General features: G+C 41.2%; 100 protein-coding genes and 2 pseudogenes (1 of these 102 cut by a window edge). 67 read left to right on the forward strand and 35 right to left on the reverse strand.

Annotation, left to right across the window (positions count from 1 at the left end; translation table 11 throughout):
• Positions 1 to 268: 268 nt before the first annotated feature.
• From HMPREF9473_RS03190 to HMPREF9473_RS03275, 18 genes are all read left to right on the forward strand, one after another.
• Positions 269 to 472: a cold-shock protein gene (locus tag HMPREF9473_RS03190; RefSeq protein WP_006778619.1), complete on the forward strand. Its 204-nt coding sequence runs from the start codon at positions 269 to 271 to the stop codon at positions 470 to 472.
• Between the two features lie 222 nt (positions 473 to 694).
• The gene (locus tag HMPREF9473_RS03195; RefSeq protein WP_006778620.1) at positions 695 to 2,029 is read left to right on the forward strand and encodes a tagaturonate reductase; all 1,335 of its coding nucleotides are present in this window, start codon (positions 695 to 697) and stop codon (positions 2,027 to 2,029) included.
• Positions 2,030 to 2,134: 105 nt separating this feature from the next.
• Positions 2,135 to 2,806 carry a polysaccharide deacetylase family protein gene (locus HMPREF9473_RS03200; protein ID WP_006778621.1) on the forward strand — a complete coding sequence of 224 codons (672 nt, stop codon included), beginning with the start codon at positions 2,135 to 2,137 and terminating at the stop codon, positions 2,804 to 2,806.
• 95 nt (positions 2,807 to 2,901) lie between these two features.
• Entirely contained in the window at positions 2,902 to 4,218 is a 1,317-nt protein-coding gene (locus HMPREF9473_RS03205) for an AAA family ATPase (RefSeq protein ID WP_006778622.1), read from the forward strand.
• 177 nt (positions 4,219 to 4,395) lie between these two features.
• A complete protein-coding gene (gene rho, locus HMPREF9473_RS03210; protein ID WP_006778623.1) occupies positions 4,396 to 5,877 on the forward strand; it encodes a transcription termination factor Rho in 1,482 nt (493 codons plus the stop codon).
• Positions 5,878 to 6,003: 126 nt separating this feature from the next.
• Positions 6,004 to 6,213 (forward strand): 50S ribosomal protein L31, encoded by a 210-nt coding sequence (gene rpmE / locus HMPREF9473_RS26690; protein WP_006778624.1) that lies wholly within the window; start codon positions 6,004 to 6,006, stop codon positions 6,211 to 6,213.
• An 86-nt stretch (positions 6,214 to 6,299) separates the two neighbouring features.
• Positions 6,300 to 7,277, forward strand: coding sequence for a DUF1385 domain-containing protein (locus HMPREF9473_RS03215; protein WP_006778625.1), 978 nt, complete (start codon positions 6,300 to 6,302; stop codon positions 7,275 to 7,277).
• Positions 7,252 to 8,175, forward strand: a complete 924-nt coding sequence (gene prmC, locus HMPREF9473_RS03220) for a peptide chain release factor N(5)-glutamine methyltransferase (RefSeq protein ID WP_034858672.1) — start codon at positions 7,252 to 7,254, stop codon at positions 8,173 to 8,175. The genes HMPREF9473_RS03215 and prmC overlap by 26 nt, the downstream gene beginning before the upstream one ends.
• Complete coding sequence (prfA, locus tag HMPREF9473_RS03225) at positions 8,168 to 9,241, forward strand: peptide chain release factor 1 (RefSeq protein ID WP_006778627.1); 1,074 nt, start codon at positions 8,168 to 8,170, stop codon at positions 9,239 to 9,241. Before prmC ends, prfA begins: the two co-directional genes overlap by 8 nt.
• A 154-nt stretch (positions 9,242 to 9,395) precedes the next feature.
• Positions 9,396 to 9,710 carry a PTS sugar transporter subunit IIB gene (locus HMPREF9473_RS03230; protein WP_006778628.1) on the forward strand — a complete coding sequence of 105 codons (315 nt, stop codon included), beginning with the start codon at positions 9,396 to 9,398 and terminating at the stop codon, positions 9,708 to 9,710.
• On the forward strand, positions 9,707 to 9,967 hold the full coding sequence (locus HMPREF9473_RS03235; protein WP_006778629.1) for an HPr family phosphocarrier protein: 261 nt from the start codon (positions 9,707 to 9,709) through the stop codon (positions 9,965 to 9,967). The genes HMPREF9473_RS03230 and HMPREF9473_RS03235 overlap by 4 nt, the downstream gene beginning before the upstream one ends.
• Complete coding sequence (locus HMPREF9473_RS03240; RefSeq protein ID WP_006778630.1) at positions 9,964 to 11,886, forward strand: BglG family transcription antiterminator; 1,923 nt, start codon at positions 9,964 to 9,966, stop codon at positions 11,884 to 11,886. The genes HMPREF9473_RS03235 and HMPREF9473_RS03240 overlap by 4 nt, the downstream gene beginning before the upstream one ends.
• A gap of 95 nt (positions 11,887 to 11,981) precedes the next feature.
• On the forward strand, positions 11,982 to 13,649 hold the full coding sequence (locus HMPREF9473_RS03245; protein ID WP_006778631.1) for a PTS transporter subunit EIIC: 1,668 nt from the start codon (positions 11,982 to 11,984) through the stop codon (positions 13,647 to 13,649).
• Between the two features lie 38 nt (positions 13,650 to 13,687).
• Positions 13,688 to 14,026 (forward strand): PTS lactose/cellobiose transporter subunit IIA, encoded by a 339-nt coding sequence (locus HMPREF9473_RS03250; protein WP_006778632.1) that lies wholly within the window; start codon positions 13,688 to 13,690, stop codon positions 14,024 to 14,026.
• Between the two features lie 3 nt (positions 14,027 to 14,029).
• A complete protein-coding gene (locus HMPREF9473_RS03255) occupies positions 14,030 to 15,463 on the forward strand; it encodes a 6-phospho-beta-glucosidase (RefSeq protein WP_006778633.1) in 1,434 nt (477 codons plus the stop codon).
• Between the two features lies 1 nt (position 15,464).
• Positions 15,465 to 16,658, forward strand: coding sequence for a pyridoxal phosphate-dependent aminotransferase (locus HMPREF9473_RS03260; protein ID WP_006778634.1), 1,194 nt, complete (start codon positions 15,465 to 15,467; stop codon positions 16,656 to 16,658).
• Positions 16,659 to 16,739: 81 nt separating this feature from the next.
• Entirely contained in the window at positions 16,740 to 17,315 is a 576-nt protein-coding gene (locus HMPREF9473_RS26695; RefSeq protein ID WP_278245516.1) for a proline racemase family protein, read from the forward strand.
• A 203-nt stretch (positions 17,316 to 17,518) separates the two neighbouring features.
• The gene (locus HMPREF9473_RS03275; protein WP_006778637.1) at positions 17,519 to 18,238 is read left to right on the forward strand and encodes a toll/interleukin-1 receptor domain-containing protein; all 720 of its coding nucleotides are present in this window, start codon (positions 17,519 to 17,521) and stop codon (positions 18,236 to 18,238) included.
• Positions 18,239 to 18,263: 25 nt separating this feature from the next.
• Here HMPREF9473_RS03275 and HMPREF9473_RS03280 read toward each other — a convergent pair whose 3' ends face one another.
• The 3 genes from HMPREF9473_RS03280 to HMPREF9473_RS03290 form a co-directional block, all read right to left on the reverse strand.
• On the reverse strand, positions 18,264 to 19,727 hold the full coding sequence (locus tag HMPREF9473_RS03280; protein ID WP_006778638.1) for an SIR2 family protein: 1,464 nt from the start codon (positions 19,725 to 19,727) through the stop codon (positions 18,264 to 18,266).
• 50 nt (positions 19,728 to 19,777) lie between these two features.
• Positions 19,778 to 20,707, reverse strand: coding sequence for a tyrosine-type recombinase/integrase (locus tag HMPREF9473_RS03285; protein ID WP_006778639.1), 930 nt, complete (start codon positions 20,705 to 20,707; stop codon positions 19,778 to 19,780).
• 138 nt (positions 20,708 to 20,845) lie between these two features.
• Entirely contained in the window at positions 20,846 to 22,081 is a 1,236-nt protein-coding gene (locus HMPREF9473_RS03290) for a BTAD domain-containing putative transcriptional regulator (RefSeq protein ID WP_006778640.1), read from the reverse strand.
• Positions 22,082 to 22,284: 203 nt separating this feature from the next.
• Between HMPREF9473_RS03290 and HMPREF9473_RS28020 the strand changes: the two genes are divergently transcribed.
• The 8 genes from HMPREF9473_RS28020 (at position 22,285) to glmM (ending at position 31,771) form a co-directional block, all read left to right on the forward strand.
• Positions 22,285 to 22,995 (forward strand): hypothetical protein, encoded by a 711-nt coding sequence (locus HMPREF9473_RS28020; RefSeq protein WP_006778641.1) that lies wholly within the window; start codon positions 22,285 to 22,287, stop codon positions 22,993 to 22,995.
• A gap of 101 nt (positions 22,996 to 23,096) precedes the next feature.
• Complete coding sequence (locus HMPREF9473_RS03300) at positions 23,097 to 26,441, forward strand: hypothetical protein (RefSeq protein ID WP_034857890.1); 3,345 nt, start codon at positions 23,097 to 23,099, stop codon at positions 26,439 to 26,441.
• Positions 26,442 to 26,486: 45 nt separating this feature from the next.
• Complete coding sequence (locus HMPREF9473_RS03305) at positions 26,487 to 26,993, forward strand: signal peptidase I (RefSeq protein ID WP_006778644.1); 507 nt, start codon at positions 26,487 to 26,489, stop codon at positions 26,991 to 26,993.
• Between the two features lie 7 nt (positions 26,994 to 27,000).
• A complete protein-coding gene (locus HMPREF9473_RS03310) occupies positions 27,001 to 27,549 on the forward strand; it encodes a hypothetical protein (protein ID WP_006778645.1) in 549 nt (182 codons plus the stop codon).
• 108 nt (positions 27,550 to 27,657) lie between these two features.
• On the forward strand, positions 27,658 to 28,356 hold the full coding sequence (locus tag HMPREF9473_RS03315) for a TasA family protein (protein ID WP_006778646.1): 699 nt from the start codon (positions 27,658 to 27,660) through the stop codon (positions 28,354 to 28,356).
• Positions 28,357 to 28,488: 132 nt separating this feature from the next.
• The gene (locus HMPREF9473_RS03320; RefSeq protein WP_006778647.1) at positions 28,489 to 29,133 is read left to right on the forward strand and encodes a TasA family protein; all 645 of its coding nucleotides are present in this window, start codon (positions 28,489 to 28,491) and stop codon (positions 29,131 to 29,133) included.
• 100 nt (positions 29,134 to 29,233) lie between these two features.
• On the forward strand, positions 29,234 to 30,307 hold the full coding sequence (locus tag HMPREF9473_RS03325; RefSeq protein WP_006778648.1) for a hypothetical protein: 1,074 nt from the start codon (positions 29,234 to 29,236) through the stop codon (positions 30,305 to 30,307).
• Between the two features lie 111 nt (positions 30,308 to 30,418).
• A complete protein-coding gene (glmM, locus tag HMPREF9473_RS03330) occupies positions 30,419 to 31,771 on the forward strand; it encodes a phosphoglucosamine mutase (RefSeq protein ID WP_006778649.1) in 1,353 nt (450 codons plus the stop codon).
• Positions 31,772 to 31,780: 9 nt separating this feature from the next.
• Here glmM and HMPREF9473_RS03335 read toward each other — a convergent pair whose 3' ends face one another.
• Positions 31,781 to 32,926: an AraC family transcriptional regulator gene (locus HMPREF9473_RS03335; protein ID WP_006778650.1), complete on the reverse strand. Its 1,146-nt coding sequence runs from the start codon at positions 32,924 to 32,926 to the stop codon at positions 31,781 to 31,783.
• A 214-nt stretch (positions 32,927 to 33,140) separates the two neighbouring features.
• Between HMPREF9473_RS03335 and HMPREF9473_RS03340 the strand changes: the two genes are divergently transcribed.
• From HMPREF9473_RS03340 to HMPREF9473_RS03390, 11 genes are all read left to right on the forward strand, one after another.
• Positions 33,141 to 34,847: an ABC transporter substrate-binding protein gene (locus tag HMPREF9473_RS03340; protein ID WP_006778651.1), complete on the forward strand. Its 1,707-nt coding sequence runs from the start codon at positions 33,141 to 33,143 to the stop codon at positions 34,845 to 34,847.
• Between the two features lie 93 nt (positions 34,848 to 34,940).
• A complete protein-coding gene (locus HMPREF9473_RS03345) occupies positions 34,941 to 35,900 on the forward strand; it encodes an ABC transporter permease (protein ID WP_006778652.1) in 960 nt (319 codons plus the stop codon).
• 1 nt (position 35,901) lies between these two features.
• Complete coding sequence (locus tag HMPREF9473_RS03350; protein WP_006778653.1) at positions 35,902 to 36,756, forward strand: ABC transporter permease; 855 nt, start codon at positions 35,902 to 35,904, stop codon at positions 36,754 to 36,756.
• A 21-nt stretch (positions 36,757 to 36,777) separates the two neighbouring features.
• On the forward strand, positions 36,778 to 37,749 hold the full coding sequence (locus HMPREF9473_RS03355; RefSeq protein WP_006778654.1) for an ABC transporter ATP-binding protein: 972 nt from the start codon (positions 36,778 to 36,780) through the stop codon (positions 37,747 to 37,749).
• A 3-nt stretch (positions 37,750 to 37,752) separates the two neighbouring features.
• Entirely contained in the window at positions 37,753 to 38,703 is a 951-nt protein-coding gene (locus tag HMPREF9473_RS03360) for an ABC transporter ATP-binding protein (protein WP_006778655.1), read from the forward strand.
• A 17-nt stretch (positions 38,704 to 38,720) separates the two neighbouring features.
• Entirely contained in the window at positions 38,721 to 39,620 is a 900-nt protein-coding gene (locus tag HMPREF9473_RS25925; protein WP_006778656.1) for an MBL fold metallo-hydrolase, read from the forward strand.
• Positions 39,621 to 39,645: 25 nt separating this feature from the next.
• Complete coding sequence (locus HMPREF9473_RS03370) at positions 39,646 to 41,517, forward strand: SEL1-like repeat protein (RefSeq protein ID WP_006778657.1); 1,872 nt, start codon at positions 39,646 to 39,648, stop codon at positions 41,515 to 41,517.
• 39 nt (positions 41,518 to 41,556) lie between these two features.
• Positions 41,557 to 42,585 carry an amidohydrolase family protein gene (locus tag HMPREF9473_RS03375; RefSeq protein ID WP_242830770.1) on the forward strand — a complete coding sequence of 343 codons (1,029 nt, stop codon included), beginning with the start codon at positions 41,557 to 41,559 and terminating at the stop codon, positions 42,583 to 42,585.
• 47 nt (positions 42,586 to 42,632) lie between these two features.
• Positions 42,633 to 44,039 carry a subtype B tannase gene (locus HMPREF9473_RS03380; RefSeq protein ID WP_006778659.1) on the forward strand — a complete coding sequence of 469 codons (1,407 nt, stop codon included), beginning with the start codon at positions 42,633 to 42,635 and terminating at the stop codon, positions 44,037 to 44,039.
• Between the two features lie 309 nt (positions 44,040 to 44,348).
• Entirely contained in the window at positions 44,349 to 46,016 is a 1,668-nt protein-coding gene (gene leuA / locus HMPREF9473_RS03385; RefSeq protein WP_006778660.1) for a 2-isopropylmalate synthase, read from the forward strand.
• Positions 46,017 to 46,216: 200 nt separating this feature from the next.
• Positions 46,217 to 46,639, forward strand: coding sequence for a type II toxin-antitoxin system HicB family antitoxin (locus HMPREF9473_RS03390; protein ID WP_006778661.1), 423 nt, complete (start codon positions 46,217 to 46,219; stop codon positions 46,637 to 46,639).
• A gap of 68 nt (positions 46,640 to 46,707) precedes the next feature.
• On the opposite strand, the gene HMPREF9473_RS03395 is transcribed toward HMPREF9473_RS03390, so the two are convergent.
• The 4 genes from HMPREF9473_RS03395 to HMPREF9473_RS03410 all read right to left on the reverse strand — a co-directional run bounded on the left by HMPREF9473_RS03395 (position 46,708) and on the right by HMPREF9473_RS03410 (position 51,987).
• A complete protein-coding gene (locus HMPREF9473_RS03395) occupies positions 46,708 to 47,070 on the reverse strand; it encodes a helix-turn-helix domain-containing protein (protein WP_006778662.1) in 363 nt (120 codons plus the stop codon).
• Between the two features lie 58 nt (positions 47,071 to 47,128).
• Positions 47,129 to 48,883: a GH25 family lysozyme gene (locus HMPREF9473_RS03400; protein ID WP_006778663.1), complete on the reverse strand. Its 1,755-nt coding sequence runs from the start codon at positions 48,881 to 48,883 to the stop codon at positions 47,129 to 47,131.
• A gap of 107 nt (positions 48,884 to 48,990) precedes the next feature.
• Positions 48,991 to 50,055 (reverse strand): cell wall-binding protein, encoded by a 1,065-nt coding sequence (locus HMPREF9473_RS03405; RefSeq protein WP_006778664.1) that lies wholly within the window; start codon positions 50,053 to 50,055, stop codon positions 48,991 to 48,993.
• An 81-nt stretch (positions 50,056 to 50,136) separates the two neighbouring features.
• Positions 50,137 to 51,987: a sugar phosphate nucleotidyltransferase gene (locus tag HMPREF9473_RS03410; RefSeq protein ID WP_006778665.1), complete on the reverse strand. Its 1,851-nt coding sequence runs from the start codon at positions 51,985 to 51,987 to the stop codon at positions 50,137 to 50,139.
• Positions 51,988 to 52,410: 423 nt separating this feature from the next.
• On the opposite strand from HMPREF9473_RS03410, the gene HMPREF9473_RS03415 reads away from it, so the two are divergent.
• Positions 52,411 to 53,931: a hypothetical protein gene (locus tag HMPREF9473_RS03415; RefSeq protein WP_006778666.1), complete on the forward strand. Its 1,521-nt coding sequence runs from the start codon at positions 52,411 to 52,413 to the stop codon at positions 53,929 to 53,931.
• Between the two features lie 135 nt (positions 53,932 to 54,066).
• Positions 54,067 to 55,644, forward strand: a complete 1,578-nt coding sequence (locus HMPREF9473_RS03420; RefSeq protein WP_187388684.1) for an O-antigen ligase family protein — start codon at positions 54,067 to 54,069, stop codon at positions 55,642 to 55,644.
• Positions 55,645 to 56,260: 616 nt separating this feature from the next.
• Here the strand turns inward: HMPREF9473_RS03420 and HMPREF9473_RS03425 are convergent.
• Positions 56,261 to 57,784 (reverse strand): hypothetical protein, encoded by a 1,524-nt coding sequence (locus HMPREF9473_RS03425; RefSeq protein ID WP_006778668.1) that lies wholly within the window; start codon positions 57,782 to 57,784, stop codon positions 56,261 to 56,263.
• 240 nt (positions 57,785 to 58,024) lie between these two features.
• On the opposite strand from HMPREF9473_RS03425, the gene HMPREF9473_RS03430 reads away from it, so the two are divergent.
• The 26 genes and pseudogenes from HMPREF9473_RS03430 to tnpC (HMPREF9473_RS03555) all read left to right on the forward strand — a co-directional run bounded on the left by HMPREF9473_RS03430 (position 58,025) and on the right by tnpC (HMPREF9473_RS03555) (position 87,304).
• Entirely contained in the window at positions 58,025 to 58,828 is an 804-nt protein-coding gene (locus HMPREF9473_RS03430; protein ID WP_006778669.1) for a tyrosine-type recombinase/integrase, read from the forward strand.
• 152 nt (positions 58,829 to 58,980) lie between these two features.
• A complete protein-coding gene (locus tag HMPREF9473_RS03435; protein ID WP_006778670.1) occupies positions 58,981 to 60,363 on the forward strand; it encodes a sugar transferase in 1,383 nt (460 codons plus the stop codon).
• Positions 60,345 to 61,514: a glycosyltransferase gene (locus tag HMPREF9473_RS03440; RefSeq protein ID WP_006778671.1), complete on the forward strand. Its 1,170-nt coding sequence runs from the start codon at positions 60,345 to 60,347 to the stop codon at positions 61,512 to 61,514. The genes HMPREF9473_RS03435 and HMPREF9473_RS03440 overlap by 19 nt, the downstream gene beginning before the upstream one ends.
• A 1-nt stretch (position 61,515) precedes the next feature.
• On the forward strand, positions 61,516 to 62,637 hold the full coding sequence (locus tag HMPREF9473_RS03445) for a glycosyltransferase family 4 protein (protein WP_006778672.1): 1,122 nt from the start codon (positions 61,516 to 61,518) through the stop codon (positions 62,635 to 62,637).
• A gap of 4 nt (positions 62,638 to 62,641) precedes the next feature.
• The gene (locus tag HMPREF9473_RS03450) at positions 62,642 to 63,607 is read left to right on the forward strand and encodes a glycosyltransferase (protein ID WP_006778673.1); all 966 of its coding nucleotides are present in this window, start codon (positions 62,642 to 62,644) and stop codon (positions 63,605 to 63,607) included.
• 14 nt (positions 63,608 to 63,621) lie between these two features.
• Positions 63,622 to 64,620: a glycosyltransferase family 2 protein gene (locus tag HMPREF9473_RS25930; protein WP_006778674.1), complete on the forward strand. Its 999-nt coding sequence runs from the start codon at positions 63,622 to 63,624 to the stop codon at positions 64,618 to 64,620.
• Between the two features lie 63 nt (positions 64,621 to 64,683).
• Complete coding sequence (locus HMPREF9473_RS25935) at positions 64,684 to 67,368, forward strand: hypothetical protein (protein ID WP_006778675.1); 2,685 nt, start codon at positions 64,684 to 64,686, stop codon at positions 67,366 to 67,368.
• Positions 67,369 to 67,628: 260 nt separating this feature from the next.
• Entirely contained in the window at positions 67,629 to 68,390 is a 762-nt protein-coding gene (locus HMPREF9473_RS03465) for a transcription termination/antitermination NusG family protein (protein ID WP_006778676.1), read from the forward strand.
• Between the two features lie 46 nt (positions 68,391 to 68,436).
• Positions 68,437 to 70,302, forward strand: coding sequence for a polysaccharide biosynthesis protein (locus HMPREF9473_RS03470; protein WP_006778677.1), 1,866 nt, complete (start codon positions 68,437 to 68,439; stop codon positions 70,300 to 70,302).
• 44 nt (positions 70,303 to 70,346) lie between these two features.
• Positions 70,347 to 72,083, forward strand: a complete 1,737-nt coding sequence (locus tag HMPREF9473_RS28675) for a sugar transferase (protein WP_006778678.1) — start codon at positions 70,347 to 70,349, stop codon at positions 72,081 to 72,083.
• Between the two features lie 9 nt (positions 72,084 to 72,092).
• Complete coding sequence (locus HMPREF9473_RS03485; protein ID WP_006778679.1) at positions 72,093 to 72,674, forward strand: DapH/DapD/GlmU-related protein; 582 nt, start codon at positions 72,093 to 72,095, stop codon at positions 72,672 to 72,674.
• Positions 72,675 to 72,718: 44 nt separating this feature from the next.
• Complete coding sequence (locus HMPREF9473_RS03490) at positions 72,719 to 73,168, forward strand: hypothetical protein (protein WP_006778680.1); 450 nt, start codon at positions 72,719 to 72,721, stop codon at positions 73,166 to 73,168.
• Between the two features lie 152 nt (positions 73,169 to 73,320).
• Complete coding sequence (locus HMPREF9473_RS03495; RefSeq protein ID WP_157140196.1) at positions 73,321 to 73,929, forward strand: glycosyltransferase; 609 nt, start codon at positions 73,321 to 73,323, stop codon at positions 73,927 to 73,929.
• Positions 73,930 to 73,941: 12 nt separating this feature from the next.
• Entirely contained in the window at positions 73,942 to 74,742 is an 801-nt protein-coding gene (locus tag HMPREF9473_RS03500; RefSeq protein WP_006778681.1) for a hypothetical protein, read from the forward strand.
• Positions 74,743 to 74,747: 5 nt separating this feature from the next.
• Complete coding sequence (locus HMPREF9473_RS25940; RefSeq protein ID WP_242830823.1) at positions 74,748 to 75,107, forward strand: glycosyltransferase; 360 nt, start codon at positions 74,748 to 74,750, stop codon at positions 75,105 to 75,107.
• A gap of 8 nt (positions 75,108 to 75,115) precedes the next feature.
• The gene (locus HMPREF9473_RS03505) at positions 75,116 to 76,561 is read left to right on the forward strand and encodes a lipopolysaccharide biosynthesis protein (RefSeq protein WP_006778682.1); all 1,446 of its coding nucleotides are present in this window, start codon (positions 75,116 to 75,118) and stop codon (positions 76,559 to 76,561) included.
• 23 nt (positions 76,562 to 76,584) lie between these two features.
• Positions 76,585 to 77,718 (forward strand): EpsG family protein, encoded by a 1,134-nt coding sequence (locus HMPREF9473_RS03510; RefSeq protein WP_006778683.1) that lies wholly within the window; start codon positions 76,585 to 76,587, stop codon positions 77,716 to 77,718.
• A 69-nt stretch (positions 77,719 to 77,787) separates the two neighbouring features.
• Positions 77,788 to 78,861: a GDP-mannose 4,6-dehydratase gene (gene gmd, locus HMPREF9473_RS03515; protein ID WP_006778684.1), complete on the forward strand. Its 1,074-nt coding sequence runs from the start codon at positions 77,788 to 77,790 to the stop codon at positions 78,859 to 78,861.
• Positions 78,843 to 79,949 (forward strand): DegT/DnrJ/EryC1/StrS family aminotransferase, encoded by a 1,107-nt coding sequence (locus HMPREF9473_RS03520; protein WP_006778685.1) that lies wholly within the window; start codon positions 78,843 to 78,845, stop codon positions 79,947 to 79,949. Before gmd ends, HMPREF9473_RS03520 begins: the two co-directional genes overlap by 19 nt.
• A gap of 47 nt (positions 79,950 to 79,996) precedes the next feature.
• The gene (locus tag HMPREF9473_RS03525; RefSeq protein ID WP_006778686.1) at positions 79,997 to 81,307 is read left to right on the forward strand and encodes a sugar phosphate nucleotidyltransferase; all 1,311 of its coding nucleotides are present in this window, start codon (positions 79,997 to 79,999) and stop codon (positions 81,305 to 81,307) included.
• 25 nt (positions 81,308 to 81,332) lie between these two features.
• Positions 81,333 to 82,160 carry an NAD-dependent epimerase/dehydratase family protein gene (locus HMPREF9473_RS03530; RefSeq protein ID WP_006778687.1) on the forward strand — a complete coding sequence of 276 codons (828 nt, stop codon included), beginning with the start codon at positions 81,333 to 81,335 and terminating at the stop codon, positions 82,158 to 82,160.
• A gap of 16 nt (positions 82,161 to 82,176) precedes the next feature.
• Positions 82,177 to 83,493: a nucleotide sugar dehydrogenase gene (locus tag HMPREF9473_RS03535; protein ID WP_006778688.1), complete on the forward strand. Its 1,317-nt coding sequence runs from the start codon at positions 82,177 to 82,179 to the stop codon at positions 83,491 to 83,493.
• A gap of 20 nt (positions 83,494 to 83,513) precedes the next feature.
• Positions 83,514 to 84,488, forward strand: a complete 975-nt coding sequence (locus tag HMPREF9473_RS03540; protein ID WP_006778689.1) for an SDR family oxidoreductase — start codon at positions 83,514 to 83,516, stop codon at positions 84,486 to 84,488.
• Between the two features lie 296 nt (positions 84,489 to 84,784).
• Positions 84,785 to 84,985 carry an IS66 family insertion sequence element accessory protein TnpA gene (tnpA, locus tag HMPREF9473_RS28680; protein ID WP_434059287.1) on the forward strand — a complete coding sequence of 67 codons (201 nt, stop codon included), beginning with the start codon at positions 84,785 to 84,787 and terminating at the stop codon, positions 84,983 to 84,985.
• A 277-nt stretch (positions 84,986 to 85,262) separates the two neighbouring features.
• Positions 85,263 to 85,445, forward strand: coding sequence for an IS66 family insertion sequence element accessory protein TnpB (gene tnpB, locus HMPREF9473_RS28685; RefSeq protein WP_080568773.1), 183 nt, complete (start codon positions 85,263 to 85,265; stop codon positions 85,443 to 85,445).
• A gap of 166 nt (positions 85,446 to 85,611) precedes the next feature.
• A pseudogene (gene tnpC / locus HMPREF9473_RS03555) lies at positions 85,612 to 87,304 on the forward strand (IS66 family transposase).
• Between the two features lie 54 nt (positions 87,305 to 87,358).
• Here the strand turns inward: tnpC (HMPREF9473_RS03555) and HMPREF9473_RS03560 are convergent.
• From HMPREF9473_RS03560 to HMPREF9473_RS03655, 20 genes are all read right to left on the reverse strand, one after another.
• Complete coding sequence (locus HMPREF9473_RS03560; RefSeq protein WP_034857899.1) at positions 87,359 to 88,627, reverse strand: hypothetical protein; 1,269 nt, start codon at positions 88,625 to 88,627, stop codon at positions 87,359 to 87,361.
• A gap of 12 nt (positions 88,628 to 88,639) precedes the next feature.
• Entirely contained in the window at positions 88,640 to 89,335 is a 696-nt protein-coding gene (locus tag HMPREF9473_RS03565; RefSeq protein WP_006778693.1) for a cytidylyltransferase domain-containing protein, read from the reverse strand.
• Entirely contained in the window at positions 89,332 to 90,501 is a 1,170-nt protein-coding gene (gene neuC / locus HMPREF9473_RS03570) for a UDP-N-acetylglucosamine 2-epimerase (protein WP_006778694.1), read from the reverse strand. Before neuC ends, HMPREF9473_RS03565 begins: the two co-directional genes overlap by 4 nt.
• A gap of 6 nt (positions 90,502 to 90,507) precedes the next feature.
• Positions 90,508 to 91,563, reverse strand: a complete 1,056-nt coding sequence (locus HMPREF9473_RS03575; protein ID WP_006778695.1) for a DegT/DnrJ/EryC1/StrS family aminotransferase — start codon at positions 91,561 to 91,563, stop codon at positions 90,508 to 90,510.
• 17 nt (positions 91,564 to 91,580) lie between these two features.
• The gene (locus HMPREF9473_RS03580; protein ID WP_006778696.1) at positions 91,581 to 92,603 is read right to left on the reverse strand and encodes a lipid II:glycine glycyltransferase FemX; all 1,023 of its coding nucleotides are present in this window, start codon (positions 92,601 to 92,603) and stop codon (positions 91,581 to 91,583) included.
• A gap of 16 nt (positions 92,604 to 92,619) precedes the next feature.
• Positions 92,620 to 93,624: an N-acetylneuraminate synthase gene (neuB, locus tag HMPREF9473_RS03585; protein ID WP_006778697.1), complete on the reverse strand. Its 1,005-nt coding sequence runs from the start codon at positions 93,622 to 93,624 to the stop codon at positions 92,620 to 92,622.
• 28 nt (positions 93,625 to 93,652) lie between these two features.
• On the reverse strand, positions 93,653 to 94,693 hold the full coding sequence (locus tag HMPREF9473_RS03590) for a sugar phosphate nucleotidyltransferase (protein ID WP_006778698.1): 1,041 nt from the start codon (positions 94,691 to 94,693) through the stop codon (positions 93,653 to 93,655).
• Entirely contained in the window at positions 94,693 to 95,838 is a 1,146-nt protein-coding gene (locus tag HMPREF9473_RS03595; RefSeq protein ID WP_006778699.1) for a LegC family aminotransferase, read from the reverse strand. Before HMPREF9473_RS03595 ends, HMPREF9473_RS03590 begins: the two co-directional genes overlap by 1 nt.
• A gap of 35 nt (positions 95,839 to 95,873) precedes the next feature.
• A complete protein-coding gene (locus HMPREF9473_RS03600; RefSeq protein WP_006778700.1) occupies positions 95,874 to 96,860 on the reverse strand; it encodes an NAD-dependent 4,6-dehydratase LegB in 987 nt (328 codons plus the stop codon).
• Positions 96,861 to 96,885: 25 nt separating this feature from the next.
• Complete coding sequence (locus HMPREF9473_RS03605) at positions 96,886 to 97,719, reverse strand: NAD-dependent epimerase/dehydratase family protein (protein WP_006778701.1); 834 nt, start codon at positions 97,717 to 97,719, stop codon at positions 96,886 to 96,888.
• A 42-nt stretch (positions 97,720 to 97,761) separates the two neighbouring features.
• The gene (locus HMPREF9473_RS03610) at positions 97,762 to 98,904 is read right to left on the reverse strand and encodes an acyltransferase (RefSeq protein ID WP_006778702.1); all 1,143 of its coding nucleotides are present in this window, start codon (positions 98,902 to 98,904) and stop codon (positions 97,762 to 97,764) included.
• A gap of 47 nt (positions 98,905 to 98,951) precedes the next feature.
• Positions 98,952 to 100,373: a capsular polysaccharide export protein, LipB/KpsS family gene (locus HMPREF9473_RS03615; protein WP_006778703.1), complete on the reverse strand. Its 1,422-nt coding sequence runs from the start codon at positions 100,371 to 100,373 to the stop codon at positions 98,952 to 98,954.
• Complete coding sequence (locus tag HMPREF9473_RS03620) at positions 100,366 to 101,859, reverse strand: lipopolysaccharide biosynthesis protein (RefSeq protein ID WP_080568774.1); 1,494 nt, start codon at positions 101,857 to 101,859, stop codon at positions 100,366 to 100,368. Before HMPREF9473_RS03620 ends, HMPREF9473_RS03615 begins: the two co-directional genes overlap by 8 nt.
• Positions 101,835 to 102,848, reverse strand: a complete 1,014-nt coding sequence (locus HMPREF9473_RS03625) for a hypothetical protein (RefSeq protein ID WP_006778705.1) — start codon at positions 102,846 to 102,848, stop codon at positions 101,835 to 101,837. The genes HMPREF9473_RS03620 and HMPREF9473_RS03625 overlap by 25 nt, the downstream gene beginning before the upstream one ends.
• Entirely contained in the window at positions 102,838 to 103,422 is a 585-nt protein-coding gene (locus HMPREF9473_RS03630; protein ID WP_006778706.1) for an acyltransferase, read from the reverse strand. Before HMPREF9473_RS03630 ends, HMPREF9473_RS03625 begins: the two co-directional genes overlap by 11 nt.
• 10 nt (positions 103,423 to 103,432) lie before the next feature.
• Positions 103,433 to 104,671 carry an O-antigen ligase family protein gene (locus HMPREF9473_RS03635; RefSeq protein ID WP_006778707.1) on the reverse strand — a complete coding sequence of 413 codons (1,239 nt, stop codon included), beginning with the start codon at positions 104,669 to 104,671 and terminating at the stop codon, positions 103,433 to 103,435.
• Positions 104,672 to 104,750: 79 nt separating this feature from the next.
• Complete coding sequence (locus tag HMPREF9473_RS03640; protein WP_034857903.1) at positions 104,751 to 105,047, reverse strand: hypothetical protein; 297 nt, start codon at positions 105,045 to 105,047, stop codon at positions 104,751 to 104,753.
• Positions 105,048 to 105,126: 79 nt separating this feature from the next.
• Positions 105,127 to 105,747, reverse strand: coding sequence for a glycosyltransferase family 2 protein (locus HMPREF9473_RS03645; protein WP_006778708.1), 621 nt, complete (start codon positions 105,745 to 105,747; stop codon positions 105,127 to 105,129).
• A gap of 88 nt (positions 105,748 to 105,835) precedes the next feature.
• On the reverse strand, positions 105,836 to 106,597 hold the full coding sequence (locus HMPREF9473_RS03650; RefSeq protein ID WP_006778709.1) for a glycosyltransferase family 2 protein: 762 nt from the start codon (positions 106,595 to 106,597) through the stop codon (positions 105,836 to 105,838).
• A 55-nt stretch (positions 106,598 to 106,652) separates the two neighbouring features.
• Positions 106,653 to 108,029 (reverse strand): sugar transferase, encoded by a 1,377-nt coding sequence (locus tag HMPREF9473_RS03655; RefSeq protein ID WP_006778710.1) that lies wholly within the window; start codon positions 108,027 to 108,029, stop codon positions 106,653 to 106,655.
• Positions 108,030 to 108,319: 290 nt separating this feature from the next.
• On the opposite strand from HMPREF9473_RS03655, the gene HMPREF9473_RS03660 reads away from it, so the two are divergent.
• A complete protein-coding gene (locus HMPREF9473_RS03660; RefSeq protein WP_006778711.1) occupies positions 108,320 to 109,831 on the forward strand; it encodes an ATP-binding protein in 1,512 nt (503 codons plus the stop codon).
• A gap of 244 nt (positions 109,832 to 110,075) precedes the next feature.
• Here the strand turns inward: HMPREF9473_RS03660 and tnpC (HMPREF9473_RS28035) are convergent.
• From tnpC (HMPREF9473_RS28035) to tnpB (HMPREF9473_RS28690), 3 genes and pseudogenes are all read right to left on the reverse strand, one after another.
• Positions 110,076 to 110,960 (reverse strand): annotated as a pseudogene (gene tnpC / locus HMPREF9473_RS28035) (IS66 family transposase); the annotation flags it as partial.
• A gap of 158 nt (positions 110,961 to 111,118) precedes the next feature.
• On the reverse strand, positions 111,119 to 111,436 hold the full coding sequence (locus HMPREF9473_RS28040; RefSeq protein WP_347509096.1) for a transposase: 318 nt from the start codon (positions 111,434 to 111,436) through the stop codon (positions 111,119 to 111,121).
• Positions 111,437 to 111,753: 317 nt separating this feature from the next.
• Positions 111,754 to 112,143: an IS66 family insertion sequence element accessory protein TnpB gene (gene tnpB, locus HMPREF9473_RS28690; RefSeq protein ID WP_006778714.1), complete on the reverse strand. Its 390-nt coding sequence runs from the start codon at positions 112,141 to 112,143 to the stop codon at positions 111,754 to 111,756.
• Between the two features lie 54 nt (positions 112,144 to 112,197).
• Here tnpB (HMPREF9473_RS28690) and HMPREF9473_RS27900 point away from each other — a divergent pair, with 54 nt between their 5' ends.
• A complete protein-coding gene (locus HMPREF9473_RS27900) occupies positions 112,198 to 112,398 on the forward strand; it encodes a hypothetical protein (protein WP_207636779.1) in 201 nt (66 codons plus the stop codon).
• 138 nt (positions 112,399 to 112,536) lie between these two features.
• Here HMPREF9473_RS27900 and HMPREF9473_RS03675 read toward each other — a convergent pair whose 3' ends face one another.
• The 3 genes in view from HMPREF9473_RS03675 to HMPREF9473_RS03685 are tightly spaced (at most 26 nt apart) and all read right to left on the reverse strand, a layout consistent with a single transcriptional unit that may run on beyond the window.
• Positions 112,537 to 113,502, reverse strand: a complete 966-nt coding sequence (locus HMPREF9473_RS03675) for a GDP-mannose 4,6-dehydratase (protein WP_006778715.1) — start codon at positions 113,500 to 113,502, stop codon at positions 112,537 to 112,539.
• Positions 113,490 to 114,518 carry a kinase gene (locus HMPREF9473_RS03680; protein WP_006778716.1) on the reverse strand — a complete coding sequence of 343 codons (1,029 nt, stop codon included), beginning with the start codon at positions 114,516 to 114,518 and terminating at the stop codon, positions 113,490 to 113,492. Before HMPREF9473_RS03680 ends, HMPREF9473_RS03675 begins: the two co-directional genes overlap by 13 nt.
• Before the next feature lie 26 nt (positions 114,519 to 114,544).
• A protein-coding gene (locus HMPREF9473_RS03685; protein ID WP_006778717.1) for a glycosyltransferase family 4 protein crosses the window boundary here: on the reverse strand, positions 114,545 to 115,343 show its 3' portion. 359 nt of this gene lie beyond the right edge of the window; the window shows 799 of its 1,158 coding nt (coding positions 360-1,158); its start codon lies off the right edge, out of view — the gene reads right to left on this strand; its stop codon occupies positions 114,545 to 114,547.

Genomic DNA, 115,343 nt, shown 5'->3' on the forward strand with positions numbered 1-115,343 from the left:
GAAGCAACCGCGCTCCGGCGCGAGAGTCTGCCTCGGCAGACTTCTTTATTTTTTTGGTAATCATGCAAAAATCTTACAAATATTTTGCCTGATTTTGGCACGCAAAAACCTTGACATTCCCGCCGGAAAATGTTATAGTAACATCGTATTTTGAATGAGCTTTGGATTCACATATTTTTGTAAGTCGTGAGGCGTCTGATGATTTACAAAAATATGTGACTTTTTTGTTTCAAGAGAAATATAATATTTAAAATAGGAGGTACCAACAATGAATAACGGTACAGTAAAATGGTTCAACGGAACAAAGGGATATGGCTTCATCACTAACGACGAGACAGGAGAGGAAGTATTCGTACATTTCTCCGGTATCGTAGCTGATGGCTACAAGACTTTAGAGGATGGTCAGAAGGTAACTTATGACACCGCTGAAGGAAACCGTGGTCTTCAGGCAGTTAACGTTTGCCTGGCATAATCGTGGAATCATAGGAGCTGCTTTATGCAGCTCCTTTTTTAATGCCCGATTTTTATCATTTCTATGTAAGGGCTTACAAAAAATACCGAAAAACACTTGCATTACAAATCGAAATGTTGTATAGTAGCGATATAAAGAATAAGAGATGCATGGTTTTCCTTAAAATGTAAGCACTTACAAAAAAGAAAAACAAAAAACTAATTTATGGAGGTCGCGAAAACAATGAGCAATAGTAAAGAGACAGTAATGCAGTTTGGCGAGGGTGGATTTTTAAGAGGATTTGTGGACTATTTCTTCCACAAATTGCAGGAGAAAGGCTTATACGACGGCAAGATTGTAGTGGTACAGCCGATTGAGAAAGGAATGTGCCAGATGCTTGCGGACCAGAACTGCGAGTACAATTTATTCCTGCGCGGCATTGACAACGGACAGGTGGTCAACGAGCACACTCACGTGACATCCATTTCCCGAGCCCTGAATCCATACACCCAGTATGAGGAATATATGAAGCTGGCGGAGAACCCGGATTTGCGTGTGATTGTATCCAACACCACAGAGGCCGGTATCGAGTATCTGGGAACCGAGAAGCTGACCGACACACCGCCAAAGTCCTACCCGGCAAAACTGACCCAGTTTTTATATAAGAGATTTCAACTGGGATTAAAAGGATTTATCCTGCTTCCCTGCGAGCTGATTGACAACAACGCGGATAACCTGAAAAAATGCATCCTCCAGTACGCTGACTTGTGGGAGCTGGGCAGTGACTTCAAGAACTGGCTGGAGAGCGAGAACGACTTCTGCAACACGCTGGTAGACAGAATCGTGACTGGCTATCCGAGAGACGAGGTGGAGGAGCTGACCAAACAGATTGGCTATACCGACAACCTGATTGACACCGCGGAGATTTTCCACCTGTGGGTAATCGAGGGCCATCACGAAGACGAGCTTCCATTCAATAAGGCAGGCTACAACATCGTATGGACCGACGACGCCAAGCCATACAAGAAGCGCAAAGTCCGCATCTTAAACGGCGGCCACACCTCCATGGTACTGGGCGCCCGCCTTTACGGTCTGAGTACCGTGGGAGAATGCCTGAAGGACGAGACCGTCAGCGCGTTCTTAAAGAAATGTATCTTTGAGGAAATCGTTCCGACTCTTGGAAACACCGAGACGGACGTGAAGTTTGGCGAGGCGGTGCTGGAGAGATTCTCCAACCCATTTATCAAACACCAGCTGTTATCCATCGCCTTAAACTCCGTGAGCAAGTTCCAGGTGCGTGTCCTTCCTACCATTCTGGAGTACAAGGAGAAATTTGGCAAGTACCCGGCAGCCCTGACATTCTCCATGGCGGCTCTGATTGCATTTTACAGAACCGATGAGGCCAATGACGGAGCGGATATTATGGAATTCATGAAAACAGCCTCTGTGGAGGACATCATGAAGAGAGAAGACTACTGGCACAGTGATTTGACAGAAATGATTCCTCTGGTGACAGAGTACTACAACATGATTCAGGAAAAGGGCATGGCAGAGGCTTACAAGGCAGTTCTGGCTTAAGCAGCACCTTAAATAACAGGGACGGCAGATTTTGCCGTCCTTTTGCCGTATATTAGAAAAGCATTCTGACATATATTAAGTAATAATGCCAAACAGGCGGTAGATGTGAAAAAGACAATTCAGGTAATAGCGGCGGCAGTGGTTTTATTTTGGGCAGTCTCCTGTCTCGGACAGAGCAGGGAAGCTGTCATGGCATCGGGAGGGGAAGACGAGTTGTCTGAGCCGAAACAGGTGGCCCTGACCTTTGACGACGGCCCCCATGCGGTCTACACGCCTAAGCTCCTGGACGGGCTGAGACAGAGGGGCGTACACGCCACGTTTTTTCTGATTGGGGACAGTATCGACGGGAAAGAGGACATTATCCGCCAAATGAAGGCCGACGGCCATCTGATAGGCAACCACACCAGCAGCCATGTCCAGCTGACCAAAAAGAATGAAAAGGAAGCCTGTGACGAGATTAACCGGACCAATCAGAAAATCTATGACATTACCGGTGAATGGCCGGAATATATCCGCCCGCCCTTCGGTTCCTGGAGCGAGGAACTGGAGTGCATAGTTCCAATGACCGTAACTTTATGGAATATTGACCCCTTGGATTGGAAAACTCAAAATACGGCCAGAGTCGTCAACCATATTTTGAAACATGTGGATGACGGCGACATTATCCTGCTCCACGATGTCTATGACACCTCGGTGGATGCCGCCTTGCAGGTGGTGGATATTCTCACGAAACAGGGCTATACCTTTGTGACTGTGGAAGAATTATTGATCGATTAACCTTCTGCCGGATTGCCTGTGGGACGAAAACGTAGTATACTATCGACAGAACTGCATTTCGTATCCACAACATCATGTAAAAGAGGAAGATATCTATGGATTTGTTTGATTATATGAGAAATAACACTCTGGACACCGAGTCACCTCTGGCGTCCAGACTCCGCCCCACGACCCTGGATGAGGTGGTGGGCCAGAAGCATATCGTGGGCAAAGACAAACTGCTGTACCGCGCCATCCAGGCGGACCAGCTAGGCTCTATCATTTTTTACGGACCGCCCGGAACTGGGAAAACGACGCTGGCCAAGGTTATCGCCAACACCACCAAAGCCAATTTCCGCCAGATTAACGCCACTGTGGCCGGCAAAAAAGACATGGAAGAGGTGGTCAAAGAGGCCAAGGACGCCCTGGGAATGTATGGAAAGAAGACCATTCTGTTTGTAGACGAGATACACCGTTTCAACAAGAGCCAGCAGGATTATCTCCTCCCCTTTGTGGAGGACGGGACTCTGATACTCATCGGCGCCACCACGGAGAATCCGTATTTTGAGGTCAACGGAGCGTTGATATCCCGCTCCCGCATTTTCGAGCTGAAGGCCCTGGAGAAGGAGGATATCAAGGAACTGCTCCACCGGGCCGTCTACGACCGGGAGAAGGGCATGGGAAGCTACAACGCCGAGATAGAGGATGACGCCCTGGAATTCCTGGCCGATGTCTCCAACGGCGACGCCAGAGCCGCCTTAAACGCCATAGAACTGGGCATTCTGACCACGGAACGGGGGGAAGATGGGAAAATACATATCAACCTGGAAGTCGCCCAGGAGTGTATCCAGAAGCGGGTGGTGCGCTACGACAAAGATGGGGACAACCATTACGACACCATTTCCGCCTTTATCAAGAGCATGAGGGGCTCCGACCCGGACGCCGCCGTCTATTATCTGGCACGGATGCTCTACGCCGGCGAGGACATTAAATTCATAGCGAGAAGAATCATGATATGCGCTGCCGAGGATGTGGGTATCGCGGACCCCATGGCCCTGACGGTTGCCGTGAGCGCCTCCCAGGCGGTGGAGCGGATTGGAATGCCGGAAGCCCAGATTATCCTGTCACAGGCCGTTCTGTACGTGGCCACAGCGCCTAAGAGTAACTCTGCCGTGATGGCTGTCAGCGCCGCCATGGACGCGGTGAAGAGCGGAAGGACCATGCCGGTGCCGGTACATTTACAGGACAGGCATTACAAAGGGGCGGAGAAGCTGGGGCACGGGGCCGGTTACCTGTACGCCCACGATTATCCAAACCACTATGTAAAGCAGCAGTATCTGCCCGATGGCATGGAGGGAGTGACCTTCTATCACCCTTCCGACAATGGCTACGAGGCCCAGATTCAAGAATATTTCAGAAAAATACAAAATTAACTTTCCTTTTTCTGAATCATAGGTTATAATGATAAATAGATATACTTTTGACCGGTGGCAGGCACCGCCGGTCTTCTTTTCAGTCGTATAAGACGATTCGTAAATTCTGAGTTCATATATAATTCCAAGAGACGCGAACCAGGCAATATTCAATATAAAAAGGAGAGAGACTTCTATATGCGTGAAAAATTACAAACCCTGCCATTAACAGAATTAAAAGAGTTGGCCAAGGTACAGGGAATCAAAGGCATCAGCACTATGAAAAAGAGTGAAATTATCGATTTATTATGTGAGAAAGCGGACGAGGAAGCGACCCGCGAGGCCATTGCCGTGGCGGCTCAGATTACAAAACCGTCGACACCGCCCGCACAGCAGACTGCTCCACAGAGCCAGGGAAGCAGCGCGGCGTCAGGTTCACGGCCACAGACCCAGAGCCGTCCTTACCGCCCGCACCAGTCAGCGGAGGGAGACAACCGCACGGCCAAGGTTCAACCCCAGATGACGGAAGAGGAGATTAAGGAGCTGGACAGCGGCATCGAGGCCAACGGAATCCTGGAGGTTATGCCGGACGGATTTGGCTTTATCCGCTGCGAGAATTATCTTCCTGGTGAGAATGACGTCTATGTGGCGCCGTCCCAGATTCGCCGTTTTAACATGAAGACCGGCGATATCATTGTGGGAAGCAGAAGGGTGAAGACAGCTGCCGAGAAATTTGCGGCCCTCCTCTATGTCAAGACCATCAACGGTTATCCGCCGGCAGTGGCGGAGCGCAGACCGAACTTTGAAGATTTGACTCCCATTTTCCCAAATGAGAGACTTCATATGGAGACGCCTGGCGGCTCCAGCACGACTGCCATGCGTGTGCTTGATTTGTTGTCCCCGATCGGCAAGGGACAGCGTGGTATGATCGTATCCCCGCCAAAAGCAGGTAAAACCACTCTGCTCAAGCAGGTAGCCAAGGCTATCACCACCAATCATCCGGACATGCATCTGATTATCCTGCTGATTGACGAGCGTCCTGAGGAGGTTACGGATATCAGAGAGGCCATCATCGGCCCTAACGTTGAGGTCATTTATTCGACCTTTGACGAGCTGCCGGAGCGCCATAAACGGGTATCTGAGATGGTGATCGAGCGCGCCAAACGTCTGGTAGAGCACGGAAGAGAGGTTATTATTCTGTTAGACAGCATCACCCGTCTGGCGAGAGCATATAACTTAACAGTGGCGCCAAGCGGAAGAACGCTGTCCGGTGGTATTGACCCGGCGGCCCTTCATATGCCGAAGCGGTTCTTTGGCGCGGCCAGAAACATGAGAGAGGGCGGAAGCCTGACGGTGCTGGCTACCGCGCTTGTGGATACGGGAAGCCGTATGGACGACGTGGTATACGAGGAGTTCAAGGGGACCGGCAACATGGAGCTGGTGTTAGACCGGAAGCTGTCTGAGAAACGTATCTTCCCGGCCATCGACATCCTGAAGTCAGGTACCCGTAACGACCACCTTCTGTTGAATCCGCAGGAGAAGGAAGCCGTGGATATTATCCGCAAGGCGACCAACAGCTTGAAGCCGGAGGACGCGGTGGAGAAGATTCTGGATTTGTTTGCCAGAACAAAGACCAACTGGGAATTTGTCGAGATGGCAAAGAAAATGAGATTTTTCTAGAATTTACGGGAAAATTAGCTTGCATTCAAAAATATTCTATGATATACTATACAAGCTGTTTAAATGACAAAAGGCGGTGCCAGGCATCGCAATTGAATAGAAAATAAGATTTGTGAGGTGAAAATCATGAGAGAAGGTATCCATCCAGCATACTACCAGGCAAAAGTTACCTGCAACTGTGGCAATGAGTTCGTAACAGGTTCTACCAAGGAAGACATCCACGTAGAGGTTTGTTCCAAGTGTCATTCATTCTACACAGGCCAGCAGAAAGCTGCATCCGCTCGTGGACGTATCGATAAGTTTAACCGTAAGTACGGCGTTAAAGCTGCTGAATAAGAAAAGCATGAGCAAAGAAAAGGTTGAGACTGAGTGGGAACACTTTAGCTCAACCTCTTTTTGTATAGAAAGGCGGTTGGAAAAGTATGAAGTATTCCGGTATCGGCGGCCAGGCCGTCATTGAAGGAATTATGATGAAGAATAAAGACGACTACGCCACTGCGGTTCGAAAGCCGGACGGAGAGATTGAAGTCCAGAAGGACAGATACGTCAGCATGACGGAGAAAGTGAAGTTTTTCTCCCTTCCCTTTGTGAGAGGGATTTTCAGTTTTGCGGACTCCCTGATACTGGGGATGAAGACTCTGACATTTTCGGCCAGTTTCTTTGAGGATGACGAGGATGATCTGGAGCCCTCGAAGTTTGAACTGTTTTTGAACCGGGTGTTCGGGGAAAAGCTGGAGAAGGTCCTGATGGGCGTTGTGATGGTGTTTTCCGTGATTCTGGCGGTCGGGATTTTTATGGTGCTGCCCCTGTTTATCTCCAATATATTCCGGAGATTTATCACATCAGGTACGCTGATGGCGTTTCTGGAAGGGGTTATCCGCATTGCCATCTTTGTGGTGTATATTAAACTTATCTCCCGCATGGAGGATATCAGGCGGACCTTTATGTACCACGGTGCGGAGCATAAATGCATCAACTGTATCGAGCATGGTCTCGATTTGACCGTGGATAATGTGAGGGCCAGCTCCAAGCAGCACAAGCGCTGTGGAACCAGCTTTCTGATTATCGTGATGGTGATCAGCATTCTGTTTTTCATGGTGATCCGGGTGGACAATTTCTGGCTGAAAGCGCTCAGCAGGATTGTGCTGATTCCGGTTATCGCCGGCGTGTCCTATGAGTTTCTGCGTCTGGCGGGAAGAAGTGACACCTGGCTGGTGAATATGCTCAGCAAACCGGGCATGTGGATGCAGAATCTGACCACCAAGGAGCCGGATGACAGCATGATAGAAGTGGCAATTGAGGCGGTTAACGCCGTATTTGACTGGAAAGAATATCTGAAGGAGAACTTTCCGGAAAGAGAGAGTAGCAGTGACAGTGACGTTACAGCAGCTGCTGGTTGAAGGAGCTGAACAGTTAAAACAGGCGGAGGTACCGGAGGCCGAGCTGGATGCCAGATATCTTCTGATGGAGGCATTTGGGCTCAGCGCGTCGGACTTTCTGCTTAAGCGGATGGAGCCGATGGACTGTGAGTCCGGAGAGATAGACGGCAAGGCCGGGAAATCGGCCCAGGCCATAGCGGTCTACCGTGAGATGATAGAGAAGAGAAGCCGCAGAATACCGCTGCAGTATATCACTGGCGTCCAGTATTTTATGGGGCTGGAATTTTTCGTGGATGAGCGGGTGTTGATACCCCGGCAGGATACGGAAGATTTGGTGGAACTGGTGCTCAGGGAGAACCCGGGGAAAGAGACCCGTGTACTCGACATGTGTACCGGTTCCGGCTGCATCGCTGTCAGCCTGGCTGCACTTGGCGGCTATGAGCAGGTGACGGCTGTGGATATATCTGACGGAGCCATCTGCGTGGCACAGGAAAATGCGAAGCGCCTGAACGTATCGGACCAGGTGCGGGTAGTGAAGAGCAGTCTGTATGAAGCGCGGACAGAGATTCTTAGGAGCGGTGGAGCGCGCTATCAGGTGATTGTCTCTAACCCCCCCTACATTCCCACGGACGTTATCAAGGGGCTTCAGCCAGAAGTGCGGGATTATGAGCCGTCGCTGGCTCTGGATGGGACGGCGGACGGACTATATTTCTACCGGAAGCTGGCGCTTGACAGCAGAGAGTTTCTGACGCCCGGAGGCCGGATTTATCTGGAGATTGGATATGACCAGGGCGGGGCGGTCAGCAGTCTGCTTCGTGACGCCGGATATACAGATATACAGGTGATAAAAGACACGCCGGGATTAGACCGGATTGTAAAAGCAGGATATAAGCAGGATATAGGAGGTTCCCATGTTTGATAGACTTGACGACATATTGATACATTATGAAGAGCTGATGCAGGAGCTCAATAATCCGTCCGTAGCTGAGGACCAGAATCGTTTCCGCAAGCTGATGAAGGAGCAGGCAGACTTAACTCCCCTTGTGGAGACCTACACGGAATACAAAAAAGCAAAGCAGGTAGTGGAGGACAGTCTGGCTCTTCTGGAAGAGGAGTCCGACGAGGAGATGCGGGAAATGCTGAAGGAGGAGCTGTCCGATGCCAGAAAGCGCATCGAGGAGCTGGAGCAGGAACTGAAAATCCTTCTTCTTCCCAAGGACCCCAACGATGACAAGAACATCATCCTGGAAATCCGTGCCGGCGCCGGCGGCGACGAGGCGGCTCTGTTTGCGTCCGAGTTATACCGGATGTACTGCAACTATGCCGACAGCCACCGCTGGAAAGTGGAGCTGGTCAGCGTCAATGAAAATGGAATCGGCGGCTTCAAGGAAGTGGTAGCCATGATTACCGGCCAGGGAGCCTACTCCAAGCTGAAATACGAGAGCGGCGTCCACCGTGTCCAGCGTGTGCCTGAGACAGAGTCCGGCGGTCGTATCCACACTTCCACAGCCACCGTGGCAGTGATGCCAGAGGCCGAGGATGTGGACGTTGTCATTGAAGATAAGGACTGCCGTATTGACGTTATGCGTGCCTCCGGAAACGGCGGCCAGTGCGTCAACACCACCGACTCCGCTGTCCGTCTGACCCACATTCCCACCGGAATTGTGATTTACAGCCAGACCGAGAAGTCCCAGCTGCAGAACAAGGAGAAAGCCTTCCGTCTTCTGCGCTCCAAGCTCTACGACATGGAGCTGGAAAAACGCCAGAACTCCGAAGCCGAAGAGCGCCGCAGCCAGATCGGAACCGGCGACCGCTCCGAGAAAATCCGCACCTACAACTTCCCCCAGGGCCGCGTCACCGACCACAGAATCAACCTGACCTTGTACAAACTGGACAAAATCATGAACGGCGACATCCAGGAAATCATAGACGCCTGCATCGCCGCCGACCAGGCCGCGAAATTGGCGAAGATGAATGAGATGTAAATTTTTACCAGATAGTCGAAAAGCCACAGCATGGCAGTGTAGAAACCAACTGCCCATGCTGTGGCTTTATTTTTTGTCTTGTACTTTAAAAACTCTTCGAGTATAATGTACCCATATTTATTTACCGAAACAGTACAAAAGCAGGTGTAAAAAAATGAGACGAGTGATAGTGGCGTGTGGCTGCGGGATTTCCAGCAGGTTTATGGTGGAGCGGTTGAAGAGGTACCTGGGGGAGCAGGGGATTTTGCTGGAGGTGTCGGCGGCGAACGAGTATGAAGTGGCCCAGCGGGAAGCGGATGTGATACTGGTGGGAATTCCACTGAAGTATAAGTTTCAGGGCATCAAAGAAGAGGTGGCACAGCATTTTCCCGATACCAGGGTGGTGCTGATTGACAAGAAGACCTACGAGGAACAGGATATGGCAAACATAACGAGACTGGCATTGGAAGCGTTGGGGGAGACATTATGATGGAACGGGAAGTAATCTGCGGTCTGCCCGCCGGGATTCATGCGAGGACGGCGGTGGAGCTCTATTGTCTTGCAAAAAAATACAGCGGCACCATGACGCTGGAGCACGAAGGGGTATGCTCCAATCTGCTCTCCATGCTGGATATCATGAGATTAAATGTGGCCTGCGGAGATAAAGTCAGGCTGGCCATTCAGTCCCCGGAGGAAACGATGGCCATGGAAGCGATTGTGAATTATATACAGGGGGGACAGCTATGACGGAGAAACAGCGGAACGTGATAGATGTGCTGACGCGGGCTAAGGGCTGTGTCACAGCTTCGGCCATCTCCGGGGAACTGGGCTATTCCGTCCGTGCGGTGAAAAAATATATCTCGGAGATAAACGGAGATATCCCCAATCTGATAACGTCCACCTCAAAAGGCTACCAGATAGACCGGGAGCGAATCGGGGAAATCAGCCCGGAGGACAGTGCCTGTCCCCAGACCAGCGAGGAGCGGGCCCTGTATATCATCAAGTCCATTTTACAGAAAAACAGTGGGGAAGAGGAATTCAACATCTATGACTTTGCGGAGGAACTGTACGTCAGCTACGCCACCGTGAAACGGGTGCTGAATATGGTGGCCGGCATGTGTCAGCCCTATCATCTGAAACTCAATATCAGCGGAGATTTCTTCTCCCTTCAGGGGGCGGAGAGCGACAAGCGGCGCCTGATGAGCAGCTGCTATTATCAGGAATTTGAAAAACATGATTTGAGCCTGGCGTCTATCCAGAAGGTGTTTGACGGCTATGACATCGAGTGGATTAAAAACATGGTGATTAACTACTGCAACAAACACCACTACTACGTCAACGGCTATGCCCTGGTCAACCTGATCCTGGACATTACCATCAGCCTGGACCGGATTAAAAAGAATTTTTCCAGAAAGTTCGATGAGGAGTGCTGTGAAAATATCCGGGTCAATCAGGGGGAGAAGAGACTGGCGGAGGAGATTATCCGGGAATTCGAGCAGAAGTATGACGTCCAGTACAATGAACTGGAGCTTCAGTCCTTCACCCTTCTGTTGATGAGCCACCTGCTCCGGGTGGATTACAAGAAAATCGATTACAACGACCTGGACCAGATTATCGGCCGGGAATGCCGGACTCTGGTGGACGAGATTCTTCAGAGCACCCAGGAATATTACCTGCTGAATATGGAGGACAAGGAGCTTTATATCCGTTTCGCCATGCACATCCGCAGCCTCCTGGTCCGCGCGAAAACCGGATTCATCAACAAGAACCCACTGACCGAGACCATCAAGACCGGATGTCCTCTGTTGTTCGACTGCGCCGTCAGCATGAGCAATATCATCCGCCACCGCACCGGCTACGAGATTGTGGAGGACGAGATTGCCTACATCGCCCTCCACATCGGCACCCTGCTGGAGATGAATGAGAAGTCCACCAATAAACTGCAGTGCATTCTCATTTTCCCCCAGTACTATGATTTTTCCAGCCGGCTGGAGCGGAATCTGACAAACCGGTTTGGAAATGTACTTGAGATTGTGAACGTTTTAACGAATCCAGACGATTTGATGAATGAGAAAAATGTGGACCTGGTCATCTCCACGGTACCCCTGAAACCATTTCCAGACCGGGAAGTAGCTGTCATCAATTCCTGGATGACGGACAGAGACTACGATTCGCTCAATATGCACATCGAGAACATCCGCCGGACCCAGAAGAAACAGCTGCTTCTGGAGCAGTTGATAGCGGTCACCAACCCGGCCATGTTCCACCGGAATATCCTGTTTGACAGCAAGGAGGATATCATCTGCTTCATGATGGAGGATATGTGCAATCTGGGGTACGCGGATGAGACGTACCTGGATGGCATACTGGAGCGGGAGCGGATGTCCAGCACCGCCTTCGACTATGTGGCAGTGCCTCACTCTATGGCCATGAACGCCAAGAAGACGGGCATGTACATCATGCTCTACGACCACCCCGTGCTGTGGGGCGGGAAATTCGTCAACATTATCCTGCTGTTCACCATCAGCAAGGACGAGATTGGCCTGTTTCGAAATGTCTTCGACAACCTGGTGGTCCTGCTGATGGAGCGGATGACTTTAAACCGGGTTCTACAGAGCAAAACCTATAACGAATTTATAAAAAATGTGGTAGACAGCTACGAGTAAACAAGATGTGCACGACCGCCGTGCACATCTTGATTTGTTTTTGGTGACAAAATTCGACATAATAGAGATAAATCTTACTGAAAGGGGTATATCGTATGAAAATTTTACTTGTATGTGGTGCAGGCGCTTCCAGCGGGTTTATGGCCCAGAGCATGAGGAAAGCGGCTAAGAAGAGGGGAATCGAAGCGGAAATTATCGCGAGAAGTGATGCGGAAATGCTGAACAACATCCAGGGGGCGGATGTTCTGATGGTGGGACCGCATCTGGAGTACAATGCGGACAGTATCAGGGAGAAGGTTAGTCCGTACGGTGTTCCGGTTATCTTTATCAACAAGGAGGCCTACGGCTCTATTGACGGAGATGCCACACTGATGCAGGCCATAGAGTATGTGAAGCAGCAGGGCGGGACAGTGCCAAAGCTGAACACCATTCAGGAGCCGGAGAAGGCAGCAAAGACAGCAAAGACAGAGAAGCCCAGCCACACGGCGGAAGCAGAGTCCGGCAAGGGTGAAAATGCATTTTTCCGCTGGATGAATCAGTCATTTGCTCCAAAACTGAACAAAATCTGCGGCAACCAGTATGTGGCTTCCATCCAGGAATCCATCATGAGTATCCTGCCTATGATTATGATTGGTTCGGTGGCTTCCATCGTCGGAGTATTAAAACGGTTCCAAGCGTTAAGCTGGCTGCCGGATATCTCCCTGATGAACACCTTTTCCTTCGGACTGATTGCCATTTTTCTGGCTTACCTGCTTCCCACTAAGGTGATGGAGAAAAAGGGAAACCAGAAGTTGAAAATATCCGCGGCGCTGACCAGCGTGGCCCTGTTCTTTATCATCGTCATGCCGACGTTTGACGGGGATGCGGGAACCATCATTCTGGTTCAGGACAAGATTGGAACCGGCGGTATGCTGGTATCCGTAGTGGTTGGCATTTTCACAGCATGGGTGTTCAGCATTGCATCAAAATACTCCCTGTTCAAAAAGGACAGCGTGATGCCGGACATCGTTGTAAACTGGGTGGATGCCCTGATTCCGGTAACCGTGTGTCTGGCGGTGGGGCTTGGCATTTACGCCACGGGGTTTGACTTGTGTCTCTTTATCCGCGGACTGTTTGCACCGGTGGCAACCATTGGACAGACACTTCCGGGCATGATTTTAATCAGCTTTTTAACCTGTTTCCTCTATTCCTTTGGATTTACCTGGATTCTGTTCCCCATCGTGTGGGCTATCTGGATGGAAGGTATGGCGGCAAATATCGCGGCAGTGGCAGCAGGTCAGGTGGCAACCAACGTGACATTGATGGAGACCTTCCACGGTCTGATGTATATCGGCGGTCAGGGAGCCACACTGACACTGGTCATCCTGATGATGTTCTCCCGGAGCAAACGGTTAAAAGCAATCGGACGGGTCACCATTTTCCCATCCATCTTCAATATCAATGAGCCGGTTGTGTTCGGTGCCCCGGTTGTGTGGAACCCGATTCTGATGATTCCGCTGTGGCTGAACTCCATCATTCTGCCGATTATCACCTACGCGGCATTTAGGATTGGATTTGCACCGGTGCCGACACAGGCATTCCAGATGTGGTATCTGCCGGTATACATTCAGGCGTACTTTGGAACCGGAAGCATCATGGGCGTGGTGCTCTGTCTGATATTGACAGCGGTGAGCTTCCTGATCTGGCTCCCATTCTTCAAGGTGTATGAGAAGCAGGAATATGAAAAAGAGATGAAGGCCGGATACGTGACAGCCGGCAAGTAAACGAAGATACAAAATATATACGAAGAGAGGTTGTAACAATGGAAGAAGATTTTTTGGCAAAATGTGGAATACAGATGGTCATGCATGCGGGTGATGCCAGAGTCTCCATAAGGAGGAGCCTGGATATGGCGCAGCAGTATCATTTTGCGGAAGCCAGAGAGGCGATGAAGCTGGCCAACGAGGAACTGATAAAAGGTCATGAGGTACAGACAGAGATTCTGCAGAAGGAATGTGAGGGAGATGCCCAGGGTTACAACGTCCTCTTCGCCCACGGCATGGACACCCTGATGACTGTAAAATCAGAGTATGAGCTGGCTGAAAAAATAGTGGAAATGTATGAAGCCATTGATATGAGAATAAAAAAACTGGAGGGTTAAAAGATGGGAAGATTACCGGAGAATTTTTTGTGGGGCGGCGCGTTGTCTGCCCACCAGTGCGAGGGCGCTTACGATGTGGATGGAAAGGGCCTCAGCGTGTCGGATGTGCTGACCGGCGCCCGTCACAATGAGGACAGAATCATCCATGAAGAGGTGATGCCGGGGTATTATTATCCCAGCCACAAGGCCATCGATTTTTATCATACCTACAAAGAGGATATGAAATTGTTTGCGGAGATGGGGTTCAGATGTCTGCGCGTGTCCATCAGCTGGACCAGGATTTTCCCCAACGGGGATGAGATAGAGCCGAACCAGAAGGGGCTGGAATTTTACGACAGTCTGTTTGAGGAAATGTTGAAGTACGGCATCGAGCCGGTGGTCACCATTCTTCACAACGACATGCCCCTTCATCTGGTGAAGGAGTACGGCGGCTGGACCAACCGGAAATTGATTGAGCTGTTTGAGCGGTACTGCGTGGCTATTTTTACCAGATATAAGGACAAAGTGAAATACTGGATGACCTTCAATGAGATTAACAACATGCTGAAATATGAATTCCAGCTGCTCCCCTACCTGTCCGGCGGTGTTGTGCTGGACGAGCATCTGGAGGACGAGACGGTGATTTACCAGACTATGCACTATCAGCTGATAGCCAGCGCCCGGGCCGTGATTCTGGGACATGCCATCAACCCGGATTTCAAGATTGGATGTATGGCAGGATTTATTATGAACTACCCGGAGACCTGCAACCCTGAGGATTCCATCGAGTCCAACAAGACCTACAAGAAACTGTACTTCTGCACGGATGTCCAGTGCCGCGGAAATTATCCCGGATACGCGCTGGCGGAGATGAGAAAGCGCGGGATTGTCCTTGAGATGGAGGACGGAGATTTGGAAACGTTGAAGCAGGGGACCGTGGATTACGTGGGCTTCAGCTATTACATGAGCGAGACCGTCAGCTCCAATCCAAATGCTGAGGCCAATGAGGCGGCGAAGAAGATTATCAAAGGGGTGAAGAATCCCTATCTGAAGGCATCCGAGTGGGGCTGGACCATCGACCCGGTTGGCCTGCGGCTGGCGATGGATAAGTTGTACAGCAGATACCAGCTGCCGCTGTTCATCGTGGAGTGCGGTCTGGGCGCCGTGGACAAGGTGGAAGACGGAGCTATTCATGATGATTACCGGATTGATTATTTCCGCGCCCACATTGAGGAAATGGAGAAATCCGTGGATGAGGACGGCGTGGAACTGATGGGATTTACCCCATGGGGCCCTATTGATATTGTCAGCGCTTCCACAGGGGAGATGAAGAAGCGGTACGGGTTCATTTACGTAGATTTGGATGATGAGGGGAATGGAACAGGAAAACGGATGAAGAAGGATTCGTTTGACTGGTATAAAAAAGTAATTTCATCAAATGGAGAGGACTTGAGATAAGATGGAGCTGTTTGAGAGCGGAAATGTAAATGTGGATGCGTTAAAGAAAAAGGCGTTTAACTACCGGTGGGCAGAGGTGGAGGAGGGAGTCATCCCTCTGACCGCCGCCGACCCGGACTATCCCTGCGCTCCGGAAATTCGACAGAGCATGATAGATTATATCAATGACGGCTATTTCTCCTACGCGCCAAAGACCGGGTATGAATCCCTGAAAGAGGGGATAGCCCAGGCGCTCATGGCCCGCAAGCAGGAGGAGATACCTGCCGATCTGATTCTGCCGGTGGACAGTGCGGCGAGAGGGATGTATATTATCGCCAGAGCATTTTTGAAACCGGGGGATGAGATGATCGTGTTTGACCCCTGCGATTATCTGTTCCGGGAATCCGCACTGGCAGCAGGCGCCATACCGGTGATGTTTCCGGCGCGTCTTCGGGACGGGAAGATAGATTTATCTGAGCTGGAATCCTACATTACCCCGAAGACCAGAATGATTGGCCTGTGCAACCCACATAACCCTTATGGGAAGGTATATAATATAGAAGATTTGGACTTTATAATGAAGCTGTGCGAGAAGCATGACCTGATGATTATGAATGATGAAATCTGGTCCGACATTATCTATTCCGACGCCAAGTTTACCAGCATTTACGCCTTGGGAAATGAGCGGTGCCGCCGGGTATTCAGCGTGTTTGGATTTTCCAAAAGCTTTGGACTTGCGGGACTTCGGATTGGGTGTGTGTATGGGGTGGACAAAGAGAAATTTGAGAACATCATCGAGGCGTCGGATGTGATCAGCACCGCCGGCGGCGCGGCATCCATATCCCAGGTAGCTGCGGAGACCTGTGTGACGAAATGTTATTACTGGGTGGATGAGTTTCTGCGGCATCTGGAGAAAAACAGGGATTATGCGGTAGAACGAATCAACCGGATACCCGGATTAAAAGCATATAAACCGCAGGCAACTTATCTGCTGTATGTGGATGTCCGGGAGTTTGGGATGACATCGGAAGCATTTACGGAGTACTTGAAATCCACAGTCCGCCTTGCCCTGATTCCGGGAGGGGAGAAGTTCTTTGGAGCGGAATCGGAAGGATATATTCGTATCTGTATTGCTACCAGTTTTGAAATTTTAAAAGAAGGTCTGGACAGACTGGAGACAGGAGTGAAGCAGCTGAATGAAAATGCCGGTCATTGATGTAAATCGTTATTCACAGGTATTTACTACCATTGAGACTCATACGGCGGGGGAGCCGACCAGGATCATTGTATCCGAAATGTGCCGTCGTTTCTCTATCAGCAGAATATGAGTGTCAGGGTAGACGGCCGGGAAATTCATTTCGATGTTGCCTTCGGCGGGAGTTTCTTCGCCCTTGTGGACGCAGAGAAAAATAACCTCCAACTGGAAGCTGACCAAATCCCGAATCTGATTTCCCTGGCAGTCCGCTTCCTAGCCGAAGCCAATCGCCAGTATCAGGTAAGCCATCCCCAGCTGGCCATCACCGGCATTGCCAACGCGGAGTTTTATACCTCCCAATGTGGTCCGGGCGCCAGCCAGAAAAACATCGTAATCTCCGGCGAAGGCCAGGTCGACCGTTCCCCCTGTGGAACCGGCACCAGCGCCAAGCTGGCTGCCCTCCACGCCAAACACCAGCTCCCGGCAGGCCAGCCCTTCATAAACGAGAATTTCACCGGCGCCCGCTTCACCGGCATCATCCAAAGTGAAACCACCGTAGCCACCCACCCCGCCATCATCCCCCAAATCACCGGCCAGGCCTACATCTGTGGCACTTCCACCTTCGTCTTGGACCCGGCGGATTCGATGAGGTTTGGGTTTCGGGTGGTAGGAGTTTAGAATAATAGTTCCCCGTCAGGTAAATGACGGGGATTTTTAATATGCGGAAGTTAGCATGTCGAAATGTGTCGAAGAAAAGATGTCGCATTTTATCGGATTTGCGGTATAATAGTCTTATATGAAGGATAATTCTCAATTATCAAACAATAAGATTTTATGACACTGGTAAACAACATTAAATTGCAAATTTTATTGAGGAAAAAATGAACCTATTTCTTTCTTTTTCTGGTGAAGCAAGAGAAACTTTTGCAGTAAAGTTTTTAAACTTCTTTAACAATTATGGGATACACTGCTGGTATGACCAGCATGAACTTTTCCTGGGAGATAATTTAAAGAATTCCATTATCAAAGAAGGTGTAGAAACTGCAAATTATTGTATCATTATCATAAACAAATCCTTTCTTTCCCGGCCCTGGCCTTGTGAAGAAGCCAAAAGATTATATGAAAGCCTGGAAAGCAGAAAACATAACGCTATTTTCCCTATATTATTAGATATCGAAAAAGAGGAAGTTAGAAATTCTGAATTGGATTTTTTACTTAATATAAAATATCAATTTTTACATACCGGCGAGAGTATTGATAAGATAGGATTACAAATTTTAAATAGAATTTTTCACGACATAGCTATGCAGACTAAATTTGCCACACTCAATGACGCTCTAAATTATTTTAAACGATTGACATTAACAAATAGTATAGACATCTATAATGCATTAAATGTGGTGAATAATTTTGATCATACAAATTATAAAGAACGAACAATTATTTTAATATGTTTAACTAACTTATTTTTTAATAATCCTTATAAAAAGGCATTAAATAGAATATCTTATACCATTTATGACAATAAAGATGTCTCATTTGATATGTATAAAATCGTAGAATCCATTTTTTTAATTAATGCTTCTATTTTTTCCTGTTAATAATGATAATAGTGGAAGCAATTTTCTAAAGTGCTTCCACTATTTTTAAAGAGGATTCAATATCATCTAAAATGTTATCCATTTTTTCTCTGACTGTTAAAATAATTTTATCTACCAAAGCATCATAAAAATCTGTGTTGGTGGCTTTATAATCAAAATTTTGTAATAAATCACAATATTTTGCCGAAAATGAATCTTCTTCCTTCTTTTCTTCTTCAAATATCCGATAAGAAATGGAGTCAATTCCACACGGTAATGGAATTAATATATTTTCTTTATTTTTCTTTGCTAAAATATATTCTCTCCATATCCCGCTATTTTGAATACCATCAGATGCTTCATCTAAATCACCAAATACAAACAAAAATATTCCGGCTTTATTTATGATATTCTCCCGATGTTTATCATTATCATTTTTGCTGGTAAATGGGAAAGGCTCCATCTGTAAATATCGATTAAGATTAAGATTTTTTTCCTTGCAATTTTGTTTTATCGTGCCACATATAAAATGGCCAATGCTCATGCCCATGCCCGAAATAAATTTAAAAGGGAAATCTTTAAACTGCATAAAGGCATTAACGATATTCTGACATACTATTTTTCCATAGTTTTCTTCATCGGAATGCCTTTCATATTTTTTTGCACCGGAAACAAATACGGAACCATATTTAACTTTACAGGATATTCCATATGCAATTTTATATGCCTGATTTACATTTTGAACTGTCAGGCATTTAATACTGTAATGAATTGATAAATCCTTTGAAATATACTCTAACTTTTCAGCTTTTTCTTCCACTATAATTGCATAATGCTCTGACACATAATTTTCTTCGCTATTTTCAATACAGTTTAATATGTCTTTAATACATATTCGAAGTATATCATCTTCAAATGAACAACCTAAAAATAAGAAATTCTGGCACAATAATTCTCTTTTTAACAAAATTAAATATGCTTCATGAGATTTTCTATAATTAATAAAATCTTCTTTAGTAACAATAATAGTTTTGGGGTCATCACAGCTGCCGTTAATTTTAAATAAAAAACATCCGCCCGGATAAGATAAGTCTTGAAAATGGCTATATTTATATATAACTTTATAGGCTTTCGCTTTTTGTTCCAAAACTTTTTCTATAATAAGGTCATAATTAGTTGTCCATAAACTTTTATAGTCAAAATTTAAAAGATAGTTTAGATATGTATTTTTATTCTGTTTATCAAACTTTATAAGCGCTGTTTTCTTTGAAATTTCTGTTTTGATATCAACACCTTTCAGTTCAGCATATTGAGCCTTGTCAATATTACTTCCAGCGTTATAGTTGCCATCTATATTATCGATTAACTCATTCCAACTAGGAGCTTGATACTGCATTGAAGAGCCGGCCCCCAAAAACAGGCTCATATTTCCCTGTAAAATGGCTTCCGAAACAATATTTAGAAATTTTTCTAGTTCCTCCATTTTATTAGATAAATAAACTTCAGCCATTTTGTTTTCCTCTCGCACTTATAGATCTAATACAGTTGAATAATTGAGAATTATCCTTCATTAATCTCAATCTGATTCCGAGGATGCCTATTCACCAAGATATCCTTCTGCTTCGAAGAAGAAACATGCGTATAAATCTCCGTAGTCGTAATTGAACTATGCCCCAGCATCCGCTGTATATACCGGATATCCACATCCTGCTCCAGCAGCAGAGTGGCAAAGGAATGGCGGAACATATGTGGCGTGATATGCAGCGGGATGTCCGCCAGCGCCACATATTTATTAATCATAAACCGGACAGACTGGTCTGACAGCTGTCTGTGGAGGCGGTTGACGAAGAAATAGCCACTGGACATAATCTCGTCAAAAAAAGCCGCCCGGTATTGGGACAACGCATGCAGCACATCCCGGTGCCCCACCTGTATCATCCGCTCCTTAGCCCCTTTCCCATAAATGCGAATATTCCCATTATTCAAATCAATATCACCGGCCAAAAGAGAACATAGCTCCGAAATCCGCATCCCGGTAGCAAACAGAAGCTCGCAGACCGCAATATCCCGCAGAAGACATTTTTCCTGATACTCCGTTTTCATCTCCGCCTTCTGCCCATACAGAGCGCTCAGAAAAATCTGAATCGTATGCAGTGGAATCGTCTTCGGCAGCAGCTTCGGCTCCCGGAAGGAAATATCTATTTTATTAAACGGATTATCCCCAATCACCTCAATATACACCAGATAGTGAAAAAACGCCTTTAAACTCGCCGTCTTCCTCTTAATCGTCCGCGGCTTATAATGCTTATGAATTTCCGTAATATAAGTATCAATACTATGTCTCTGCAGCCCATCCCCCCCAATTGATTCAATAAATCCCGCATATTGCGTCAAATCAATCCGATACGCCTTCAACGTCTTCCCATTCAAATTCTTCCTTTGCCTGCAATATTCCAAATATTCACTCATCAACTTCTCCAACCGTTCCATACCCAACACACTCCTTCCACATTTTCCTTCTATTATGAACATAAATGTTGGAAATGTCGATATTTGTCGAAAACCTTGCCCGATTACAGACAAAAAAAGACCCCTCTGCCACACCATGGCAAAGGAGTCCGTCTCCATTTATATATTAATAATATTCCCCGTCTTCCCAGGCGCGGGAGTCACGGCCTGTAACGAATAATTCACAATCATATCCCGGCGGGTATAAGTCCTGTGGAAATTCTGGGTAATCCTCTTCAACACCATCTCCCCATTCTCATACGTAGCCGTAGGGAGTAGCAGCATAAACTGGCTGACACTGTAACGGCAGAACACATCTCCACGCCGGAGCGAAGAGCGGATAGAATCCCTCAGCAAATCCATCCCCTTATTGAGAAATGGCTGCGACAGCAGATTCCCCTTCAAATCGCTGAGCGTCAGCAGGCAGAGATAAATTGAATCCCCCGTACGCTCAATCGAGCGGCTCTCCAGCTGATAAATGTCTTTAAACACCGAATACTCACAGAAAAATGCTCCCGACTTCCGGGTCTCTTCCATCAGCGCCGCCTGAAGCACACTCAAGTCCGTCACAACCCCATGCTTCGTATCGCGGATAATCTTATACAGCGATTTCAAATGCTCCGAAGGCGTGATGGCAAATTCACTGTAAAGCATATCAATCGTATGGTTGTAATGCTCCAGCGCCGCCTGTTGCTGGCCGCCCTTGAACATGGCATAAATCAGGTGATAATGTAAATCTTCATCGTAAGGCTCAATATTGGTAGCCTTCTGACAGATATCAACAACCTTTATATAGTCCTCAGCCTCCATCAAAAACCGAATAGCCGTATGCGCCGTCTTCTGATAAAGCGAGTGATAGTAGGTACTGACCGGAATCACCCAGGATTCATAACTGGATTTTGGAAGAAAATCTCCCTTGTAAATGTCCAATGCCTGGAGACAGGCGTCGAGCCGCTCTTCCGGCGTCCCCTCATTGCCGATTCCCTTATTGACAAGAGCTTCAAATGTATCCGCATCCACAATGGTATTCAAATTCCTGTTCCAGGAATAGGAACCGCGCTGCTGTAAAATAAGCATCTGAGGTGGATAGTCAAGGTCCGTCAATAACTTACGTGCCCGGAACATCAGCGTCTTGAGCGCCCCGCTGGGATTGCTCAAATCTTCGTCCTTCCAGATAAGTTCTATCAACTCTTCCGGAGATATTTCACGATTTCGGAAAGTAAGCAGATATTCCAGTAAAATCCATGCTTTTTTTGATTGGTGATTGCGGTCATCAACAGTCTTGCCGTCAATCGTAATAGAAAATTCACCTAAGGTATTTACAAATACCGTTGGTGACGCTTCTTGTTGTTTCATATTATGTATTCTCCTCGCATTTATCATATCCGGACATAATGATAGACAATACTATAAGTATAAAGATTTTTCCCATAAAAGTCCAGTAGATTAGGGAAAATAATTATCTGGTAAAAATAGGAGAATTTGTAACCGAAATGTAACCATCATAAGCTATGCTATGAATATATACTGGTTGAATCATAACATAGGGAGGGAATTATATGTCTGGAGATGCCAATCAATTCCTGAAAGATTACAGAAATTTTATATTGACCGTTGAGAAACCGGAGAGGGAGGCGCTTAGAGGCTCCCTGTTTCATAAAACATGTGCCGGTGGGGCCCGGTTTGGGACCTTTATGGAAATGGCGCGCCTGGTGGAGGATATCTGTGACCAGGAGTCTGCGCCGAAGGCTGTTGTGGAAGACAGAAGCTTTGTGAAAACTGCCGTGCCGGGACCGGAAAGTCAAAATCGGATTCAGAAAGCCCGTCGATATCATACGGATGGAACATGCAATACGGTCCAGTTTCGCATCTGTTTAAGACACCGTTACAATGCCAGCTGGCAGGGCTGGATAGAGCGTAAGGGAACCAACAATCAAATCGTTTTTCATAGTTTCCTGGAATTAATCGAGCAGATCATGATGGCGTTTCCGGAGGAAGAAGTGGTTTCAGGGGCATTTGGCTATATGCTGGAGAAAGTTAACGGCTGCGGTGTATCAACTGTCGATGCGGCAGGCATGCAGTGGTACACGGTTCCCGGAGCAACTTATCACATTCAGGTACTTTATCAGGAGAACGATACCTGGCAGGGCATTGTGAAATGGCTGGAAGCGAAGGAAACTATGCGTTTCCGGAGTTTTCTTGAGCTTGCAAAGCTGACGGATATGTCATGTGCCGTGGAACTGGAATATGAAGAGTTACAATTAGGATAAAACATGTTATAATATGGAAAAAATGTAACCGATATGTAACGGGAACCTGCTATAATACAAATACTTAGGAACAATAGACGCGATGCTGGTAGGTGCATAATATGAGAAAGAGAAATATCAGAAAGAAAATCAAACAATTTTTCGCAGGGGGTCTGATGGTATGCCTGATGATGCCTTCTTTTGCCGGAGCCACATGGGCCGATGTAGAGACCTATGACTATGTAGGCGTCACAAAAGAGTGCATGATTGATATGGATATCGAGGCCCTTCAGGAAAATATTGAATATGCAATCAGCTATAATGTGCAGTTCAACAGTTCTGTCATGAAATTTGATAGCGAAGATGAGGAACTGGTGAAGCAGTATGAAGCTCTGTTTTCCAGCAAAAAGAACGAGGAACCTCTATATTATGTAGATTATGATTTCGGTGAGAATATTCTCCCCGCCGGAGCCAAAGTATCCGTATTTGCCAGAAAGCAGATGACGGATGCGGTGGAGGAAACGCAGCCGGCAGAGACAGAAGCATCAAAAGCCTCCGTAGCGTCCCCGGCAGAGGCAGCCACAACAGAGCAGAGCGCGCCGACTGAGTCTCAGGAAATTGTGGAATCAGAGACGGTGTCTGACGTATCTGAGCCGGAGAGTACCCAGACAGATTCGACGGCAGATTCGACGGAAGAGACCACACAGGGTGCTATTCAGATAGAGATACCGGACAATTCGGAAGCGATAGAGACTTCAGAAATAACAACTGTCCAGGCCGGAGAACAGGAATCTGTGACGGAACCAATAGATTCGACGGAGCCAACAGAATCAAAGGAGCCAACAGAATCAACAGAGCAAACAGAAACATCCGAAATATCCAGACCAACAGAAATATCTGAACCAACAAAAACATCAGAATTAGAAACATCAATAACAGAAGCATCAACAGAGATATCATCAACAGAAACATCACCGGTAGAAACATCATCAACCGCAACAGCATCACCGACAGTGACAGAAACATCTCCAACGAAAACGCCTGACGTCACAGAGACAGCTGCCGTAGCGGAAGAAAATGATTATGAAAATGCTACCGGCTCCAACGCTGACAAAGCCAAGGCAGAAGATTATAAAATAACCGGAAACGAAGAGATTATCCTTTTTTTCCAAAACAAATCCATTGACGATTACATTTTCCAGGTTCGCATAGGAAATCGCCAGACAGGTAAAATCTATGTTCCCAGTGCGTCCGTATTGCTGGAAGAGACCAATCTGGAGAAGAAACGCCTGGAAGCCTTAGAAGCTCTGGAAACCCTGGAATCCGTAGAAGGCGCCGGCAATCTCGGCGGCGGAGCCGGTGGGGCAGGCGGTGGTGGCGGAGCAGGCGGCTCAGGCAATGGCAGCGCCGACAGCACAGCCGAAAGTGACGACAAAACCGTAACAGACAAGACAGACACAGTCCAGACAGAGACCAATGATTCCGCAGTAACAGAAAGTGATAATCAAAATACAGAGAATGAAAATCCGGAATCCGGAGATATTTCCCAGGGAGAGACCGGTGATAATCAGTCCCCGGAAACAAATGCTCCAGAGGCAGATGACAACAGTCAGGCCCCCGAAGCGAACGCCCCGGAGGCAGACAACAACAATCAGGCCCCTGAGGCCAACGAACCGGAGGCAGCCAACGACAACCAGGCCCCCGAGGCCAACGAACCAGAGGCAGCCAACGACAACGCCCCGGCGGAAGGATTGGAAGTATCCATCTCCACCCACCAGGTACCCCGTGTCGCCGCTCCGGTAGCCGGTGAAGTAAATGACGAAGACTTCGAAAACCGTCCGGGAGCTGACAGCGAAGAGGAAGTTTCCTACGAAGAGGGCTATGTCGCAAGCACAGACCCCAACGAAGAACTGGGTATGGTGCTGGAAGCCTTAATCTACAAAGAAAAAAGCAAAATAAGATTTTACAGCAGTACCTCTTCGGCCCGCAATACCTCCGGTGCGTCGGTGTCCTTCCTGATGAGTGAAGTTAATCAGCGCGCATTGACAGGAGCGACGGGAACGTTGACGATTAAAAAGGAACTGGCTGACGGTGCGGAAACATTTGCTGAAGGGGAAGTATATACCTATGACGTGACACTTGCCAACTTACCGGCGACTGCCACAGTTACCTTGGAAGGGGAAATATTATCCATAGCTGGAAGTAAAATTGAAACTTCCTTATCGCTTGCCCCTGGTGAAAGCAAAACATTTGCCGGCCTGCCAGTCGACACCAGATATACTGTAACGCAGACAGGTGTCCCCGTTGGAGAACTGGAGACGCCGGATGAAATTATCGTTGAAGGTGGAGAAGGAACCGTTGACACTGTAGCCGGTATGGTATCAGGTACCATTCAAGCGGATGGAACGCTGGGAAAAGGCGAGATAGTCTGGGATAAGACGAAGAATGAGTGGTATGATGAGAACGGGCAGTTAGCTGATATCGATGCGATGCTTGGCAGTCAATTTCGTTGGTATATTGATTGGGAAGGCGGTCAAGGTACAACAACAAAAACAACGGCGGAACTACTGAATGGGGAAAAGGGAAGTGCGCAAAAAGTAGTTTTTAATTTGAATGGCGGCGGTATTGATATTTTTTATAACTTAAATCGAAAAACAAGGCAGGATGATAATGTATGGCCTTCGGTGAGAAAGGTTCAAGTAGGTCGAGTAAGCAGCGTGATAGAACAAAGTTATAATAATAAACAAGAGATAGAAGAAATGCTTGGCGACCATTTTATTGATTGGGAATATAACGAGAGAACTAAGGATTATACAACGTTGGTGCAATATGTCAAGTCTTGGCGGGTGAGACCAGCCAGTTCGCTGGCTGATACCGGTTTATCATCGCCCGGTGCCCAGTCAGTAGTTCTGACATACCGTGGGGCTTACAAAGAAAAATTGATCACTATGGTACTGCGCAAACAGTTAGTCTCTTCAGAAAGCGATTCTACCCCAATGGTAGATGATGAAAACCAGACATTTTTATATCGGATAGAGAACATAGAGGAGGGCAGACCGCACACCGGAGAAGCATTCTATGCAACAATTACGGTGGGAAAAGGATCTTCAGAGGCCTCCTGCACGCTCACGAATATACCGGCCAGTACACAATATCTGATTACAGAACTGGATAATCTCCGGTATCTCCCCGTGGGAGGCCCCAGCCAGACCGTCAACCCAATGGAGTCAGAAGACGATATCGTTTTCACCGGCTACAAGGCCTACACCGGATATTTTTCCGATACCAACGTCATTGTAAACCGCGTGACACCGGTTGAGCCTGACAAGTTCCAGCTGACCACCGAATACCCGGACGGCCAGCCGCTGAACCTGAATATCAAATTAACGCCGCCGCCGGCGCTGGTACCGGATAAAGACAAAACAGGTATGGGCGATGGCGGTGACGCGGAACTGCCGGCCGCTTAAACATAACGGCTCACAGATAATAAGAAGAAAGAGGAACAATTCATCATGGCAAAGATTATAACAAAAATATGTAACGCACTGACGATTTTAATACTCATCTGCGTCCTGGCAATCGTAGGCGTATTGTTGATTCCAAGACTGGCTGGCTATGAGACCTTTGCGGTACTGAGCGGCAGTATGGAGCCTTATTATCATGTGGGAAGCGTGGTATTCGTTGACAAATCGGTAACACCGGAGGAAGTGAAAGTCGGTGACCCGATTACCTTTACAAAGACCGACACTCTGGTGGCCACCCATAGAGTGATTGACATCGACAGCGATAAACGGGAATTCCGTACAAAGGGAGATGCCAACGCAACGGAAGACGCGTCGCCGGTATCCTTCGATATGCTGGTAGGGAAAGCTGGAATGTCCGTCCCACTGCTGGGTTACATATCCATCTATATGAAGACCCCAAAGGGGATGTTCGGGATAGCGGCCGTATTCATCGTCATTATCCTGCTTCAGTTGATACCGGAGCTTGTAAAGCCTGAGAAGAAGAAAGAGAGTTGAGGCATCTGTGAAAACAAGAAAAATCTTAATCATATGGTTGTCAAGCCTTGCACTTTGCGTCCTGCTGGTTCTGGGGCTCTACGGCAGACAGACCCTGGCCCTTTTAGGTGCCCAGACCCAGACGGTCAACTCCGGCACTGCCGGGCAGGTATCTGTGGAAGTATACAGCCAAACAGAAGGACTTAATCAGGCGGATATCGGTGTGACCAATATCGGTACATCGGACTGCTATGTCCGGATGATGGTGGTAATGCCAAATGAGTCCATCACAACTACCGGAACCAACAGCATTCTTGAGATATCCGGTGTGAACCTGATAGACTGGATCAAAGGTGACGATGGATATTATTATTACAAAGAGGTACTGCCCGTAGGCGGAACCACAAACTTTTTGTACCGGCTTATCACTTACAGCAACCTGACACCCGATATGAGTCTGGACCAGCTCCAGATAATCACCTATGCGGAAGCCGTCCAAAGCGCCTATCTGAATCTGGAAAACGTATCCGGCGACCTGTCAGACGCCCAAAAAGCCTTTTTACAGGTAAGACAATAAAATTTCATAAAATCTGGTAAATGTAACCGGGTTGTAACCCTCTCTTGTTATATTGTAGTAGTAAGATAAAGAAATCGCTATTACAAAGATAGCAGAGAGGGGTTTTTTGTGAGAAAGAGACTTTTAATCGCAGCAGTGGTTCTGGGACTCGGTGCAATGCTTACCGTTGGCGCATCTCTTGCATTCTTCACAGATAAAGAAGAAGCATACAATGTAGTCACCATGGGCAGCATCGACATAAAATTGAATGAAGAAGTTCCGACACCAGGCGCTGGCGAAGTATGGAAAGTCGCACAGAAAACCGAGGACGGCACGATTGTTGGACTTGAGTACACCAACATTCTTCCAGGAGCAACTCTTGAGAAGAAGGCGGAGATTTCCAACGTTGGAACAAACCCTGCTTACATCAGAGAGAAAATTACAGTTACCGTAACAGGTCGTGACGGCGAAGAACTCTCAGCAGACGGACTGGAATTTTGGAGAAGTGATTACTCCGGAAACCAGACAAAGATATTCACCTGGGGCAATATGGAAGACGCAGATGCCTCCGCAAGAGAAGAAAGCATCACTGATGGCGAGACAGTGACAGACTGCATAACCATCTACGGAGACAAGATTTTAGAAAGCACAGAGAGCGTTTACCTGTTCAGCCATATCAGAGTACCAGCATCCTGGGGAAATGCTTATGCAGGAGCAAGCATCGAGATTCAGCTGACAGCAGAAGCAATTCAGTCTGATTTCATCGAAGTACCGGAAACTGTTGAGCATGCATCTGACAGAGCATGGAACGCATTTCTCAATTTTTGAAAATATTTGAAGAAAATGTAAAATGTAACCAGTATGTAACCGGTAGAGGATATAATGAGTCTATCGAATCAAACAAAGAATGATTGTAAGCGAAAGAAAAAATAAGGATTAGAAAATCAGGAGGATATGAAAATGAAGAAAAAAGTGGTTTTAGGTGTAGCGGTAGTAGCATTAGGAGCATTATTAGCAGTTGGTGGAACATTGGCATGGTTCACAGATACTGAGACAGCAACCAACGTAATCACAACCGGTCTGGTAGATATCAATTTGACAGAGGCTGTGCCAGCTACTCCGGTAGGTGGAAGCGTTGAAGAAAATGAAAATGGTGGTTATTCCTACGCAGGCATTACACCAGGCTCCGTTCTTGAGAAAAAACCGGAAGTTGCCCTGGTTAATAATTCTAACGACGCATGGGTGAGAGTACAGGTAGAAGCAACAGCCGACGCAGCAGATGTTGACTTGACAAAGATGGTTTATATGAAAGACAAGACGGTTGTTGAGCCGGAATTAGTAGACGGTAAACTGTATTTCTATTGCCCGAACGTTTTATCTCTCGGCGGAACATCTACTTACGTACCGTTTGACGAAGTTTCCTTCCCAGGCGCTGACTTCGGCAATGAATTTGCAAATGCTAAAATCGATATTGTATTGACAGCAGAAGCAATCCAGTCCGATAACTTAGGCGCAGAAACTGCTCAGGCAGCATTTGCAGGTCAGGACATTAAACCTCTTGAGACAGAAACGGCAGAGACGTCAGAAGCAAATTCACAGGCATAAAGATATCCGACAGATTTACATATTGATAAGATTTCCCATATTGCCTTGACACAAGTTTGTCAGGGCAATATTATTATAAAGAAGAGGGGGAGTACTGCCCATGAGATGTTCAAGAATAAAAAATTTGGTAAAGAGCATAGCAATCGCATCTGCTATTGTACTGGGCAGTACAACTGCCTACGCCGCACCGGTGACCAACGCCGGAGCGGAGCTGACCGGTAACCGTACCTGGAATTTCACGGTCGGCAAAAACCGGGATTTATTCAGCAACATGAAAGGTTTAATGCCGGGCGACACCATAGAGAATACGGTGGCCATCACCAACAACAGCAGCCAGACCGTATCCTTTTATTTTCGCGTCCAGCCTGGAGATATCAATACCATAGAAGCCGGCTCTGAGGACGCCGCGGCCATCGAAGGTAAGAACTACAAATCCGACTTGCTGGACATCATTTCCATGGAAATCTGGCGTGGAGAGAACCTGTTATACCAGGGAAATGCATCCGGCAGCCAGAATTCAGGCGAGAGCGCAGCTGTTATTTCTCTGGGACAGGTAGAATCCCGTGGGTCTTTGAATCTGCGCATCGTGGTAAAACTACCTGGCAAAGAGATGACCAACGAATTTGCGTCATCATTCAGCAAGATAGACTGGCAGTTTATCGCGGAGGGAACCGACAGCGAAATCCCGGGAGGCGACACCACCGGCGGCAATAACTCCGAAATCGGCGGCAATACCCCAGGTGGCAATCCAGGCGGTGGCAATACCACTGGCGGCAGCAACGCCGGCCCTGGCATCACCCCAGGCGCCACCGGTGACAATAACCAGGCAGCAGCCCAGAACCCGGATGCCGGCAATCAGCCTGCATTGACGGATAACGCAGCAGGCAACGCGCCGGCGGCCGCCACAGCCTATCAGGGCGGTGGTGTCCTGGCCGAAAACGTGCCGGCAGAAGAGTTGTTCCCGGAAGGAACCATCCTTGACAACCCGGATGACATGCAGATTGTAGTTGACGACGAGCCGGTACCGCTGGCAGCATTTTCAGACATGGTAGAGCCTGGAGTTATCATAAGATGGCTGGAAATCTTTATACTCCTCAGCATTATCGGTTTACTGAAGCACTATTTAATTCCGGCAGACAGACGCAAAAAAGAAGCGCTGGAAACAAAATATTAAGAAAATCATCTGTTTTCAAAAAAACCATAATATGATATATTACTTATGACTCCAAAAGAGAAGATATCATATCTTATAGAGAAGACATTTAGCAAAGAAAGGTATAAGACAATGGGAAAATATTTCGGAACAGACGGATTTCGTGGAGAAGCAAATGTAGATTTGACAGTGGAGCATGCATATAAGGTGGGCCGTTTCCTGGGCTGGTATTACGGGCAGAAGGACCCAACCAGCCGATGCCGCATCGTGATTGGCAAGGACACCAGAAGAAGCAGCTACATGTTTGAGTACTCCCTGGTGGCTGGACTGACAGCTTCCGGAGCCGACGTTTATCTGCTTCATGTCACCACGACGCCCAGCGTTTCCTATGTGGTCCGTACCGAAGAATTCAACTGCGGCATCATGATTTCCGCCAGCCACAATCCCTATTACGATAACGGAATCAAAGTTATCAACGAGAAGGGGGAGAAACTGGAGGAGAGCGTCATCGAAGAGATTGAGCGCTATCTGGACGGCGGGATGGGAGAAATCCCTCTTGCGAAGAAAGACCAGATTGGCCGCACCGTGGACTTTGCAGCAGGCAGAAACCGTTACATAGGCTACCTGATTTCCATAGCCACCCGCTCCTTCAAGAACATGAGGGTCGGACTGGACTGCGCCAACGGAAGCGCCTCCGCCATTGCCAAAAACGTATTTGACGCTCTGGGCGCCGAAACCCACGTCATCAACAACAATCCGGATGGCTTAAATATCAACACCGACTGCGGTTCCACCCATATCCATGTGTTACAGCAGTTTGTGAAGGATAACCACCTGGACGTGGGTTTTGCCTACGACGGCGATGCCGACCGCTGTATTGCCGTTGACTGCAACGGAAATGTGGTGGATGGCGATGCCATTCTCTATATCTGTGGAAAATATATGAAAGAGCAGGGAACCCTGTTCAACAAGACGGTGGTAACCACCATTATGTCCAACTTTGGACTCTACAAAGCATTCGACAGGGAAGGCATCTCCTACGAGAAGACCGCTGTCGGTGACAAATATGTGTACGAGAACATGGCCGCCAACGGCAACTGTCTGGGCGGGGAACAGTCAGGCCACATTATCTTCAGCAAGCATGCCACCACAGGCGACGGCATTCTCACATCGCTGAAGGTGATGGAAGTTATCCTGGAGAAGAAACAGCCTTTAGATAAGCTGGCTTCCGAGCTGGAGATATTCCCCCAGGTTCTGAAAAATGTCAAAGTAAAAGACAAGGCAGCCGCACAGGACGACGAAGATGTAAAGGCAGAGGTGTCCAAAGTGTCGGAAGCCCTCGGCGGCGATGGCAGAATCCTCCTTCGCCAGTCCGGCACGGAGCCGGTAGTCCGCGTGATGGTGGAGGCCTCCGACCATGAAACCTGCGAGAAATACGTCGACCAGGTCATCGAAGTGATGAAGGCCAAGGGCCATTTATTATAAAAAGACAGCTTACGAGAAATATTTTTTATTCTGGTGCTCCTTCCGGTAAAGCGAAGGAGCCATATGAAACTGCTGTTTAAAAGCCCGCGAGAAATGGTCCACGGTTTTGTATCCCACAAGAAACGAGATTTCTTCAATGGACTTATTGGAATGAACCAGATGCTCGACAGCGTCATTCATTTTCAGATTCCGAATCATCTCCGTGTAGGTTTTGCCGGTAATCTGTTTAATATAGGAAGAAAGAAAACTGGTGGAATAATGGAAGACCTCGGCCGCCTCACTCAGGGAAGTGGTGCGGTAATTCTTCTCCAGGTAAGAGAGGATGGGAACGAAGTCAATATCCATATTGCCGCTGTAAAACTGATAACTCTTGTGATGGACCCGCAGCATGTTGGAAAATAGGATTTTCAACAGACAGATATTGCAGTCCGGAGCATAGTTGTCATACTTAAACTGTTCCAGATAGATATCCTTGGCAATCTTTTGAATATAATCAAAGCTCTCGGAACTGCCCGCAGAGAGAATCAGAAAATTCTGCTGGTTCCGGTTGGTCAGGATATCTTTAAAAAAGTTTGATAAAATATTGTCAGAAGCCAGCAGGCTGATAAAGGTGGAGTGGAAACTATCGTTATTCATATACTGCTGGATGAGGAAGCTGTTATCGGCTTCCTCTTTTATTTTGTGTCTGGCATTGGGAGAAATGATGCATAGGTCCCCCGGATACAGCATATATTCTTTCCCTTCAAACGTAAAATGATAGCTTCCGGAAAAAACATAGTTAATCTCAAAAAAAGAAGCGTGGTGATGAATCCGCTGTTCCGTCTTCGAAAACAAAAAATTCAGGAAAACATCCGCCCGCCTGTCCGATAACTCACAAATCTCATCAGAACCACGGTTCAAATCCGGGTGTCTGGCCATATATTCCAATTGAAGGGAGTCCCACTCAATATAGAGCCCCTCTGTCTGCTTCTGAAAGGTATCAATCTCGCTGTTTCCCAAATAACAAATTAATCCCTGATTCGAGGCGTGTTCCACATATCTGCCCTGGTGATACAGGGAAAGAAGAACCTCCGTCAGAGCCGGTTCACATTTCTTCTTCTCATATAATTCTTCAATTCGCTGGTTAATCTGCTTAAATGTCAAAAAAAATATCATCGTGACGCCTCCCCATCTGTGTTAGTTCATTATAACAAAAAAATAGCGGAAAACAAATAAAAATTAAAAAAAATGCCGGATTACAAATAAAAAATGACATGGAATTGACGGCAGAATAAGGATAAAATCAACATATAAACAAAAGAAAATAAGTCGTTTGTTTGTGGAAATGACCAACGGACGACAAGGCAAAAATGATGGCGGGAGGTATTTTATGAAGCGAAAAATGATTGCATTAGTAATGACAGGAATGATGGTGGCGACCCTGTTTACAGGGTGCGGCAAATCCACCGGCAGTTCAGCTGGGGGCGAAACAACAGGTGGTGGAGAGACGCAGGCGACAACCGCGGCAGGGAGCCAGAATGATGAAGCCGTCATGCATGCGACCGATGTGGACAATTCCTATGTATTGCCGGAAATCAGTGTGGAGAGCAAGGACATCACATCCTTAGACCCCTTTGATACCAAGAGCGACGGCAAGAATGCTCTCTGGGAAATTTATGAAATGCTCTTCGAGGTAGAAGGTTTCGGCGGCAAAATGTTCCCCATGCTGGCAGATGGAAGCAAAGGCGAGTTCGGCGGCTATGACCACGAAGCGGGAACCAGTGATTACACGGTTTACATCCATGACAATATCTATGATTCAGCCGGAAATCACATCACCGCTAGCGATGTGGCCTTCAGCTACGACAAGACCTTCGCGGCCGGTCAGACCTCCGGATGGTCTGCCTATTCCGAGGGTTGTGTGGAAGTCGTTGACGACTACACCGTAACCTTCCATTTTGCAAATGAACTGAACAAAATGGGAGAAATCGAGAATATCTGGGCAAGGTGCTTTATTGTCAGCGAGAAGGCTTATAACGACAGCCCATCCAAATTTATTTCAGATGCCTGCGGTTCCGGTCCCTACAAGCTGACAGAATTCACCGTGAGTGCAACCTGTACCATCGAGGCAAGAGATGATTACTGGCAGACCGATGAAGAGTGGCTGACACAGTACCAGAGAGCCAACGTTTCCAAGATAAACTATAAGGTAATCACCGAGTCCACTCAGTTTGTGGTAGGTTTGGAAACCGGCGAGATTGACTGTGTTGAGGATTCCATGACAGCCGATTTGATTGGAGATTTCCAGGACGGCGGTTCCTACTCCGACAAGTATTCCGTATACCAGTACAAAAACAATTTGACAACCTATATGATGGCAAACTGCAGCGATGACAGCATCTGCAAGGATGTCAACATGAGAAATGCCATTATGCACGCGGTAGACACCAAGGGGTTACAGGCGGCCCTGGGCGGAGAAAAAGTTGCGGCCAGAACCAACTGCCTGGGCAGCGATGTATTTTCCGATTATAACCCGGAATGGGATACCTGGGATAATTATCAGACTGCATCCGCAGATGCGGACGCGATTCAGAAATATCTGGATGCAGCCGGATATAACGGAGAAACTATCACCATTTTGGCAGTACAGCAGTTCCAGAATTACTGCCAGATCGTGCAGAGCATGCTGCTCAACTATGGAATCAAGAGCGAGATAACACTTTACGACTACGGCACTTATGTGACCACAAAGGCAAACCCGGCATCCTGGGATTTGGTTATCGACCAGATGGCAGCCAGCGATTATCTTGTAAACGTATGGTCCCACGCCATGGATGTGAGCAACACCGGCACCGGTCTGACCGACAACTATGTGTCTGATTCCGAATGGCAGGAAATCCTTGATAAGTGCAAGGTGTCAGAGACCCATACCACGGAGAACATGAATGCATGGTGGCAGCACTGTGTGGACAATGCCTATCTGATGGGCCTGGCAGTGGAGTATGTAAATATCGTTTACCCGGAAAATATGACATCCATTCTGATGACAGACAAAAACCATGTGGTATTCGGCGGATGTACCTATAAAGAGAAATAAATAACTGTAAGATGCGCTGGTTTCGCTGGCGGTGCCGGCAAGAGCCGGCGCATCTTGTTACAGGGAAAAGAAGAGAGGAAAGGTGGCTTTCTTATGTGGCGATATATTGTACAAAGACTGTTGTGGATGATTGTCATTGTATCAAGCGTAGCAGTCATTATCTTTACAATTATGTTCTTCGTGCCAGGCGACCCCGCCGCGATTGCCCTGGGCTCCACGGCGACCCAGGCGGAAATTGACAACTGGCGGGAAATGAACGGCTTAAACGATTCCTACTTCGTACAGCTGGGAAGATACTTGAGTGACACGTTCTTACATCTGGATTTGGGAGTTTCCTACGCCTATAAGGTACCGGTCATTCAGGAATTTGCAAAACGCATTCCTAGGACACTGACCCTGGGGCTTATCACGATTCTGGTGGATGCGTTAATCGGAATCCCTCTGGGAGTCACGGCGGCCATGCACCAGAACCGGTTTCTCGACCGGGTGCTTATGGTGGTGGCCATGATTGGCGTCTCCCTTCCGGATTTCTGGCTGGCGCTGATGTTAATCATCTTATTCTCCTTAAAGCTGGGCTGGCTTCCTGCTATGGGAATCGGGGGCGTGCAGTACTGGATTATGCCGGTGATATCGGCGGCCGTCGCTGGCATTGCCATGAATGCGAGACAGACCAGATCCGCGGTTCTGGAGACAAAACGGGCGGACTTTATCACCACGGCAAGGGCGAAGGGCCTGCGGGAAGCCATCGTCATCTACAAGCATCTGATGCCCAATGCACTGATACCGGTCATCAACAATCTGGGAACCCAGTTCGCGGTGGTCATCGCCGGCACGGTTGTCATAGAATCCGTATTTTCCTTCCCAGGAGTCGGACTCTATCTGCTGAGCGGAATTTCAGCCAGAGACTATCCGGTTATCCGGGGATGCGTCCTGATACTGGCGGTCTTTGCGTCACTGGCTGTCCTGATTGTGGACTTAATCTATGCATTTATCGATCCGAGAATCAAAGCACAGTATGCCAATACTGCGGCAAAGAAAGGCAGGGTGAAGTGACATGGCGGCGGCAAAGAAAAAGAAGAGCGGATTCAGTCAGATTGTGAAGCGGCTCCGGAAGAATAAAACGGCGATGTTTGGGCTGGTAGTCATTGTTCTGCTGATTCTTCTGGCAATATTTGCACCACTCATCGCACCCTACAATCCGACCTACATGGATTATTCAGCCATCAACGCGACGCCCAGCCGGGCACACTGGTTTGGCTGTGATAATCTGGGGCGCGATATCTTGAGCCGTATCTTGTACGGAGCGAGATATTCCCTCTCCCTGGGTTTGATTACGGCCTTGATTGGCTGCTTTGTGGGTCTGTTTTTTGGAATCTGGATTGGATATACCGGAGGAAAAGCCGATATGATATGGATGCGTGTGATGGATATCTGGTCAGCGATTCCCGGCCAGCTTCTGGCAATTGTGATTTCTACAGCTCTGGGAGCCGGATTTGTCAATACCATCATCGCCATGAGCATCGGCGGCATTCCCGGAAGCATCCGAAGCTCCAGGGCCATGTGCTTAAAAGAGCGGGAGATGGAATATCTGGAAGCGGCGAGAAGCATCAACTGCAGCAAATTTAAAATCATGTATATCCATATGCTGCCCAACATCGTGGCCCCGGCCATTGTGGGAACCACGATGAGTATCGGAACTACCATTATGGGGGCGGCCGGCCTTTCCTTTATCGGTCTTGGCATTCAGCCTCCGTCACCGGAATGGGGAGCCATGCTGTCGGCAGGAAGAGGCTTTATCTTACAGTATCCCCATATGCTGATATTTCCGGGGCTTGCTCTGGCAATCACCGTGCTGGCAATCAACCTGTTTGGTGACGGCCTGCGCGATGCCATTGACCCGAAGAACTAACAGGTAAAGGAGCGGAGGAAAATGAGTAAGTATTTGGAAATACAGGGATTGAAGGTTGTGTATACCTCAGATGAGGAAACCGTGTATGCGGTAAACGGAGTGGACTTATCGCTGGAACGCGGCCAGACTCTTGGTCTGGTGGGAGAGACAGGGGCTGGCAAAACCACGATTGCGAAGTCAATCCTCAGAATTCTGCCGGAGCGTCAATCCAAAATTACAGCGGGAGAAATCAGAATTGAAGGCGAAAATCTCCTGGAAAAACCGGAGCGGGATATGCTGCCCATCCGTGGAAATAAAGTGGCCATGATTTTTCAGGACCCAATGACAGCCCTGAATCCGACCATGACAGTGGGAGAGCAGATATCGGAGGTTATCGCACTCCACGGCAAGGGTACCAGACAAGAGGTGGAAAACCGTACCATCGAAATGCTGGAGATGGTAGGAATTCCGGCAGAGCGCTATCTGGAATATCCACACCAGTTTTCCGGCGGCATGAAGCAGAGAGTTGTGATTGCCATGGCTCTTGCGTGTAATCCGGAGCTTCTGCTGGCCGACGAGCCGACCACAGCCCTGGACGTGACGATTCAGGCCCAGGTACTGGATATGATTAACAATTTAAAGAAAAAATTTAACACGGCCATGATGCTGATTACCCATGATTTGGGCGTTGTTGCGGAAACCTGTGATATGGTGGCGGTCATTTATGCAGGCCAGGTGGTGGAGTACGCGTCAAAAGAAGAACTGTTTGACAACAAGAAGCATCCCTACACCCAGGGGCTGTTTTCATCCGTACCCAGCTTAAAGGACGATGCCAAAAGACTGAAACCGATACCCGGCCTGCCGCCGGACCCCACCAGTCTGCCGGAGGGATGTACGTTCCATCCCAGGTGTCCCTACGCGACGGAGACCTGCAGACACGTTGTGCCGGAGCTTCGGGAAATCACACCGGGACATCTATGCAGATGTCACAGAACAGATGGACAGGAGGGGTAACAGATGGCATTGATTGAGATAGAACATTTAAAAAAATATTTTAACGTGGCCTCCGGGGTTAACCATGCGGTAGATGATATTACGCTGAAAATCGAAAAAGGCCATACCATGGGAATCGTCGGGGAGTCGGGATGCGGCAAATCCACCCTGGGCCGGACCATCATTCATCTGCACGAGGCGACGGACGGCGTGATTCGACTGGGTGGGAAGGACATCACCCACGCGTCAGGAAAAGAGTTAAAGCAAATCCGGGAGAAAATGCAGATTATTTTTCAGGACCCCTACGCCTCCTTAAATCCCCGAATGACCATGGAAGCGACCGTGCGGGAACCGTTGGTGGAGGCCCACCGTTTTTCAAAGACAGAGATTGCCCGGCGGACAGAAGAATTGATGGACCGGGTGGGAATCGAGGAGCGGCTGCGGCTGTCCTACCCTCACGAGCTGGATGGCGGGCGGAGACAGCGTATCGGCATCGCCAGAGCCATTGCGCTGAATCCGGAATTTATCATGTGTGATGAGCCTGTGAGCGCCCTGGATGTCTCGATTCAGGCCCAGGTGTTGAATCTGCTGATGGATTTACAGGAGGAATGTGGTCTGACTTATATGTTTGTCACCCACGATTTATCCGTAGTGCGACATATATCGGATGACATCAGTGTGATGTACCTTGGACAGCTGGTGGAAACGTCGCCGGCAAAGGAGCTGTTTCGCAGGACACTTCACCCCTACACCAAGGCGCTGTTGTCTGCCATACCGTCCATGGACATCCATCATCCCATGCAGCGGGTCCAGCTGAAAGGTGAGATTACATCGGCTATAAATCCGAAGCCGGGATGCCGGTTTGCACCGAGGTGTCCCTATGCCACAGAGGCGTGTCTGGAACCGCAGCGTTTGGAAGAAATCGAACCGAAGCATTTTGTCTCATGCTGCCGGGTTCGGGAAATAAATAACTAGACCAGGAGGAACGAAGCGTGATAAAAACCATAGATTTTAGCTGTAAACACGACAGACTGATTCGAAATTCTGACGGCTCCCTGTTACCGATGGATGAGCCATATTATGAGGTGGAATCGGTGGCGCCGGGGACATGGAAGATACTGAGCTCCGGGGATTATTCCTATCTGGTGGAAGGGGAAGAGGAGGCCATCGCCATTGACACCGGTTACGGGGCCGGAAATATCAGAGAGTATTTACAGACTCTGACAGACAAACCAGTCAAAAATGTAATTAATACCCACGACCACTTTGACCATACGGCCAACAATGCCTACTTTGAGATGGCATACATGTCAAAAGAGACGGAGCCGCTGGCAACCATTCCATTTCCCAGCTTTGAGGGAATTGAATTTCCGAGGGACTACAAGAAAGTTATTGTGGATGACGGGGATGTCATCGATTTAGGTGGAAGAACACTGACGATTTTTAAGATACCGGACCATGCGGTCGGAAGCATTGCCATGCTGGATTCCAGGGAGAAGCTGTTATATACCGGGGATGAGTTCATGCCGCTGCCCATGGGAAAACACCTGAATATAGGGGTAAAAAGTTTTTTGGGACATTTGGAAAAATTGATGGCGGTCCGCGATCAGTTTGACAGACTGTGCGGCGGAGGAGGCGTGCTGAATGCCAATCTGGTGAACCAGTTTTATGACTGTGCCTCCTATATCCTGGCCGGACATGAGGGGAGCCGGGAATTTGCACCAGGGAAGCCGCCCAAACAACCGGAGGATGCGGCGCGCCGTATTATCTACGACCGCAGGATGCCCCACCCGGAAGACTTGCACCGGGAGGATGACGGGAACGAATTTTTAAGGTGCATGGATTATGCGGGAATCCGGATTGTCTATGATATTCGAAAGGTTTATGAGTAGCCAGATAAGAGAGGCGGAACGATTGATGGAAAATTCAGTAAAAAAGATAGTGGCAGTGGCGCCGCCATATCCGGATGGACAGAAGCTGGATACGCTGGTTATTGAGTATCCATGTGAGATAGCTGGGGAAAGCGTGGACTGCTCCAAATTTCAGGTAAAGGACAGAACCATAGAGGCGGCCTACACCTCCCCCCGGCCGGAGCGGGCAGCGGCAGCTGAAAACGGAAGCTATGTAATCCTGGAATTGAGTTTGAAGGACAGCCGCGCCAAAATTATTCCGGCGCCGCAGATGGGAGAGAAGGGAGCGGGGCGGAAAGAGCCGCCGGAAGGCGTTCCCAATCTGCCGCAGCAGGCGAGACGAGAAATAAAAGAAAGAGTGTGCCAGAGAGAGGCAGTCAGGTGCGTGGATGGCGGGGAGATTCCGCCGTGGGAAGCAGAATCGGATACGATTATTCAGTCGGTGATTGATGAGTTTCAACAGTTTACCTTCGAGGGAATCCCATACAACCTGTATATTCCAAAGATGACTAAGATGGCGGGGACGGCAGGGGAAGAGATGGAGCAGAAATATCCGCTGGTCGTATTTCTCCACGATGCCGGTCCCAATGGGGCGGATGTATTTTTAACGTTGGCACAGGGCAACGGGGCAACCAGTTTTGCCAGTGAGAACATGCAGCAGAAATATCCGTCCTTTGTGCTGGCGCCCCAGATTCCCAAGGAGGTCTATCTGACCAGTGATGATTTCACCTGCGCGGGGGAGATAGAGACGCTTAAGCGTATGATAGACCATGTGGTGGAGAATTACCCGATTGATAAGAAGAGGATTTTATACACGGGACAGTCCCAGGGCTGTATGGCCGGATGTGAGCTGAATGTGCGGTATCCGGGATATTTTGCGGCGTCCCTTCTGGTGGCCGGGCAGTGGAATCCAAAGACCGTGGGAAAGAATTGCTGTCATCAGAAATTCTGGATATTCGTGTCTGACGGAGACAGAAAGGCGTGTCCGGGAATGACGGAGGTGACAGAGGAGCTGGAAAAGAACGGCGCCAAAGTAGGCCGGTACCACTGGAATGCCAAATGGCCGGCGGACCGGCTGAATCAGGCAGTCCGGGAAGCATTAAAGGACGACTGCAACATTCGTTTTACTATTTTTGATGACCATTCCGTCATACCTGACGGGGAGGACGACAATCCGGGTACGAACCACATGGGAACGTGGCCGGTGGTGTATCGCATTGATGCTGTCAGAGAATGGCTGGTATCGCAGGAGGGCGAGGAGTGGGGCCCCGAAGAGCAGGAGCCGGAAGAATCTGTCTTGGAAGAACTTGACCCCAAACAATTGGGCATGACAGGGGAAGATTATCTGCATGGAAATCACGGGTTGCCACAGGATTACCAAAAATGCTACGAATACTCCAAGAGGGCGGCGCAGCTTGGAAATATCCGCTCCTATACCGTGCTGGGCATTTTGTACCGGGACGGGTGTTATGTAGAGAAAGATATTTCACGGGCCATGGAATATTTTGACCATGCGGCGGCCGGGGGAGACTTTAAGGCCCCACGTTTTATCGGAGCCCTTTATGAAGAGGGCGACGGGGTGAGACAGGATTATCAGGAGGCATTCTACTGGTACCAGATGGCCGCGGAACGAGGGGATATCACCGCCAAATTCCTGCTGGGCCGGCTGTATGAGCGGGGGCTTGGAGTCGGCCGGGATTACAAACGGGCCATGGAACTGTATCTTGATTCCGGTTCCAGAGGGGATGTCATTGCGGCCCCTGCCATCGAGGCGGTCGCCAGACTGTACCGTGAGGGCTTGGGCGTGCAGCAGGATGAGCAAGAAGCCAGAGAATGGCAGAACAAATATGAGACAGCCCGTAGCACCAGGCTGCATTAGAAAAATGGAGGAAACTAACATATGGTAATAGATGCTAATATGTATTGGATGCCGGAAGAATTATTCACCAGCGAATCCCGCTTGCAGGAATTCTTAAGATGCATTCCAACACAATATAATATGAAGGCTTACACCGAGGAAATTGGAGATACCGGCAGACAGCAGATTATTATAGAAAAACCGGTGGGTTATCAGAATCTCAACTATGCGCAGGGCGAATATCAGGTGGAGCAGCAGCTTCGGGACATGGAAGAGGCCGGGGTGGACCACGCCATACTAAAAACACCCTGTGCCCAGGAGTGGCTGACGCTGGAACTGTGCAGAATTTTCAACGATGGAATGGCGGAGCATGTAAAAAAAGGAAACGGAAAATTCTCGGCCCTGGCCGTGATACCTCCGCTATCCGGAAAAGAAGGAATCTATGAACTGGAGCGCTGCGTCAAGGAGCTGGGAATGACGGGTGTCCAGTTGTCCGCCCACTACGGGAATTTATACCTGGACCATGAGGCATTCCGCCCCTTCTTAAAAAAACTGAACGATATGAAGATACCGGCCTATGTACACCATACCCCGGTGCCGGTGGAGTATCAGTCCCTGTATGAATACAACAATCTGCGGCGCTCCTATGGCAGATGTGTCGACCAGACAACCGCAATCGGCCGGGAGATATTCAGCGGAATGTTTGACGAACTGCCGGAACTCCGGCTGGTTCACTCCATGCTTGGCGGCGCCTTCTTCGCCTATATGGATTCCATGTTCCACAAAAAGCCGGGAAAAGACACCGACACCGTCAAACGGTTTGACACCGACACGGACAGGATGTGCAGACAGATTCGGGAGAACATTTACTTTGAAATGTCCCACGCACAGCCCTGGGGGCCCGTCCTGCTGGATGCGGCAGTCAAGATACTCGGCGCCGACCATATCATATTCGGCTCCTCCTATCCGGTGAGAAGAGAGTGGCTGACGGAGGGCGCCGGCTTTATCAAAGCGATGGACATTTCGGAAGAAGAAAAAGAAATGATGTTATCCGGAAATGCAAAACGGATTTACCAATTAAAAATATAACAGCGTTCCGGCAGAAGACTGCCACAGCAAAGGAGACATGATAGATTATGGGAGCGATGGAGCTGACAAAAGAGATGTTTCAAAAAGAAAAACTGACCCTGGAGGGCAGAACCATAGAGTACAGAGCCGCCAGGAACATTGTCTATGTGAAATATCCGGTCAACCCGGAATATCAAAATATGAATCTTTTCGTACCGGAGGCTTATTACCGCAATGCATCCATCAACGGGTACACAAAAGACACGGCCCCTATCTTCATGCCAAATGAAGTCGGCGGGTATCTGGCTGGCCAGGCAGGAGAACCGGGATATAGCCGCTTTCGCACTGAGGAAGCAAACACGATATTCCAGGCGCTGGAACACGGATATGTGGTGGCGGCTCCCGCAATCCGGGGACGGGAATTGAAGGACGGCGAAGGACGCTATACGGGGAAAGCCCCGGCCTGCATTGTTGATTACAAGGCCGCTGTCCGTTTCCTGCGTTGTCATCATGATGCCATGCCAGGCGATGTAGATAAAATCATCACCAATGGAACAAGCGCCGGAGGCGCGCTTTCAGCCCTTATGGGAGCGACCGGAAATCAGGAGGATTACGAAGAATATCTGAAAAAAATCGGAGCGGCCGAAGCGGAAGACCACATTTTTGCCGCCTCTTGCTACTGTCCGATTACCAATCTGGAGCATGCCGATATGGCGTATGAATGGCAATTCTCCGATGGACTGGCAGAAAGTTCTGTGGAACTTGCCGAAAAATTCCCGGATTATGTAAACTCCTTAGACCTGCGAAATGAAGAAGGCGAAAAACTGACCCTTGACGAGAATGGGAACGGTTCCTTCAAAAAAGCCCTGGAGTCTGTTCTGTTATCTTCCGCACAGACAGCTTTGAGCAATGGCGTGGATATTTCCTCACAGCCCTGGCTGACCGTGGAGGGACAGCGCGTCGCGAGCGTAGACTTTTCCGAATATGCAAAATACATCACCCGCATGAAACCAACTCCAGCCTTTGACGACTTCCACCTGCAAACTCCGGAAAATGATTTATTTGGAACGGAAGAGGGGAAGGCCCGGCATTTTACGGAATATTCGGTGAAAATATGTGGCGATGAAGGTGGCATGGCCGATAAACACATCGTCAGAATGATGAATCCGATGTCGTACCTGTCAGATATAGACCTGTCAGATGCAGACCCGTCAGGCGCAGACTCGGCAGATGCAAAGCCGTCAGACACCGGTCGGGTAAATACCAATGTCTGCCAATATTGGCGCATCCGCCATGGAGAGCATGACCGGGATACATCAGCAGCTATCTCCGCGATACTGGCCATCAAGCTGAGACAGTCAGGCTGCCAGGTAGATTATGCATTGCCCTGGGGAATCCCACACAGCGGCGACTACGATTTGCAGGAACTGTTTGCCTGGATTGACGGGATTTGCATGGCCACTGTAAACAGGTGAAGCGAAAAAGCACAAAAGTATTGCCAGTTAAAAAACGCTGTGCTATAATATATTAACGTTGAAACAATGAGGTCAACACAAAAAGTCCTGGATGGAGAACGTCCCGGACTTTTGTTGTATCCATCTTTTCGGATACGGCGCCTGGCAGATTGTGACAGCGATTCTAACAGTAAAGGAATGATGAAAGATGGGGTTAGACCTATAACGGCCACGTTATTCATTATCAAGAAGTATAGCGTGATATATCGACTCCAAAGCCAGTAGAGAGCGACATTATGGGAAAGAACAATATGAAGGAGGAGAATTATCATGTTAAATTATCAGAGATATAAACGAGTTCCGGTGGTACATTTCCCGGAGAGAACCTGGCCAGAGAAAGAGATTCAGAGTGCGCCTATATGGTGCAGCGTAGACTTAAGGGACGGCAACCAGGCATTGGTTGAACCGATGGTAGTGGAAGAGAAGATTGAGATGTTCAATCTCCTTGTCAAACTGGGCTTTAAAGAGATTGAGGTCGGATTCCCGGCAGCATCCCAGATTGAGTACGACTTCCTTCGCCAGCTGGTAGACCGCAAACTGATTCCCGACGATGTGGTGATTCAGGTGCTGGTTCAGTGCCGCGAGCATCTGATTAAGAGAACATTTGAGGCAATCAAGGGTGTGAAGAAGTCCATTGTACATATTTACAATTCCACCTCGACCCTTCAGCGAGACGTCGTCTTCCACAAGAATATGGAAGAGATTAAAGAGATTGCCGTAGAAGGCACCAATCTGGTTAAGAAATATGCCAAACACTACGACGGTGAACTGTTCCTGGAATACTCACCGGAGAGTTTTACCGGCACAGAGCTGGATTATGCCCTGGATATCTGTACGGCAGTGCAGGAGACCTGGGGAGCGACACCAGACAATAAGATTATCATCAATCTGCCGTCCACCGTGGAGATGACCACTCCAAACGTGTATGCGGACCAGATTGAATGGATGAATACACATTTCAAGAACCGCGACAGCATTATCCTGAGCGTCCATCCCCACAATGATAGGGGAACCGGCGTGGCAGCCACGGAGCTGGCCCTGCTGGCAGGCGCTGACAGAGTGGAAGGCACGCTGTTCGGTAACGGCGAGAGAACCGGCAACGTGGACGTTCTGACGCTGGCCTACAACATGTTCTCCCAGGGCATCAACCCGGAACTGAACATCGAGAATATCCGGGAAATCAGCGACGTCTATGAGCGCTGTACCAAGATGGATATCTCACCGAGACATCCTTACGCAGGCAAGCTGGTATTTACCGCATTTTCCGGCTCCCATCAGGATGCCATCAACAAGGGCATGCAGGCCCTTCACGAGAGGAACGGCGAATACTGGGAGGTACCTTACCTTCCCATCGATCCAAGCGATATCGGACGCCAGTACGAGCCAATCGTGCGTATCAACAGCCAGTCCGGCAAGGGCGGCGTAGCCTTCGTGATGGATACCTTCTACGGCTTCAAGCTGCCGAAGGGCATGCACAAAGAGTTTGCAGACGTGATTCAGAAGATATCCGAGAAACAGGGCGAGGTTGCTCCGGAGCAGATTATGGACGAATTCCGCTCCAACTACTCCGAGCGCAAAGAGCCGATCCATTTCCGCAAATGCCAGATTACCGATACGGAGACCGAGGACGGCGAGTTTGCAACCCTGGCGAAAGTCACCTTCACCGATCACGGTGTTGAGAAACATTTCGAAGGCGTCGGAAACGGACCTATCGATGCGGTACAGAACGGACTCGAGTCTGCCCTCGGCATCGAAATCCGCGTCCTGGACTACAACGAGCACGCCTTAACCTCCGGTTCCGGAGCCCAGGCTGCTTCCTACATCCACTTAATGGATGTAAAAACCGGCAGAGTCACCTACGGCGTAGGCATCAGCTCCAACATCACCAGAGCTTCTATCAGAGGCATCTTCAGTGCGGTGAACCGGTTGTTTTATTAAAATTCTATGAATAAGCGTCCCATTTCAGTTTGCTGATTTGGGACGCTTCATAAAAAATCTATATTCAAATTCATTTAAATCAAGTAATCGCAATATTCCAATTTTTTCTCAGCAATTTAATCCAAATTAGATTTAGGAATTTATGTTAAGTATTGACAATACACACTAAGTGTGTATATTATAAAACTAGGAGGAGTATAATGAAACGTGCATATCCAACATTTATAGCCCCCAGTGGCTCTGATTATCTTGTATATGTTCCGGACATGGACATATACACAGAAGGTAAAAGTTTAACTGATGCAATTGAAATGGCCAGAGATGCCATTGGGCTGAAAGGTATAGATTTTGAAGATGATAAAAAAGAGATACCAGAGGCATCTGACTATCAGCTGGCAATTGCCAGAGCAAAAGAAGATACGGAAGATTTCGATTATACCAAGGGAATGTTGACGATGGTTGATGTGAATTTTGAAGAATATAGAAGAAAAAGAAATCAGAAAATGGTGCGAAGAAACGTGACACTTCCGAATTGGCTCAATATAGAGGCAGAAAAACAAAAATTAAATGTTTCAAAAGTTTTGCAGGAGGCATTAATTGAAAAAGTGGAGCAAATGAGGTAAGGAAAAGATAAGAACAATAAAAAAGCAACGTGCCATCTGGTTATCAAATGACACGTTGCTTTTTTTACTTAAACATGATACCCACAAGCCTGTACATAATGTCTGATAATCTCTTCCAGATGGTACCGCTCCTCCTGTGAGAGCGGTTTCAACATCTCTGAAAGTTTGCTGTCATCCATCTCGTTGGTTGTTCCAAGCAGGATATAATCGGTGCTGACGCCCAGGGCGTTGGCCACTTTGATGACATTTCTGGCCCTCATGTTCTTGATGCCTCTTTCGACGCAGGCAAAGAATTGGAGGGAGATATCAGCAGCTTCAGATGCCGTTTCCTGGGTCAATCCCAGTTGTTTTCTCCTGGCGGCGATTCGCGCCCCAATCTCAACACTTGTTTTGTCTAATGCTTTTGCTTTTTTGTTAATTACATTGTTCATGAATAAACCTCCTTATTTGATGTTTATTCATGATATCACTAATATCTGAAAATTCATTCTACATCTCGCCCGGTCCCTTTGGAGTTGCCGTCTGTGCAGGCGGAGGTGTGGGCTCTCCGGAGGCGGCAGACCCGTCTCCGCTGCCTTCCTCCGCAGCTATCTGCGTACATACACCGTTGCCATCCACCTGATAATTAACTCCATCCAGAGTAATGGTAGTGTTGGCTGCCATCACGCCGGTAGCAGGGTCAAGGTAATACATGACGCCGTTCAGAGTAACAGCCCCGGTCAGACGCTGTCCCGAACTGTTAAAGTAGAACCAGGCGTTGTCAAGTTTCTGCCATCCCGTCAGCATTTTCCCATCAGCATCAGTATAATAAGTCTGGCCGCCGTCGGTCACCCAGCCGTTCTGACGCTGTCCGGAGGTGTTAAAGTAGTACCAGAAACCATCCAGATTCTGCCATCCCGTCAACATTTTTCCGTCAGCATTCAGATAATAATTCTGACCGCCATCGCTCAGCCATCCACTCTGACGCTGTCCCGATGCGTTAAAATAATACCAGGAGTTGTCCAGTTTCTGCCATCCCGATAACATTTTCCCGTCATCGTTCAGATAATAGGTCTGATTGCCGTCAGCCAGCCATCCGGTCTGTTTCCGGCCATCTCCACTGAAGTAGTACCAGTTGCCATCCACGTCTCTCCATCCAATCGCCATCCGGCCGGAGGAAGTGAGATAGTAATCATTATCGCCCTCGGTATGCCATCCGGTCTGCATCACGCCGTCTTCGTTGAGGAAATACTGGGAACCGTCTACATTGGTCCAGCCTGTCTTCATAGCACCGGAGGAGCCCATATAATACCACTTGTCACCCTGGGCCAGCCATCCGGAAGCCATACGTCCGCTGGTCTCGTCCAGATAGTATTGCTGGCCGTTCAGCTTCTGCCAGCCCTTCATGGCCTGCGCATCCGCACCCATATAGTACCAGCCCTCGCCGTCATCAATCCAGGTATCTCGCTGCATCACATAATCCTGATAATAATAGGTCTTATCCCCAATCGTCCTCCAGCGGCTGGACGGAATCAACGGGGAGAAATCCTTATACTGGAAATCAATATCAACATTTCCATTTACGCCATTGACAGAACCGGTCTGTGTGGCCTGCCACATGGCAGGATTGGAAAAGTTGTGCTTAATCTCATAACGTGCCACCCATACGTCATAGTGCATGGTGGACATATCAATCTTGTTGGCCAGCCAGTAATCATTGGCATAAACCATCGGATAATATCCCGCGTCCTCAATCCTCTTGCAGAACGTGTTGATAATCTCGCTGATTTCCTGCGGAGAAAGGGCTCCCAGAGCAGAAGACTCCGCATCGAAGGCCACCGGATAGGAAATCGGGTAATCCTTAATCAAGTCCAGAATAAAATCCGCCTCATCGCTTGCCATCTGTGGCGTCGTGGCGTAGGAATAAAGGTAAGCGCCAATATTCAGTCCCGCCCGGTAAGCTCCCTCCGCATTCGTTCTGAAATTCGGGTCAACACCGCCGTTGTATGTAGTCCCCAGCATGACAAACTGAATATCATCGGCGGCAACCGCCTGCCAGTCAATCACGCCCTTCCAGTGTGAAACGTCAATTCCTCTGGCAACTACCCCGTTGATGGCCGTCCCGTCAATCATGCGGTAAGTGCCGTCAACCTTGGCATAAGTATAGGCAGCCTGTGCGTCAAATGATGTGAGAGGGGAGACCATAGCAGCCGTTCCCATGACACCTGCCAGCATAAGCGCTGTCCATCTGTTTCTTTTAAACATAACATGTCCTCCTGATGTAAATGTGTGTGTAGGTTAACTGGAACAAAAACGGGCATCCGGAGTTCTGTCCGGATACCCGCGTTAAACATGTGAATCAATCAGTTCAATCAGCCTGGGCCGGTAGTCAGTCCTGGTTGTAATGTGCCGTTGGAATTGCTGCTTCCACTGGGGCTTGAATTGCTGCCTGAACCCGGTGAGTTGGAGTTGCTTCCTGAACCAGGTGCATTGCCGGAAGTACTGGAACCTCCAGGTGAACCTGAACCGGTAGAAGTACCACTGCCGCCCGGACCTCCGGAAGGAGTCGTATTATTGGTTGACGTATTCGGTGTACCTCCACCGCTGGACTGATATACGCCATTGGAATCAAAGGTATAGGAAACACCGTCAATAGTCTTGGTAGTTCCTGTCACCATCCGCCCATCATTTGCCGGGTCAAGATAGTAGTACTTGGAACCTACGGTTACCCAGCCGGTCTGTCTGTGGCCGGAAGCATTGAAGTAGTACCATCCTCCGTCAATGGATTTCCAGTCAATCGACATGGTTCCATTGTCCGGGTCCATATAATATTTATTGGTACCGTCACTGAGCCATCCGGTGCGCATCTTACCGTCCGTATGGAAGTAATAATACTTATTATCATCTAATTTCTGCCATCCGGTCATCATCTTGCCGTCGGAGCCGAAATAATACCAGGCGTCGCCGACCTGTCCCCAGCCGATGGTGCATTTCCCATTCTCTTTAAAATAATACCAGCCGTTGTCCATATCACGCCAGCCGATAGCCATGGAGCCGTCGCCCTTCAGGTAATAATAATCGGCGCCAATTTTAATCCAGCCCACACGCATCGTGCCATCTTCCAGAACATAATACCACTTACCATTGTCCTGAACCCACTGGTTAGCCGCCATCAGGCCGCTGGGCTTGAAATAATACCATTTATTGTTGATCGCCTTCCAGCCGATTGTCATCAATCCCGTGGAAAGGTCCTGATAATAGTAACCGTCCGTAGTCTGAATCCAGCCCTTATGTACGGAACCGTCCGTATCATAATAAACCCAGCTGGAACCGTTCTGAACCCAGCCCGTAGCTGCATAAGCCTGAGTGGCGGAAGCAAAAGCTAAAAAGCCCACAGAGCCGGCCAGGGCAAGAGCATGTAAGTATGATTTATGCATAGATAAAGCCCCTTCCTTTATACATATTTCCCCTTTTATAGCATTATAGCACATGGACCGACAGAAAGGGTAAAATATTTATTACAAATTCCGCAAGATTTTTCGATAATAGGTCTTGGCGTAACGGTACATGATGAGTGTATACTCCCCAAACTCCTCCCCAATCGCGCTTTTATACACAGCCCAGAGACTCCAAAGGAAGCCGCCGAGGGCCACATAGGAATAAACAACCTGGCGCTCTTCAGCAGTGGGGGTACGGTGTAAGTAGGTCTCCATCAGCCGGTCGACCTCCGTTTCCTTATAATAGGAATAGATGGCTGCCATAGCGATATCGATGAGCGGGTCGCACATACCGGCATATTCCCAGTCAATCAGGCGGATACCCCCATCAGGCAGAAACAGGAAATTGTCCACATTTCCGTCCAGGTGCGACAGATATTCCGGACGGTCCATAGCGTCCAGCCGGTCCAGCAGTTCCATCATCCAGCTCCGCACCTCCTGATAATCCTCAAAGGGAATTCCATTATGGCTGAGGCACAGATTTTCATAAAAATGAATTCGCTCCCGCACATTGAATCGGTGATTCACAGTTAGCCCGGAGTTGTGAAGCCGCTTCAGGACGCTCATACATTTTTCCATGTCCTCCCAATTGGAGGCGTCCGCATTGCGGGCATTCTCATAATACTCCGCAATTTTATAACCGGTGTCCCCATTAAAATAAATAATGTGCTCGGTAATGTCCAGGGGCTTTACAGTGTCATAGACGGCCTTTTCCTCGTTCCGGTTGATTAAAAGCTCCGTTCCCGGCCCAGGGATACGGCAGATGTAATGCTTGCCGTTTACCTGGAAGAGAAAGGATTTGTTCGTCATACCGGCTTTCAGGCAGCGGATGTCATGAATATCGGATTCCGGTATCTGAAAGACCTGGGCAATCAATTCCATAGCCTGATTATCGGAGCGGGTTTGATAACGGCTGTCAAACAGACGAAGCTCCTCCAAATTCTCAAATTCATAAACGTTCGTATCGGATTGCGGATTGGCATACATATCAAAGAGGTGGGGCCCCAGTTTGTTGAGGGGTATACCGTTCACTTCTTGAATACCGGCGTCGGCAAGCCGTTTAATTGCCGTGCCGTCCAACAGCTCCATATAGACATGCTCCCAGTAGAATGGCTCTGTCCCCGGAAGATGATAATACGCTTCCAGCACAGGAAGGTACTGCTCCAGCCACTGGGCTCTCATAAATACGGGACCGTACATGAACCAGCAGTTGTGTCCGCCAACCTGAACCTCCTGAATGAGATTTTTCTTATTAAGACTTAGGCACCATTCTGAAGTATCCGTATCCGTGTGAACGGCAGAGTACCAGGCGCCGCATTCAAACGTATGAAACATATTCTCCCTCATCCAGTTGTCCGAGGAAAGAAGATACATATTGCGGCCTCTGAGAACTTCCCTGGCATGGTAGAGGGTAGTTAACGTGTTCTTATTTGAATATTCATTATTATATAAAAGTTTAACATCATATTTATCAATAAGGTAATCAAACTTTTCTTTCAGGTACCCCACCACAATCGTGATATCATAAATACCGACTTCATGCAGCTGCTTAATCTGCCTTTCAATCATCCGCTCCCCAAACACCTCAAGAAGCCCCTTAGGCGTTTCAAATGTCAGAGGAACAAATCTGGAACCAAACCCGGCGGCAATAATCAAAGCCCCATCCACCCGGTATTGCTCCAACAGCTCCTCGCCTTTCTTTAATAAAATATAATGTCCGTCCTCCGCCATCTCGATCAACCCGGAATCTAGACACTGCTTCACCAGACCATTGGCAGTCCCCAATGAAATATTCATCTTTTTTGCCACTTCCCGCTGGGTAATCTGATTGTCCTCATAGATGCATCTACATAATAAAGCGTATTTATCCATCTCCATAGCCTCCATATCGCATATTATAATGTTCAAAAACTAGATAAAACCAAAAGATATGAACATTATATACTCGCCCGAGCCAAAATACAAGTAGTAAGAACAGGCAAATTTAGCCGCCTGGGAAGGATTGTACTAATTTAAGAACAATTTTTGGCAAAAAAGTGTTTTTTGTAAACTTTACGTAAGAAAATGCACAGAGAAATGTTATGGTATTTTTGGAAGAAGTGTATTATACTATGTGTGTGATGGAGGAAATGGTATATTCCTGGTGAGAATGCCAATATCGACTATTTTACTCATTATTTGTAAAAAATGTCAAAAAGGTATTGATAATTTTCCTTACAGGAAGTATAATTACCTCGTAATGCAATTAGGAATTTCAAAAGAATTCAAAAAAGGAAAAAGGAGAGTGCATTAATTATGAGAAAGCAGACAAAATTAGTTGCAGTATTATCTGCAGCAGCTTTGTTAGCCATCGGTGCATCCATGACATCCTTCGCAGCTCAGGGCTGGACAGAAGAAGATGGTACTTGGGTATATCTTGACAAAGATGGTTACAAAGTAACAGACAGCTGGAAGAAATCCGGCAACTTCTGGTATTACTTAGATGAGGATGGCTACATGGCTACATCTAAGTTAATCGAGAACGGTGATTCCAACAACAACACCTACTATGTTGATGAGACCGGTAGAATGGTAGCTAACGACTGGGTAGAGTTAGAGAACGAAGACTATTATGACGGCGCTGATGATGATGAGCCTGAGACTGTATGGTATTACTTCCAGAACTCTGGTAAGGCATACAAGACAAGTGGCAAGACATCTTTCAAGACCATCAACGGCAAGAAATATGCATTTGATGAGAATGGCCATATGTTATGGGGCTGGGTTGGTGAAACCAGCGACAGATGTAGTGGTGATATAGGATATCAGACTGGTGTTTACTACTGTGGCGCTGCTAACGATGGTGCTAGAGTAAGTGGTGACTGGAGATATCTGTATATCGGTACTGAGAACCGTAGAGATGACAGTGAGGATGATACGTTCTGGTTCTACTTTGATACCAACGGTAAGAAGGTTTATACTGATGAAGATTATATCGATGACAGAACACCTTCCGACGATGTATTTAAGACCAAGAAGATTAATGGTAAAACATATGCCTTTGATACAGAAGGTAAGATGATTAATAAGTGGTCTGTAAGCACCGTGGCAACAGCTAGCGATATCGATGGTTATTTCTCAACTAGCGATGATGGCGCAAGAAAGAAAGGCTGGTTCCAGGCTGTTCCTTCTGCAAGCATTAACCCGACAGCTAATTCTGATGATGAAGCTAAATGGTTCTATGCAAATAACGATGGTTCTTTAGTTTATGATGCAATTAAGACTGTTAACAGCAAGAAATATGCGTTCAACGAAAAGGGCGAGATGCTGAGTGGTTTGTGGGCTCTTAAGGTTGATAATAATGTAATTAAAGATTATTATGAGTTTACAGAAGCAGCAGCAGTAGACCATATCGATTCTAAAGTTCCAACTGGTTGGGATGTATACTATTTCGGAGATGGTGAAGACGGTGCTATGAAGACCGGTACTCAGACTGTAGAAGTAGATGGTGAAAGATATCAGTTTGCATTTGGTAAGAGCGGTGCAAGCAAGGGCAAAGGTGTTAATGCTCCTCAGGGCAATATCCTTTATTCACATGGAAAGAGAATCAAAGCTGATAGCGATTACAGATATCAGGTATTTGAAACCGACGGTGAGGCTGTATTAACAATGGCTGAGGGTAGCGCTGTTACTACTGATGGATATTTAGTAAATGCTTCTGGTTCTATTATGAAGGGAAGCGGCCTTTACACAGATAGTGATGGAAGACAGTTTAGAGTAACCAAGAATCCAGGATTAGATACTTACACAGTAACATACGAGAGTACAAAGAACTAATTCTAGGTAAACTAAAATTGGGCAACGGAGTAATCCGTTGCCCAATTTTGTTGATAAATTAAATTAACTTGTGCTATACTATAAAAGAAGCAATAAAACAGTGAAAACAGGAGCATGATAATGCCTCGGAAAATAATGGATAAAAGCATAAAAGTAGAATCAGAGATAAAACGCGCTAATAGGATTGTATATGGGGAAGTATTTTTACTGCTTGCGGTATTTCCTCTATTTTACCATAATTATTATTTTGATATTTTAAAAACTAAATACATGTTTTATTATTTAACAATCTTAATTATGACCGTTTTATTAATTGTTTTTTGCGGAATTCCTATTTTGATAAAACATAGAAAAAATCAGTTTATATCAATAAACAAAAAAAACTTTAAGATGATTACCATTCCTGATATATGTATGATATTATTGATACTTTCGATTGCTGTCACTACTTTACAGTCGGATTTTAAATATGAATCTATGTGGGGAAATGAAGCGCGATTCAATGGACTATTTTTATGGATGGTTTATGGTTTGTCATATATTGCCATTACTAGATTTTTGAGTTTCAAATCGAACTTACTGGATTTCTTCTTATTTACTGGTATTTTGGTGTGCCTTTTTGGGATTACGGATTATTTTCAAATGGATATTTTGGGTTTCAAAGAGCATATTAGAGAGAGCCAGAAATTAGATTTTACATCAACGATTGGGAATATTAATTTATATACCGCTTACGTTGGTATGGTAGTCGCCGTGGCCATGACATTATTTGTAACAGCCAGAAGCAGAGGAAAAATTTGTTTTTATTATATTTCTCTAGTAGTTAGCTTCTTAGGATTAATTGTGGGAAGAAGTGATAATGGTTATCTGGCACTGGGAATCCTATTTGTAGCATTACCATTTTGGATTTTCAGAACAAAATTGGGAATTAAAAGATATCTAATTTGCGTCGCCACGATGTTATCTTCGGTTTGGCTGGTGAGTATTGTCAATCATATATGGTCAAACCAGGTGTTGCAGTTAGATAGTCTGTTTGGAATGATGAGTGAAAGTCCACTGCTCATTTATGGCGTTATTATAATATGGTTGATTGTTGGGTGTGTATACTTCATAGGCAGAAATCAATCAACTGCTGAGATCGGAAATTTTCCACGAATTCTGTGGGGAATATTTATAATGATATGCCTAATAGCAGGGGTTTATATGCTTTTTGATGCGAATGTAGCAGGAAATGGTGATAAATATGGAGCATTGAGTAATTATTTAGTTTTTAGTGATTCGTGGGGAACTGACCGTGGATTTGTGTGGAAACTCGCTATGAAACATTTTGATGAGTTTTCGATTACTAGAAAGATATTTGGGTATGGAGCAGATACATTTGGTATACTGGCCCGTTATAATGACTTCGACACTATGGTTGAATACAATAATACATTTTTTGAAAGTGCACATAACGAATATATTCACTATTTGGTAACGATTGGTTTGAGTGGAATGACGTTCTATATTGCATTGTTATGTACTTCTGCATATGGAATTGTGAAAACGAATAGGGATAATCCGTATGCTATGGCGGCTGTTTTTGCTGTGCTGGCGTATGCAGCACAGGCAACGGTAAATATAGCCCAACCAATCGTGACACCTATTATGCTTACGCTTCTAATGGTAGGACTAAGCTTTTGTAGGAATGGCTCTGAAGGAAATGTATCTTAATTAAAAAAGGCCTTCTATGATAAAATAAAAAATCATAGGAGGTTTTTCTTATGGCTAGGTAAAGAAAGCAGCTAATTCTAATATTTGTCTTAATGAGAAAGTGAATTAGGGCTGGAAGTCCGAGTAAAGACTTTCAACCCAGGTATAATTATAAGATATAACCATTTGCAGGCTATTTAATAAATAGCATCTTCAGAGCCATTTCTACTAATCTGTAATTCCTACGAGACATACCAAAATACCGGCAAACAAAAAGAAGTCTAATAAGCTCAATTTAAAAATTAAAAATCTTGTAATGGCAATATATGACAAACCATAAACCATCCATAAAAACAATCCATTGAATCGCGCTTCGTTTCCCCACATAGATTCATATTTAAAATCCGACTTAAAATAGTGACAGCAATTGAAAGTATCAGTAATATCATACAGATATCAGGAAGGGTAATCATTTCAAAGAAATTTTTTTGCGTTTATATAAGTTGATTTTTTCTGTGTTTTCTCAAAGTAAGAATGCCGCAGAAAATAACTAATACAACGGTCATAGCTAAGACGGTCAAATAATAAAACTGGGCAACGGATTGCTCCGTTGCCCAATTTTGGTTTTTACTTAGAGTTAGTCCTTTGTCTTCTCGAATGTTACTGTGTAAGTGTCTACTCCTGGATTTTTGTTTACTCTAAACTGTCTTCCATCACTATCTGTGTAAAGTCCGCTTCCCTTCATAATAGAACCAGAAGCATTTACTAAATATCCAGCAGAAGTGACAGCACTACCCTCGGTCATTGTTGTGATAGCTTCGCCATCAGTTCCAAATACCTGGTATCTGTAATCGCTATCAGCTTTGATTCTCTTTCCATGTGAATAAAGGATATTGCCCTGAGGAGCATTAACACCTTTACCTTTGCTTGCGCCACTCTTCCCAAAGGAGAACTGATATCTTTCACCATCAACATCTACGTTCTGGCTACCAGTCTTCATAGCGCCATCCGAATCATCACCGAAATAGTATACATCCCAACCGGTCGGAACATAAGTATGAATATGGTCTACTGCCGCCTCTTCTTCAAACTGATAATAATCTTCAATCACATTATTATCAACTTTAAGGGCCCATAAACCACTCAGCATTTCGCCATTACTATCAAACGCATATTTCTTGTTACTGATTGTCTTAATTGCATCATAAACTAAAGAGCCATCGTTATTTGCGTAGAACCATTTAGCTTCGTCATCAGCATTAGCTGTTGGGTTAATGCTTGCAGAAGGAACAGCCTGGAACCAGCCTTTCTTTCTTGCGCCGTCATCGCTGGTTGAATAATAGCCATCGATATCACTAGCTGTTGCTACGGTGCTTACAGACCACTTATTAATCATCTTACCTTCTGTATCAAAGGCATATGTTTTACCATTAATCTTCTTGGTCTTAAATACATCATCAGAAGGTGTTCTGGCGTCCATGTATTCTTCATCCGTACAAACCTTCTTGCCATTGGTATCAAAATAGAACCAGTAAGTATCATCTTCGCTGTCATCTGTACGGTTCTCTGTACCAATGTACAGATATCTCCAGTCACCACTTACTCTGGCACCATCATTGGAATCACCGCAGTAATAAACGCCGCCGGTCTTGTAGCCATCATCACCAGGGCATCTGTTACTTGTGTCACCAACCCAGCCCCATAACATATGACCATTCTCATCAAATGCATATTTCTTACCGTTAATGGGCTTGAAAGATGTAGGACCGCTTGTTTTGTATGCTTTACCAGAGTTCTGGAAGTAGTAGTATACAGTCTCGGGCTCGTCATCGTTAGCGCCATCATAGTAGTCTTCATTCTCTAGCTCTACCCAGTCGTTGGTTACCATTCTACCAGTCTCATCAACATAGTAGGTATTGTTGTTGGAATCACCGTTCTCAATTAACTTAGATGTAGCCATGTAACCATCCTCATCTAAGTAATACCAGAAGTTGCCGGATTTCTTCCAGCTGTCTGTTACTTTGTAACCATCTTTGTCAAGATATACCCAAGTACCATCCGCCTCTGTCCAGCCCTGAGCTGCGAAGGATGTCATGGATGCACCGATGGCTAACAAAGCTGCTGCAGATAATACTGCAACTAATTTTGTCTGCTTTCTCATAATTAATGCACTCTCCTTTTTCCTTTTTTGAATTCTTTTGAAATTCCTAATTGCATTACGAGGTAATTATACTTCCTATAAGGAAAATTATAGGAAGTTAAAATTGGTAGGTAATAAAGTGTATAATTCTAATTTAATAATTAAAATTACTGTTAAACAAAATTTTTCTTGCCTTTTTTAAAATAATATGTTTAAGTAGCAGAAACATAACCAACAAATGGATAATAGAAAGGACAACAAATGATAATTGAATTTGAAAGTTATTTAAAAGAACAAAAGCTATCAGAAAATACTGTAATTTCTTATATGGGGGCAATAAAGCAATATGAGATAAAGTATGGAAAAATAAGTCAAAAAAATCTAAAAGAGTATAAAGTATTTTTGGTTGAGAATTATAAGTTTAGTACTGTAAATTTAAGGATTCGAGCGATAAATTGTTATTTGGAATTTATCGGGAAAAAAAACTGGAGTCTTCCATCAGTTAAAGTTCAACAAAGGGCATATTTGGAAAATGTTATAAGTGAGGCTGATTATGAATATTTCAAATCGTGCCTAAAGAGCGATGGAGAGATGTTCTGGTATTTTGTGATTCACTTTCTTGCGTCTACAGGTGCGCGAATCAGTGAATTGCTTCAATTTAAAGCTGAACATGTAGAACGAGGATATATTGATATTTATTCTAAAGGAGGAAAATTCCGTAGAGTGTATATTCCTGTACAATTGCAAAAAGAAGCCATGGAGTGGTTAGTCGAAAATGGAAGAAATAGTGGATTTTTGTTTTTGAATCGTTATGGAGAGCGAATTACTGCTAGAGGAATAGCTAATCAGTTGAAGAAATTTGCGGAGCGTTATCAAATAGATCCCAATGTTGTTTATCCTCATTCATTTCGACATAGATTCGCTAAAAGTTTTCTTGAGCGATACAATGATATTGCGTTGCTGGCTGATTTACTTGGTCATGAGAATATAGAGACGACTCGTATTTATTTGAGGAAAACGAGCACAGAACAGAGAAATATAGTAAATGATGTCGTGGATTGGTAATTGTTAAAAGGGTATGAAATTTAAATTTTCGTTGACAAGAGTATAAGCAAAAAAGCGGATAGTTGTAATATGAAAAAGGACATGTTATACTGTACGGAGAACTTTTGACAATTTGAAATGGCACTTAGATATTAAGAGAAGAGGTTAGAGGTGTGAAGGATACTGGGAATTATAAACGAATTGTTCGTTTACTTTCTTCGATGGTTTTGGTGGTCATGTTAGTTGCTGTTTATATGTTATTTTGGTATAAATTGATTTCTCCTACCACTGGGGTGTGGTATTGGAGGCGGGGGAACTGGGTGATTGCCGGTTTATATACTGCATTGGTATTGTTCTTTTCCACGATGTACGGCGGATTTCGCTTGGGCGATTTGGAAAAGGGTAATGTAATCTATTCACAAATTCTGTCTATTATATTTGTGAATTTTATTACGTATATTCAAATGGCTCTACTGGCTTATCAATTTCCTAAAATATGGATATTTTTGGCATTGACTATGAGTGACATAATAATCATTACAATATGGACTTGCGTTTATGCAGAAATATACCAGCACATGTTTCCACCACGCCGTTTATTGCTGGTGTATGGCACTCAAAATGCATTGACACTTTTAGACAAATTGAATGAGAGAAAAGACCGCTATCGAATAGAAAAAGTGATTCGGGTTGATGAGGGAGAAAAGAAAATTATTGGATTGGCGGAACAGTATGATGGCATTATATTATCAGACATACCTACGACAGCTAGAAATTTGATTTTGAAAGAATGTTTTGAACGATCCATCAGAGTTTATATGACACCTAAGATATCAGATATATTAGTTCGAAGTTCAAGGGAAATGCATACTTTTGATACGCCGCTTTTGCTGTCCAGAAATAATGGGTTGACACCAGAACAACAGATGGGAAAGAGATGTATGGATGTGATAATTTCATCGCTGCTTTTTATTGCTGCTTCTCCGTTGATGTTGTTAACTGCGCTGGCTGTGAAACTTTATGATGGTGGGGCTGTTATTTACAAACAGAAAAGGTTGACTATTGATGGAAGAGAATTTTATATTTTTAAGTTCCGTAGCATGCGTATGGATGCGGAAAAAGATGGTATAGCTCGACTAGCATCTGAAAATGATGATAGAATTACACCGATAGGAAAAATCATACGAATGACTCGGCTGGATGAACTTCCACAGTTACTGAATGTATTAAAGGGGGATATGTCGTTGGTTGGTCCGAGACCGGAACGCCCAGAGATTGCCCGCGAATATGAAGCGGTATTGCCTCAATTTAAAAGTAGGTTAAAAGTAAAAGCGGGATTGACGGGATATGCTCAAATTTATGGTAAATATAATACTACTCCGTATGACAAACTGAAATTGGATTTAACATACATTCAAAATTATTCATTTGTGTTGGATTTAAAGCTGATCTTATTAACGGCTAAAATTTTGTTTATGAAAGAAAGCACAGAAGGTGTTTCTGCTATGAATAAAAATACTGACGAAGAAGGGGATATATGGAAAAACGAAAATTAAAAGTACTGCAACTTGGAAAACAATATTATCCCCACATTGGTGGTATTGAAATAACGATGCAGCAGATAGCCGAAGGTATACAAGGCGATGTTGACAGTTATGTGCTGGCATCCCAGGGAAAGGGAAGGGCTTACAGCAAAAATATAAATGGTGTACCGGTTTATTATGCAAAAAGCTGGGGGATCGTGTCTTCGTTGCCGATTTCATGGGACTTGGTTCGATATTTGCGTAAGCATGCCTGTGAATATGATATTATTCATCTTCATATGCCATTTCCGTTGGGGGATTTAGGGTGCCTTCTTTCTGGTTTTAAAGGAAAACTGGTGCTGTATTGGCATAGTGATATTGTCAGACAGAAGAACATGATGATATTTTATAAACCACTTATGAACTGGGCATTAAAACGCGCGGATGCGATAACAATCGCGACACAGGGAAATATAGACGGTTCTCCCTATATTAAGCCTTTTGAAGAAAAATGTACGTTGATTCCGTTTGGCTTGCGAAAAGATTGGGAAGAAAAAAGTGATAAATATTGGAATCTGATTAATAGCGGGGTAGATGATCAAAATGGTGAAGATGGATTAAGACTGCTGTTTATTGGCCGTCTGGTTTATTATAAAGGGGCCGAGGTGCTGATTGACGCCATGGAGAAATTGAATTGTCAGTTAAATGAAGATGAAATGAATAAGGTATCCTGTCGCATTATCGGAACTGGAGTCTTGGAACGTGAGCTCAGAGACAGAGTGGTTAATGACGGGTTAGAAAATAGTATTAAATTTTTGGGGAAGGTTTCGGATGAAGTATTAGAGCAGGAGATTGAACAATGTGATGTTTTCGTTTTTCCTTCTGTTGCTAATAGTGAAGCATTTGGTCTGGTGCAATTGGAGACGATGACATATGGGAAACCTGTGATCAATACTTCACTGCCAACAGGAGTCCCGTGGGTGAGTTTGGACAGAAAGACCGGTTTGACGGTTCCGCCAGAGGATCCAAATGCTTTAAAAGATGCGATAGTATGGATGAAAGACCATAAAAGAGAACGCATAGAAATGGGAATAAAAGCAAGAGAACGTGTAAAAACAGAGTATAGCCAGGAAAAGATGTTTGAACGCATATTAACATTATATCATCATTTGTGTGAAGGATAATATGAAAAAGATACTATATATTGCGATAAGTTCGCAGACGGGCGGAGTGCCTAAGCATATATTAAATGCATTAAAACGCGCAAAGGAATTTGGCTATGAAATTACAGTAGCAGCACCAAAAGATGGGGATTATTATCGATGGTTCCAGGAATATTCATCAGAAATGATAAATATATCCCTAAAACCATATTCGGTTGTGTCGCTATGGAAGCTTAGGCAGTATATAAAACACAATAAGATTGAGGTAGTACATTCTCATGGAAAGGGCGCGGGAATGTATGCACGTCCGTTGCGGGTGTTATGTCCCGGGATTAAGGTTGTTCATACGTTTCATGGAATATATCTTGAACAATATGGAACAGCGCTAAAAAGGGTGTATTGTTTCATTGAGCGTATACTTCGCCACTGGACAGATACATTCATTTGTGTATCTGAGAGCGAAAGAGAAGAAGCATTACGTTGGGGGTTTGCTTTTCCAAATGCCATAAAAGTGATAGCAAATGGAGTTGATTTAGAATTATATAAAAATGAAATGGTTAATAGAAGTATTTATTTAAATGAATTTGAGCTGCCTCAAAATGCGTATGTGATTGGCTGTGTGGCCAGACTGGAAGTGATGAAGGGCCATGAATATTTACTTCGTGCATTTGAGATTATTAACCGAAAGTATCGTCAAACCAGGCTTATTTTAATCGGGGATGGACCGGCGCGGCAGGAAATTGAAAATCTGATCAAAGAGCTGCAATTGGAAACCAAAGTTGTTTTGGCGGGCTTTCGACATGATGTTCCAAAGCTATTAAAAATAATGGATTTGTTTGTCTCTGCATCCCTAAAGGAAGGGATGCCCTATACTCTTATTGAAGCGCTGGCTGCCGGCGTGCCAGTGGTAGCGACGGATGTAATAGGCAATCGGGATGTTGTTGGGGATGGAAAAGAGGGCTTTTTGGTCTGCCCTAAAGATGAGAACAGTTTAGCGGAAGGGATGGAAAAGGCAATCACACAACGTGAACTATGCAGAGAATATGTGCTTGCAGGGCAAAAGAAGGTGGAAAGAGATCTGACGGTGGAATCCTCGGTAAAGCATTTGTTTGAAGTTTATAAAGGATTATTAAAGGAGAAATAGCTAATTGAAAAATCCGAAAATTTCAGTGATTATGAGTACCTATAACGAAAAAATAGAATTTTTAAAGGCGTCAATCGATTCAGTGCTTCATCAGACCTTTAAAGATTTCGAATTTCTTATCGTATTAGATAATCCGCAGAACAGCGACATAAAAGAATGTGTTGAATCATATGCAGAGATGGATCCCAGAATAACTATTATTGAAAACGAGAATAACCTGGGTTTAACTAAAAGTCTGAACAAGGCTATCGCTGCTGCGAATGGGATTTACATGTCTCGAATGGATGCGGATGATATCATGATTGATAAGTGTCTGGAAAGGGAACTGCAGGTTATCGAAAATGAAAAATTGGATTTGGTAGCTGCATCTAAAAAAAATATCGATCAGCATGGAAAAATACTTGGGATTTATATTAACTCATTTTCTCCGAAGCAATTGAAATATTTGCTCCCTTATGATAATAGTATCAATCATCCAACTGTGATGGTGCGTCTGGATGTGATTAGAAAAGAGGGGGGATATAGGGATATTGCATCTTGCGAAGATTATGATTTGTGGCTGCGAATGCTGAGGCATGGGAGTTGTATGAAAATATTGCCGGATGTGCTTCTATTATATAGAATAAGGCCGGATGGGATTTGCGAAAGTAATTCATATCGTTTATATTGTTCAAAATGTTTTGTTATGAATATGTATCGAAGAAGTAAAAAGGATTTATGTATTTTAGGGGATTATAATGCTTATAACAAATTCATGTCTCTAAAAGACATGACCGAGAAAAAACAGTTGAAATTTAATCAGGCTTATAAGCGATTTTATGATTCCATATTAAGTTTAAAAAATAAAAAGTTTGTACTTGGCATATGCCAATTTATAAGCTCGGTACTGATGGATAAAGAAATAATATGTGTTTTATGTAAAAAGCTGCATTATCAAGTGAGAAAAAAAATAATATTAAGAGTTGTATAAAGGGAGTGCAGGACGTGGAAAAACTTATTTCAATTATCATCCCGGCCTATAATGTAGAAACATGGATAGAAAAGTGCATAGATACTGTCAGAAGCCAGACATACAGAAATCTGGAAATTATCATTATTGATGACGGCTCTAAGGATGGTACGGGTTCTCTGTGTGAGGGGCTGGCAGACCAGGACGAGAGAATCACATTGCTCCATCAGGAAAACAAAGGGGTGTCAGAGGCCAGGAACCAGGGGATTAAGCACTCAAACGGCGAGTATGTCTGTTTTGTCGATGCTGATGACTATATCAGTGCTGATTATGTTAAGATGCTGTATAACACAATCTTGGAAACTGACGCGCAGATGTCAGTGTGCGGTTACGTGGAAGAGAATGAAAAGAGGATGGAAAGACGAGTATTAAAAGGGAACAGCGGGGTTCAAAAGTCAGAAGCGATTTTGGAATCTCTTTTTTTTCATGATGAGATTGGACATTCTCTTTGGAACAAAATGCTTGATAATCGATTGATAAAAGAAGAATCTTTACTTTTTGCGCCGGATTTTCTGGTGGGAGAGGACATGCTTTTTTTAATACAGTATTTGAAACGAATTGAACGAGTCGCTATAATTGATGGAATTGGATATCATTATTTGCTTCGGGAACAATCTGCAATGCAGAAAAAATATTGGGATAACAGTTATTACAAGAACCGCGTATCATGGCTAAACGCATTGAATGCAGTTGAGAGTGTATTAAAGGATGGAAGTGTATGCTGCATAAAAACGTTTTATAGATATAAACTTTTGGTATATTACAGAATTTTATGCGAATCTCATTCTTTGGGGGGAGAGAATGAAGACCAGAATAGAAATGATCTGGAGAAAAAGCTGAGTATTTATGTGAGAAAATATGGGGTACGAGCTGCGCTGTCAGGAAGTATTCCGTTTACAACCGCTGTAGGGATTTTGCTATGCTGTATTTCCCCTGAATTACAGGTATTGATTGCTAGGATGAGGAGACATTAGTGGAAGTACAAACTTGCTGTTTCATAATTGGTTTGTGGCTAAGCGAAAGGAATGTGAGTTAACATGGAGACAGGCAGAAGGGAAAAATCTGCAAAAAATCTATTGTATGCATGGCTGAATCAAGGAGTCATGCTGCTGATGAATATTGTAGTCCGGATGGTATTTGTCCGGGTGCTTTCGAAAGAATACCTTGGATTGAGCGGGCTGTTTGGCAATATTATATCGTTGCTGTCTCTGGCGGAACTGGGTGTTGGAACCGCGATCATATATAGCTTATATGAACCTCTGGCTCATGATGATCAGATAAAAATAAACAGTTTGATGAAATTCTATCAAAAGGTGTATCGGATTGTTGGACTGGTCATACTGACTGCTGGAATGATAATAACACCGTACCTCTCGCTTTTTATTAAAGAGATGCCGGCAATACCGGAGATACGTCAGATTTATGTTTTGTTTGTCATAAACTCTTCCGTATCATACTTTTTTTCCTATAAAGGTTCGTTGATAACGGCAGATCAAAAAGACTATATCGTAAAAAAAATAAAATTAGCTATCACGCTCCTGATGTATATACTCCAGGTGCTCACCCTGATGGTGTCTAAGAATTATCTGCTGTTTTTGGGGATTCAGATTGCAGCTACTTTAGCGCAGAATATTTTTTATACATGCGCGGCCAACAGGTTATATCCATTTTTAAATGTAAAAACCGCTCGGAAATTAGATCCGGACAGCTATCATTTAATATTTAAAAATACGAAGGCACTTGTTTTTCACAAGGTTGGGGAAGTTGTAAAATTTTCAACAGACAATCTGATCATATCTAAATTTGTTGGATTGATAGATGTAGGCGTGTATTCCAATTATACACTGATCCAGCAGGCGCTGACGAATATTCTGTCACAAATTTTTGCCTCCATTACGGCGAGCGTTGGTAATTTGGGGGTGACAGAAAAGCGCGAAAAAAAATATGAAGTATTTCGGAAAGTGTTTTTTCTGGATGGGTGGATTTACGGGTTTTGCAGTATTGCCTTTCTGTGCCTTGCACAAGATTTTATAAGAATATTCTTTGGAGACAGTTTTGTTTTAAATAACAGCATTCTTTTTCTGATTGTTTTTAATTTTTATTTAGTTGGAATGCGAAAAGCAACACTGACATTTAGGGATGCCTTTGGCTTGTTTTGGCAAAACAGATATATGCCCATTGCGGAAGCAGTAATCAATCTATTCATATCATTGACACTGGTTAAACACTATGGAATTGCGGGAGTGTTATGGGGAACAGCATTAAGTACTCTGTTGTTGCCATGGTGGATGGAACCTTATATTTTGTTCAAACATGGGTTGAAAAAAGATATGAAGTCTTATTGGGTGATGTATTGGAAATACGTGGCAGTGACGGCGGGAGCAGTGTTCCTGACATGGCAGGTCTGTGAAAGGATTTCTGCTGAAAATGGCCTCCTTTTACTGGGGATTAAGTTGGGGCTTTGTGTGGCAATTCCTAATTTGATTTTTTATTTTATTTTTAGAAAGACGAATGAATTTTTTTATTATCAAAATTTTTTTAAAAGTGCAGAGGTGAAAAGAATGGTTGGAGATAAGATTCGTAAAGGAATTGACTGGATGGTGGCAATCATTATCATAATTTCGCTGGGCTATTCTTATATTTCCAGGGAAAGATATGATAAGATCATTGTTTATGCTCCTATGATTGGATTTCTCGTATTGGTAGTTCTGTTTTTCGATCATGTGAAATGGATGGAAAAATTAAAGCAAAGAGATGTGGACCTGTTCTTGGTAATTTTGGGCGTAGGAATTGCAGTGGTAAATTTGGTATTGGTGAAGTCGGGGTGGGGGGCGATTTTTACTGTGACCAATTTTCTGCTCATTCTGTATCTGGCGGGTGAAGTGAAACTGGATAAAAAAATATATTATGCCATAGGAATAGCTTGTCTAGTAATACTGAGTACCTGGATCGGCAAGGGGGATAAAACTTATAATACAAATTTGGCGAGTATGATCATATTCGCGGTTGCATCCTGCGGGGTTACGAGCATGTTGTACTTTTTTGAATGTAGACAAAAGGCGGTGTGGGGAAAGGGCATATCCCTGCTGGTGATGCTGGTTTTAGTGCTGCCTATGGTAATGCGATTAAGGGCAAGGTGCGTTCTGGTTGGAATCGGGGTATTTGTCATTCTGAATTATGTGATACCGGCAGCGGTATGGGGATGGAAAAAACTTTATAATACCTGTGTCGTGCTGTTGATAGCCGGCAGCATAGGATTCCCGCTGTGGTATGTCTGGCTATGGAAAAAGGGCGTGAATGTGTCTGTGGTGACATTGGGGAAAAGCTTTTTTTCGGGAAGAAATATTGTGTGGGAACAGTTTTTGACAGCTTTTTCTAAAAAACCATTGACGGGTATTGGATCGGACTTCCTGACATTTATTCCAGATGCTTTATTTACAGAGGTTCATAATGGGCTTTTGAATATTATGGTTGTTCATGGCGTGTTTGTGGTTGCAATTGTGGCTTTTTTATTAGGTAAGCGCTTGATTCAACTTGGAGAAAAGGCCTCCAAGAATAGTCTATCACGTCAATGTGCTAGTGTCATAATATCATTAGCGGTAATATCCGTTTTTGAGAATTATTTTATCATAACTTTTTATAATATCCTCATGTTTTTGGTTTTTTGTATGGGTTTTGGATATCAAAAAGATGTAAGTGGCGATAAGACCCAATATAATTAAAATGGAATTAATAAAATTGTAAAATTTGACATATAAGATTCGACAAAGATGTGGTATACTATTATAGAAACATAAATGGGTTGAAATGAAATCAGAATGTGTTATAATTATTCGAGGTAAAACCGGACTGAAAGACGGGAGTTTGAAGGCTACGACTTTTGGAATGGGGTTATAATGGTCGCTGATTGAGCGTAATGAGTCTGGAACATTTTATTTAAATGCTTGCAGATATGGCGAAGCTTACCCTAAAGGAGAATGATATGTGGTATGTATTGCAGACGTTGACTGGTAAAGAAGAAGAGTTGATACGAATGATTAAAAAAATTGTACCACGTGATCTTTATTCAGACTGCTTTGTAACATATTATGAAAGGATATGGAGAAAACAGGGAAAAAGCGTGGTACATGTTGAACGGCTATTTCCTGGATATGTATTTATTATATCAGATACTCCGGAAAGCCTATTTTTTCATTTGAAGAATGTTCCGGCAATGTCAAAGATGATATCTGACGGAAATTTTACTTTCCTGACGCTGGAAAAGCATGAGGAATTATTTTTGCAGGATATGCTTGGAGAGAATAGGATTGTTCATTTGTCCTATGTGAAAGTCAACAGAAAAGGCATTGTAAATGCTGCATCTCTGCCACTGAGCAAGTATATGACGCAGATTCAGCGCTTTCAATTGAAAAAACGATATGTTATTCTTAAACTGCAATTGGGTGGTGTGGATAAGACTGTCGTTCTGGGAATTATTCTAAACGAAGATATTCAACAGGAAATAGAATATGGAAAGGTAGAAATTCCAATTAAAATGCCGGATAGATACACAGCTTCCCAGCTGGATGAAAAGGAAACTCTGGCAGTAGGCGACCATGTAAAAGTTATTTCAGGATCACTGGAGAATATGACAGGTGTTATCTGGAAAGTAAAGAAAAATACAGTTGAAGTTGGTGTCAGACTATTCGGTCAGGATATGGCAATAGAGATGCCACGAGAAAATATTTGCAAAAGCTTCTTATAATGAAGATTATACGAAGCATTTTTTGCTGTTAAAAAGGACAATCATGATGAATGTTTCAATTGAGAAATACTTACCCAAAGATAAAAGAATAAGAATGGTTATCTTAATGGCCGTGGATATGATTGCTGTCTATTTTGCATCATTTCTAGGGCTATTTATTCGATTTGATATGAATGTTAATAAGATTCCTGCTGAATATAGCCAGGCAGCATCTAATTATGTGCCATTATATATCTTGATCACGATTATTATCTTTTTCCTGTTTCATATGTACTCAACTATGTGGAGTGTGGCGGGTATTCGTGAAGTGGTACACATCATTGCAGCTTGTGGACTTGCCTCTCTTATTCAGCTGGCCGGCATGATTTTGTTGGAACATAAAGTGCCAAGAAGTTATTATATCATCTGCTTTGTATCATTATGTGCATTTGAAATTGTAATACGTCTTTCTTATCGTATCAGTAAAACGTTATTTGCTAACAATAACTTTGAAAAGACGGGAAAACGTATCATGATTGTGGGTGCGGGTACCTCCGGAGCTGTTATTTTAAAAGAAATGACAACCAGCCAGTATGTAGATGGATATGCAGTCTGCTTTGTGGATGATGATAGAAATAAAGCTGGAAAAATATTAAATGGAATTCCGATTGCCGGTAATAGAGGCGATATACCGGTACTGGTAGAAAAATATAAAGTAGATGAGATATACATAGCCATGCCTTCTGCTACTGCAAAGCAGCGAAAGGAGATTATTGAAATCTGCCGGGAGACGGGGTGCGGGATAAAAATTCTTCCGGGGATTTACCAGCTTTTGAATGGAGAAGTGAGTATCTCAAAACTCCGTAAAGTGGAGATTGAGGATTTGCTTGGACGTGACCCTATCAGGGTCAATCTGGATGAAATTATGGGATATGTCAGCAACAAAGTTATTTTGGTGACAGGAGGTGGCGGTTCCATAGGCAGTGAGCTTTGCCGCCAGATAGCAGCTCATAAACCAAAACAATTGATAATTTTTGATATTTATGAAAATAATGCTTATGACATTCAGCAGGAGTTAAAAGATACATATCCTGAACTGGATTTAGTGGTGCTTATTGGCTCTGTCCGCAATACACACAGAATTGAGATGGTATTTGAAAAATACAGACCTAATATCGTGTATCATGCAGCTGCACACAAGCATGTACCTCTGATGGAGGACAGCCCAAATGAAGCAATTAAAAACAATGTATTTGGTACATATAAGACTGCTGCTGCTGCTGATAGGTATGGCACAGAACGATTTGTGTTAATTTCAACGGATAAGGCAGTGAATCCAACAAACATTATGGGTGCCTCTAAGCGGATGTGCGAAATGGTCATCCAGATGTATAACAAGCATTCAAAGACTGATTATGTAGCAGTTCGATTTGGAAATGTACTGGGAAGCAACGGGTCTGTAATTCCACTGTTTAAGAAACAAATAGAACAGGGCGGACCAGTAACGGTTACACATAAGGATATTATTCGCTATTTCATGACAATTCCAGAGGCGGTGTCGTTAGTACTTCAGGCTGGAGCATATGCAAAGGGTGGGGAAATATTTATTTTGGATATGGGAGAACCAGTTAAAATACTGGATTTAGCAGAAAATTTAATACGCCTATCAGGCTATGTGCCTTATGAGGATATACAGATTGAGTTTACCGGATTGCGACCAGGAGAAAAGTTGTATGAGGAACTTTTGATGGGAGAGGAAGGGCTCCAGGATACACCAAACAAATTGATACATATAGGAAGACCCATAGAATTCAATCAGGAAAATTTTAAAGCGCAGCTAAATCGGCTGAGAGAAATGGCTGAACAGGATTCAGAAAACATTAAAGATATGGTTAGAGAAATGGTCCCCACCTATATCATAAAAACAAATTAGGATATCAGTCAGTTTGAAATTGGTAAGGGAAGAGAGTGCTTGTAATGAAAACACTTGAAAAAGATGCAATGATAAATAAAAAAAAGAATGTGACGCATAATGCCAGTCAATGGGCGGAAGATTTGAACGTTTTTTACGAACTTACAAAATCTCAAAAAAATTATCTTCCAATTAAGAGATTGATTGATGTGATTCTTTCACTTGGCTCAATCATAGTTTTTGCTCCAATCATAGCTGGTATTGCTATTGCTATTAAACTTGATTCTCCTGGTCCTATATTATTTAAGCAGAAACGTATTGGAAAAAATAAAAAAATTTTTGAGATTTATAAATTTAGAACAATGTATACTAACACCCCCCAAGATACACCAACTCATATGCTTACTAATCCAGAGGTATTTATTACAAGAGCCGGGAAATTCCTTCGAAAAACATCGTTGGATGAAGTACCTCAAATTTTTAACATTCTTAAAGGTGATATGAGCATTATAGGTCCACGCCCCGCTTTATGGAATCAAGATGATCTTATCATGGAAAGAGATAAGTATGGTGCAAATAACATAAGTCCAGGTTTGACCGGCTGGGCACAGATTAATGGCCGTGATGAATTGGAAATTCCAGTAAAAGCTTGTCTAGATGGAGAATATGTAAAAAAAATGGGGTTTGTCATGGACACCAAGTGCTTTTTTGGCACAATTGGTTCCGTTTTAAACTCGGAGGGTATTGTTGAGGGGGGGACAAGTAAATTTGTCAAAGAAAGCAAAGGTACAAATGCAAGTGTTTTGACTGAAGATATCAAAGGGAAAAAAATCCTATTTTTCGCACCAGCGTTCTTTGGTTATGAAAATCTCATACAAAAAAAAATAATAGAGATGGGGGCTGAATGCGATATGTATGATGTACGTTCTGTTACAAGTGCAAGAGATCGTGCATTATTAAAAATAGCGCCCAAACTCTTTGCTTCTCAAAGTAAAAAATACTATGAAAAAATTTTTCTGGAAAATCAAAATAAAGACTATGATTATATTTTGATTGTGAAATGTGATATGACATCGTCACATATTCTAAAAAAAATGAGAAAAAACTATCCAAATGCAAAATTGTGTCTCTATTTGTGGGATTCTGTTAAGAATATTCCCGGAGTAACTGAAAAATTTAAATACTTTGATGCTTTACATTCTTTTGATCCAGATGATTGTAGAAAATACCCAGTATTAAAATTCAGACCCCTTTTTTATGCAGATGAATTTCGGACGCCTTTGTACAAAGAAAAGAATTATAGATATGATATTAGTTTTTTGGGAACTATTCATTCTGATCGATATAAAGTAATTAAACAAGTTCAGAAAATCGTGCAATCTTATCATTTATCGAGTTACTGGTTTTGCTATTTGCAAAGTAGTTTTATTTATAAATTTTATAAATTGGTAAAAAAAGAGTTGGCAGATACTGTGGAGAGTGATTTCTCTTATGAGAAAATGTCCAGTAAAGAAATAGCAGATATTGTTGAGCAGACAAAAATTATATTAGATATTCAGCATCCAAAGCAAACCGGTTTGACAATGAGAACTATTGAAATGCTTGGGATGAATAAAAAACTGATTACAACTAATGCTCATATTAAAAATTATGAATTTTATAATTCTAATAATATTAGTGTTATAGACAGAAACCATGTAGAAATAGATATAAAATTTTTTGATTCAGATTATGAGCCTCTTTTACCTGGGATATATGAAAAATATTCATTGGAAACCTGGATTAAAGAGGTATTAAGTTGAGGGCTATAAATGAATAATCACTATTCTTTTTCAGAGCTTTTGTCTACTGGATATGCGTTTTTCATGACAAAAATCTTTTATCCAAAAGCAAGGTTAATAAGAAGACCCGTGTATATACGTGGTGCAAAAAGTATGACCTTTGAAGAAGGGTTAACACTTGGACATTCGTGTAGATTTGATTTATTGGGGACTAAGAAAACTCTACAAATTGGTAGAAATTGTGAATTAGGGGATAATGTGCATATTGTTGCACATGAAAACGTTATAATTGGCAGTAATGTATTGATAGCCTCAAAAGTATTCATCAGTGACACTGACCATGGGAGATATAAGGGCAGTGAACAATCCGCCCCGAATATACCCCCGAATAAAAGAAGTTTATACACAAAACCAGTTTCCATTGGAAATAATGTGTGGATTGGAGAAAATTCTGTTATTCTTTCAGGAAGTGTTATTGGCAATGGATGTATTATTGGCGCAAATACCGTGGTAAAGGGTGAGTTTCCAAATAATGTAATGATTGTTGGAAGCCCAGCTAAAAGTATAAAGGTATGGAACGAAAAAAGCTGCAGTTGGCAGCAAGTTAATTAATTCCAATTTACAGACACAATCTTGTTTCTGAAAGAGGTAAGTATATGAAAGTTCTCGTGATGTCTGATGCACATATCATTAAGGATGATTTGACAAACACATATTGGTGCCGGACGGCTATTCATGCATATGATTTTTGGAAAAGATATCTATTAGCATTTGAAGAGGTAAGCGTTGCCGCAAGGGTTCAACATATGTCTTTAGAAGATACCACATTATATTCCAGGGCAGATGGAGACGGTGTCCACTTTATTGAGTTACCTTTTATTCGGGGTGTGAAGGCCTATTTAAAAAACTATTTGCGGTTAAAAAGTCTAATGAAAAAAATTATAACGGATGAAGAATGTGCAATATTTAGACTACCATCGTTACCTACATTTTTGCTTTTGGATGAGTATAAAAAAAAGAAGCGTCCGTATGCAATAGAAGTAATTGCCGACCCCGAGGACGCATATAAAACAAACATTTTTGCCAAAGTGTTGTTAAAAAAATAAGTTGAGGCATGAATGCCTTAAAGCAAATGGAGTTTCTTATGTAACGAAAGAATTTTTAGAAAAAAAGTATCCATCTTACTCTATAATTCATGGTAGGAGTAATACATATTTTGATTCATATTACTCATCAATAGATTTACATACCTCTTTTTTTGCAATTCCTAAAAAACTTTATAGGAATAGAGAACCGGACAATAAGAATTGTTCATTTATGCAGTGCTATTAATTCTGATATAAAAGGTCACACTACACTTCTCCATATGATGAAAGAGTTAACAGACAGAGGGATTGCTGCTACGCTTAAATGTATTGGAGATGGTGATCGTAGGTTATATTACGAAAGTATGGCACAAGAAATGGGCATATCTGAATATGTTCAATTTCTAGGACTTTTTTCCAAGAAGGAAGACTTACGAGAAATATTATTAAATAGCGATATTATGGTATTTCCTTCACAGGCTGAAGGACTTCCGCGTGTTTTGATTGAGGCTATGGCAGTTGGACTCCCCTGTCTTTCGACTCCTGTAAATGGAATTCCGGAATTACTTGAATCAGAATTTTTATTTGACCCATTTGATGTTAACGGATTTGTAGAAAAATTAATTTCATTAAAAAAAAATCCAGATAAACTAAATAGAATGAGCGAAATAAATATCAACGTGGCTAAGAAATATGAAGTTACAGTACTCCAAAAACGGCGGCGAGCGTTTTATTTAAAACTTAGGTGTTGTGTGGAAAAGACAATAATACTTAATAACTAAGGGGATATATAAATGAATGTAATTGTATTTGATCTTTTATGCTCACAGCCAGTTGGAAAAGTAAAATTTCACGGTGGTGGAGAGTATACAAAAACCGTATTTAAATTTTTTGCAGACTCTTATAGTGGGGCTTCAAAAATAGTAGCTTGTTTTAATAAAAAAAAATTTATTGATGATTGGCTCATCGAAATGATGAAAGCCAAAGATATTATATTAGAACAGGTTGAATCATCTCAAGATATCGTGGACGTGCTTTCTAAATACAAAAATAAGAATATGGAAGTGCGTTTTTTCGCTGGTTTAGCATATGGATATAATGGCCTGAAATTTCCGGATAATATAATAAAAATTGGTACTTGCCATGGATTAAGAGCGATTGAAAAGCAGACTGATGACTATCTTTTTTTATACTACAAATCATTTGACCTATTTAAAGAAATTATTAAAAAATTCCTTAAAAAACCGTTATATAAAAAATATTATAGAACATATCAATCCGTAATACGAGATTTTGATATGATATTAACCGATTCCCAGCATTCTCTTTATTCAATAAAATTGAACTATTCTAATTTTATTGCTGAAAAGGAATTTTATGTATTATACCCACTGACACAATTGGATAGTGAGAATGCATTAGTTTCTAATAAGGTTAATGAAGAAAAATTTATTATGATGATAAGTGCAGATAGGTGGATTAAGAACAGCTATCGTGGAATCATGGCGATTGATGACTTATATGAAAAAGGTCTCTTGAATGGTGTAAAAACAAAAGTATATGGAAATGCACCAGATAAAATAAAAAAAGAATAAAAAATATTAAAAATTTCGTATTTTATAATTATGTAACAAACGAAGAATTAGAACTTGCATATAAAAATTGTGATATTATGTTTTATCCGACTTTAAATGAAGGGTTTGGAAATGTTCCTATGGAAGCAATGAAATATGGAAAGACTTGTGTTATTTCAGCCATCTGTTCTTTGCCAGAGGTATATGGGGAATCCGTTTATTATTGTAATCCTTACGATATTATGGAAATACAGAATAGAATACTGCAGGCAATCGAAAATAAAATTTCATTAGATTGTATTAAACAACGTTTAGATTATTTAAACAACCGCCAAAAAATTGACATGGTTCGATTATGTAATATGATCTCAGGAGAAGAAATATAGGATGGCATATGAATACAAGTAAAAATATAATTATTAATTCCTTTATATGGAGATTCATGGAAAGAGCTTTTGCACAAGGAATGGGCTTTTTAGTACAAATAATTTTAGCCAGAATTCTTATGCCGCAGGATTTTGCCAGTTTAGCTATTATTGTGGCAGTTACAAACTATGCCCTTATTCTCGTACAGTCTGGATTATCCACTGCGATCATCCAAAAAGAAGATGTTGATGACTTAGATATTTCTACACTAATGGTATCTAGTTTGGCAGTTGCTTTAATTTTATATGTTTTTATTTTTTTTGCAGCTCCATATATAGCTGATTATTATGGATTGACGGTATTAAAATATGCTCTCAGAGTTTTAGGAGTAATTTTATTTTTAAATGCTATTAATGCTATTCAATTAGCAATTTTACAGCGAACAATGCAGTTTAAGAAACTTTTTTTTCGCAGTATGATAGCAGTTCCGATAGCTGGAGTCGTTGGCATTACTATGGCTTATATGGGGTATGGCGTATGGGCCCTCGTTGCACATAATGTTGTCAATATATTTGTTCTTGTTATATGTTTGATATCGGAATTTCACTTTGATTTTCATTTTTCATGGAAACGCGCAAAAAAACTTTATACATTTAGTGGAAAAATTATGCTTGCAAGTTTAGTATCCGGACTTTATGACACGATAAGAACAATGACAATTGGACGCAAGTATACATCAGATGAACTGGCCTTTTATGATAAAGCTTATACATATTCCTTATATGCAGTTACAACTGTAGGATATTCCATAAGCAGTGTTATTCTTCCAGTTTTATCAAGACAACAGACAAATGTTTTATCTTTAAAAAATACTTCCAGAAAAGCGATTCAGCTATCTACTTTTTTTATGTTTCCATTGTTATTGGGAATTGTAGCTATTGCGAAACCGCTAGTTTCTGTGGTATTAACAGATAAATGGATTGACTGTGTTCCTTTTTTAATGCTGTTTTGCATTTTAAGACTTCCTGAGTGCATGATTACCATAGATAAACAAGCCTATTATGCTTTAGGGAAAAGTGGAATTTGTTTGAGATATGAGATTGGTCTTTGTATCTTTAATCTTTTGGCACTTATTTTCACCCTTAGATATGGAATATTTTATATTGCAGTTGGGGCGGTAATCGTTCAATTAGTGGCCGGAGTTACTATATTCTGTATTAGTTCTGCAACATATGGATACAAATTAAAAGAACGAATTACAGATATTGCAAAACCTCTCTTTAATTCTAGTATTATGGCAATTATAGTTTGGTTTATTCAAAAAAATTGTTTCGAAAGTTTATGGATGCTCATAGTTCAAGTGCTGGTTGGTATTGTGATATATATATTACTTGCCTTTTTTACTAAAGATACAAACCTAATAATTGTAAGCAAATTGCTGTTTGGATTCATTCACCAACAGAAAGATAATTAATTATTCATTGAGGAGAAATACGTATGGAATTATTTGAATTTGGCGAATATTGGGATACTTATACGTATTTACTGATATTATTTACGGGTTTTGTTATCTGTATCCTCAGTAAACGAGGTGCAATTACAATGACAGGAATTAAGGTGAATGCATTTAGAGGTAGTACCGAAATTAACATATGGTATATTTTATTATTTGCCTTATTTGTGATTCTATATACTTTTAAAGACGTTTCATTTGGCGCTGACAGCGATTTTTATGTGAAAAATTTTCAGGCTTCAACTGAGTTTCACAATTATTATAATGCCGGATTAGAACCACTTTTCAAATTATTTACATATTTGGTACGTAGAATAAGTAATAACTACACAGTTTATTTTTTTTTCGCAGCGCTAATTGTTGCCAGTGGGTATGTACATTTTATTAAAACCTTTTGGCATCAGGATTGCGAATTTTTGTTCATAATATTAATTGCGGTTCAATTTTTTTATGACATGAATATAATGAGAGCCGGAATCGGAGGAGCTTTCATTCTACATTCATTTTGTTGTTTGAAAAACAATAAAATAGGAAAAGCAATTTTTCTAACCATTATAGCAATATGTTTTCAGCTTACCTTAATCGTCAATCTTCCCTTTTTAGCCTGCTATTTTCTACTTAAAAACAGAAAAAAATTATCTCGGACAAAAGTGTTAACGTTGTTTCTGCTAGTGTCGGCTGCAACTTTAAGTGCAAGCTACTTTAGCCAACTGATAATAAGTTCTACTAGATATGCAGCTTATTCCACAATGATGAAACCGACTTTGCTTGGAAACTGGAATCTGATACTTTCTGCTCTTCTGGCATTAGTTATACTATCCAAAACCACCGTTAGTGATATTAGATTGAATATATCGATTATTGGCTCTTTATTTAGTGCAATTCTTATCATACCGGTTTTAGTGTTAGGAGCATATCGCCTCCCATTTTATTTTTATATGCTTCGCATTTTTCTATGGGGTTATGTCTTCGAAAATCAAAAGATAGTTAAAATGAACCCAGCCTTTAGAAAATGTCTGGCGTTACTGCTTGTTGTATTTTATTCTTTATTTGTTATAAGTAGAAGAAGTTCTGATTATGGGTTTGCATACTCATTTGTAGAATTGTTCTCTAGATGATTTGAATTATATTTTTGTAAATAACTTTATGTAGTAAAACTTTTTAAAAGTAAAGGAGTTTCAACATATATGAAAAAAGCGCTTATTACCGGCATTACCGGGCAGGATGGTTCCTATCTTGCAGAATTCTTGTTAGAAAAAGGTTATGAAGTTCATGGAATTACCCGACGTTCCTCTCTACCTAATACATCACGTATTGACCATATTATTAATAGAATAACTCTACATGATGGCGATTTGTCTGATTCAAGCAGTTTAATCCGTATTATAAATATTGTACAGCCAGATGAGATTTATAATCTTGCCGCACAATCTCATGTACAAGTTAGTTTTGATGTCCCAGAGTATTCAGGAGACGTTGACGCGCTTGGTGTATTAAGGATTTTAGAATCTTGCCGTATTCTGGGACTAACAAAGAAAAGTAAAATATATCAAGCTTCTACCTCTGAACTCTATGGAAAAGTCGAGGAAGTTCCACAGCGTGAAACCACCCCCTTTCACCCATATAGTCCTTACGCTGTAGCAAAACAGTATGGTTTTTGGATTATAAAGGAGTATCGTGAGGCATATGGTATGTTTGCTGTTAATGGCATCCTTTTTAATCATGAATCTGAAAGGCGGGGGGAGAACTTTGTTACGAGGAAGATCACGCTGTCTGCCGGACGAATCGCCGAGGGACTTCAGGAGCATCTTGAACTCGGTAATTTGAATAGTCTAAGAGACTGGGGCTATGCAAAGGACTATGTGGAGTGTATGTGGATGATGCTTCAGCATAATACTCCAGAGGATTTTGTAATTGCAACAGGTGAGCAACATACTGTTAGAGATTTTACTGAAAAAGCATTTGCAGCAAATGGTATTACAGTAAAATGGGAAGGCGCTGGCCTTGATGAGAAAGGCTATGATGTAAATACTGGCAAAATGGTAGTTTGTGTAAATCCTCAATGGTTCCGACCAACTGATGTTGATAATCTTTGGGGTGATCCTACTAAGGCGAAAACTGTCCTTGGGTGGAATCCACAGAAAACATCTTATTCTGAACTAATAGAAATTATGGCTAAGCACGATAGAAAGCTGGCTAAACAAGAAAAAATAAAGCATCTAATGAGCGTGGAGGAAACCCAATGGATAGAATATCAATAGCGGTGCCAGTTTTTAATGGAAATGAGAAAAAATATCTGAACGAGTGCATTGATACTGGCTGGGTATCCGCAAATGGCAGATTTATTGAAGAGTTTCAAAAAGAGTTTGCTGCTTTTTGTGGAACGAAGTATGCATTAGCATGCAGTAATGGAACCGTAACATTACATTTAGCTTTGCTTGCTCTTGGAATAAAGCCTGGTGATGAAGTAATTATGCCTACACTGACTTATATTGCAACGGCGAATGCCGTAAAATACTGCGGTGCCATACCTGTTTTTGTAGATAGTGAAATCAATACTTGGAATATTAACCCCAAAGAGATAAGAAAAGCAGTTACATCCCGAACAAAAGCAATCATTCCAGTCCATCTTTACGGTTTACCCTCGAATATGAGGGAAATCATGAAAATTTCAGAGGAATATAAAATACCTGTTATCGAGGATGCCGCTGAAGCTCATGGAGCAATGTGGGAAAATAAAAGAGTCGGTTCCATTGGAACAATAGGCTCTTTTAGTTTTTTTGGTAATAAAATAATTACCTCCGGTGAAGGTGGAATGCTTGTAACAAATGATGAAAATCTTTTTAATCGGATGAAACATCTGCGCTCTCAGGGAATTGATCCCAATAAGCGATATTGGCATACGGAAGTTGCTTATAACTATAGAATGACTAATATGCAAGCAGCTATCGGCTTAGGACAGCTTGAAAAAATTCAATGGCATTTGGAGGAGCGTCAAAGGATAAGAAGATTGTATGATAAATACCTTTGCGATATACAGGAGTATATTACTATACAAGATATTCCTGCTCAAGCTACTCATACCTATTGGATGTATTCAATAATATTGAACGATAATGTTAAAAAAAGTAGAGATAAAATTATGGCAAATATGGAAAAAAGAAATATCGAGATGAGACCGGTATTTTATCCAATGCATATTATGCCGCCTTATTTTGATGCTAATGCTTCGTTTCCAATTGCAGAATACATCGGGGAGAGAGGGATTAATCTGCCAACGCATTCTCTGCTAACAGAAGACCATATAAAATATATAGTAAATTCTTTAAAAGACTCAATAAGAGATTAATCTATGCATCTGAATTAGAAAATAAAGTACTGTTTGAGGTGATGCTTATGAATATAATACTGCTATCGGGTGGTTCTGGTAAACGCCTCTGGCCTCTCTCTAATGAGGTAAGATCAAAGCAGTTCATTAAAATATTTAAGACAATTGACGGTGAATGTGAATCGATGGTCCAAAGAATATATCGCCAAATAAAAGCGGTGGATAATGATGCAAAAATTACTATTGCTACCTCCAAATCGCAAGTATCTTCTATCCATAATCAATTAGGAGAAAAAGTTGATATATCAATTGAGCCCTATCGTCGTGACACATTTCCTGCCATTGCGTTAGCTACAACCTATCTCCATGATGTAAAAGGTGTATCTGAAGAGGACTCTGTGGTTGTATGTCCGGTTGATCCATATGTTGCTAACGATTATTTTATAATGTTGGAAAAACTTTCTGAACAAGCTAAACGAAATGAGGCCAATTTAATACTAATGGGGATAGAGCCAACATTTCCCAGCGAAAAATATGGGTATATTATTCCCAAAACCAGGAAAGAAATTAGCTACGTTGCAGAATTCAAAGAAAAGCCAGATGAAGAAACAGCCGTACAGTATTTGTCTCAAGGAGCCCTTTGGAATGGTGGAGTATTTGCATACAAATTAAAATATGTCTTGAATATAGCAAAAGAATATTTTGGAACATCTGATTATCATCAGCTTTTTAATAACTATAAAAATCTAGAAAAGATAAGTTTTGATTATGCTGTTGTTGAAAAAGAAACTAGTATTCAAGTCATGCGGTATCGTGGAGAATGGAAGGACGTAGGTTCATGGAATACATTGACAGAGACAATGAGCGAGAATTTTATAGGAGATGTTACCGTGGACGAAACTTGCAATAATCTCCATGTTATAAATGAACTTGGAATACCTGTTCTTGCTATGGGAATACATGATGCTGTTATTTCTGTATGTTCAGATGGTGTATTGGTTTCAGATAAAGAACGATCTGGATATATCAAAAAATATGCAGAAAAATATGAGGGCGATATAAAGTATGCAGATAAATCGTGGGGGTGTTTCCGGGTAATTGATGCCGGGAATGATAGTATGACTATAAAGGTTACTATTAAACCAGGAGACGGAATGAGGTATCATTCCCATGAGCACCGTGACGAGGTATGGGTTGTTGTGAGTGGCCAGGGACGGATACTTGTAGATGAAATAGAGCAGAATGTATCTGTTGGTGATGTAATTACAATGCATGCAGGATGTCGCCATACGGTCTATGCAATAACAGAACTGGTTCTTATCGAAGTACAACTTGGTAAGGATATATCCGTGCACGATAAGAAAATTTTTCCAATCTAGTATAAAGAAAATAAGGAGATAGTTTATGAAAATTTTAGTAACAGGTGCAAATGGATACTTAGGATTGGGAATTGTAAAAAAATTATTGGATGATGGATGCGATGTAGTTGCCACAGGATTAGCCACTGACAAATGTGACAATCGTGCAGAATTGAAAATTTGTAATTTATTTGAAGTAGAAAATCCATATAACTTTTTTGGTCAACCAGATGTTATATTGCATTTAGCTTGGAATGATGGATTTATACATAATGCAGACAGTCATATTAATAATCTACCACTACATCATGCTTTTCTAAAAAAAATATTTGAAAGTGATGTAAAGTCAATCGCAATTATGGGCTCCATGCATGAAGTCGGATTTTATGAAGGAAGCATTGATGAGAATTCAGCTTGTAATCCAATGAGTTTATATGGAATAGCCAAAAATGCGCTGAGGCATGATGCGGAATATCTGGCTAAGCTAAGCGGAAAAAAACTACAATGGCTTAGGGGATATTATATTGTCGGAAATACATCCTATGGTTGTTCGATCTTTTCTAAAATAGTACAAGCAGTTGAAAAGGGGAAGAAGGAGTTTCCCTTTACTATGGGATTAAATCAATTTGATTTTCTTGATTATGAAGAGTTTTGTGCTCAAACAGCCGCGGTAGTGCAGCAGAATAAGGTTAATGGAATTATTAATATTTGTAATGGACGTCCTGAGAAATTGGCAGATAGAGTTGAACGTTTTATTGCGGATAACAATTTTAATATAAAACTTCAGTATGGAGCATTCCCAGACAGACCATATGATTCGAAAGCCGTTTGGGGCAATAATAAAAAAATTAATGAGATTATGAGAATGTACTAACAAGGAGGAAAAAAGGATGCTTTATAATAAATTACTGGATAGAAGCGAGAAGTTATCACTTATTGGTTTAGGATATGTGGGTATGCCTATTGCAGTAGCTTTTTCGCAAAAAGTGAATGTTATAGGTTTTGATATCAATCAGCAAAAAATATCTCTTTATAAAAAAGGAATGGATCCAACTAATGAAGTTGGAAACGAAGCTATATCAGACTGTACCGTAGATTTTACTTCTGATGAATCCAGATTAAAAGAAGCCAAATTTCATATTGTGGCGGTCCCTACTCCTGTTAATAAAGACCATACTCCTGATCTTTCTCCTGTAAAGGGGGCTAGCCATATATTAGGCCGCAACTTAATGCCAGGATCTATTGTTGTTTATGAATCCACAGTATATCCAGGCGTTACGGAAGAAATATGCGTTCCTATCTTGGAAGAAGAATCTGGATTAAAATGTGGTATCGACTTTAAGATTGGATATTCACCAGAGCGTATCAATCCAGGTGATAAGGTTCATCGCCTGGAAACTATTACAAAAATAGTATCCGGTATGGATGAGGAAAGTTTAGATATCATTGCTAAGGTTTATGAACTTGTTGTAAAAGCTGGAGTACATAGAGCTGAATCTATTAAAATTGCTGAAGCGGCAAAAGTGATTGAAAATAGTCAAAGAGATATCAATATTGCTTTTATGAATGAACTATCAATTATTTTCAATAAATTGGATATTGACACAAAATCTGTGCTGGCAGCTGCCGGAACCAAATGGAATTTTCTAAAATTTGCCCCCGGCTTGGTTGGGGGACATTGTATCGGTGTGGATCCCTATTACCTGACTTATAGAGCCGAACAGATGGGGTATCATAGCCAGGTTATTCTGGCCGGACGCCGGATAAATGATGATATGGGAAAGTATGTAGTCGAATGTCTTATAAAAAAAATGGTTATGGCGGGTATTTCTATTCGAGATGCCAGAGTTGCAATACTAGGTTTTACTTTTAAAGAAAATTGTCCAGATACTAGAAATACACGTGTTATTGATATTGTCAATGAATTGGGAGAGTACGGCATTAAACCCATTGTATCTGACCCAATAGCTAACGAAGTTGAGGCATTAACTGAATATAATCTAAAATTTACTGCAATGCAGGAAATAAAAAATATGGATGCGGTTATATTGGCTGTTGGACATGATGATTTTACTAAGCTTACTATTAATGACATAAGTAAATTATACAAACAAAATACTGAATCTACAAAAGTTTTCTTAGATATCAAAGGACTTTTTTCAAAAACCGATTTTGTGGATGCAGGATACATATATTGGCGTTTATAAGAACGGAGGAAAATTATATAATGGGTTATAAAGATTTGAAATTCCCACAGGATTCAGTTTTTTTAGTGACTGGAGGTGCAGGATTTATTGGATCTAATTTATGTGAAGCAATATTAGACATGGGATATCGTGTTCGTTGCTTAGATAATTTATCAACAGGTAAACAAGCTAATGTAGATTTATTTTTAGAACATCCAAACTATACTTTTACAAAAGGTGACATTACTGATTATGATACATGCTTGACAGCCTGTGCTGGTGCAAATTATGTATTACATCAGGCTGCTTGGGGAAGTGTTCCTCGAAGTATAGAGATGCCGTTATACTATGAAAAAGTAAATATTGGTGGCACGCTAAATATGATGGAAGCAGCCCGGCACTGTAAGGTTAGCAAATTTGTTTATGCATCAAGTTCCTCTGTATATGGTGACCACCCTACACTCCCCAAAAAAGAGGGACAAGAAGGAAATGTATTATCACCATATGCCTTAACAAAACGTGTAGACGAGGAATATGGGAGATTGTATAAAAAGCTATATAACCTTGACACATATGGTTTAAGATATTTTAATGTGTTTGGACGAAGACAGGATCCTAATGGAGCTTATGCGGCTGTAATCCCCAAATTTATTAAACTGCTTCTTGATAATAAACAACCTACTATAAATGGTGATGGAAAACAAAGTCGTGATTTTACTTATATTGATAATGTTATAGAAGCAAACCTAAAAGCCTGTTTAGCACCAGCAGATTGTGCCGGTGAGGCTTATAATATAGCCTATGGAGGAAGAGAATATTTAATAGATATTTATTACATATTGTCAAAGGCTTTGAATAAAAATATTGAACCGCTGTACGGACCTGACAGAGCAGGCGATATAAAACATAGTAATGCAGATATTTCAAAAGCCCAAAAACTGTTGAACTATACACCTGAATGGGATTTTGAAAAAGGAATTAATGCCGCAATTGAATGGTATACAACTTTCTTATAAAAATCAGAGAGTGGGGAGGATTGATAAAGCCCGTAAATTTCCTTAGAATAGTACTATATATATCAATGACATGGTGATTTTCCATATATTTGAGTGAGGTAGACAAATTCCTGGACCAATTGGTTATACAGTAAGCGCTTAAATCTTGGGTAGCTTTACTGTCTACGTTTTTGAACTCATAATGATAGTAAATAGATTTTTACTACACTCCGCCTGATAGGAGAAAGAAATTCGATACATTTGGAGGTTTTATTATGAGTTACAAACGTGATCCAGGGCGCTCTCCGGAAGAATGGATGGATTTGGTAACTGAATGCAGGCAAAGTGGCCTGACAGATGCTGCATGGTGTAATGAACACGGGATATCTCCCAGCTGTTTTTACAATGCAGTTACCCGTCTCTCCGTAAAAAAGCCTGTCAGATACCGGATCCAGTTGGAAAAGCCAGCACTCTTGATCTTATATCCCATAAACAGGATGTGGTTCAGATTGCTATAGAACCGGAGTCTTCTCCGGCAGAACGGATTTCAGATAATGGAAGCAGTTCTTTGCACCTTGAGAATTCACATACGATTGAAATCGAAGCAGACAGATTTCTGATACGAATGAGTAACGAAATCAAACCGGTGCTTCTGAAGATACTCATGGATACGCTGAAGGAGTCATTATGCTAGCGGATATCTCAAGTGTTGATGCAATCTATATCGTCTGCGGAAGAACAGATATGCACATGTCCATTAATGGATTATGTGCGATTATCTAGGAACAGTTTTCGATGGAGATTGACCATGCCCTCTTTCTTTTCTGCGGTCGCAAATGTGACCGGATCAAAGCCATTTTTAAAGAACCGGACGGGATGGTTATGATCTACAAAAGACTGACTGCCCAGGAAGCTTACAGATGGCCAAGGAATAAATCCGAAACCCGTAATCTTACATGGCGGGATTCGACTGGCTGATGTCAGGCATCGATATTGAGCAACCAAAGGCGATTAAGACTACATGAAAAAGATACACATAAAACTTGTTTTTCAGCACTTTCAATCCCTATAAATCTGCTGTTTTTTTGGGAAGATCCCCTGTTTTCTGGTATAATAGAAATATCAGAAACAGGAGGAAAAAGCAGTGGCAGACAGTTCCAAAGATATCCAGCTCCGTGAGCTGAAGGACATGATCAATGATCTCCAAAAAATGATAAAACACTTCAGGCAACTGTCGATGCTGCCAATAAACGAGAAGAGGCTCTCACCCAGGAACGGGATAACCTGAAAGAGGAAATAGACCTTCTCCGTAAAAAACTGTTTGACACTTCCAGCGAAAAAAGAACACTCGGCATTCCAGGCCAGCTGAACTTTTTCAATGAGGCTGAATTGGAACAGGATCCAAAAGCTGCAAAAGCGGAAGATCTTGAAGCACTTCTTCCGGAAAAAACAGGAAAAAAACGAAAAGCAAGAGTTACAGATGCTGGGCGTTTTAAAGGTGTTCCAGTTGAAAAAAAGTATCTAGACCTGTCTGAGGAAGACAAACTCTGTCCCGTGTGTGGTACTCCACTGAAAGAGATCGGGGAGGAGTTTGTCCGCCGGGAACTAGTTTTTGTCCCGGCAAAACTGAAAGTATATGAATACTACGGTAAAAACTATGAGTGTCCGCAGTGCAGCCTTAGTGATCTTTCAGTTATCAAAAAAGGCAAAGATGGCAGGGCCCATATGCTCTATGGAATGGCTTCTGCCGGTACGGTTGCCTGGGTAATGTACCAGAAGTTTTGTAATGGCCTTCCGTACTACCGCCAGGAAAAAGACTGGAAACAGTATAGTGTGGCAATCACCAGAGCTACTATGGCAATTCTGAGGCATTTTTTCTTCCCATGTATGAATACTTCCACAGAAAGCTTCTGGAACGGGGATTCGCAATGGCAGATGAAACGCCTCTGCAGGTTCTGCATGAACCGGAACGCCGTGCACAGACAAAATTATATATGTGGCTGTTCCGCAGCAGCGAAGACGGAGGACCGCCTATTATCCTCTATAAATACTCGTAGACCCGGGCAGGGGACAATGCCGTAGATTTCCTCCACGGCTTCAAGGGCTATCTGATGTGTAATGGCTACAGCGGATACAATAAAGTTCCGGATGCAAAGCGCACAGCCTGCTGGGCACACATCAGAAGATATCTGACTGATGCCATCCCAAAAGGAAAGGCTCTGGATTATACCCAGCCATCCGTACAGGGAATGCTGTATATTAACCAGCTTTTCCATATGGAAGATGTGATCAAGTCAAAGTATTCATCCTTCGATGCTATCAAAAAGGCTCGTCTTGAAAAAGAAAAGCCGGTAGTAGAAGGCTTTTTGTCGTGGCTTGATCAGCAGGACCCTACCCGTGGGAGCAGAATGGACAAAGCTGTCACCTGCATTCAGAACCGCTGTTCTTATCTTGCCACCTATCTAGAAGATGGACGTTGCAGTTTTTCTAATAATCTCAGTGATAATGCGATCCATCCGTTTACAGTTGGCCGTAAAAATTGGCTGTTCTGCGACACACCAAACCGAGCCCAGGCCAGCGCCATTATGTATACAATGGTAGAAATGGCAAAAGCCAATGGAGTAAACGTCTATTACTATCTTACCTATCTGCTTGAAAAACTACCTGATGATAGGATGAGTGATGATGAATTAGAACTTCTGGCACCGTGGAACGAGACCATCAAAGTGGAGATTGAACGTCGTGCAAACGAATCAAATCAATCATATGTGATTTGTCAAGGTGCTCCGGCTACTGATATGTGGCCGGGGATTTTTTCTATCATACCTAAAATTTAAGCGCTTACCCCCAAATAACCAGTTATATTTCTATTTCGATAGCATCTTATCATATTATTTTTTCCTTTTTATGGGGAAACTGAAGTTCACGGAATCCGGTATAAGAAGACAACTCCAACAAAAAACTGTAACACCCAAACTACGATAAGTAAAAAAATTATGAATGAAAGAGTGATTAGATAATATCATGTACCAAGCTATTGGCATTAATGAAATAATGATTAATAAGATTACAGTTTCGAAATTCCCTTTTATTATGTATGTCCTTCTTTTCCACCAAGATATCCCACTATATAGTAACGATAGCATAAAAGTAATTATGATGAAGGGTTTATTTAGTTGTCTAAGATTTACCAGTAATATATCACTACGTTTCCAAGTCACTCCATTAAATGAGGTAGATGCCCTGAATTGTGCTTGTTGCATAGCTTCTTTAAACACATTTTGGTGTAATACAAGTGATGATAAAATCCACTTTAAAGACCACATACCGCCCCAGCCCATCCCCCATGCAATAGAGGCTATTAGGCATTGGGTAAGTCTATCTTTAAATTTTTTCTCAGTATGTAATAACATATAAACGGCTAGAGGAATTCCTAATGTAACAATAGGATATGTCAATAAATCTAACCAATTTGTTACAATTCCAATTACTGCAAAGTAGAGGACCAAATTCATTGGTTTTCTATATTGAGGCCGCAAAAGAAGTCCTATTGTGGCACCCGATGTGACATAATATACTGGTGAAAATTGCAATGATAAACCAAGCGCTACTGGATTTAGCATCAGCCAGTATACAATATAAGGTACTATATAATTGGTTAGTTTTCTCTTAATGAGCAATAGAATAATAATTATAAATAACAATATTTGAAGCACTAAATTTAATTTACGAATTTGTAAATACTCAAAAAAGTGTAAAGCTATTTTAATAAACGGAACATAACCATGCCAATATCTAACATATGATATGATGCTTTTATCCTCGGCTTCGTCTACATAAACAGAGTACGCTTGTTCTGTTAAAGTATCTCTTTCCGTATAATATCTGTAATTACCAAAAACTTTTTGTAAGAGCGTTTCTTTTCCACCATAAGCAGCAGTACATAGAATAAGAGAATCCGTAAAATTATCTAATTTGGTTTCATAAACAATATTGATTGAATGGTAATCCCCTTCTGTTAATAGATATTTTGAAGAATAATTCATATGTTCCATCATTTCAGAAGTGACCGGAATGGCGTATCCCAAAACACTGAGAATGATGCAGCAGAATATTACACAAATAAGAATGCGGAGATTGTATAACCATTTAATTGACATTCTTCTTTTCAATTAATTTGTAATCCTTCCTAATACCCACTCTACTAATTCAAAATCAAATTTATCATCAATATCATAAGAGTGATTTTTTTCCATAATATACGCATAGCAGCCATCAAGATAAATGTCACTCTGAGGGGCCATTAGTTTTTCAACTTGGGTAATATATATAGCCCCATTTTCAATATAGCGCTTAGGTAAATCCTGCCTTCTCATATTTCTATAAGCAGATCTGGCAAAATCTTCCATAGAGTTATTTTTATCAATTAGAAATGACCATTCCAGTGGGTGATCTGTTTCGCGAACACTAACAACTGTTTTAGCTTTTTGCTGAATAAATAATTTCATTGCACCTTTTATATCATCAGCGTCTCTTAACGGCGATGTTGGTTGCAAAAGAGTTACTACATCAAATGTTTTCCCGGCCACTTTTAATTTCTCCAATACTTCTCTAACAACATCCCATGATGATGCCTTATCTGAAGCAGTCTGGTCCGATCTTAAAAAAGGTACATCAGCCCCATACATTTGGGCTATTCCTGCATATTGTTCCGAATCAGTTGATACCATTACATAATCAAATATATTAGATTTTATAGCTGCTTCAATAGTATATGCGAGCATTGGTTTATGAGCTAAGGGGAGTATGTTCTTATCTGGCAGCCCTTTTGAACCACTCCTTGCTGGAATAATTGCGATGTTTTTCATACGATGTCCTCTTTTATATCATAGAAGCGTTTCTTAATACCGCTGTTTTGGGTTAAGTAGGTTTTTATTTCTTTTACAATCATTTCAGATGTATTTCCATTTCCATATGGATTGATTGTATTATGGGCTTTCCTTTGAAATTCAGATGTACGTGCCAGTTTTATTGCCTCTACAATTAAACTGGAGTCTACGTCGCAGTTAATTATACTGTCTGCCTGAAGTCGGCCTCTTTGTCTGTCACCTATATTAATAGTTGGGATTCCGAAACATGGAGCTTCAACAATTCCGCTGGATGAATTGCCAATAACCATTTGACTATATTTCAGCATACTTAAATAACGTTTAATGCCCAACGAAAAAAATGCTTTACAATTGGGATGTGTCTCAACAAATTCGTCAATTAGCGAATTAATTATTTCTCCTCCAATATCGGCATTTGCTTTAGTAATGATAAAATTTATATCAGGAAACTGGTCTAGTGCTTTTAATAACTCCATAATTTGTTTTTCTGCCAATCCCTTCACTATTGTGACAGGATGGAATGTAACACTGGCCAAAGGCTTACATAAAGTTACCCCTAAATCATTTTCCAATTCTTCAAATGTTAAATATTCCATTTTTGTAATGTTTTCAACACCAACATCACCATAATTAAATACCCTTTGTGGATCTTCCCCCATTTGAATAATACGTTTTCGATATTCCTCACACCCTGGAAAATGTAAAACACTCATTTTTGTTACTACATTTCGAATAATATCATCCACGGCCCCCTCTGTTATTTCTCCACCTGAAATATGGCAAATCGGTATTCCATAAATAAGAGCGCATTGACAAATAGCAAGTAATTCATATCTGTCACCTAAAACTACCAGCATATCAGGTTTTTCTCTTTCAAACATGCTTCCAAACTTTACGGTCGCCACACTTAGGGTCTGGATAAGACCATCCTCACTATTCTGATCAGCCAGGATAGGAATTTGTTCGGTAATCGGAAATTGGTCATCTAATACTTCCTGAACAGTAAGGCCATATCTATTGGACAAGTGACTTCCGGTGACAATTAAACAAAGCTCTAATTCCGGATCTTTGTTAATAGAGTCCAGTGTATTACGCAACAAACCATATTCTGCTCTTGTTGCGGTAACAACGCATATTTTTTTCATCGTATCTTATTTCGCTCCCTCTTGTGCATAATATTTTTTAATTAAGTTCACTAAGTAATCCATATCTTCCTTCCCATAGCGCTGATCAATTGGAATTGAAATAATTTTATTTGATATTTCTAGTGACGTCGGATTCCTTTTTAGGCGTATATCTTCTAATGGCCAGTGAACCGCACAATATATTTTATTATCAATAAGAAACTTTTTGAAACTGTCCCTATTATCAACAAATATAGGAAAAGTAAGAGGAGTAAAATCTTGACTAGTTTCTTTAAAAACAGGTATTAAGGGAATTTTACTAATTTGCGATTTTACATAACTTAAGTTTTTTTTGCGATGTTCCTTTAAGTCATTGATAGAATAACTTAATAATAAAATTTCAGATATTTTAGATATTGAATGAATTTCAGTCTGCTCATCAAGTTTTTGTTCTGCTTGGTGAAATATTTGCCTATACAAAGATTTACAAGAAAGTTTCTTATGTAAATACAGATTTTTCATTATCATTGCTTCAAATTTAATAGGAATTAATTCGCTTTTCAATGTTTGCTTCTTTAGAATATTTTTTGAATAAGCTACACCACCATCTGGTATAGGGAACCATTTTCTTAGGCTGCACACACAATAATCGCCAATGGTATGTTTGTTTGTAAAAATACTATGAGTTGTATCTTCAATAATTATGAATCCGTATTTTTTTCTTTTATCATCTAAAAGGCGTAAAACGTTAGAGTTTTGTACTTGTCCAAAATAATGCATTAAATATATAGCATCTACTGACTGATTAATTTTGTTATTTAAATCAGCCAGGTCTATCTGAAAATCTTTTGTCACTTGATAAAACTCCACTTGGAATTCGCTTTTATAAATACTAATCACGCTTTCACAGATATATGAAGGCAATAATATTTTCCGGAGTTTTAAATTATGGTTAATAAATCTAGTTGCACTTCGCCCGCTATCAAGATATACACAATTAAAATCTTTTAAATATTCAAATATAGAATCCTCAATCTTTTTTAGACTAGAAATATCTACTTCAAATTCGCTTCCCAATTCCATTTTTTGAACCTACCCTTTTAAACTCTATACTGCAAGAATAATTGTGCTCTTTCTCCATGCTTGGCTTCCCAATTATCAATTAAAATTTTATAGACTTCTTGATTATGTATACGCTTTCCAATATAAAAATCGGCATAATTCTTTGAAAATCGACTCTTAAATTTAAAAAGATTATCTTCTGTTGAATCAGATAACCCTCCGCCAAAATGCATTTTTTTATATCCGTGTTTTTGAGCATATTGAATTGCTTCCCAAAGCAAAAGATTATTAGGAGACAATCTTAAAGCATCTTTTTTACTTCCAGATAGATGATAGTGAAAATAATTACCATATCCCATAAATATTGCAGCAGCTATGGTTTCTTTACCATCAGTTACGCTTAGCAAGGTGCAGTTGCAATTATTCCTGATAAAATCATAATATTCTTTTCCAAAAAAGTAAAACGAGTCGGCCCCAACCTTATCCATTGTTTCTTCATACATTTTTATGAATTCTTCATAGTCGCTATTGATTTGTATAGATAAATTATTTTTTTGACATTTTCGAATTATGTTGCGGTTCTGGGTAGAAATTTGGTACATCCATATTGTCTCTATATTAGGTGTCAAATCAAGCCACACCGTTTTTCTGTTATGCAACACTTGAATTCTTTTCTTAAAAATAGTTTCATTCTTAATAAGTGGATGAAATCGTACAAACTCTGCTATAATATTTTCATCTTGACAATATTGCAAAAATGCACTCTCAAACTTTTCTATGAAATCTGCATCTTTATTTTTTACTAATGGTCCGCCATAACCATAAGCAGTTTCAATATCATAGTAGTGACCATTAATTTGATGAGAATTAATCGGTCTTTTCAAAAATGGGTAAATTCCAAGATTATCTGTATCATCTGTAAATACAAACAATTGAGGCAATCCATGACCTTCTTTTTCTTCCAGCAAATAGTACTGGCTTGTAAAATAAATATCTTGATTATCCAAAGGTAATTTTTGGATGTATTCATCCCATTTTGGATTATCTGCTGTTATAATCATTACGATTACCTCCAAATTATACATACTCCCAAAGAATCATATTATCCTTGTTTACATCGCATTTTAATACTCGTCCGTTTAAAATATCTGCATATTCTGGGGCAATTCCATTTCCAGGCCTTTTATAGCAAAACATTTCTTTACTTAAAACAGTTCCTTTTTTTAAATCTTCCTTTGCCAATATGCTTCGTCGAACCTGTATCATAATTTCTTTTTCATGAGGAGTTGGTTTCTTCTCTCCATCGCCTAACAGGAGAACTGTATTTCGAATATGGGAAACATATTCAGCAAACTCGTTCGGCCCCATTGATGCTTTATGGTCGGGGCCTTTTAAGTCCCGATCCAAAGTAATATGTTTTTCAATGCATATGGCTCCCATCGTAACAGCTGCAATTGCAGCCTCAAATCCTAACGTATGATCAGAATATCCAACAGGAACATGAAATGCATTTTTTAACGTTATCATTGCTTTTAGATTCACATCTTCTATTGCGGTTGGGTAATCAGTTGTACAGTGCATTAATGTAATTTTATCATTTCCAGTTTCCCGAATTACATCCAAAGCTTTTTCAACTTCGCCAAGTCTACTCATACCCGTAGATAAGATAATTGCTTTTCCCGTACATCCTATTTCATGCAGAAAAGGGTAATTGGTCACTTCGGTTGATCCAATCTTAAGCAACGGTACATTTAAATCTATAAGGCACTTTAAGCTCTCTACACCATCTGGAGTAGAAATAAAATCAATTTCTTTTTTTACACAATATTCTTTTAAAATATCAAATGCTTCAAAAGGTAATTCTAATTTTTTTATCATATCAAACTGCGACTCATGAATAGGATCATTGGCCATTTGGTATGCAGCTTTAGCTGCACTAGCACTTGTTGATTCTTCCGCTTTAAAGGTCTGGAACTTGATAGCATCGGCGCCTGCCTCTTTTGCCATATCGATAAGACGCTTGGCCAATTCAATATTTCCATTGTGATTAACACCGGCTTCTGCAATAATATAAACTCCCATTATACGCCTCCAGTTAATTTTATAAATGTTATACATTTAGATGTGCTTTCATTCGCTCCAATTCCTCCAGTTGGCCCATGTCTAACCAATGTTCTTCTGCAATTGGGTAAACCCCTACACGCTCACCTTGGTCAACACATTTTTGGATAAGATCAGTTATATGAATAAAAGTATTAGATGGAATTTTTCTTAAAAAATCGGGTTCAAGAATATAGAACCCTGTATTAGTGATAAAGGATAGTTCCGGCTTCTCATTGAGCCGTAATACCTGTCCACATTCAGACACATCTACTGTTCCATAAGGGATTGTTGTTTGTTTTACAGCGCATATCATAGTTACCAAATTTTTATTGTCTCTATGAAAATTCAGTATTTCCCCATAATCTTCTTCCACAAGAATATCGCAATTAGTCATAAAAAAAGTGGAGCTATATCTTCCTTCAAGAAGTTTTAATCCCCCACCGGTTCCCATGAATTCTTTTTCATCTATAAACGATATGTCCCTGGTTATTTCATTGTCTAAAAAATATGATTTTATAAAGTTCTTCTTATAATTTACAATCATATCAAAATGAGTACATCCATAGGCCAAAAAGTGATCCATAATATGCTCTGTAATCGTCTTCTCGCCAATAGGTATCAGCGGTTTAGGCAAAATTTGAGTGTAAGGATAAAGTCTCGTCCCCTTTCCACCAGCCATAATTGCAACAGGTACTTTTAGCTGAGGTTTGTTTTTCTCTGCCGAATCTTCCAAAAAACATAGTTTCACTATCTCTGAAGATGTATTTAAAATTGGTATGGAACGAATCTTATATTTTCGCATTATAGTATTAGCTTTATTTTCTTCTTCAAGAGTTAAATACTTGGGATCTTTGTTGCCAATCTCTGAAACAGGGCATTTCAAATCACCATTTTTCAAAATATATCTTCTGATATCACCATCGGTTAATACACCAATTAACTTCATGTTGGAGCATATATATACAATACCATTGGCATTTTGATCAATCTGCTTCATAGCATCTATAACGGAAGAATTGGGATCAATTATAAAATCTGTTATCTGCATTATATATCCTCTTCATATTTTTTTATCAGCTCAGAAATTTGATCAACTTCTTTACTTTGTAAATTACTACTGCAAGGAATATTCACTACCCGGTCATAATACCATAATGCTTTTTCAATTTTATATTTTAGACTATTCTGATAAGGTTTTAATGTATGAATCAATTGCCAAATTGGACGGCTTTGTATATTGTGCTCATTCAGATATTGAATTAGTCCATCTCTATTTTCTGTTAGATGACTATAAAACCAATAATTACTTCTAATATCTGAACGAAATGGAAGCAAATTTATACCATCTTTCTGATACAGATCATAATTCGCTTTTTTTATTTTTATGAATTCCTCCAATTGCTCTAATTGGGCCAATCCCAAAGCTGCTTGCAGATTAGTCATTCGGTAGTTATATCCAATTTCTTCATGAACAAAATAAATCTTATCCGCCTTTGCCTGAGTAGAGAGAAAGCGACTGCGCTCTACCAAAGATTTTTCATTGGAAACAATCATTCCACCGCCGCCAGTTGTTATAATTTTGTTACCATTAAAGGAGTATACGCCCATATCGCCAATAGTTCCTGCATATTTCCCTGCATATTTTCCTGATACGTAAAAGCTACCTAATGACTCGGTTGCATCCTCAAGCACCTTAAGGTGATATTTGTGAGCGATTTCCATAATTGATACCATATCAGCCAGATTTCCAAATACATGAACCACAATAATCGCCGTTATCCTCTTATGTGTAGATTTATGGATCAGCCTTTCTTCATGTACCTCACATTCTTCCTCACAAAATTTTTGGAGTTTTATTGGGTCCAGGGTCAACGTATCATCACAATCCATAAAAACTGGTTCAGCACCCAAATACTTTACCGGATTAACTGCTGCAATAAAAGTTAATGTCGGAACTATAACTTCTTCTCCACCTTGTATTCCTAATGCCATCAAGGAAAGATGAAGACCTGACGTCCCACTTTGACATGCCGCGGCAGCTTCAACGTTTACATAATTGATGATAGCTTTTTCAAAGTCCGTAATATAGGGACCTGCTGTTGAAACCCATTCAGTTTTTACGGCTTCGGTCACATATTCTAATTCTTTCCCCTTCAAGTTGGGGACAGATAATGGTATTATTTTCTTATTCATATGCATTCTCCCATTCTGCATAAGCAGATTATACTTTACATATTGTATACATCAATTTTATACCGATCGAGGTTATGTTCCAAAAATTCTATCGTTTCTGCCAAACCTTGACGGAATGTATACTGCGGTTTCCAATCAGTCAAGTTTAGAATCTTTTTATTGCATCCCAGCAGTCGATTCACTTCGCTTTTCTCTGGACGAAGTCTCTGTTCATCACAAATAATTTTTGCATCGGGCTTAATTTGATAAATCAATTCTTCTGCAAGAGCACCGATAGAAATTTCACTTTGAGTTGCAATATTAATTTCTTCACCAATCGTTTTGTTGCTCTTATAAATTTCTATAAAACCATTTACCGTATCTTTTACATAATTGAAATCCCTGGTTGGTGTCAAAGAACCCAGCATAATCTCTTTTTTTCCACTTAAAAGCTGCATAATGATAGTTGGAATAACTGCCCTGGCGGATTGTCTCGGCCCATATGTATTAAATGGACGTACAATTGTAACAGGTAAATTGAACGAACGATAAAATGACTCTGCCAGCCTGTCCGCCCCTATTTTAGTCGCGGAGTAGGGTGATTGCCCCTGATACGGATGCTTTTCATCAATTGGAACATATTGTGCTGTCCCATATACTTCAGAAGTGGAAGTAACTAATATACGCTCTAACTCCAATTCTCGTGCTGCTTGTAGGATATTCAACGTCCCTTTAATGTTCGTATCAACATATGCATCCGGGGAATGATAACTAAATGGAATTGCAATTAAAGCTGCTAAATGAAATACTGCGTTACATCCCTTCATTGCTTCCTTTACACCGTGAGGATCCCGAACATCCCCTTGGAAAACTTCTACATGGCGCATGGTTTCCACTGGTAACGTGTCAAGCCATCCCCAGCTATTGAAGGAGTTATAGTAGACAAACGCCTTTACGTCATATCCTGATTTAACAAGTTCTTCTGTTAAATGGCTACCAATAAACCCATCAGAACCTGTAACTAAGACTTTTTTATCGCTCATAATCTACCTCTCTTTTTTGCTTAATTTAATTTTTAATCTTTTGCAAAATCTCACTAATTTTATAATTATTGCCCCATACCGCTTTAGAATCATATGGCCGATCTGGAAAAACACCGTATTGGAGTTTTATATCGAATCCATTGTCTTTGATAAAACGCTCTACACGATCAGCTAATTTTTCGGGATGACCAGAGCAGATATTGATAATTCCATTTATTTCGTCTTGCTCAATTGTAAATGTAACCTGACGGCAAAATTCATCATAATCCAAAAAGTCGAATTGATTCATTCCTCTGGTAAATGGAAAAGTTTTTTTCCCTTCATTAGTTGCCTGCACGATTTTTGAAAAAACAGAACATCCATATGAGGTGTTTCCTACTATATAATATCCCCGTAGCCACTGGATTTTTTTATTATAAATTTGGGATAGATATTGTGCCTGTAAGCGTACCGTATTTTTAGCAATACCATATAAACTCATGGGGTTACACGGCGAATTTTCATCAATACTTCCCTCATAAAATCCCACTTCATGCATAGAACCCATTATTGCAACTCTCTTTATGTTACTATTAAATATATTTTTTAAAAATTTATAATGTAACGGAATATTCTCAATGTGTCTATCTGAATTATGTATAAAGCCATCTTGCCAAGCTAAATGTAAAATTACATCTGGTTGATTAAAAAAATGATAAGGATCCTCAATATCAAACAAATTACAATCTATGAGCGTTGCCCTATTATCACTCATATTTGTATTCAAATCGGTTGCAATAACGGTGTGTCCATCATCTAACAGATTTTTAACAATTCCAATCCCCAGATATCCATTAGCTCCAGTTACTAATATTTTCATTTACTTTTGTCTCCTAATCTATAATTAACATACTAAAAATCATCAAATAATTTTACCAATTAACTTTTGTGTAAATCTAAAAATAGACATGAAACATGTCTTTACAAATATGGAGAATTTATTGTCAAAATCACATATTTTGACTAGTTTATTTCTAAGATATTCTATTATCAATGCAGAAAAGTAGATTCCTCCAATGACTATTGCATAAACGATAATTATTTTTAATGAATTTGCATATTGTGTTAAATTTAGTGTTTCCCATAAAACACTTTCCACATCTGTTTGACAATGTAGAAGATAAGAAGACATGGATAATCCTGCAACTATGTTAATTACACTACTGATTTTTGAATCAAGATTTAAGCATATCTTAGAAAAACCTAATACTAAATAAATTGCAGCCATGTAAGCTAACACAGAATTGTATGCAAAGAAATTAAAGTTTTTTATCAATGGAATTTTTACAAGTCCCATTGATAATAAGAGTAGTATACTTATGATGGTATATTTGGTTAAATAGCAAAGGGCCTTCCCCTTAAAATCCTCTGAATGTTTACTCATATAGCACCCTGTTATGTACAACTGTATAAACCATGCAAAGCTATAACCGTAATTAATACCAAGGGCATCTGTCCATTGTGCTAAAAATGGAATAAATGAAAACGTAATGGTCAATACAAAAATTAACATACGAAAATTTTGTTTATCTAAATTATCGACCAATTGATTCAAAAAAGGTGAAAATAGTAATATTGCAAAATAACATGTCATAAACCACCACTCTCCTCGTATGACTGGAAATATGCGTTTTATGATATCTGATAACAAAATTGTTCTTTCAAATGCAATACTAACTGTAAAATAACCTCCTAAAGAAAAAAATAATAAAGCCAACCACAGTTTCGATAATTTTTTTATTATCTGATGAATATCTGCATGTTTTGTATATGAAAACATCCCTGTAATTATTACATAACAGTTGACTGCTCCAAAGCTAAAATATTGAAGGCCCCAGACAATACTTTTAACAAAAAATCCACTTGCATATAGTGCTACTTTCCCAGTTCCCCCAGCATTGATATGTATTATAATTACGAAGAATGCCAGAATAATTTTTAATATGTCAATACCAATATTACGATTATTCGTGTACTTTTCTAATATGATTTTATCTTGCCTCATAGCAAACTATCCTTTCTCGTTGCCATTGAATTAACTTCAGTCTAGAATTAAGCATTTAAAATAATATTCATTTGTTGTACTAGAGAGTCTGCAACTAGGTTTATATTTTCTTTGCTTAAGGAAGCAGGATCTGCTGAATAAACATTGCCTTTCCTAAGAGTACGAAAATACTCGCATAAGTATTTTATAATTTCACTTCTCTGAGGCTGTTTCCAACCGTTTATCAGAGGCAAATAATTATAATAAATATCCTTTATTTTAATAACCCCAGGTGCATTTGAAAAATATATTTCTCCACCAAGAAAAACTGGTTTTCTAAGCATCATTGCTTCCCACCCTGCAGTACCAGTAAGTGTAGTAACAGCTATTGCATTTTCTATTAGACTTCTAGAACTTTCCCAAGGGTTAATTAAAATTACATTGGGATATTTTTCTAATTCTTTATAAAAAGAAATATCACGATTTCCTAATAAAGCATAGTGCTCCTTTACATATAAAACCGTATCCGCAGGCAAACTTTTTGCCCACGAATCTATGAAGTACAATTGCTTTTCATATTTGGGTGCGCAAACAATAGTTGATGCCTCTGGTTGATAATGAAGCGGAAAATAAACATATTTTCTGCTATAATCAGCTTTTTGATAAAATTTTTGACTTTTTAAATATCGAAAATAAAATTTTATAGGATCCATTGCCATTTTGTAATCCTGATAATACATATAATTATATTTGTCATTTGAATATTTACTTATTCTTCTATTAAGATATTTGACAGGGCACAAGAAGTATCTCAAGCTCATATGAGGTCTTTGTCCTGTAAAAGCCATATTAACAGGTTTGATATCTGTTTTTTCAAATTCAGTAAGATAATCTTCTGCTTTATTTACCTCCTCAACGGAATATTGGTTAGTTTGATATTTATTATCAAAAAGCATATCCATTTGAAATGGCTCGTCAATAAAGTAATGATAGGAAGCGTCTAGACCACCTCGTGCCGTCATCTGACATAAATATTTTACTTTTAATTTTTTGCCAACTAAATATCCAATATAGGATTGTAAAGTAGCAATTGTTTCATCATAGAAAAAGTTTATCTCATTTTTTGTAAAGAGGTCTTCAAAAAACATAAAGTATCCAACGGTTATTTTAACCACATATTCATAGTCTCTATTGATTAAAAAACGATCAGTATATACATAGGACCATAATGGACTACAGTCATATTTTTTTTCAAATTCACAGAACCAATTAAATGTGAACTTCTCCCAATTTTCTTTAAAGTATTTAGAGACTTCACATATTATAATATTATCATTACCTAGTTCGTTGTGAATATAACTTGATTCTTTATCATTCATCGTGATAAAATAGCCCTTAATATTATTATCATACCGGTCTTTTATGGACGCATAAATATTTGCTGAAAATTTGTCATAGGAGGGTCTGGCCATAAAACAAACATTATACATTTTTCTTCCTCCATATTTGAATAAATACAGTAATGTAAACTATTCCCGCAGTAAAAATCGAAACTATCATAGCTACATAATTAGAATGAAATAGTTTTTCAAATAGCAAACACGGAACAATTGAGACTGCTACAGGAAACCAACCTGACATAATGAGTTTTCTGAGGTTATAATTAAAGCGTTTATGAATCCTAAGCAAAAGTAGTAAAGAGTACAAGAAATAAGACATGGCCGTTCCAACCGCCACATTTTCAACTTGTCTTCCATTTATCATTACAAAAAGTGTAGAAGTAACGATATTAAATATACACAATACTACCGTATTGACTAGCAAATCCAGGTTCAGTTTCAGTACGCTAAAAATGTTACTGTAAAGTAACGTCGCACTATAAATTGCAACACCTACAATTAATATTTGTGCCGGTTTGATTCCCGCATGATAATTTGGCATAAAAATATCTACTAATATTGGAAGTAGGTAATACGCTACAATGGCAGTAATTCCCGTGCAAGCGCTGGTTAGTAGTGTATACTGATTACATTGGTCTATTAATTTGTGCGTACTATTTGTCTCACCATAAATCCTTGAAATTTTATAATAAAAAATCTGGGAAATAGTTTGAGGTACTATAACCATTGTACTAAACCCCATTAACGGAACACTATAAACCCCCAAATCTTCTGTTGTCATAAAAAATAAAATTATAAATTTATCAACGGATGACATAATTGTCCATACTAAAGAATTTATTAATAATGGCAATCCCGTATGTATTGAATATTTTAGTGTTGTTATGTCAATTTTAAATCTAATTGTTTTTAGGCTCGTTTTAAAATAAAATGCTATTGACAATAAGGAGCCTGTGATTGGCATAATATATAGACCATAGTAGAACCATTTTTTTATTGCAAATAATCCTAATATAATAGCCGCTACTGTTTTTATTAGGCTTACAGCAGCTGTCATATTGTAACGTCCTTCCATCCGTTCTGTATATATACAGAACGATGCAATTGTCTCAAGCAAAACGGTTATAGGGCATAATAAATATCCCCAAAAATAATGTTTTTCCAACAGAGCATTGCTATACAGAAGGAGAATAGCACTATCAACTATAATCATTAAGATTAAATAAATTAATATAACAAAACAAAAAGCAGTATTCTTTAATTTCCGCGCTTCTTCACTTTTTTCTGCTCCTAAAAATTGAGGATAGTCACGATTATATGAATTCATTACACCTAATTGTGCATAATTCAAATAAGTTTGTAATAATAAACACGTTGTATAAATTCCATATTCTAATGGTAGTACATATTTTTTAGCGTATACTGAATATGCAAAAGAAAAGAGGGAACAAATTACAGTGCTGGCTGTTACTAATATAAAATCTATTTTTTCGAGCTTTTTTGATAAAATGTTTAATGATTTTTTAATCAATTTATTTTCCTTTACTATTTTCAAAGTAAAATTTCTTCTAACCATCCGTTAATAGAATATTTGTTTATTATTTTTTCATCCAACTGTTGAAAACCATCCCCTCGTATAAATTTTTCTATTTCCGAAAAATCATATCCATCTATCAGCAAAATATTACAATTTTTGTAAAAATCATATTCTAATATCTGCTTATTTGTAGTTATCATTTTTTTTGATGAGCCTAAACATTCTATGGTTCTCATTGTTAAACCTGTTTGTGAGCTATGACTGCAATCAAATACTGCTTTAGTCCTTTTTAGCTTTTTTATTAGTTCTTCTTTTGTCAATCCCTTATTGTGAATATAATATCTTGGAACCTTTTGGAATTCCTTCATAAAAATCCTATTCCAATAAAAAACTGAGTTTTTACAAAAAAAATAGACATCTAATGACAGTCCATTTTTTTTACAATACTTTTCTAGCTGAATGTAGTATTGGGCTCTCTCTTGGCTGAGAGAGGCAATATATAACAAGTCTGTAGTGTTATTTGTGTTTTCTTGAGTAATAAAATTATACTCTTTAGTAAAAAATAACGGTCTAAATTTCCACCCAACAGCAGCATGGTCTTCAGCATCCTTTTTATCAAATGTGTATATTTTATCAAAATATGTACTTATCACTTCAGCATTACGCATATTTTTACAGGAATCCCAAAAATACAGAATATACGTAGAATTTTTAAATTTACTCTTAAGGTAATCTAGTATATATTCATTAAATAAGTCAATTCTGATACAAAATATGATATCCAAATCAATACTTTCTAGTTTCTTAAATTCATTTAAAAAATGATTATTACAAATTTTATTTCTGAGTCTTTGTGGCGATCGATTTAGCAATTTGAATTGGAATTTTGTATAATCAATATTCTCCTGTATATAAAATACATTAGCTCCAAAAGATTTCAACTCAGCTATAATATCCTTTTCATACCCAAAATAATCTGGTGCAATTAGCAGAATATTTTTACCACTTAATAAGTTTCTATGAATCATTTATCTTCTCCCAAGCATCTGTCTTTTTATTGTATTTTTTAATTATACGAGCAGGATTACCTACCGCTACACAATAATCTTCAATGTCTGAAGTAACTACTGCATTAGCACCTATCACACAATGTTTTCCTATGCTTGCTCCAATTATTGATACGCCTTCGCCAATCCATGTATCAGATCCAATTACGACATTTGAAATATGATAGATTTGCTGGCTTAATATTGGCGATAAAATATCATAATATCCATGATTGCAATCCGATATAAATACTCGTTCTGCAATTAGCACATTTTTTTGAATCTCAACATTTTTATATGCTACACAATGAAAGAATCGTCCAATCTGCGTCCCTGAATCAATATTTAATTTGCTTATTCCCGTTTTTTCTCCATATAGCCATGCATGGGAATCAATATATACGTTATTACCTATATTAATAGTCTTAGGATTTTTAATCTTAACAGGAGAAGCGATAATCGTGTGTTTGCCTATATTTCCCATAAAATATTTATACCAGGTTATGGCAATAAGACGATATTTTAACGCCTTAACATGGCTGCTGAAATAAAACATAAAATTCTCCTTATAAGTGTGCTTGGTTTATCAATATCTGCTTAGAATATACATAACCTAAAATCAATATCAACAATGCAGAATCTATAATTGGTTCACTCATAACAATTAATACAATACAGATAACAGTGAAAAAAAATCTGCGTTTCTGTATTCGATTTTGTTTTTTCAACATTTTATTAACACATAATATTGGAACAATATATATCATAGAACCCATAATACCTAATTGATATAGAACAGAACTAATGGAATTTGTATTTCCTCTAGCTAATCCATATCGATTAAGCATTAGTTGTTCAAATATAAAATGGTTACGATACCCCCAGCCTAAAAGAGGTTTTTTAATAAAAAGTTCTATACCACTAATCCAATCATAGAATCGCCAATCAAACGATGCAGTAGCATGTGTCAATTTTTGATCTAATAGCCAAACAATAACAACAAAAGCTGTTGTAAATCCAATTAAAAATATTGTCACCTTAGAAAATCTATCTCTAATTTTATTATTGACCAATGCTTCAAATCCAATAATTAAAATCGCTAATCCTAAACCAGTAGTTGAAATTGTTGATAGCAATGCCACTAAAATTATAATAAGATGCCATTTTTGTTTTTTGAAATCAGTAAAATAATAAATCAAAAGTTCTAGGTCTAACAAAACAGCAAATACACCTGGCTCAGTAAATATGCCCTCATTTCTTGAAACCATGAATGGACCAAATATTTGCCCTGATAATCCAGCATGATCATATAAAAGATAAAAATAATTGTTATGTGCATGTAACCAATCATTTTGAAAAACTTGATAAGGCAAATTAAGATGGAATAACGCAACCGCCGAATACACTACTAGATTTAATACAGTATATATGAGAACAATATAATAAAATTGCTTAAATATATTAACATGTCGACTATCAGCATATATACAAATACCAATTGAAACACATAATAGTAGTACCATTCTTATCCATAGCAATCCATTTATTGGATAATAGATAAACTCGATTACTGTAAATAGTATTATAGGTATAATACATTTCAAATATGAATTTAAAATTCTTTTGTTTCCTAATTGGGTGATGGTAACCAAACCTCCAATAAATATAATGACTATCTCTAGATAAGTTGCACCAATTTGATAGCCTAAGAGAGAACTGGTTGTAATAAAGCATAAAATGATAATAATATTAATAATTAGGTGAGCACAGGTAAATACTCCTATTTTTGTTCTTTTATTATTCATAGTTATATAATTATATTTTAATGATATATCTTTTCCCTTTCTTTCACAGACACGGCAACAGTGCTAAAAGTAAAATATATTATTTGAATTTTGACATTAAAAACATAGGTAACTTATAGTTTATAGCCAATAGTGTCATGGGTATTTTTCTATTTAAAGGCATTGGTGACTTCATTAAAAAGAAATAATTATCTCTAAGTCCTTGTTCAATGAAAGTAACCGTTTTCTCCCAGTCATCTTCAGTCTTATCAATTCCATACATTACAATTCTTAACATGGATGATAAATAAGTCCTCGCTAATTTCTGCTCTGCCAATACTCTGACATCTTCAGGTTCGTTTTTGACAAGTTCAACATATCTTTTACCAACCACCATAAGATCATTATAAGTCTTCTGAGTAAGAGGAGAATGAACAATACTTGTCCTTCCCTGATAATAAAAATAAATAATCTTATTACTTTTTACTATAGCGATTAACTAATAAAATGATTTCTAGATTGGTAGCACCATCTTCATATAATTGCCCGATGGGGAAACGAACTGAATGAAAAAGGTTTTTTTTATATAATTTTGCACAAGCAGAGTAATCAGCAACCCTGCGTTTCATCCCCAGCGTTAAATAATTTTTAATAGCTTGATTACGAGACATGATTGCCTCTGTATAATGTTTTTTGATTTTTATAGATTCATCATATGTTAGTTGATAGGAGGCAGAAACAATATCTGCTTTAGTTTTCTCCATTATTGTAATTAAATAATATAGTGCATCTTGTGTTATCCAATCGTCACTGTCTACAAAAAACAGGTATGTACCTTTTGCTGCATCGATACCAGCATTTCTCGCAGTACTAAGGCCTCCGTTCTTTTTATGTATAACCCTTACTCTATTATCTTCTTTTACATATTCATCACATATCTTTCCACTTTTATCATTAGAGCCATCGTCAACTAAAATTATTTCAAAATCACGGTATGTTTGACATAAAATAGAATTAATACATCTTTTTAAATAAGACTCTACATTATATACTGGTACAATTACACTAATTATTGGAGTGAAACTATTATAGTCCATATTATGCCTTCCATATCTATTTATAATATTTTGATGTATTTCGTCTAAATTCTTCTATATTTTTATAGAACATGTATATTGCAAATTTCTAAAACTCCCACCCCCACTTATTAAAATATTTAATCATTGACTTTAATGAAATTATAAACATTTTATATGATTTTGAGCTTTCACGTTTCCATTCATGCAATACTTGAATATGTGGGTTATATACAGTTCTACCAAATTCCTTTAAACGTCTAGTTAAATCAGCATCCTCAAAATATAAGAAAAAGCGTTCATCAAAACCACCTATTTTTTTTATATAATTGGTTCTAGTTACCAAAAAGCATCCCGTACAGAAATCAACATCTTTAACAGTTGTTATATTTTGGTCTTTCATTGTATATTTATCTCTCCATGCTGAAAAAATAGGACTTATATGTTCAAGCCTCCCCCCCAACATGTACCGGATAGTCGGACATTTCTTTGGTAAGTATTGCTCTGTATTATCGAAGTTCATAACTTTAGGAGACATTGCAGCAATATCGCTGTATTTATTCATAAACTGTATGACCTCAAATATTGTTTTTTCTGATACAACTATATCTGGATTTACAAATATATGATATTGAGATGTAAGTTCATTAATAATTTTATTGTGCGCAGCTCCAAACCCCAGATTATCTTCATTAAGTAAAACATAAAGATGTGGATATCTTTTTTTTATAGAATCAACAGTACCATCTGTTGAATGATTATCAATTATGTAAATGTCAATCTCCGATAAATTGACTATTGACTGTAAAAGGGTTAATACTTCTTCTGCATTATTGTATGTTACAATGCTTATTGATAAACTTTTGTTCATTTTAGTATTCCTTAATAGTTTTAATCTTAATCTCTTTTATGTGTTGAGGTTTGTACTATTTTTTAGAGCAGGCGGCTTCTTGCAAACTTTTAGAATCTTCTATCGAAAATCCTTCTGTACTTTCTTTCATAAAAAGAATCTTTATCGTCTTAAAAATAATTTCTATATCCAACCATATAGTATAGTTTTCTATATACATCAAATCTAACTTCAACTTATCATATGCTGTTGTATTATATTTCCCGTATACCTGTGCATATCCGGTCAATCCACCTTTTACTTTCATACGGTATACAAATTCAGGTATTTCTTTTGAATACATATCTACATGTTCCACCCGCTCTGGCCTGGGGCCAACAATACTCATCTCTCCTTTTAAAATATTTATTAATTGTGGCAATTCATCAATTCGTGTCTTACGTATTATTTTTCCGACGGGTGTGATACGCGCATCGCCTTCAGTTGCTGGCACAGATTGACCATTTATTTCAGCATTTTCAACCATACTTCTAAATTTACAAATGGAAAATATTCTTCCATCTTTAGTACAACGATCCTGATAATAAAGGACGGGACCATGGTCATACAGTTTAATAGCAATAGCAGTAATTAAAAAAACAGGTAATAATACTACTAACGCAGTAAAGGAAAGTAATATATCCATACTTCTCTTTACAACACGTTGTTCAAATGCTAAACCGCTATTTCGACATAACATTAGCGGAGTGTCAAACATATGAAACGATTCTGCACTTCTGATTATGATATCTGATATTTTAGGTGTTGCATAAACCCGAATAGAATTTTTATAACAAAACTTCAATAATTGATTTCGCAAGGTAGATGGTACATCGCAGATGAGAACACCCTCATAATTACATATTTTATCTTGAAGTGCACTGAAGCCTAGAGAAATATGTGCCAACTCGCCAACAATAAACCGGTCTGTCCGTGTATGTAATTTTCCCATCAAACTGGCTACAGGATGTTCTCCATAAATTAACAAAACCTTTCTGGGGGGATATATTTTCCGATATATCCGGTTAAACAACCAGCTCCAAAGTGAAATGATCAAAACATCTCCCAATGTCATATAAATGAGTGGAAGAATACTCTGGAATACCTTCGTAAGTAATGTAATCTGCAGATAAATCATGACATTGGCACACACTGTTGCCAATATTTGCGAATAAATCATATTAGCCGTTTTCAGATATCCAATTTTCAACCCACCGTATAGTCTGCCAAAAACCAAAAGCAATAATCCATACACAGCGACTATCAGCCAATGCCCTGTTCGATTATATGGAACTTCCATCAGATTGTTGTAATAATGGACCCAAGTGAACCAATAGAGGCCCATTTCAATCAAAAGTAGAACCGCCCCGGATAGAAATCGAACTATTCGTTTATATTGTTCATAACTTTTCATAACTTGAAAAACCCCCAATTTTTGGGCAAAAAATGCTTCGTATAATCTTCATTACTAGTTTATTAATAGAATAGTATCGTTTTCAAAATGAAACAACGTGGTAGAGTGTGAAGGGCTATAAGAATTTGCAAGAATAGTATTGCTTTATGTGCTTTTTCGTATGAAATTTCTTATACTTTACTTTCACTTTGTATTTTTGTATAATGTAGAACATAAATATAGGATTACTCCTGTAATGGAGAGTCAGAATTTAACAGAATATGTAAATTATTGTTAGGGGGGAGACAAACGTGACAATCGAGGAGGTTTTAGCTTTTGAAGAAATGCAAATATTTGAACGTAAAAGTATAGGTATAGAACCTAAGGCTTTGGCAATACCAATTGTTGCGTTTGCAAATGCGGATGGAGGAATAATAGCCATTGGTATCTCAGATAAGGCTAAAAGAATAGAGGGTATAGATTTTGAAATAAGTAAATTAAATGAACTTTTACGTGTTCCTTTTGATTTTTGTAATCCAACAGTAAAAGTAGAACTCGAGAAGATTCCATGTATTGATTTTCGAGGAAGAGAAAATCATGTTTTGCTGATGCATGTTGAGCCTAGTCCGGAGGTTCATGCAAACCAGGCAGATGAAGTCTACCTGAGAGTTGGAGATAAGTCGAAACTTCTTCCTTTTGATGAAAGGTTACAACTTACCTATGACAAGGGAGAACGCTATTTTGAGGATAAGCCAGTTCCTGATGCAGGATTGGATGATATTGATATGGTTTTTGTTAAAAGTTATATTGATAAGATTGGATACACCAAAACTCCATTAGAATATCTTAAACAAAATAAGGGATTTGTGAAAGAAAAAAATGGAATCACACAAATTAGTACGGCAGCAATACTTTTATTTGGAAAGAATCCTCAGAATTTTTTTCCGCGCGCAAGAATACGCTTTATTCGATATGAAGGTATTGAAGAAAAATTTGGAACAGAGATGAATGTAATAAAAGATGTTATTTTTGAGGGAAATATTTTAACAATGTTGACTGATTCGATTGCTTATTTAGATACACAGATTAAAGAGAAAACTTACCTAGGTCAGGACGGAAGATTCGTTACAGAAGAGGAGTATCCTAAATTTGTTCGTCAGGAGTTAATTGTTAATGCAGTGACGCATCGTGCTTATAGTATAAGTGGGACTGATATCCAAATAAAGATGTTTGACAATCGTATTATAGTAGAGAGTCCTGGAAAACTGCCAGGACTTGTTAGAAAAGATAATATGCGCCATACTCATTTTTCAAGAAATCCTAAAATAGCCGAATTTTTAAAAGTGTACGAATTTGTAAAAGAATATGGTGAAGGTGTTGATCGTATGTGTAGAGAACTTGAGAGCATCGGATTGAAAGCACCTGATTATCATACAAATGCATTTTTATTACAAGCAGTTATTTATAATTCTAATTTGTCAAAAACGGCTATTGAAATAGAAAATATGGCTATTGGGGACAAAAAGACGGCTATTGGAGATGAAAAGACGGATTTTATAATAGAAAAACTGGCTATTGAAACCTTAAGATATGCGATGTCTAAATGTAATTTTAGTGAACCAACAGAAAAAAATATTTTTAGAGTATATGAAGAGATAGAAACAAATCAAATTTTTGGAGCTCCAGAAATTAAAGTAATATTGAATTGTGCTACTACAACATCTAAGGATATTATGAAAAAACTTCGTGATATGGAGGTTGTTAGGGGAGTAAAGGGACGCGGAAAAGGGAAATATAGGTTTGCTTATAAAAGTGAAATGTAATAAATTATGATGAATGTAGAAAATATCTAAGTGAAAAAATTGTTGGGGGCGTGCATTTTACTCTGATTTTTTGTTACATTCTATCCTCGCCTTCTCACGGCGCAAGATCTTTGAGTTCTGCATCGGTGGTGTCCGTTCCAGATGGGCTGTCGAGCAGGTATTTCAGATAGTTGTATGGGTGAAGCCCGTGGGCTTTTGCCATCTCTACCATGGTATAAACTACCATACTCGCGTTTGCACCATCCTGGCTGTCACTAAACAGCCAGTTCTTACGGCCCAATGTCACCGGGCGGAGGGAATTCTCCGATGGGGTGTTACTCAGTCAGCAGCGTCCGTCTACGAGGTAAGTCAACAAAGTGTCTTTTCGATTTCGGATATATGTTACTGCCCGATCCATGCGGTTCCCTGTTTCTGGATGCTGGTCATCGAGCCAGCGCACGAAGCCTTCCCCAACCGGCTTTGCATCCTTCTGGCGGCGTTTGTATACCTGTGCATAGGACAGTCCTTTTTCCTTATAGCTTCGTTCGTATTCAAACAGTTTGCGGCAGTAAAGGACACCCTGTACTGCCGGATGGCTGTAGTCTTTCTCATGGCCCTTCGGGATGACTTCCATCAGGTATCTCTGTATGTGTGCTTAACAGCAGCAGCGGCGTATCTTCTTCAGCTGGTTATAACCACTGTAACCATCCACCATAACATAGGAACCTTCATCGATCCCATCCAGAAAGTCCACTGCATTTCCCCCGGCTCTGGTTTCTGTATAATGATATAAGATGATGGGAGGGAGCCGGTCCTCTCCGGAACGCATCGGCCAGATATAAGACTTGCTCTGTGGCCGCCGGCCAGGTTCTTTCAGGACCTGGATTGGTGTTTCGTCAGCCATCAGGAAGTGTCTTTTTAACAGTTCCCAATGAAAGTAATCATATACGGGCTTCAGATAGTTCTGGGCGCAAGTGATGATCCAATTCGCCATGGTCGTTCTGCTGATACTGACTCCAAGAAGTTCAAATCCCTTCTCCTGCCGATACAGAGGAAGTTTATCTGCATATTTTTCATACATGATATGTGACACCAGGGATGCAGAAGCATATCCGCCTGGGATAAGTGCCGGGCTCCCTTCGTTTTTGATGAACTGCGGATCCTCCGTGTCTTTACAGGCTGGTCACCCATAGGTGGTGGCAATGTACACGATACGCTCCAGCTTTGCCCTGGTATAATGAGTTCTGTCCGTATCTCTTCATGGACGATCGGGATCATGCCGGCTCCACACTCCGGGCACTGCTTCTCTTATTCGGACAACGTATTTACTTCTTTATAGTGGATTGGAAGATTTGCGGACATCTCATCATAGTCCGCTTTGGGCTTACGTTCCCGCTTGCTGGTCTTTACTTCGATGAACTCCGGCTCAATGAGCTCCGGCAATGCTTTTTCCTCGGAACCGGATCCTGAGAAAAAGCTCAGCTGGCCGGGCAGACCACTGCGCCGTTCACTGGAACTGCCAAATAACTTCTGCTTGAAGTATTCAAGCTGTGCCTGCAGGTTTGAAATGATCCGGTCTTTTTCATCGTCCCTTGCATTGCGCTCTTCGAAATCTTCTGCAAAGATATGTTCAGGTCATTCTGGGTACGGATCGTCATATTAATTGTGAGATTGTATCCTTCAGCTCCCTGAACTGGATATCCTTTGCACCGGATGCTATGAGTGTCAGCTCCTTCGTTTTATTACTGGTATTTTACCAGAAAACGAAGAAATCAGTCCTGGCGGCGATTTCGTCATAATGACGGTGGATAAACGATTCGGATATCAGGTAAAAACTGGATAAACCAGGATATTTACTGTCACAGACACCTCAAAATACCATGAGATACGATGAAACAGTTATCACGCAGACGTTATCCCACCTTGGTGAAAAAGCAAAGCGTTTATCCACACATCCAGCTGAAATGCCGCCGGAAAATTTCGGCAATTTCACGATGGATTTTTTTAACTGGTTTGGATTGCTTTGGGCTGCTCAATATCCAGTCCAGCTGACGCCAGGTAATTGCCTGGATCTCGGAACTTTTCTGTGGCCAGCGGTACCGGCCCTGTGTAACGCTCAGCCTTTTATAAAGGAGAACATATCCAGCTGGTTCATGGAGCAGGATTTTGATCCAGTCACATCGTTTCCAACAGAAGAGGAACAGGGATGACTGGTCCGGATTCATGGAAAGCTTGTCCCGGATAATGTAGCAGAGACCATCGATGGATCTACGCATATTGGTTGTGCCACACACGATATAGACGTTGTCCACCACGGAGATATCGCCTAGCATACCATGCCTCCCACAAGGCCGAGAACACGATCCAGTATGGCCGGATCCACACCATTGGCAATACGGATTGTCACATCGCCAAGCGATATTTCTATCCTTGCAGATATTTCTGAGATTCTGGATGGATCCTCTAACGCTGGCTGGACTGGAAACATGGATTCCGGCTTTTCTGCCTTTGGATTGAAAGTTAAACGAACCACATCCTGCGCTGGCAATGGTTCTGGTTCTACATTGGAAATGGATTCAGGAATCTAACAGCAGCCAGATGCTAAAAGGAGATATTTTTACATCCATTTGTTTGAGCAATGTTACTGATAAAATCCAGGAACAAAAAACGCTAGGACAGCAACCAAACTTTGTAAATCCATAATATCCCTTTTGAAATTAATGTTTCTATAATATTTTTCTCCAATAGTCTAACATCTGTCCAATTGATGTATCAAGCGATACTTTTTGACACCATGCGGTGTCTCGTTTCAATTTTGTTACATCGCCCACAATAATTTTTTCATCAGTTGGTCTTAAAAGTTTAGGATCAATTTCCAATTTGAATTTTATATTTAGATATTTTTCAATTATTTGTATAATATCTTTTATTTGATAAACTTTTTCCGAAGATATATTGTATACATCACCATGGTTCCCCTTATGAGCCAAAAGTTGAAGTGCATTAATTAAATCGCTGCAATCCATAATCGCACGTTTGGATTCAATATTTCCTACTTTCAAAATGGGAAATGTAGTACCCGACTTTTCCCATAAAATTGCACGCTTGGTAAAGTCGGATGTAACATCGTTAACTTTACGTGTACCGGTAGTGTTAAAAATTCTTGCCCGTATTGTTTTTATATTATCGTTCATATAATATTGATAGGCTAATAAGTCTTGTCCTACTTTACTAACGCCATAAGGATGCAATGGTTTTAGTTCAGATGTTTCTTGTACATAAGGATTATTGAGTTCTTCTAAAGTTTGTCCGTATTCAGCGCTTGAACAGGCAACTACAATGATTGGATCATATTCAGAACGTCGCTTTCTGATTCGTTTTATTGCTTCAAATAAAGCAACTGTACCTCCAATATTTGTTTCTAATGTTTCATAAGGCCGTTCCCATGACACGGTGGGATAACTTTGAGCTGCGAGATGATAAATCTCTGTTGGCAAAAAACGTTCAATAATACTTTCTATACTTTGTGGATAGCGTACGTCGCATTCTATCATTGGAATTTTAGCATCAAGTTCTTTTATGTTTATCGTGGGGTTATAATAGGTCCCTATTACCAAATCACCTTTTTGATAAAAATATTCTACCATATGGGAGCCCACCATACCACCTGCGCCAGTTACTAAGACAGACATTTAATCACCTCCTGATTTTGATTTGTCTTTAATTCTTCTGGGGTATAATATATGACTTTTGTTCCCGAATTTTCAAATTCAAATGGTACATATAATAAATTTTGAAGTGCTTGTCTTACACAATTTTGTTTATCCTTCTCAACATAGAAAAGTAAAAATCCACCACCACCAGCACCAAGTAACTTTCCACCAAGAGCGCCTGCATTTATTGCAATCTTGTATAGTTCATCAATTGATGCCAAAGAAATTTGATTAGAAATTCCTCTCTTTAGTTTCCAGGTGTAATCTAATAAACGTCCAAATTCATTTATATCTGAATATTTATTAGTCAATATTTTCTCGGCCTCGTTAACAAGTCCTAGCATTTCTATTAATTCAGTTTTTTTTGTTTCTAAAGATTTTTTAGTTTCTATTTGTATATCAGATGAGAATCTTGAAAACCCAGTAAAAAATAGCATTAAATTTTCATTTAAAAGTAATTTCCGTTCAGGTGAAATAATAATAGGTCTTACGGAAAAGCCAATTTCATTAAATTCTATTCTATTAAAACCGCCATAAGCTGCTGCAATTTGGTCCTGTATACCACCGACTTCATTGCAAAGTGTTCTTTCTACATAGATTGCTTCTTTTGCAAGTGTATCTTTATCTACATACTTTCCTTTTAAAGCATAAAATGCGTTTAGCATTCCTACAACAAAAGAGCTGCTAGTTCCGAGTCCAGAGCGTGCAGGCAAGTCTGCTTCATAAATTAAACGAATTTCCTTCATGTTCAAAAAACGCATAGTTTCCCTTATGGCTGGATGCTGTATGGCATCGAGATGCTTAACTCTTTCTATTTGGGAATATGTAAGTTCAGTGGAAAACTCAAAAAAACGTGGTAAATGCCGAACATTAACATAGCAATATTTATCAAATGTTGTAGAAATGACTGCCCCACCATATTTTTTATAAAATTCAGGAAAGTCAGTTCCTCCTCCAAAAAATGACATTCTGAAAGGTGTTTGTGTAATAATCATAATAATCTCACTTTCTTTAAAAATAATTAATAAATCACTGTTCGGGTTTTCCTACATAATTCTTTTGCTATTGTATCCCATTCGAGTTCTTGAAGTTTTTCATTTGCACCGATAGTTAATATGTCAAATAATTCATTATTTTTAGCAAATTTTATCATGGCTTGTGACAGTTCTTCAGCTTTTCCTGGTGTAACTAAAATGCCTGTTTTCCCTTCTGTTATTTGTTCTCTTAAACCACCTGTATTACTCGCAATTACTGGAATAGAGTAATCCAACGCAATTAAAAGGGCACCGGATTGTGTTGCATCAATGTATGGAACAATTAAAACAATATTTGGGCCATTAAAAAAACTTTCGACTTCACAGTCCTCAATCCATCGGTTAAAAATGGTTATATTAGGAAGATTTGAGTAGGCTGTTTTATATTTTTTAAAATTTCCAGAACCTGCAATGGTGAGAGAGACATTATCGCACAAGGATGTGACTTGTTTGTACGCCTCAGCCAAAATATCTAATCCCTTATAGTCTTCAATGCGTCCGAAAAAAAGAAAGTTAATTTTCTCTGCATCATAATGAATAGAGACTTTTTTATTTTTAATATATTTATAAAAGGAGTGGCGTCCCAACGGAATATAAAACACGTTTTCCCTTTTATGATATTTTTTTTCTACATAATGAATAAAGGCTTGGCTGTGAACAAAGATAGCTTTTGCAGAATAATAAATTTTTTGCATACCAAAGAGATTTAAAAAGGTTATGTTTTTGTCGCCACTATGGGGTTTGGGGTCGTGATTGATGACACAAACAGGGACATTATGGAACACT

The organism is Hungatella hathewayi WAL-18680 (assembly GCF_000235505.1).
Lineage (GTDB): Bacteria > Bacillota > Clostridia > Lachnospirales > Lachnospiraceae > Hungatella_A > Hungatella_A hathewayi_A.

Coding starts and splice junctions, on each gene's coding strand:
- HMPREF9473_RS03470 (WP_006778677.1), top strand. CDS start 68,437: ATGAATGTTTCAATTGAGAAATACTTACCCAAAGATAAAAGAATAAGA.
- HMPREF9473_RS03620 (WP_080568774.1), bottom strand. CDS start 101,859: ATGGTTAGAAGAAATTTTACTTTGAAAATAGTAAAGGAAAATAAATTG.
- HMPREF9473_RS03405 (WP_006778664.1), bottom strand. CDS start 50,055: ATGCATAAATCATACTTACATGCTCTTGCCCTGGCCGGCTCTGTGGGC.
- neuC (WP_006778694.1), bottom strand. CDS start 90,501: ATGAAAAAAATATGCGTTGTTACCGCAACAAGAGCAGAATATGGTTTG.
- HMPREF9473_RS03215 (WP_006778625.1), top strand. CDS start 6,300: ATGAAGTATTCCGGTATCGGCGGCCAGGCCGTCATTGAAGGAATTATG.
- HMPREF9473_RS03675 (WP_006778715.1), bottom strand. CDS start 113,502: ATGTCTGTCTTAGTAACTGGCGCAGGTGGTATGGTGGGCTCCCATATG.
- HMPREF9473_RS03195 (WP_006778620.1), top strand. CDS start 695: ATGAGCAATAGTAAAGAGACAGTAATGCAGTTTGGCGAGGGTGGATTT.
- HMPREF9473_RS03640 (WP_034857903.1), bottom strand. CDS start 105,047: ATGGTGGTTGGTAAAAGATATGTTGAACTTGTCAAAAACGAACCTGAA.
- HMPREF9473_RS03540 (WP_006778689.1), top strand. CDS start 83,514: ATGGGTTATAAAGATTTGAAATTCCCACAGGATTCAGTTTTTTTAGTG.
- HMPREF9473_RS03350 (WP_006778653.1), top strand. CDS start 35,902: ATGGCGGCGGCAAAGAAAAAGAAGAGCGGATTCAGTCAGATTGTGAAG.
- HMPREF9473_RS03590 (WP_006778698.1), bottom strand. CDS start 94,693: ATGCAGATAACAGATTTTATAATTGATCCCAATTCTTCCGTTATAGAT.
- HMPREF9473_RS03465 (WP_006778676.1), top strand. CDS start 67,629: ATGTGGTATGTATTGCAGACGTTGACTGGTAAAGAAGAAGAGTTGATA.
- HMPREF9473_RS03410 (WP_006778665.1), bottom strand. CDS start 51,987: ATGGATAAATACGCTTTATTATGTAGATGCATCTATGAGGACAATCAG.
- HMPREF9473_RS03445 (WP_006778672.1), top strand. CDS start 61,516: ATGAAAAAGATACTATATATTGCGATAAGTTCGCAGACGGGCGGAGTG.
- HMPREF9473_RS03635 (WP_006778707.1), bottom strand. CDS start 104,671: ATGAATAATAAAAGAACAAAAATAGGAGTATTTACCTGTGCTCACCTA.
- HMPREF9473_RS03600 (WP_006778700.1), bottom strand. CDS start 96,860: ATGAGCGATAAAAAAGTCTTAGTTACAGGTTCTGATGGGTTTATTGGT.
- HMPREF9473_RS03260 (WP_006778634.1), top strand. CDS start 15,465: ATGGAGCTGTTTGAGAGCGGAAATGTAAATGTGGATGCGTTAAAGAAA.
- HMPREF9473_RS03510 (WP_006778683.1), top strand. CDS start 76,585: ATGGAATTATTTGAATTTGGCGAATATTGGGATACTTATACGTATTTA.
- HMPREF9473_RS03625 (WP_006778705.1), bottom strand. CDS start 102,848: ATGATTCATAGAAACTTATTAAGTGGTAAAAATATTCTGCTAATTGCA.
- HMPREF9473_RS03245 (WP_006778631.1), top strand. CDS start 11,982: ATGAAAATTTTACTTGTATGTGGTGCAGGCGCTTCCAGCGGGTTTATG.
- glmM (WP_006778649.1), top strand. CDS start 30,419: ATGGGAAAATATTTCGGAACAGACGGATTTCGTGGAGAAGCAAATGTA.
- HMPREF9473_RS03320 (WP_006778647.1), top strand. CDS start 28,489: ATGAAGAAAAAAGTGGTTTTAGGTGTAGCGGTAGTAGCATTAGGAGCA.
- HMPREF9473_RS03580 (WP_006778696.1), bottom strand. CDS start 92,603: ATGATTATAACAGCAGATAATCCAAAATGGGATGAATACATCCAAAAA.
- HMPREF9473_RS03250 (WP_006778632.1), top strand. CDS start 13,688: ATGGAAGAAGATTTTTTGGCAAAATGTGGAATACAGATGGTCATGCAT.
- HMPREF9473_RS03425 (WP_006778668.1), bottom strand. CDS start 57,784: ATGAGAAAGCAGACAAAATTAGTTGCAGTATTATCTGCAGCAGCTTTG.
- HMPREF9473_RS03415 (WP_006778666.1), top strand. CDS start 52,411: ATGAGAAAGCAGACAAAATTAGTTGCAGTATTATCTGCAGCAGCTTTG.
- HMPREF9473_RS03345 (WP_006778652.1), top strand. CDS start 34,941: ATGTGGCGATATATTGTACAAAGACTGTTGTGGATGATTGTCATTGTA.
- HMPREF9473_RS03630 (WP_006778706.1), bottom strand. CDS start 103,422: ATGTTTTATTTCAGCAGCCATGTTAAGGCGTTAAAATATCGTCTTATT.
- HMPREF9473_RS03440 (WP_006778671.1), top strand. CDS start 60,345: ATGGAAAAACGAAAATTAAAAGTACTGCAACTTGGAAAACAATATTAT.
- HMPREF9473_RS03560 (WP_034857899.1), bottom strand. CDS start 88,627: ATGTCAATTAAATGGTTATACAATCTCCGCATTCTTATTTGTGTAATA.
- HMPREF9473_RS03395 (WP_006778662.1), bottom strand. CDS start 47,070: ATGAACAATGTAATTAACAAAAAAGCAAAAGCATTAGACAAAACAAGT.
- leuA (WP_006778660.1), top strand. CDS start 44,349: ATGTTAAATTATCAGAGATATAAACGAGTTCCGGTGGTACATTTCCCG.
- HMPREF9473_RS03235 (WP_006778629.1), top strand. CDS start 9,707: ATGATGGAACGGGAAGTAATCTGCGGTCTGCCCGCCGGGATTCATGCG.
- HMPREF9473_RS03605 (WP_006778701.1), bottom strand. CDS start 97,719: ATGAAAATATTAGTAACTGGAGCTAATGGATATCTGGGGATTGGAATT.
- HMPREF9473_RS03375 (WP_242830770.1), top strand. CDS start 41,557: ATGTATTGGATGCCGGAAGAATTATTCACCAGCGAATCCCGCTTGCAG.
- tnpB (WP_006778714.1), bottom strand. CDS start 112,143: ATGCTAGGCGATATCTCCGTGGTGGACAACGTCTATATCGTGTGTGGC.
- gmd (WP_006778684.1), top strand. CDS start 77,788: ATGAAAAAAGCGCTTATTACCGGCATTACCGGGCAGGATGGTTCCTAT.
- HMPREF9473_RS03190 (WP_006778619.1), top strand. CDS start 269: ATGAATAACGGTACAGTAAAATGGTTCAACGGAACAAAGGGATATGGC.
- HMPREF9473_RS03335 (WP_006778650.1), bottom strand. CDS start 32,926: ATGATATTTTTTTTGACATTTAAGCAGATTAACCAGCGAATTGAAGAA.
- HMPREF9473_RS03340 (WP_006778651.1), top strand. CDS start 33,141: ATGAAGCGAAAAATGATTGCATTAGTAATGACAGGAATGATGGTGGCG.
- HMPREF9473_RS03650 (WP_006778709.1), bottom strand. CDS start 106,597: ATGAACAAAAGTTTATCAATAAGCATTGTAACATACAATAATGCAGAA.
- HMPREF9473_RS03300 (WP_034857890.1), top strand. CDS start 23,097: ATGAGAAAGAGAAATATCAGAAAGAAAATCAAACAATTTTTCGCAGGG.
- prfA (WP_006778627.1), top strand. CDS start 8,168: ATGTTTGATAGACTTGACGACATATTGATACATTATGAAGAGCTGATG.
- HMPREF9473_RS03655 (WP_006778710.1), bottom strand. CDS start 108,029: ATGAAAAGTTATGAACAATATAAACGAATAGTTCGATTTCTATCCGGG.
- HMPREF9473_RS03615 (WP_006778703.1), bottom strand. CDS start 100,373: ATGTATAATGTTTGTTTTATGGCCAGACCCTCCTATGACAAATTTTCA.
- HMPREF9473_RS03575 (WP_006778695.1), bottom strand. CDS start 91,563: ATGGAATTGGGAAGCGAATTTGAAGTAGATATTTCTAGTCTAAAAAAG.
- HMPREF9473_RS03285 (WP_006778639.1), bottom strand. CDS start 20,707: ATGGAACGGTTGGAGAAGTTGATGAGTGAATATTTGGAATATTGCAGG.
- HMPREF9473_RS03240 (WP_006778630.1), top strand. CDS start 9,964: ATGACGGAGAAACAGCGGAACGTGATAGATGTGCTGACGCGGGCTAAG.
- HMPREF9473_RS03380 (WP_006778659.1), top strand. CDS start 42,633: ATGGGAGCGATGGAGCTGACAAAAGAGATGTTTCAAAAAGAAAAACTG.
- HMPREF9473_RS03565 (WP_006778693.1), bottom strand. CDS start 89,335: ATGAAAAACATCGCAATTATTCCAGCAAGGAGTGGTTCAAAAGGGCTG.
- HMPREF9473_RS03500 (WP_006778681.1), top strand. CDS start 73,942: ATGAATGTAATTGTATTTGATCTTTTATGCTCACAGCCAGTTGGAAAA.
- HMPREF9473_RS03490 (WP_006778680.1), top strand. CDS start 72,719: ATGAAAGTTCTCGTGATGTCTGATGCACATATCATTAAGGATGATTTG.
- HMPREF9473_RS03325 (WP_006778648.1), top strand. CDS start 29,234: ATGAGATGTTCAAGAATAAAAAATTTGGTAAAGAGCATAGCAATCGCA.
- tnpA (WP_434059287.1), top strand. CDS start 84,785: ATGGATTTGGTAACTGAATGCAGGCAAAGTGGCCTGACAGATGCTGCA.
- HMPREF9473_RS03430 (WP_006778669.1), top strand. CDS start 58,025: ATGATAATTGAATTTGAAAGTTATTTAAAAGAACAAAAGCTATCAGAA.
- HMPREF9473_RS03530 (WP_006778687.1), top strand. CDS start 81,333: ATGAAAATTTTAGTAACAGGTGCAAATGGATACTTAGGATTGGGAATT.
- HMPREF9473_RS25935 (WP_006778675.1), top strand. CDS start 64,684: ATGGAGACAGGCAGAAGGGAAAAATCTGCAAAAAATCTATTGTATGCA.
- HMPREF9473_RS03290 (WP_006778640.1), bottom strand. CDS start 22,081: ATGAAACAACAAGAAGCGTCACCAACGGTATTTGTAAATACCTTAGGT.
- HMPREF9473_RS03645 (WP_006778708.1), bottom strand. CDS start 105,747: ATGGACTATAATAGTTTCACTCCAATAATTAGTGTAATTGTACCAGTA.
- HMPREF9473_RS03505 (WP_006778682.1), top strand. CDS start 75,116: ATGAATACAAGTAAAAATATAATTATTAATTCCTTTATATGGAGATTC.
- HMPREF9473_RS03400 (WP_006778663.1), bottom strand. CDS start 48,883: ATGTTTAAAAGAAACAGATGGACAGCGCTTATGCTGGCAGGTGTCATG.
- HMPREF9473_RS03255 (WP_006778633.1), top strand. CDS start 14,030: ATGGGAAGATTACCGGAGAATTTTTTGTGGGGCGGCGCGTTGTCTGCC.
- rho (WP_006778623.1), top strand. CDS start 4,396: ATGCGTGAAAAATTACAAACCCTGCCATTAACAGAATTAAAAGAGTTG.
- HMPREF9473_RS03205 (WP_006778622.1), top strand. CDS start 2,902: ATGGATTTGTTTGATTATATGAGAAATAACACTCTGGACACCGAGTCA.
- HMPREF9473_RS03680 (WP_006778716.1), bottom strand. CDS start 114,518: ATGATTATTACACAAACACCTTTCAGAATGTCATTTTTTGGAGGAGGA.
- HMPREF9473_RS03520 (WP_006778685.1), top strand. CDS start 78,843: ATGGATAGAATATCAATAGCGGTGCCAGTTTTTAATGGAAATGAGAAA.
- HMPREF9473_RS03230 (WP_006778628.1), top strand. CDS start 9,396: ATGAGACGAGTGATAGTGGCGTGTGGCTGCGGGATTTCCAGCAGGTTT.
- HMPREF9473_RS03485 (WP_006778679.1), top strand. CDS start 72,093: ATGAATAATCACTATTCTTTTTCAGAGCTTTTGTCTACTGGATATGCG.
- HMPREF9473_RS03610 (WP_006778702.1), bottom strand. CDS start 98,904: ATGAGGCAAGATAAAATCATATTAGAAAAGTACACGAATAATCGTAAT.
- HMPREF9473_RS03355 (WP_006778654.1), top strand. CDS start 36,778: ATGAGTAAGTATTTGGAAATACAGGGATTGAAGGTTGTGTATACCTCA.
- tnpB (WP_080568773.1), top strand. CDS start 85,263: ATGGAGATTGACCATGCCCTCTTTCTTTTCTGCGGTCGCAAATGTGAC.
- HMPREF9473_RS03280 (WP_006778638.1), bottom strand. CDS start 19,727: ATGGCTGAAGTTTATTTATCTAATAAAATGGAGGAACTAGAAAAATTT.
- HMPREF9473_RS03420 (WP_187388684.1), top strand. CDS start 54,067: ATGGATAAAAGCATAAAAGTAGAATCAGAGATAAAACGCGCTAATAGG.
- HMPREF9473_RS03595 (WP_006778699.1), bottom strand. CDS start 95,838: ATGAATAAGAAAATAATACCATTATCTGTCCCCAACTTGAAGGGGAAA.
- HMPREF9473_RS03535 (WP_006778688.1), top strand. CDS start 82,177: ATGCTTTATAATAAATTACTGGATAGAAGCGAGAAGTTATCACTTATT.
- neuB (WP_006778697.1), bottom strand. CDS start 93,624: ATGGGAGTTTATATTATTGCAGAAGCCGGTGTTAATCACAATGGAAAT.
- rpmE (WP_006778624.1), top strand. CDS start 6,004: ATGAGAGAAGGTATCCATCCAGCATACTACCAGGCAAAAGTTACCTGC.
- HMPREF9473_RS03390 (WP_006778661.1), top strand. CDS start 46,217: ATGAAACGTGCATATCCAACATTTATAGCCCCCAGTGGCTCTGATTAT.
- HMPREF9473_RS03360 (WP_006778655.1), top strand. CDS start 37,753: ATGGCATTGATTGAGATAGAACATTTAAAAAAATATTTTAACGTGGCC.
- HMPREF9473_RS28020 (WP_006778641.1), top strand. CDS start 22,285: ATGTCTGGAGATGCCAATCAATTCCTGAAAGATTACAGAAATTTTATA.
- HMPREF9473_RS03305 (WP_006778644.1), top strand. CDS start 26,487: ATGGCAAAGATTATAACAAAAATATGTAACGCACTGACGATTTTAATA.
- HMPREF9473_RS03370 (WP_006778657.1), top strand. CDS start 39,646: ATGGAAAATTCAGTAAAAAAGATAGTGGCAGTGGCGCCGCCATATCCG.
- HMPREF9473_RS28675 (WP_006778678.1), top strand. CDS start 70,347: ATGAAAACACTTGAAAAAGATGCAATGATAAATAAAAAAAAGAATGTG.
- HMPREF9473_RS03275 (WP_006778637.1), top strand. CDS start 17,519: ATGAACCTATTTCTTTCTTTTTCTGGTGAAGCAAGAGAAACTTTTGCA.
- HMPREF9473_RS03525 (WP_006778686.1), top strand. CDS start 79,997: ATGAATATAATACTGCTATCGGGTGGTTCTGGTAAACGCCTCTGGCCT.